We start from the raw sequence: 114323 nt of genomic DNA, 5'->3' as shown, positions 1-114323 counted from the left end.
TCCGGCTCAGCGGCGCTGTACAGAGGTCGGCGGTCAGTCGGGGCCGGGGTCGGGGAGGTCGAGGTCGGTGCCCTCGGCCTCAAGCTCCTCGCGGACCACGCGGTAGGCCAGGCCGGGGGCGTAGCCCTTGCGGGCGAGCATGCCCAGTGCCCGGCGGACGCGGACCTCGGGGGCGTGGCCGCGGGTGGAGTCGAGCTTGCGCCGGGCGAGGCGGCGCGCGGTGTCCTCCTCCTGGTCGGGGCTGATGTCGTCGACGGCGTCGCGCACGATGTCGTCGTCGACGCCCCGGCTGCGCAGCTCGGCGGCCAGAGCGCGGCGGCCCAGCCCCCGGCCGGCGTGCCGGGAGTCGACCCAGGCACCCGCGAAGGCGGCGTCGTCGATCAGCCCGGCCTCGCTGAAGCGACCCAGGACGGAGTCGGCGGTGTCGTGGTCGATCCCGCGCCGCTCCAGGGCGCGGGCGAGCTGAGCGCGGGTGCGCGGCGCGCCCGTGAGCAGGTTCAGGCAGATGGCGCGGGCCTTGGCCTCGGGGTCCTCCTCCGCGGCCGCGGCCCGGTCGCGCCGCGACGGGCGGGCCGGAGTCTCCTCCGGTCGGAACGAACCGGCCGGGTCCTCCGTCGATCGGACCGAGCGGGCCGGGGCCTCCTCCGGGCGGGATGGGCCGACCGGAGGAGGGAAGGGTGAGGCGGGCGGGCGGTGGCGGTCCAGCGGCTCAGGCATCCGTCGCCGGGGCCGGAGCCGTGGCGGTCGGGGCTGCCGCCGCAGCGGCCGGGGCCGCGGCCGGCGTCTTGGCCTTGGCCGTGCGCTTGGCGGCCGTGGCCGCGGCGGGCGCCTTGGCGGGGGCGTCCTTGGCCGTGTCCTTGGCACCGGCGGCCGGGCCGGAACCCGCGCTGTCGTCGCCCTGCATGGGGATGCCGAGCTTCTCCTTGATCTTCTTCTCGATCTCGTTGGCCATGTCGGCGTTCTCGCGCAGGAAGTTGCGCGCGTTCTCCTTGCCCTGGCCCAGCTGGGTGCCCTCGTAGGTGTACCAGGCACCCGACTTGCGCACGGTGCCGTGCTCGACCCCGAGGTCGATCAGCCCGCCCTCGCGCGAGACGCCGACACCGTAGAGGATGTCGAACTCCGCCTGCTTGAACGGCGGCGCGACCTTGTTCTTGACGACCTTGACCCGGGTCCGGTTGCCGACGGCGTCGGTGCCGTCCTTCAGGGTCTCGATCCGCCGGACGTCCAGCCGCACCGAGGCGTAGAACTTCAGCGCCTTACCACCGGTGGTGGTCTCGGGACTGCCGAACATCACCCCGACCTTTTCGCGAAGTTGGTTGATGAAGATCGCGGTTGTTCCGGTTTGGTGCAGTGCGCCGGCGATCTTGCGCAGGGCCTGGGACATCAGGCGGGCCTGGAGGCCGACGTGGCTGTCGCCCATCTCGCCCTCGATCTCGGCGCGCGGGACCAGGGCTGCCACGGAGTCGATCACCAGGATGGAGACCGCGCCGGAGCGGATCAGCATGTCGGCGATCTCCAGCGCCTGTTCGCCGGTGTCGGGCTGGGAGAGCAGGAGGTCGTCGGTGTTGACACCGATCTTCTTGGCGTATTCGGGGTCGAGCGCGTGCTCGGCGTCGATGAACGCGGCGATGCCGCCCAGGCGCTGGGCGCTGGCCACCGCGTGCAGGGCGACGGTGGTCTTACCCGAGGATTCGGGGCCGTAGATCTCCACGATCCGGCCGCGGGGGATCCCGCCGATGCCGAGCGCGACGTCCAGGGAGATCGCGCCGGTGGGGATGGACTCGATCGGCGGGCGGTCGTCATCGCCGAGGCGCATGACGGAGCCCTTGCCGAACTGGCGCTCGATCTGCGCGAGCGCGGTTTCGAGAGCCTTGTCTCGGTCAGCAGCTGCCACGGGGAACCCCTGTTGGGTCGGTGTCTTCTTCTTCATCTCGGGAGTGACGCTACGCGGTCGCAGGGACATTCGGCGACGGCACCACCCGGCCTGTGGACGGCGCCGGGCCTGCGGGCGGCGACGGGGCACGGCCGCCGCGCCCATGGACGCGTTCTCCGCCGGTGCCCCGGGCCGCGTACGCGGCCCCGGTACAGCGACACCCTACCCGAACTTCTGTTCGATCGTTCGAAGCCCCGTTCGTTTTTCCCCGCCCGGCCTGCGAGGCGTCTTCAAGGCGGCGGCCTCCCACGGGCACGATCGATCGGGATTCCCCGCAGCCGGCGGGGCGCCCCCAAGACCGCGGGGCGGCGGGTCCGACCGGGGCGAACCGGGCGGGGGCCGTCTGCGGATCGCATGCGGGCCGGGGATCAGCGCGAGGAAGCGGGGATGTCGAAGGTGTCGCAGACCGCCCGCCACACCTCTTTCGCGCCGACACCGTCGGCGAGGGCCTGTTCCACGGTCCGCGACCCCAGGGCGTCGATCACGTAATCGCGCGCCAGGCTCTCGGCGTAGGCCTCGCCGAACTGGTCGTACATGCGATTCCACATCTGGGAGAGTCTCATCGCCTCCAGTATCGGCGCCCCGGGCCGCGGTGTCACCTCAGGGCGCACCGTCCCCTCCCTCCTCCGTGCCGCCCGGCGGCGCGGTGCGGCCCGCCCGCCCGGAAACCGTCGGCCCGGCGTTGCAGACTGGGGGTATGACCACCGACGATCCCGCCGCGGACGCGACGGCCCGCTTCTCCGCCGCCACCCGGGCATGGTTCGGCGGCGCGTTCCCCGGCGGCGCCACCCCGGCGCAGGCCGCGGCCTGGTCGGCCATCGCCGAGGGGGGAAACACCCTGGTCGTGGCGCCCACGGGATCGGGCAAGACGCTCTCGGCCTTCCTCTGGGCACTGGACCGGATGTCATCGGCGCCCGTTCCGCCGGAGCGCGCGCGGCGCTGCCGCGTGCTCTACGTCTCTCCGCTGAAGGCGCTGGCCACGGACATCGAGCGCAACCTCCGGGCACCCCTGTCGGGCATCCGCCGGGCCGCCGAGGACAGCGGGCTGGAGGCGCCGCGGGTATCGGTGGGGGTGCGCACCGGCGACACCCCCTCCGATGAGCGCCGCGCGCTGGCCACCCGGCCGCCCGACATCCTCATCACCACCCCCGAATCGCTGTTCCTGGTGCTGACCTCGCGGGCGCGCAACGGCCTGGCCGGCGTCGAGACGGTCATCGTCGACGAGGTGCACGCGCTGGCCGGGACCAAGCGCGGCGCGCACCTGGCGCTGACCCTGGAGCGGCTGGACGCGCTGCTGGACCGGCCGGCCCAGCGCATCGGCCTGTCGGCGACGGTGCGGCCGCCCGAGGAGGTGGCGTCGTTCCTCGGCGGGCCGCGCCCGGCCACGGTGGTCGCGCCGCCCGGCCGGCCGCACCTGGAGGTGCGCATCTCCGTTCCGGTCGAGGACATGACGGAGCTGGAGGCGGCGGTCGCCCCCGGGCGCGCCGACGACCGCGCGTCCAAGGCGCGCACGTCCATCTGGCCGCACGTCGAGGAGAAGGTCCTCGACCTGGTGGAGCGGCACCGGTCGAGCATCGTGTTCACCAATTCGCGGCGGGTCGCCGAGCGGCTGTGCGCCCGGCTGAACGAACTCGCGGCCGAGCGCGCGTCCGCCGCGCGGCCCGATGCGGTCGCGGCGGAGGTCATGGGGCAGGCCGGGCAGGCGTGGACCGGCGACGGCGCCGCGCCGGTCGCGCGGGCGCACCACGGCTCGGTGTCCAAGGAGGAGCGCGCGCTGATCGAGGCGGACCTGAAGGAGGGGCGGCTGCCGTGCGTGGTGGCGACCTCCAGCCTGGAGCTGGGGATCGACATGGGCGCGGTGGACCTCGTGGTGCAGGTGGAATCGCCGCCCTCGGTGGCGAGCGGCCTCCAGCGGGTGGGCCGGGCCGGGCACCACGTGGGCGAGGTCTCGCGCGGCGTGTTCTTCCCCAAGTTCCGCGGCGACCTGCTGGCCGCCACCGTCGTCGCCGAGCGCATGCGCGCCGGGGCGATCGAGGAGCTGCGGATGCCGCGCAATCCGCTGGACGTGCTGGCCCAGCAGGTCGTGGCCATGGCGGCGATGGACGATTGGGGGGTGGCCGATGCGGCCGCCCTGGTGCGGCGGGCCGCCCCGTTCGCGACCCTGCCCGACTCGGCGCTCGCCGGCGTGCTGGACATGCTGTCGGGGCGCTACCCCTCCGACGAGTTCGCCGAGCTCCGGCCCCGTGTGGTGTGGGACCGCGACGACGCGGGCGGGGGGACCCTGCGGGGCCGGCCGGGGGCGCAGCGCCTGGCGGTCATCAGCGGGGGCACCATCCCCGACCGGGGGACCTACGCCGTGCATCTGGCGGGCGCCGGCGCGGGGCCCGAGGGGGCGGGGCGGTCGGCGCCCACCCGCGTGGGCGAGCTGGACGAGGAGATGGTCTACGAGTCCCGCGTCGGGGACGTGTTCGTGCTCGGGGCGAGCGCCTGGCGGATCGAGAACATCACCGCCGACCGGGTGTTGGTGTCCCCCGCTCCCGGCCGGCCCGGCCGGCTCCCGTTCTGGAAGGCCGATACGGTGGGCCGCCCGTTGGAGCTGGGCCGCGCCATCGGCGCGCTGTCCCGCGAGCTCACCGGGCTGGACGAGCCCGCCGCGCTCGCCCGCGCCGAAGGCGCCGGCCTCGACCCCTGGGCGGCGGCCAACCTCGTGGGCTACGTCGCCGAACAGCGGGAGGCCACCGGGTACGTCCCCGATGACCGGACGATCGTGGTGGAGCGGTTCCGCGACGAGCTGGGCGACTGGCGGGCGGTCGTGCACTCCCCGCTGGGCGCCCGCGTGCTGGCACCCTGGGCGCTGGTCCTGGGCGCGCGGCTGCGCGAGCGCTACGGGCTGGACGCGCAGGTGGTGCACGGCGACGACGGGATCGTGGTACGGCTGCCGGACGTGCAGGAGATGGAGCACGCGCCGCGGTCGGGCGCGCTCGCGGAGTCGCTGGTCCTGGATCCGGAGGACGTCGAGTCCGCGGTCACCGCCCAGGTCGGCGGGTCGGCCCTGTTCGCGGCGCGGTTCCGGGAGTGCGCGGCGCGCGCTCTGCTGCTGCCGCGCCGCACCCCGGGGCGGCGCATGCCGTTGTGGCAGCAGCGCCAGCGCTCCGCGCAGCTGCTGTCGGTGGCGGGCCGGTTCGGGTCGTTCCCGATCGTCTTGGAGGCGGTGCGCGAGTGCCTGCGGGACGTCTTCGACGTCCCCGGGCTGACCGCGCTGATGTCCGATATCGCCGCCCGGCGGGTCCGGGTGGTGGAGGTCGAGACGCAGCGGGCCTCGCCCTTCGCGCAGTCACTGCTGATCGGCTACACGGCGGCGTTCCTCTATGAGGGCGACGCCCCACTGGCCGAGCTGAAGGCCCAGGCGCTGACCCTGGACTCCGCCCTTCTCGCCGACCTGCTGGGCCAGGCCGACCTGCGCGAGCTGCTGGACCCCGACGTGGTGGCCGAGGCCGAGTCCTGGGCGCAACGCCTGGCGCCGGAGCGCTGGGTGTCCACCCGGGCGGGCCTGCCGCCGCCCCCGCCGGACGCCGGCGAGGCGGACCCCGGCCCGGCCGGCGACGCGAACGCCGTGCTGCGTGCGGTCGAAGGGACCGCCGACCTGCTGCGGGAACTGGGGCCGCTGAGCACCGGCGAGGCGCGTGAGCGCGGGGTCCACCCGGCGTGGCTGCGCACGCTCGAATCGGCGCGCCGGGCGATCCCGGTGGTGATCGCCGGGGACCGGCGGTGGGCGGCGGTCGAGGACGCCGCGCGGCTGCGCGATGCCCTGGGCACGGAGCCGCCCGGTTGGCTGTCCGGTGCCGGCCCGGCTCCTGAGGGCGCACCTACCGGGGACGCGTTCGCGACCGGTTCGGGGCCGGAGGGCGCGTTCGCGAACGTCACCGGACCGGAGGGCGCACTCAGCGACGCCGCGGAACCGGAGGACACGCCCGCGGACACTGCTGGAGTCGGCGACACGGCCGACACCAACGGACCGGAGGACGCCTTCGCGAGCACCACCCCATCCGGGGGCGCGTTCGCGAGCGCCGCCGAGGCGTTCACCGCCCCGGTGGCCGATCCCGTCGGTGACCTGGTGTCGCGGTACGCCCGCACGCACGGGCCGTTCCGCGCGGAGGACGCCGCCGCCCGGTTCGGGATGGGCCGGGCCGTGGCGCTCGGCGCGCTGCGGAGCCTGGCGGAGGCCGGCCGGGTCGTCGAAGGCGGGTTCCGGCCGGGCGGCCGGGGCACGGAGTGGTGCGACTCCGACATGCTGCGCCGGTTGCGTCGCAGGTCGGTGGCGCGGTTGCGTCGCGAGGTCGAGCCCGTCCCGCAGCGGGCACTGGCCCGGTTCGTGCCCGCCTGGCAGCACGTCGCGCCACCCGCGCCGGGCGCCGGTCGGCCGGGGCGGCTGAGCGGGCCCGATGCCGTCGCCCGGGTCGTGGAATCCCTGCGCGGCGCCCCGGTCCCGGCATCGGCGCTGGAGTCGCTGGTGCTGCCCGCGCGGGTGGCGGGCTACTCTCCGGCCCTGCTGGACGAGCTGACGCTGTCCGGGGAGGTGCTGTGGGCGGGCGCCGGGCCGCTTGGGGCCGCCGACGGCTGGGTGTGCCTGGTCCCCGCCGACATGGCCGAGGTGCTGCTGCCGGAGCGGGGCGCGCTGGACCTCTCGCCCCGCCACGAGGCGGTACTCGCCGCGCTGGAGAGCGGCGGTGCCCTGTTCTTCCGCGACATCGCCGACCGGGTCATGGGCGCGGAGGGGGCGGCGGCGTTCTCCGACGCGGGCCTGGTGTCGACGGTGTGGGAACTGGCGTGGGCGGGGTGGATCGGCAACGACACGTTGGGGCCGCTGCGCGCGCTGCTGTCGTCGGGGGGCACGGCGCACCGCAGCAGGTCCAGGCGGCCGTCGCTCCCGACGCGCACCGGCCCGCCCACGGTCGCGGGGCGGTGGTGGACGCTGCCGGAGCGCGAACCGGACCCGACCCGGCGCGGGCACGCGGACGCCTCGGCGCTGCTCGACCGCTACGGGGTGGTGACCCGCGGCCCGGTGACCGCCGAGCAGGACCGGCGTGCCCGCTCGGGTGGTCCCGGTGGCGGCTTCAGCGCGGTGTACCGGGTCCTCCGCGGGTTCGAGGAGGCGGGCAAGGCCCGGCGCGGCTACTTCGTCGAGGGGCTGGGCGCCGCCCAGTTCTCCCTGGCGGGCGCGGTGGACCGGCTGCGGTCCTTCGCCGCCGACGCCGACGGGGCCCGACTCGGCACACGGCCGGACACAGGACCGAATGCGGGAACGGACGCGGGACCGGGCTCAGGAGCGGGACCAGGCGGTGGTGCGGCGGAGGCCCCGCTGGTGCTGGCCGCCGCCGACCCCGCCAACGTCTACGGCGCGGCGCTGCCCTGGCCGGGTTCAGCGGACGGCACCGGCCGACCAGGGCGCAAGGCGGGCGCGCTGGTGGTGCTCGACGACGGCGCCCTGGTGCTGTACCTGGAGCGCGGCGGCCGGTCGGCACTGACCTTCGGCTCCCCTCCCGACGCCCTGGAACGCGCCGCCGGGGCACTGGCGGCGGCCGTGCGGGAAGGACGGGTGGACTCCCTGACCATCGAACGCGCCGACGGGGCGCCCGTCTTCGGCACCCCGCTCGACACCGCCCTCGCGGCGGCGGGCTTCCACCCCACCCCGAAGGGCCTCCGCCTGCGCACATGAGCCACGATCGAGAACACGGCCCATCCAGGAGGCGTGCTAAAGCTCGCCGGCCTTCACCCCATCGATGAAGGCGGCCCACTCGACCCCGGAGAACTCAAGATGGCCGAGGTGCCGGTTTTGCGTATCACGCACAGCGGAGAACGCCGGACCATCCGCGACTTCAACGCATTCAGAAGCGCCTGCGCTGTAACTGGACTTGCGGAATCTTAGAGCAGTCGATCGTTGCATGGTTGCGTGCCTCACTCGTCGATGATCTTCTTCATCAAATCGATCGATCCCGCCTTGGACAGGGCATCCACGACGACATGATCGAATGCTCGCCGGTAGCCGCCGACTTGCGCAGGGTCCTCCATGTACAGACCCTCCGCCCGGGTCTCGACGTAGACAATCGACGGGTCGAGCTCGTCGGCGTAGTCGAGGATGACCATGGACCCGAATGAAGCCGCGTACATACCGGCGCTCTGTGGGTGCACCTGGATCGTGATCTTGTTCAGCGCTTCGGCCGCTTCGATGAGATGGCGAATCTGCCGGTCGGCGAGCACAGGATCGCTGTGGCGAAGTCGGATGAGGACGTCTTCACTGATGACGGCGTGCAATTCTGGTCCGTCGTCACGGTTGAGGATGGCCTGCCGTTCCATACGCGCCGCTACGATCCGGTCGATGTCGCTATCGGATCGGGTCAGTGCAATGCGCGCGCTCGTGGCGGCGTAGTCCTCGATCTGGAGCAGCCCGGGGATGACGATGGGCTGGAAAGTCGAGATGGCAGAGGCTTCGGCCTCGAACCCAATGTAGGTGTCGGGCAGGACGTCCGCGTAGGTATCCCACCAGCCACGTTCTTTGGACTGACGCCCCAGGGTCAGGATCGCCTCGCGGCGGGCCTCACTGGTCACTTCGTAGAGGTTCATCAGGTCGCGTAGTGCGCTGGCGTCGGGGCGGGATCTCCCGGCTTCCATGTGGTTGAGCCGCCCAGCGGACCACTGCAGTTTCCGGCGGGCGGCGTCGACGGTGTAGCCGGCGTCCTCGCGCATGCGCTTCAGCTCGGCAGCGAGCCGACGCTTCCGCACGGTCGGACTGTGCTTCATTCTCGCCTCGTGGTCGTGGTCTGGTGGCGAGCCGATCATATGCCGCCTCGAATCTTTCAGACATTTCGTTCAACTTGAAGTACTCATCTTGATTCTTCAATTTGAAGTGTTCACTATGGAGGTGGGTTCATCAACCGCTGGGATCCTCCCGGCTTCACCCCAAGGGGTTCACATGCGATTCCTGCTCAGCCTTCTCACCCGGTGGCGGGTGCCGCCGACGCACGGGCGGCACTGCCGCTGCTGCGTCGTCGCCCGGTGGTGGAACTGCCCCCGCTGCGGGCGGACGTTCTCCAAGCCCACCCCGGACCACGCCTGCCCGGGCGAGCCCAAGCCCGCCACCCCAGCTGCGCCCGCCAATGCGGCCACGGTCGCTCTGGCCTTCGGTGACGGGCTGGACGACCTCCGGGCCGAACTCAGTCCCCTCCTGCGGGGGCTCGTGGTCGCGGGAGGTGTGCGGTGAGCGCGACCGCCCCCACGCGTGCCGCGCGGGCACCCGGCCTGCGCCTGCTGCACCGCCTCGACGGCGTGCCCGAAGCCGCCTCCACCGCCCGCGACATCCTGGTCCTCGACCTCGGGCCCCGGCACCCCTACCTCTACAACGCCCAGCTGGTCGTATCCGAGCTGGCGACCAACGCCGTGACGCACACCCGCTCCGGCCTCCCGGGCGGGTTCCTGATCCTCTACGTCGAAGCCACCGCGCAGACCGCCCGCATCGAGGTCGGCGACGCCGGCCCCCTACCCGGCGCCCGCACCCGCCCCCGGATCGCCCGCCCCGATGCCGACAGCGAGCACGGGCGCGGCCTCGCCCTCGTGGACGCCTTCACCGACGACTGGGGCACCCGCCGCCACGCCGACGGCACCAGCACCGTATGGGCGCACTGGAGCGGGGAAGCGCCGTGATCGAACTGCGCAACGGGCCCCTCGACGGCGCACGCATCGGCACCGACCTGGCCCGGCTGGTGGAGTGCTTCGACCTCGGCGGTATCGACCTCTGCCTGTCCGACTTCCTCGGCCCCCACATCCGGGGGACCGCCACCTACGCACCCGACACCACGGGCAGATGGCTCTACCGCGGAACAGCCCTTACCTGACCGGCCTCGCCCTCCTGATTTCCTGCCGCTACGGTCCGGAGGTCAGGAGGGTGATCCCGCTTTGAAAACAGAGAGGTGGCGCTGCATCCTTAACCCGTCTCGCATGCGCTCATGGTCGGGGCGAGGTCGAGGGGTGCGGTGCCCTTCGGAGTCGACTCCGGCTGGGATCGGTATCAGGCGATCCCAGCGATCCGCCCCTCGATCCTTTGGCGGATGCACTCCGCTCGAGGGCTGTCATACTCGGCCAGGATCCGGAAGGCTTCCGTCCAGTGGCCATGGGCCTCATCCGGCCGGTCGGGCACCAGAGCCTCCGCAAGACCATCGAGGGCGATGGCCTCATTCCAGGGGTCGCCGAGCTCACGGTGGGCCACGGCGGCCCGGCGGTGAAAGTCCGCGGCGTCGCCATGGCGGCCCATCCGCCGGTAGGTCTCCCCCGCCCCATGCCATGTAAGGGCTTCACGACTGCGCTCCCCCAGTCGATGCTGCAGCGAGGCGGCATGCCGGTAGGACGTCAGCGCGTCACCGAACAATCCAAGCGACTGCTGGGCATTCCCGAGCCTCATCAGGTACGCGCCCTCCCCCTGACGGTCGCGGATTCCCACCGCGATCTCGACCGCCTCAGCCGCCGCATTCAACGCCTCCTGGGTCGACCCGAGATCGAGCAACACACGGCTGAGTACGCTCAGGGCATTGGCGACCGTGCGCTCGTCCCCCTGCTCGCGAAGGTCAGCCAGTGACTGGTCGATGACGCGTTTCGCTTCAGGAAGTCGTCCCGCTTCATGGTGGGCCCCGGCGAGGTTGGACTGGCAAACGGCCCGCATAAAGGTCTGGCCAAGGTCACCGTAAACTACGATCGCCTCAGAGAATCGGGCCGCCGCTTCGGCAAGGCGGCGCTGCCGCAGATAGATGAGGCCCAACGAGTTGAATGCCGTCGCCTCACCGAACCGATCCCCGAGTTCACGGTAGATCTCCAGAGCCATCCGATGGGACTCCGCACCCTGCCCAAGTCGGTGAAGCATAACGTGGCCGTACCCCTGGCTTTCTAGGAGCCGCGCCTCAGCGGGGCGGTCTCCAAGCCGTCGTGCCGCCGCGAGCCCGATCTCCGCAATTCCAGGCCAGCCCGTAGTGGTACCGAAGGACGCCTGAGCGTTCCATAGAACAGCAGGCAGTTGCCAGGCATGACGATCGAACCCGCCATGCGCAGCGGCCCGGACCACTGGAAGATAATTGGCGTCCTCGCGCTCGACCCAGTCCACCGCCTGGTCGAATTCCGGGAACGTCAATGGCGTGACCCCATCGCAGAGGGGATCGAGCGGAACGCGCGCCTCAGTGGGGTTGATCGACCTTTGCGCAGCATCGGCGCTGTGCAGGTACCAGTCGAGCAGCCGCCTTAACGCTTCCGTTCGTTCAACGGTCGGCGCCTCACGCTGGGCGAGGTCGGACGCAAAGGCGCGAAGTAAGTCGTGGAATTCGAACCGGTCGGGCGCCGTCTGCTCCAGCACATGCGCGCCGACCAGGACGTCCAGCAGGAGCCGGGCCCGCCGGACGCTGGTTCCGGCCAGGGCGGCTGCGGCTGCGATGCCGAAGTCCGCTCCGGGGTGCAGGCCCAAGAGCCGGAACATCCGCGCCGCATCATCAGGGAGCGCCCGATAGGACCAGGAGAAGACGGAACGCACCGCCCCGGCCTCTTCTTCGTCGCCGGTGTCGAGGGCGTCCCAGAGGGCGGATTCGTCGCGCAGGTCGGCGATCAGATCGTCCAGCCCCATGTGTGGGCGGGCGATGGCCCGTTCAGCAGCGACGCGCAGTGCCAGCGGCAGGCGGGCACACAACCGGGAGAGTTCGGCGAGCTTGGCGTCGTCGTCGACAGGCCGGAAACCTGCTGTGACCGCCCTCAGAAGGGCCACCGCCTCCGGTTCCGCCAGGGTGCCGAGAGTGATGCGATGCGCGCCGTCGTGGACGGCGAGGCCGGAAAGGCGTCCTCGGCTGGTGACGACCACAAGGCAGCGAGTGTGGCCGGGCAGGAGCGGCCGTACTTGCGCTACGGAATTGGCGTTGTCCAGCAGGATGAGCATGCGCCGGTCGGCGAGCATGGACCGGTACAGGGCCGCCGCGTCGTCGGTATCGGTCGGCACCGCGTCGGCGGGGGTGCCGAGCGCGATGAGAAACCGGCGTAGGGCATCGTGGGCGCCGACCGGTTCGCCGGGGTCGTAGCCCCGGAGGTTGATGTAGAGCTGGCCATCGGGGAAGCGCTCCTGGATCTGGTGCGTCCAGCGCAGGGCCAGCGATGTCTTACCGGCTCCGGCCGTGCCGGCGATGACGCAGACTTCGATAAGGCGGTCGTCGCCATCGGCGCTGGTCAGGATCGCGTTGAGGTTGCTCAGTTCCTCCGTGCGATTGACGAAACCGCCACTCCCCCGAGGAAGCTGCCGCGGACGCGGGCTCTTGAGTCGATCTTCAGGCTGGTCGTGGAAGTGGACGCCACCACTGATGATGCCCGCCTGAACCACGTCGCGGGATGTACCCGACATCTCGGCGTGGAGTCCTTGGTTGTGGTCCTCATCGCGGCCTGCCATCCGCTCCTCCACGCCGGTCTACTGGGCGATCAACCACCGCCCGGAGTGGGGGCGGCCACAGTACGTAACGGTCAGTGTAAGAGGGCGTGTCCTCTCCGATGCCACCGCGCAGAAACGTAGATCGAGCAGTGACTCGTACACCTCGAAGTCGTGGCCGCCGGAAAGGACAGCGGCGGCATGCCGGGAAGTCGCGGGGCCATCGGCCCGGCGTCACACGGGGCGACGGTGTCCTCGGCCGGTCGTCGCCAGGTCTTGCACCTCGGCGTAGGACAGGGCGTTCAGGTCCGTCGGGTCCCCGTCTCGGATGGCGGTCGCGGTGGCTACGGCCGCCGACAGTGCCCTGCGGTAGAGCAGCGAGCCGAGGCTGACCCTGCGTACGCCCAACGCGGCGAGCTCGGAGAGGGCGGGACCGGCCGGCGTGTACAGGATGTTCAGCGGTACAACGAGGGATGCCGTCAGCTCGGCGATCCCGGCCGGGTCCGCCAGTCCCGGCACGAACACCCCGTCCGCACCGGCCTGTTCGTAGACCGCGAGACGCGTCGCGGTCTCCTCCTCGCGGCGGCCCAGCCAGTGGGTGTCGGTGCGCGCGTTCACGAACAGCGCCGGCGCTGCGGCCTTGACCGCGGCGATCTTCGCGGCGTGGAACTCCGCGGGAGCCAGCGTGCCGCCGGGGCGGCCGTCTTCGAGGTTGATCCCCGCCGCGCCCGCGTCGGCCAGCCGGCGGGCCAGTTCGGCGACCTCCCCCAGGTCGTCGCTGAAGCCTCCTTCGACGTCGACCGAGAACAGGAAGGAGCCCTCTCTGAGCCGGCGGGCCAGCGCCAGGGTCGCCTCTCCCGCGGCGGCCGCGCCGTCCGGCAGGCCCGCGCCGGCCGCCACGCCCAGGCTGGTGGTGCCGATGACAGGGAAGCCCTGCGCCGCGAGGGCGGCGGCGGAGGCGTAGTCCCAGGCGTTGGGTATCAGCAGCGGTGCGGCCTGGTGGTGCAGGCGGGCGAAGGGTGTCAACGGGCGTTGGAGCACGCCGTCGGCCAGCGCAAGGGCGTGGGAACGGCCGGGGCAGACGCGGGGTGGGGCGCCGAAGGTGAGCGGCACCGGGTGCGCGCGGCCGGCGGCGGTCAGGTCGAGGAGCACCGGGTCGCCCTCGGCGATCTCCCGGCCTGCGACCGTGGTGCCCCTGGTGGCGACGCGGCGCATCGTCCGCACTGGGGGGAACTCCCGGAGCACCCGGGCCAGCGGTACGTCACCGCCGGCGGCGGCCGCGGCGTCGACCAGCGCGGCCGTAGCCTCGCATGCTTGGACCAGGAGCCCGATGCGGTTGGCGACGGCCTCCAGGCCGGCTTCATCCGCCGTGTCCGGCGCCAGGTGCGCGACCAGCCGCGCGACCGCCTCGTCCGCGGCCGTATCGGCGCCCCCGAAGTAGGCTCCGGCCACCACGGTCACCGCCTCCGCAACCGCTTCGGGCTCGGGCATCCCCAGAGCGTGGGCCAGGGTCCGTACCACCCGCGCCCGGACGTCCCCCTCCGGCTCCGCGGCCGCCGCCCGCCGCAGCGAGTCGGGGTCCAGCCGCGCGAGTTCGGCTTCCACCAGGGACCGCCGCCGCCGGTGCGGCTCCCCGGAGGCGAACCTGGCCACGGCGGCACGCAACCAGGCGACACTCGCCCCGGCCGGTCCTTCGGCAGTGGCAGCCGGTTCCGGGACGAGTGCGGGGTCGGCGAGCGCCGCGCGCACGTCCGCGGCGCGGTCGAACTTATGCGTCGTGTGCGTCATCGACCTGACGTTAGGGCCGGGACGGTTCGGCGCCGCCCGAACCATCCGTGCGGCACCATGGATGCATGTCCCCGCTCGCCGAGACCGCCGGACTGCTCGCCGACCGCACCCGGGCCGCGTTCTGCGAGGCGCTACTCGACGGCCGCGCCTGGACCGCCGGCGAGCTCGCCCGGCACGCCGGGGTCCGGCCGTCCACCGCCAGCGAGCACCTCTCGCGCCTCATCGAGGGCGGACTGCTGGCCGAGGAACGCCAGGGGCGGCACCGCTATGTCCGGCTGGCGGGCCCGGAGGCGGCCGCCCTGATCGAGGCCCTCGCCGCATACGCCCCGAACGGCCGCCGTCCGCGGAACCTGCGCCAGTCGGTGCGGCACAGCGCCGAGGCCAGGGCCCGCACCTGCTACGACCATCTGGCGGGGCATCTGGGCGTGGCCCTGGCCGACGCGATGATCGCCCGGGACCTCGTCGCGGAGGACTCCGGGCTCGCTGTCACCCCGGCGGGCCGGGCGTGGCTGGCCGACGCCCTGGACTACCGGCATCCCACTGGATCCCGGCGACCCCTGGTCCGCGGCTGCCTGGATTGGACGGAGCGCCGCCGTCATCTGGCCGGGGGCTTGGGAGCGGCCCTGTGCGCCACCGCGCTGGAGCGGCAGTGGGTACGGCGCATCGGCTCCGGGCGCGCGGTGGCGGTGACCCCGGAGGGGAGCCGGGCGTTTCGGGAGCTGCTGGGTGTGGAGGCCGGCGGGGTCGACTCGGCCGGGCGGGGCTTCGGGGATCCGGTCCGGGCGGCCGGCACACGCGCCTGAGCGTCGAACGCGCCTTTCCGCACTTCGGCTCCCTGCTGGAACCCGCCCTCGCGGCCCCGGAGTGGGCGATCATTGGACCGTGCACGGCCCCGATTCGTGGAAGGCGATCGATGAGCGACCCGACCGAGCCCGTTGAGGTCCGGCCCTTGGAACAGGACGACCTCCCCGCGGCCGTGGCGACGAGCCTGGCCGCCGACACGGTGTTCGCCGACGCCGGGGTGGTGCTGCCGCCGGACGACCCCGCGGAGATGCTGGCGCACGCGGCGGCGGTGCTGGTCGCGGGGCGTCCCGTGGTGGGGCTGGCCGCACTGGTCCAACTGGACGGGGTGGCGCACCTGGAACAGCTCGCGGTGCACCCCGCCCACGGGCGTCGGGGGATCGGGGCGGCCCTGCTGGAGGCGGCGTGCGGCCTGGCGCGTTCCCAGGGGAGTGCGGCCATGACCCTGACGACCTTCCGCGACCTCGCGTGGAACGGTCCCTGGTACGCGGCTCGCGGGTTCAGCCCGCTGCCGGAGTCGGAATGGGGCCCCGGACTGCGCGCCCAGTGGCGCGCGGAGGAACGGGCCGGGATCCTCGTCGCCCCGCGCATCGCCATGCGCCGCGAACTGTCCTCCGCCTGAGCGCGCCCGCCCCCCTCCCGGACCGGCGAGGAGCCTTCCCTTGATCCTCACCGCCCCAGGCGGAGCGGGGAACGCTCGGACCGTCCCCGCTCGCCCGGCGCCCGGACCCGCCCATCACTCCACGGTGGACGCGAAGATCTCCTCCCTCGCGTGGCGGAGGGCGGAGAGGAGGGCTCCGCGCAGGACGGGGCTGCCGGCGACGCCGCCGATGGCGACTTCGGGTGCGTTGGGGCCTATGCGGGCGGCGTGGCGGGCGACGCGGTCGGCCAGGCCGGCGCCGCCGACCTGGGCGACGTCGCCGCCGAGGACCACGAGGCCGGGGTCGAGCACCACGCAGACGGAGGCGACACCGCGGGCGATGCGCTCGGCGAACTCGTCGAGGAACGCCGCCCCTTCGGGTCTCCCGTCGCCGGCGGCGGCGAGCATGTCGGTGACCGTCCCGCCGGGGATGCCGTGGGCGGCGCCGAGGGCCGCGATCTCCTGCGCGCCCACCAGCGCCTGGAAGCCGTGCGCCAAGGAGGGCTTGCCGTAGGCCGTGCGCAGCGACTGGTAGCCGCCGGGCAGCCCGACGTCGTCGGGCAGTGGCGCCCCTGGCACCGGCAGGTAGCCGATCTCCCCCGCCCCGCCCGAGCGGCCGCTGTGGATGCGGCCGTGGAGCATGATCGCCATGCCCACTCCCCCGCCGCTGCTGAGCCAGATGAGGACGAAGTCGGGGATGTCCGCCGCGACGCCTTCGGCGTGTTCGGCGAGCGCCGCCAGGTTGACGTCGTTCTCGATCACCACCGAGCGGCGCAGGTCGGAGCGCAGCGCGTCGAGCACCCCCTCGTGCCAGGAGTGCAGGTCGAAGGAGAAGCGCACGTCCCCCGTGCGGGGGTCGACGACCCCGGGGGTACCGATGACGCAGGCCGTCAGCCGCTCCGCCGGGACCTGCGCCTGCTCCAGCAGCTTGCGCACCGTCGTGTGCACCACGTCGACCGGGTCCGGCGAGGCGGCGGGGTCGACGGTGACCTCTCCGACCGTGCGCCCGGTGATGTCGGCGATGGCCGCGGTGACCCCCGTTGCACTGACGTCCAGCGCGGCCACGTAGGCGCTGGACGGCACCACGGCGTACAGAGCGGCGTTGGGCCCCCGCCCGCCGGCCTGGCTGCCCACGACCTCGACGAGGCTGCGCTCCTCCAGGCGCGAGAGGAGCTGGGAGGCCGTCACCTTGGACAGTCCCGTCTCCTTCCCGAGCTGGGTTCGCGTCAGGGGCCCCGACGACAAGAGGAGCTCCAGGGCCGCTCGATCGTTGAGTTGCCGCAGCAGCCGCGGAGTCCCCGGACGTCGAGACATAACCGTGACACCCCACTCTCTATTTATTAGGAAAGTTTGTTGTTAGTTTATCGGCCGACCCACTAGAGACCCCCGAGAAGACGCACGATCGCGTGCGCCCCCAGCGTGAACCCCGCGTCCGCGCACTCGGCCGGCGGCCGGCACAACGGACGGGACGAACCGAACCCCGTAAGTGATATCCCAGCACATACCCGCACCGACGACGACGCCCGTACCGCGTTGACGGCCACTCTCGGCCCTCCCCGCCGGGCGCCCTCCACGGCGCGGCTCGGCGCGCGCGGCCCCGCGCGAAGGGAGAGAACACGTGAGATTCCCGAGAATCGCAGCCGCCTCGGCCCTGCTGCTCACCGCGACCGCGTGCGGAGGCGGCGGCACCGGCGACGACGGCACCGCCGACCCCTCGGACGCCCCTTCCACCCTGACCGTCTGGATCATGGGCACCTCCCAGGAACCCCTGGTCGAGTACATGGACGACGTCGAACAGCGGTACCAGGAGACCTACCCCGAAACCACGGTCGATGTCGAGTTCATTCCGTGGCCCGACGCCCAGGAGTCGATCAACAACGCGATGGCCGGCGGCGACGCCCCCGACATCCTCGAAGTCGGCAACGACCAGGTGGCCAACTGGGCGGCCCAGGGCGCCCTCCTCGACATCGGCACGCAGGTCGAATCCTGGCCGGACGCCGCCGACATGGACCAGGCCGCCCTGGAGTACGGCACCTATGACGGCGCCCAGTACGGCGTGCCCTGGTTCGCCGGCGTGCGCACGCTCTACTACCGCGCCGACTGGCTCCGCGACGTCGGTGCGGAGCCGCCGACCACCTGGGAGGAGCTGGTCGACGTCGCCAAGGCGATCGAGGAGGAGAAGGACGTCCCCGGCTTCGCCGCGCCGACCGACTTCACCAACGGGATCGCCAGCTTCGTGTGGAGCAACGGCGGCGAGATCGCCGTGCAGGAGGGCGGCCAGTGGGAGGGGCGGCTGACCGACCCCGCGACCCAGGAGGCCATCGAGTTCTACGCGGGCCTGACCACCGAGGAGCAGATCTCGCCGCAGACCTACGTCGGCGAGAACGAGCTCGTCCCGCTCGCCGACATGGCCAACGGCAAGGTCGGCATGTACATCGACGGCGGCTGGGCGCTGACCTCCATGGAGGAGCAGGCCGAGGACCCCGCGGTCCTGGAGGAGATCGCCGCCGCGCCGATGCCCGGCGCCGACGGGATGGCACCGGCCTTCGCCGGCGGGTCGGCGCTGACCGTGTTCACCACCACCGAGCACCCCGACTTCGCCTTCGAACTCCTCAAGGTCATGGGCGACAAGGAGGGCGGCCGCGGCTACGCGGACGCCGCGGGCTTCTTCCCGGCCTACCCGGAGATGCTCGACGACGAGGCCTACCAGAGCGACCCGGCCACCGCGGCCGCCGCCGAGCAGATGACCGAGACCAAGTTCTTCCCGCCGACGCCGAAGTGGAACGCCGCCGACCAGGACGGAAAGATCCTGCCCGGCGCGGTCCTGGAGATCGTCCGCGGCGGCGATCCCGACGAGGTCCTGGCGCAGGCCAACGAGGAACTGACCGACATCCTCAACGAGCCGGTCGAGTAGGGCGGGGGGCCGCCTCCGGGCCGTCCGGCGCGGCCCGGCGGCCGGCGCCGCCCCGGTCGCGGCCCCTCCCCCACCTCGGAAGAGACGGATGGCCGGCGGCCGCAGGCTCCTCCCATTCCCCGCCTGCGGTCGCCCCCGGCCCTCGACCCTGATTGCGAAGCCCGCCCATGGCACAGACCCTTGAAGCGGCCGAGGGCGCCGGCCGGACCCGCTCCGGCCCGCCCGCGCCCCCCGATCCTCCCCGGCGCCGCAGGATCCGCCCCGCGCCCTACCTGCTCATCGCGCCCGCGCTGGCCCTCCTCGCCGCCGTCCTGCTGTGGCCCATCGTGCAGATGGTGTGGAATTCGCTGCACTCCTACACCACGCGGCACCTGCTCCCCAACGGGCCGGACCCCGAGTGGAACGGCTTCGAGCACTACACCCGGCTGCTCACCGACCCCGAATTCTGGGTCATCCTGCGCAACACGGTGATCGTGTGCGTCCTGATGGTCGTCATCACGATGGTCTTCGGCACGCTCGTGGGCATCCTGCTGCACCGGCTGCCCCGCTGGTTCGGCGGCGTGGTCGCGGTCGGCATGATGCTGGCCTGGGCCACGCCCGCCATCAGCGCGTCGCTCGTCTTCCGCTGGCTGTTCCTGCCCGAGCGGGGGCTGGTCAACGTCGTGCTCGACCGGCTGCCCGACGCGCTCGTGGGATCGGGGTGGGCGAACTACAACTGGTTCCTCGAACCGCTGTCGCTGTTCACCGTGCTGATCACGGTGATCGTCTGGCAGTCCTTCCCGTTCATCGCGGTGTCGGTGCTGGCCGGCCTGAAGAGCATCCCCGGCGAGCTGTACGAGGCGGCCCGGGTCGACGGCGCCGGATTCGTGCGCTCGTTCACCAGCATCACCTTCCCGATGCTGCGCCCGCTGTTCGCGCTGCTGCTCATCCTGCAGATCGTCTGGGACCTGAGGGTGTTCACCCAGCTCTACATCCTGGCGAACAGCTTCCAGAACAAGTCGGTGTACCTGCTGTCCTACTACATCTACCAGCAGGGGTTCTCGGCCAGCCCGCCCAACTACGGGATGGGCTCGGCGATCGCGGTGGTCATGACGGTGCTGATCCTGGCCGTGACCGTCTACTACCTGCGCATCATGATCCGCCAGGGGGAGACCCGATGACCGCCACCGCTCCGGCCGCCGCCGCGCCCCGCGCGGCCCGCCCCCGCCGCGCGCGCCGGTTCCGCCCGGCCCGCGCGCTGCGCCGGACCCTGATGTACGCGGCCGGCACCGCTGTCTTCCTGTTCTCGGTCTTCCCCGTGTACTGGATGGTGGTGACCGCGTTCAAGCCGGTGGGCGAGATCTTCTCCACCGAGCCGCGGCTGCTGCCCGACGCGCCGACGCTGGCGCACTTCGACCGCGTGGTCAACGGCGAGCTGATCCCCGGGGTGGACTTCTGGAGCTTCCTCGGCAACAGCCTCCTGGTCACCCTGGGCGCGGTCACCATGGGCGCCCTGCTGTCGCTGCTGGCCGCGGTCGCCGTCGCCCGCTTCCGCTTCCGGATGCGCACGGCCTTCATCCTGCTGCTGATGGTCATCCAGATGGTGCCGATGGAGGCGATGATCATCTCCATCTTCATCAACTTCCAGCGGCTCCAAGAGGCCGGCGGCGTGCAGATGCTGGGCAACCTCACCGGCATCCTGATCGTCTACACGGCGGTGTCACTGCCGTTCACCATCATGATGCTGCGCGGCTTCGTCGCCGCCGTGCCGAGGGAGCTGGAGGAGGCCGCCGCCATCGACGGAGCGGGGAGCTGGACGATCTTCTGGCGCATCCTCATGCCGCTGGTCGCCCCCGGCCTGGTGGCGTCGAGCATCTTCGCGTTCATCACCGCGTGGAACGAGTTCATCGTCGCCCTCACGTTCCTGGGCCGCAGCACCGACTCCTACACCCTGCCGCTCACGCTGTCGTACTACTTCGGCCGGTTCGGCACGGAGTGGGGGTCGATCATGGCCGCCTCGACCCTCCTCACCATCCCCGTGATGGTGTTCTTCCTCTTCGTCCAGCGCCGCATGGTGTCCGGCCTCACCATGGGCGCCGTCAAAGGCTGACCGCCGGTCCGCCCCCGCCCCGCGCCTGCGCGCCGCCCGGCGCACCCCGTCATGAAACGGAGCCTTAGATGCCCGCGGATCCATCCCTGGATCGCCTCGCCAACGCCACCCTGCTGGTGCCGTTCGAGTCCTATGAGGCGCCCCCCTGGCTGCTGGACGGCCTGGCCGACGGCATCGCCGGGGTCTGCCTGTTCCACAACAACATCCGCGGGCCCGAGCAGGTCGCGGCGCTCAACGCGGTCCTCGCCGGTGCCGCCGAGAGTCCGCTCGTCTCCCTCGACGAAGAGGGCGGCGACGTGACCCGCATCGGGCAGAGGGCGGGCAGCGACTACCCGGGCAACGCCGCGCTCGGCGCCGTGGACGACCCCGTCCTCACGCGCGCGGTGCACGCGGCGCTCGGCGCCGAGCTGCGCTCCCTGGGCATCACCCTGAACCTCGCGCCCACGGTGGACGTCAACACCGCCGCCGACAACCCCACGATCGGCACCCGCTCGTTCGGCTCCGACGCCGCCCTGGTGGCGCGCCACGCCGCCGCCGCGGTCGCCGGCCTCCAGGACGCGGGGGTCGCGGCCTGCGCCAAGCACTTCCCCGGGCACGGCGCCACCCGCCAGGACTCCCACACCGAGCTGCCCACCGTCGACGCGGACGCCGACCTGCTGCACCGGCGCGAGCTGCTGCCCTTCCGGGAGGCCGTCGGCGCCGGTGTGCGCACCATCCTCACCGCCCACATCCGGCTGCCCGCCTACGGGCTGGACGGTCCCGCCACCCTGTCCCCGCGCGTCCTCACCGGCCTGCTGCGCGAGGAGATGGGCTTCACCGGTGTCGTGATCAGCGACGCCCTGGACATGACCGGCGTCAGCGGGGACATCGGGATGCCCGAGGCCGCGGTCCGCGCCCTCGCCGCTGGCTGCGACCTGCTGTGCCTGGGCCGCTTCACCTATGCCGACGACGTCGCCGCCGTGCGCGCCGCCATCGTCGCGGCGGTCCGGGAGGGCCGCCTCGACGGCGCGCGCCTGGAGGAGGCCGCGACCCGCCTCGGCGAACTGCGCTCCTGGACGTCGGGGCGGCCGGTGCCGCCCCGGGCCGACGCCATCGGGCTCGACGTCGCCCGGCGCGCGGTGCGGGTGACCGGCGAGCTTCCGCCGCTGCGCGACCCGGTCGTCACCGAGATCGACGCGCCGCCCGGCATCGCGGTTGGCGACGTCCCCTGGGGGCTGGCCCCGTGGTTCCCCGGGACCGAGCGCGTGGACCCCGCCACGGCCCGCCCGAGCGACGTGCTCGCCCGCGCCTCGGGCCGCGACCTGGTCCTCGTGGTGCGTGACGCCCACCGGTTCCCGGCCGCCCGGGAGTTCGTCACCGCGGTCTGCACCGCCCGGCCGGACACCGTGGTGGTGGAGATGGGGCTGCCGGAGTGGCGTCCGGAGTGCCGCGCCCACGTCAGCACCTACGGCGCGGCCCGCGTCAACGGGCAGAGCGCGGCCGAGCTCTTGGGGGGCATCGGCGCGACGTCGGTACGCTGAGGTCGTCAGGTCCGGCGCGCCGCGCCTTCGGGTACGGCGCGCCGGACGACCGTCTTCGCCGGTAGGAGAAGTCCGATGCACCCCGCCACCACCGCCGCGGCGCCACACCGCCGCCCCATTGACCCGATCTCCCCTCGATTCACGGCATAATCGCAGCATGCGCCTTTCTGCCCGGGTCGACTACGCGTTGCGCGCCGCGGCCGAACTCGCAGCCGCCAGTGGCGGCCCGGTTACGGCCGAACAGCTCGCGCGCGCCCAGGCGATACCCGGAAAATTCCTGGAGAACATCCTGACCCAGCTCCGCCGCGCCGGCCTGGTCCGCAGCCAGCGGGGGCCCGTCGGCGGATACTGGCTGGCCCGCCCCGCCTCGGAGATATCCCTGGCCGACATCATCCGCGCGGTCGACGGCCCTCTCGCCAACGTGCGCGGGGAACGCCCGGAGCACGTCGACTACGACGGCGCCGCCCGCAGCCTCCAGCAGGTGTGGATCGCGCTGCGCGCCAGCGAGCGCTCCATCCTGGAGAGCGTGAGCCTGGAACACGTGTCCACGAGCAAGCTCCCCGACACCGTGCGCATCCTGGCCGAGGACCCCGACGCCTGGGCCAGCTGACACAACGGCCCGGCCGACCGGGACGACGACGCCGGAGGCGGTCCGCTGGGACCGCCTCCGGCGCTGTGGTGCTCAAACCCTGCTCAGCGCATGGCCTCGAACATCCAGTGCTGCTGCTCCAGGTCCTCGGCCGCCGCGATCAGCCGGTCCTGGGTCACGGGGTCGGGGTCGGCGGTGGCGTCGATGCGCTTGCGGAAACGCTTGACCACCGTGTTCAGGGCGTCGGTGATCAGCGCGATGGCCTTGTCGTCCTGGACGTAGCCCGCGTCGGGCTGGGAGATCCTGGTATCGGCGGCGACCGTGGCCGAGCGCCCGTCGGGGTTCACCCCGATGGCCACCGCACGTTCGGCGAGGGTGTCGGTGTGGTCGCGGGCCACCTCGACCACCTCGTCGAGTTGGAGGTGGACCGAGCGGAAGGTGCGGCCCACCACGTTCCAATGCGCCTGTTTGGCGACCAGGCTCAGGTCGATCAGGTCGACCACCGCTCCCTGGAGGGCATCGCCCGTGGTCTTGCGGGCGGCGTCGCTCAGCGGTCCGTGAATCTTCGCCATTGTGCTTCATCCCCCGAATCGACGGTTCGTGCCTGTGTTAGCGGCTCAGCCGTCGGGCCGCCTCAGGCGCCGTCCTCCCGCGTCGCCGGGCGCTCCCTTGTCTCCCGGTCGCACCCGCCTCCTCGGTCCGGCGGCTCCGCGGCCCTCCGGCACGCATCTTGCCTCAGGGTGCCGACTGCCCGAGGGAGCGCCCGGGGAAACGTCGCCCGAACGGCGCACCGGGGCCCGCACGGAAAAAGCGACGCCGGCCGCGGGGAGGCGGCCGGCGTCGTCACCGTGTGCACGCCGTGCCGGGCACGGCATCGGGGTCGGATGTGCGGGGAGGGTGTCGTGGTGGTGCGGTGGCTCAGACACCCACCATGTCGACGACATCGGGAACGCGGTCGGGAACCGCGTCGATGCCGAGGCGGTCGGGGACGGACTCGGTCTGCACCGAGCCGCTGAGAAGTGCGGCTTCCTGGAGTTCGGCGAGCGCCAACTGGTCGGCGACCTCGCGCAGAACCTGGGACAGCGGGACGCCCAGGGCGCCGCAGATCGAGGAGAGCAGTTCCGAGGACGCTTCCTTCTGTCCCCGTTCGACCTCCGACAGATATCCCAGGGAGACCCGGGCATCGGCCGACACCTCGCGGAGGGTGCGGCCCTGTCGCTGCCGTAGCCGCCGTAGTACGTCACCAAGTAGGTGACGAAGCAGGACCATCATTCGCGCTCCCTCCCACCGGTAGCGACCATCATAAAAAACACCGTACCTGCCCGACGCCAGATCGTCGCACCTCATGGCTTTCTGTTCGCTGGAGGGATAACACGATCTTGGTGACGGTTTGTTCCCAGTACGGGGCGCTTCGAACGGTCCGGAGGGCCTTATTTGTGCGTGGTGCGCGCCACTTCCGCAATGAGGAGATGAAGTGCCTGTTCAACCGTTTGCTCCCGGATGGCCGCCCGGTCGCCGGTGAGGCGGAGCCGTTCGACCCTGGCGCCGCCGCCCGGCCCGGCGACGGCGCAGAACACCGTCCCGACCTCCCGGCCGTCCTGCGGTTCGGGGCCGGCGACCCCGGTCACGGCGAGTCCGAAGGCGGCGCCGAGCGCGTCGCGCGCCCCCTCCGCCATGGCCAGGGCGACGTCGGGGTGCACGGCCCCGTGGCGGGCCAGCAGCTCACCGGGGACCCCCAGCAGGGCCGACTTGAGATCGCTGGCGTAGGCGACGATCCCGCCGCGGTAGGTGGCCGACGCCCCCGGAACCGCGGTGAGGGCGGCGCCGATCAGCCCGCCGGTCAGGGACTCGGCGGTCGCGGCGGTGGCACCGGCCGCCGACAGCGCGCGGTGGGCCCGGGACGCGGCCGTGCTCACGCGCCGGACGCGCCCGGGGCGCCGGCCCGCGCCGAGCGGCGCAGCCGCAGCGCCTGGACGACGTAGTCGCCGCCGGTCCACAGGGTGACGGCGAGCGCGACCGCCATGAGCACGTGCGCGACGATGTGCAGCGGCTCGGGCAGCGGGAACAGGTAGACGCTGATCGCCACGACCTGGAGCACGGTCTTGAGCTTGCCGCCCCTGCTGGCCGGGATGACCCCGTACTTGATCACCGCGAAGCGCACCCCGGTGATGCCCCATTCGCGCACGAGGATGGCGATGGTGACCCACCACCACAGCTCGCCGAGGAGGGACAGCACGACCAGGGCCGCCCCGGTCAGCGCCTTGTCGGCGATGGGGTCGGCGATCTTGCCGAAGTCGGTCACGAGGTTGCGGCGGCGCGCGAGCTCGCCGTCGACCCGGTCGGTGATGGCCGCGATCACGAAGACCGCGAAGGCCGCGAACCGCCAGGCCGGGTGCTCCAGGAACATGAACACCACGAACAGCGGCACCATGACCAGCCGGCTCATGGTGAGGATGTTGGCGATGTTCCACACCGGGACGGGCCCGGGGGCGGGGGCCGGCGCCGGGGCGGGGCCGCTCATCGCGGACCCGGCAGGCCGGAGGCGGTCTCGGCGACAAGGTCGGCGCCCAGCGCCTCGGTCACCGTGGCGGTGACGAGGTCGCCTACGCGCAGGCCGTCGCCGTGCACGACCGTGCTGCCGTCGACTTCGGGCGCCTGGTGGGCGGCGCGGCCTTCGAAGGCGCCGTCGCCGAGTTCGGCTTCGATGAGGACCTCGACGGTGGAGCCGATGCGCTCCTCCGAGCGTTGGGCCATGAGTTCCTCCGCTAGCCGGTTGAGCCGGTCGGCCCGCTCGGCGATGATCTCGTCCGGCAGCTTGGCGTCGTGGCCGGCGGCCTCGGTCCCGTCCTCGTCGGAGTAGCCGAACACGCCGATGGCGTCGAGCCGCGCCTCCTCCAGGAAGGAGACGAGCTCGCCGAACTCCTCCTCGGTCTCGCCCGGGAAGCCGACGATGAAGTTGGAGCGCGCCCCGGCGTCGGGGGCGTTCTTGCGGGCGGCCTCCAGCAGCTCCAGGAAGCGCGTCCGGTCGCCGAAGCGCCGCATGCGCCTCAGGAGCGGCCCGCTGGCGTGCTGGAAGGAGAGGTCGAAGTAGGGGACGACCCCCGGTGTCCCGGTGAGGACGTCGATGAGGCCGGGGCGGACCTCGGCCGGCTGGAGGTAGCTGACCCGCACGCGTTCGATGCCCTCGACCGCGGCCAGGCGCGGCAGCAGGGATTCCAGCGCCCGGAGGTCGCCGAGGTCCTTGCCGTAGGAGGTGGAGTTCTCGCTCACCAGGAACAGTTCGCGGACGCCGTCGCCGGCCAGCCACTCGGCCTCGCGCACGACGTCGTCGGGGTGCCGGGAGATGTAGGCGCCGCGGAAGGCCGGGATGGCGCAGAAGGTACAGCGGCGGTCGCAGCCGGAGGCGATCTTGAGGTTGGCCACCGGGCCGCCGGCCAGCCGGCGCCGGGGAACGCGCGGGCCCGAGGCCGGGGCGACGCCGTCGGGGAGCGGGGCGGCCTCGGCGTGCCCCGGCACGTGGGCGCTCCGGCCCGCCTGGCGCTCGGTCGGCGAGATCGGCAGCAGGGTGCGGCGGTCGCGGGGGTCGTGCGGCACGAGGGACTTGCCGGCCATGACGTCGTCGAGGCGCTCGGAGATGTGGGCGTAGTCGTCGAACCCGATGACCTGGGCCTCGGGCAGGGCGGCGGCCAGCTCGGAGCCGTAGCGCTCGGCCATGCAGCCGGCCGCGACCACCTTGGTGCCGTCGTCGGCGGAGTTCAGCAGCGCCTCGATGGAGTCCTGTTTGGCCGCCTCGATGAAGCCGCAGGTGTTGACCACGACGACATCGGCCTGCTCACCGCTGTCGGTGTCGACGAGGTCCCAGCCGCCGGCGGCCAGGCGCCCGGCGAGTTCTTCGGAGTCGACCTCGTTCCGCGCGCAGCCGAGGGTGAGGAGCGAGACAGTACGGCGCGATGACATGGCTTCCAAGATTACGGGAGTACGGGGGCGTGGCACACCGCCACACCTATCCAGGGTAGATCCTTCGCCCATGGACTTCGGCCCGATGCCCCCGCGCGGCCGGTGCGGCCCGTGCGACCGGCGCGTCCGCGGCACGCGCCGCGGCCTCCGGGCCGCGGACGCGCCGAGACGGCCGTACCGCGCCGGAGGCCGCCGCGGTGCCCGTGGCCCGCGTGGCCCGGGGTCACCGGGCCGGGCGCGCGCCCTCGCCGTGGCCGGAGGCCGGCTCGGCGGCCTCCTCGGGTCCGGGGTCGACGGGGCCGCTCTGCTCGGCCTGCCGCGGCTGCGCGCCGCCGACCGTCGCGGCGCTCAGGGCGCCGTCGGCCGACCACATCTGGAAGACCGTCGCGATCCCGACCGCCATGATGGCCCCGGCGGTGAGCAGCGGCCAGGGCCGGCGGGCGGCCTCGGCCAGGGTTCCGGCGAGCGCCGTCGCCTGCCCGCCCGCGACGTCGGGGCGCGGCTCGGGGACGGGGGCGGTGCGGGGGCGCGGCACGCGCACGGGTTCGACCGGTGCCCGCACCTCCTCCGCGACCTCCTGCGCGTGGGCGGTCTCGGCCTCCGGCTCGGCATCGGCGGGGTCCTCCCCGCGGCGCGGCCACGGCCACGGCCACCGCAGCCGCTCCCACAGGGTGACGGCGACGTAGCGCCGCGGGGCGCCGGGACGGGTGACCGGGTCGGTGAGCAGCGGCTCGGGACGGGCCTCGATGTACTCCCGGTCGAACAGCTTGAGCAGCGGCACCGGGTCGGTGCCGAGGTCGCGGCAGATGGCGCGGATATGGCCGCGGACGTAGAAGGCGCCCCCGCACTCGTCGAACCGGTCCTCCTCCATGGCCGCGAGGATGGCCTCGCGGATACGGGTCCGCTCGCTCAGTTGGACGAGCGTGTGGCCGGCCTCTTCGCGGACAGCGGCCAGCCTGGCGCCGATCGTCATCATGCCGCTCCCTTCGGAAGCTGTGGAGTGCGTGTGCGGGCGCGCCCCGATCCGCACGCGGTACAGGTCGGGACCGGGTTCCGGGGCCCCGGGCACCCCGCGCGGATCCGGTGGGTCCACCCCTACCTACTGTGCGGGCCGGGCCCCGCCCAGGTCGCTCGACCACGGCCAATGAACCGGTTAAAAATCGGTCAACCCCGACGTACCTCTGGAACCCCCCGATCCACCCAGGAATGGGATGAGGGGCGCACCGCGCGCGTTTTGCGCTATTTCCCGGCCTGAAAAGGCGCGGGGACCGGCGGACACCGCCCGCTGCCCCCGCGCCCGTCTCCGCGGCTCTCAGCCGCGTCCAGCGGCTCTCAGCCGCCCCCGCGCAACTCCGCGAGCACGCCCGGCAGGTCGTCGGGCGTCACGAGCACGTCGCGCGCCTTCGAGCCCTCACTGGGTCCCACGACATCGCGGCTCTCCATGAGGTCCATGAGCCGGCCGGCCTTGGCGAACCCGACGCGCAGCTTGCGCTGGAGCATCGACGTGGACCCGAACTGGGTGGTGACGACCAGCTCGATCGCCTGCATCAGCAGATCGAGGTCGTCGCCCACCTCCTCGTCGATCTCCTTCTTCTTCGCCTCGGCGGTGCCGACGTCGTCGCGGTAGCTGGGCTCGGCCTGCTTCTTGCAGTGCTCGACGATCGCCCGGATCTCCTTCTCAGTGACCCACGCGTTCTGCAACCGGATCGGCTTGCCCGCGCCCATCGGCAGGAAGAGGGCGTCGCCCTTGCCGACCAGCTTCTCGGCGCCGGGCTGGTCCAGGATGACCCTGCTGTCGGAAAGGCTGGAGGTGGCGAACGCCAGCCGCGAGGGCACGTTCGCCTTGATGAGCCCGGTGACGACGTCCACGCTCGGGCGCTGGGTGGCCAGGACCAGGTGGATGCCGGCGGCCCGCGCGAGCTGTGTGATGCGCACGATGGCGTCCTCGACGTCGCGCGGTGCGACCATCATCAGGTCGGCCAGCTCGTCGACGATCACCAGCAGGTAGGGGTAGGGCTCGTACTCGCGCTCGCTTCCGGGAGGGGCCGTGAGCTCTCCGGCGCGCACCGCCGCGTTGAAGTCGTCGACGTGCCGGTAGCCCGATGCCGCGAGGTCGTCATAGCGGCGGTCCATCTCCCCCACCACCCACTGGAGGGCGTCGGCCGCCTTCTTCGGGCTGGTGATGATCGGCGTGATCAGGTGCGGGATGCCCTCGTACATGGTCAGCTCGACCCGCTTGGGGTCGATCAGGATCAGCCGGACCTCGTCGGGGGTGGCCCGCATCATGATCGACGTGATGAACCCGTTGATACAGGTCGACTTGCCCGCGCCGGTGGCGCCGGCGACCAGGACATGGGGCATCTTGGCCAGGTTGGCCACGACGTTGCTGCCCTCGATGTCCTTGCCCAGGCCCACCAGCATCGGGTGGTCGTCGGAGGTCGCCGGGGTCGACCGCATGACGTCGCCGAGGCTGACGATGTCCTTGTCGGTGTTGGGGATCTCCACCCCGATGGCGGACTTGCCGGGGATCGGCGACTGGATGCGCACGTCGGCGCTCTTCACCGACAGCGCGATGTTCTTGCTGAGCGCGGTGACCTTCTCGACCTTGACCGCGGGCCCGAGCTCGATCTCGTAGCGGGTGACCGTGGGGCCCCGGGTGAACCCGGTGACGTCGGCGTCGATGTTGAACTGGTCGAGCACCCCGGTGAGGGCGGCGACCACCGTGTCGTTGGCCTTGGTGCCCGGTTTCGGCGGGCTCCCCGGCTTCAGCATGGGCGGCGGCGGGAGTTCGTAGTCGCCGTCCACCATCCGCGAGGGGATCGACAGCTGCTCGACCGTCTGCGGCGGGGCGGTCGGCTCGGGAACCGGTTTCGGGGCCGGTGCGGGCTTGGCCTCAGCGGGCACCACGACCGGGGTGTCATAAGGGCGCTCGTTGGCGCCGGCCACCGTGTCGGCTTCGGCGGGCTCGTCGGGGGCCGGGCGCGGCGCGCGCTTGCGCCTCGGCTTCTTGGGCTTGGCGGCGTCGTCCTCGGGGCCGAGGATGCCCATCCCGGCGCTGGGCCCGCCGTCGCGGTCCATCATCGGCCCGGCCAGCCGGCGCAGCCGCTCGGGGATGCGGTGGATCGGCGTGGCCGTGACGACCAGCAGGCCGAAGACGAGGAGCATGCACAGCAGCACGCCGGTGACCCACGGCGTGATGAGCATGCTGAGGGGCCCGGAGGCGGCGAAGCCGATCAGGCCGCCGGCGCGCTGGATGGGCTCCTGGCCGTCGGAGGGCCACGGGATCCCGTGCCCGATGTGGATGAGCCCGAGCAGGCCGATCAGCATCGCCGAGGATCCGATGAAGAGCCGGCCCACGTCGGTCTCGCCGGTGCCGGGCGTGCGCATCAGCCGCCAGGAGAACGGCAGGACCAGCAGCGGCAGGACCGGCGAGAACGTGCCGAACGCGCCGACGACCACCGTGCGGGTCGCGTCGGGCAGGGGGCCTTCGGTCTCCCACCACACGGCCGCGGCGATGAGCAGCCCCAGCGCCAGCAGCACCAGGCCCAGGCCGTCGCGGCGCAGATCGGGGTCGAGGTCGCGGGCGCTGCGCCCGGCGGCGCGGACGATTCCGCCCACGGTGTGCGCGAGCAGCCGCCACAGCAGCAGGAGCCCGCGGCCGAGCCACACCAGGAGCAGCGCGATGGGGCCCTCGGGGGCGGCGGGCTTCTTGGTCGGGGGTTTGCGCGCGGCGGAGGCACCCGTGGGACGGCGGGCCGGCGCCTTCTTCGCGGCGCCCTTCCCGGAACCGCCCCGAGACGCTCCGCCACCGGTCTGCCTGGGGGTTTTGGGCGCACGGGTGGCCATGATGGGCACCCTACTAGCACCGCCGCGCCCACCCGGGTATTGGCCGCGGCGTGTCACGCGACGCCGCGGCCGGGCCGCCCCACAGGCTGAGCGGGAAACCGCCGCCTTGAAGGCTTCCCTCAGGCTGAGCGGGAAACTAGATCTCGACGATCACCGGGACGATCATCGGGCGGCGGCGGTAGGTCTCGTTGACCCAGCGGCCGATTCCGCGGCGCACGAGCTGGCGCAGCTGGGCCGGGTCGTTGATGCCGTCGGCGGCGGCCCGCTCCAGCGAATCCTGGATCTTGGGGATGACGGCGTCGTAGGCGTCGACGTCGATTCCGGCGCCCCGGGTGTGGATCTCGGGCTCGCCGACGATCTTGCCGGAGGTGGAGTCGACCGCGATGATGACGGAGATGAACCCCTCTTCACCGAGGATGCGCCGGTCCTTGAGCGCCGATTCCGTGACATCGCCCACCGATGCGCCGTCGACGTAGACGTAGCCGGCGTCCACGGCCCCGGTGATGCGCGCCCGCCCCTTGTGGAGGTCGATCACCACGCCGTCCTCGGCGATGCAGATGCGGTCCTCGTCGAGCCCGGCGAGCTTGGCCAGCCCGGCGTGGGCGCGCATGTGCCGCCACTCGCCGTGCACGGGCATGAAGTTGCGCGGCCGGACCATGTTGTGCACGTACAGCAGCTCGCCGGCCGAGGCGTGGCCGGAGACGTGCACCAGGGCGTTGCCCTTGTGCACGACCTTGGCGCCCCAGCGGGTGAGCCCGTTGATCACCCGGTTGACGGAGTTCTCGTTGCCCGGGATGAGCGAGGACGCGAGGAGCACGGTGTCGCCGGCCTCGATGCGGATCTGGTGGTCGCGGTTGGCCATGCGGGTGAGCGCCGACATGGGCTCGCCCTGCGATCCGGTGGAGACCAGGACGGCCTCCTCGGGCCGCAGGTCGTCGAGTTGCTTGACGTCGACCAGGAGGTCGCCGGGGACGGACAGGTAGCCCAGGTCGCGCGCGATGTTCATATTGCGCACCATGGAGCGCCCGACGAAGGCGACCTTGCGGCCGTGCGCCTTGGCGGAGTCGAGGACCTGCTGCACGCGGTGGATGTGCGAGGCGAAGCAGGCGACGATGATCCGCTGGTCGGCCTGGTCGAAGACCTTGTCGATGACCGGGGCGATGTCGCGCTCGCTGGTGACGAAGCCCGGCACCTCGGCGTTGGTGGAGTCGGCCAGCAGCAGGTCGACGCCCTCGTCGCCGAGCCGGGCGAACCCGGCGAGGTCGGTGAGGCGGCCGTCCAGCGGGAGCTGGTCCATCTTGAAGTCGCCCGTGTGCAGCAGCGTGCCGGCCGGGGTGCGGATGGCGATGGCCAGGGCGTCGGGGATGGAGTGGTTGACCGAGAGGAACTCCAGGTCGAAGTCGCCGAAGGAGCGGCGGTCGCCCTCTTCGACCTGCACGGTGACCGGCTTGATGCGGTGCTCGCCCAGCTTGGCCGTCAGCAGCGCGAGGGTGAGCCGGGATCCCACGAGGGGGATGTCGGCACGCTCGCGCAGCAGGAACGGCACGGCGCCGATGTGGTCCTCGTGGCCGTGGGTGAGGACCAGGGCCTCGACGTCGTCGAGCCGGTCCCGGATGTAGTCGAAGTCGGGCAGGATCAGATCGATTCCGGGCTGCTCCTCCTCAGGGAACAGCACCCCGCAGTCGACGATGAGCAGCCGCCCGCCGTACTCGAAAACCGTCATGTTGCGGCCGATCTCGCCGAGGCCGCCGAGGGCGACGACCCTCAGCGTGTCCTTGCCGAGCGGCGGCGGCGCCCCGAGTTCGGGGTGCGGGTGACTCATGCGGATCCTTCCGTCAGCCGTTCGACTCCCACCACGCTGGCCGGGACCGCCTGGTGCGGCGCCAGGCCGATGGGGCCCTTGACACCAGCGGCGGCGAGATCCTCGCGCAGCAGTGCTTGGAGTTCGGGTGAAGCGTCGGCGAGGGGGGTCCGCACCGGACCGCCGGGCAGGCCGAACATGTTGAGCACGGCCTTGCTCGTGATGACGCCCTGGGTGCGGAAGATGCCGGTGTAGACGGGGGTCAGGCGCCGGTGGATGGCCAGGGCGCGGCTGACGTCGCCGGCCTGGTAGGCGTCGATCATGTCGTGGAGGTCGGCGCCGACGATGTGGCCGACGACGCTGACGAACCCGGCCGCGCCGATGGACAGCAGCGGCAGGTTGAGCATGTCGGAGCCGCAGTAGTAGGCCAGGCCGGTGCGCTCCATGACCCAGGAGCTGGCGCCGATGTCGTCCTTGGCGTCCTTGTTCGCGACGATGCGGGGGTGCTCGGCGAGCCGGACCAGGGTCTCCGAGGCGATGGGGGTGCCGGTGCGGCCGGGGATGTCGTAGAGCATCATCGGCAGGCCGGTGGTGTCGGCGATGGCCGTGAAGTGCCGCAGCAGCCCCTCCTGGGGCGGCTTGTTGTAGTACGGGGTGACCGTCAGCAGGCCGTGCGCGCCGGCCTTCTCGGCCGAGCTGGCGAGGTGCATGCTGTGCCGGGTGTCGTTGGTGCCGACCCCCGCGATGACGGTGGCGCGGTCGCCGACGGACTCCAGGACGGCGCGCAGCAGCCGGTCCTTCTCGTCGTCGCTCGTGGTGGGGGACTCGCCGGTGGTACCGCTGACGACGAGGCCGTCGTTCCGCTGTTCGTCGACCAGATAGGCGGCGAGGCGGGCCGCTCCGTCGTAGTCGACGTCCCCGTTGTCCCGCATGGGTGTGACCATCGCGGTCAACATCTGGCCGAAGGGCGCGCTCGGCGTAGTGCTGCCTGACATAGGGAAAACGTACCGCGCCGGGACCCCACCTGCGGCCAAGCGACCCCGATGAAGCGGATTTTCCGGACGTAACTTCCCGTTCCACCCTCCTCGGCGTGTCCCGGAACCGCCGGAGAGAGGCGCGCGCGGGAGGGGTGCCCCCGCCCGCGCGCCGGTCGGACCCCATGGTGATGCAGATCACGGCGAACGGTCACGGTGGGGTGCCGCCCGCGGTCCGGCGCCGCGGGGGTCAGTCGTCGTTGTCGGGGAGGAAGAGGCTCAGCACCCAGCTGATGACGGCGATCACGATGGCGCCCCAGAACGCCGGCCAGAAGCCGTGGATGAAGAAGGGCAGGCCGAGCACGCCCGCCAGCCATGCCGTGAGCATGAGCAGAAGAGCGTTGACGACCAGCGCGATCAGACCGAGTGTGAGGGCGTAGAAGGCACAGCCGACGGTTTTGACCACCGGCTTGATCACGGCGTTGACGATGCCGAAGATCACGCCGAGGGCGAGGTAGACGACGATCGCCTGGGAGGTCGAGGTGGTCGTGACGTCCAGGCCGTCGATCAGGTACACCGCCGCCGCGAGCGCGACCGCGTTCACGATGATTCTGATGATGATGCTCACGCGTCGATGCTCCCACGGACCGCCGTGCGGGCGAACCCGCCGGGCCCGTGTTCGGGGGTTCGGTCAGGGATGCCCCCGACGTGCCGGTCAGGGTGGGCCGCGTCGAGCCGATAGGGTCCGGACCCGTGTCGACACAGCGCTTTGTCAGGTCAGCCCGCCACGAGGACATCGATGCCGTCGTGGACATCCAGGTCGCGGCGTGGGAATCGATGTACGGCGGGCTGCTGCCCGATGCCGTGCGCGCCGAACTCGCCGGCGCGGAGGCCCGGTCCCGGTTCGCCGCCCAGTGGGGAGCGGCCGTGGCGGCGCCGCCCTCACCGAAGCACCGGCTCCTGGTGGCCACCGACGCGGACCGGGTCGCGGGGTTCGCCGCGATCGCCCCGGCCCAGGACCCTGACAGCGGGCCGGGCGACGCTGAGGTCATCGCCCTGCACGTCGACCCCGCCCAGGTACGGCGCGGGCACGGCAGCCGGCTGCTCAACGCGTCGGTCGACCACCTCGTCGACGACGGCTTCTCGGCCGCGCACCTGTGGGTGCTGGAGGCGGCCAACCCGCTGCGGGCCTTCGCCGAGTCGGCGGGCTGGCGCGCGGACGGCGCGCGGCGCGAGCTCGACCTCGGCTCCCCGCTGCCGATGGCCCGGCTGCACGCGGCCATCGGTGGAACCGCCTGAAACCCGCGGCGCTACCGTTGGGGCACGGGGCACGCCGCCCCTCAGCCGACCGGACAAGGACCGACGCGTGGCCACGCTCAGCCAGTGGGTCGCGGGGGCACGCCCGCGCACTCTGCCCAATTCCATCGTCCCCGTCGCCGTGGGCACCGGGGTGGCCGTCGGCGCCGGCGGCGCGGTGTGGTGGAAGGCGCTGCTGGCGATGGGCGTCGCCATGGCGCTCCAGGTGGGCGTCAACTATGCCAACGACTACAGCGACGGCGTCCGGGGCACCGACACCGAGGAGCGCACCGGCCCGCTGCGGCTGACCGCGACCCGCACCGCCCCGGCGCGCCAGGTCCTGGCGGCGGCCTGGACCTGCTTCGCGGCGGCCGCGGTACTCGGGCTGGGGCTGGTGGCGACCACGTCGTGGTGGCTGCTGCTCATCGGGGCCGCCTCGATCGTGGCCGCGTGGTTCTACACCGGGGGCCGGACCCCCTACGGCTACCGGGCGCTGGGCGAGGTGTCGGTGTTCGTGTTCTTCGGCGTCGTGGCCGTGGCCGGGACGGTGTTCGTCCAGCTCGGATCGGTGCCGTGGCAGGGCTGGACGGCGGCCGTTCCGATCGGTCTGCTGTCGTGCTCGGTGCTGGTGATCAACAACCTGCGCGACATCCCCACCGACTCCGAGACCGGCAAGATCACCCTGGCGGTGCGGCTGGGCGAGGCCGGGACCAGGCGGCTGTACGCGGGGTGCGTCGCGGCGGCCTTCGTGCTCGCGCTCGCTACGGCGGCCGCGTCGTGGTGGGTCGTGCTGGTGCTCCTCGCCGCGCCCCTGGCGGTGCGCCCGGTGCGGCGGGTGCTGGGCGGGCAGTCCGGCCGCGACCTCGTCCTGGGGCTGGGCGAGACCGGCAAGGCGCAGATGGCCTTCGGCGCGCTGTTCGCGATCGGCCTCGCGCTGGGCTGAGCGGACGGCGTCCGCTCCCGCCCGCGCCGTCCGGCCCCGTCCGCGCCCCGCAGGCCGCGCCCCGCAGGCCGGGCCGTGCGGTCCCCGTCCGCGGGCCGCGCCGAGGCGCACGCGGGACGCGTGGCAGTACTATCGGCGTGTGACATTGTCGTACTAGGTGACAGTGCGTGCAGGGCTTGGTCCGCTGGGGCGGGCCCGGTCGTCCTAGGGAGTGGTTGCAGCGCATGGCAGGCAGGATTCAGTCGATCGAGCGCGCCGCCGCCATCCTCCGCCTGCTGGCCGGCGGCGCCCGGGGCCTGAGCCTGGCGGAGATCTCCCGGACCCTCGAACTGCCCAAGGGCACCGTCCTGGGGATCCTGCGCACCCTCCAGCACGTGGGCTTCGTCGAGCAGGACCAGCCCGCGGGCCACTACCGGCTCGGCGGCGGCGTGCTGCGGCTGGGCACGCGCTACCTCGACGGCAATGAGCTGCGCACCCGGGCCCTGAACTGGGCCGACTCCCTGGCCGGGCGCAGCGGCGAGAGCGTCCGGATCGGGACCCTGCACGAACGGCATGTGCTGGTGGTGCACCACGTCTTCCGGCCCGACGACAGCCGCCAGACCCTGGAGGTCGGCTCGCTGCTGCCGCTGCACGCGACGGCACTGGGCAAGGCGCTGCTGGCCTTCGACCCGCTGGCCCTGCCCGATGAGCCCGAACCGGACGCGCCGGGGCTCCCGGCCTACACCGCGCGCACGCTGACCTCGCGGCCGGCCCTGCTGGCCGAGCTCGACACGGTGCGCGCCAACGGCTGGGCCCCGGAACTGGAGGAACTGGTGGAGGGCGAGGTCGGGATCGCGGCGCCCATCCGCGACCGCAGCGGCACCACCGTAGGCGCGATCGGCCTGTCCGGCGCGGTCGAGCGGCTGTGCGACGACCGGGGCCTGCGCATGGACCAGGTCTCCTATGTGCGCGACGCCGCGCGCTCGATCTCCCGCGAGCTGGGCGCCCACCCCTGGTAGACCGCCGCGCGGGCGTATCCCGCGCGCGGCCGGGAGGACGGCGCTCCCGGCGATTCGGGCGCGCGGCGCCGCCCCGCCCCCTCCCCCGCCCGGTCGGCGGCCGCCTTCGGCGCGGCCCGCACCGGCCTTGACACGCGGCGAGAGCTAGCTCACACTGCTCCTAACATTACGTACTACATTGCCGTACACCATGCGAAATACGCATTTGTGAGCCCGTGTCCGGGACCCGGCCGCACGCCATCCCCACGTCCCTTCCGCCGGAGGCGAGTTATCGGATGACCACGCAGTACATCGCAGCGATCGACCAGGGCACCACGTCCAGCCGCTGCATCGTCTTCGACCACGACGGCCGCATCGTCTCCGTGGGGCAGCGGGAACACCGGCAGATCTTCCCCAAGCCGGGCTGGGTCGAACATGACGCCGCCGAAATCTGGCGCAACGTCGAGCTGGTGGTCGCCGAGGCGCTGGAGAAGGGCTCCCTGACGCCCGACCGGCTCGCCGCCGTCGGCATCACCAACCAGCGCGAGACCACACTGGTGTGGGACCGCGCCACCGGCGAGCCCGTGCACAACGCGATCGTGTGGCAGGACACCCGCACCGACGACCTCATCCACGAGCTGGCCGGCGTGGTCGGCCAGGAGCGGTTCCGCGAGCGCTGCGGCCTCCCCCTCGCGACCTACTTCTCCGGCCCCAAGCTGCGCTGGCTGCTCGACGAGGTCCCGGGCCTGCGCGAGCGCGCGGAGCGCGGCGAGGTGCTGTTCGGCACCATGGACACCTGGCTCATCTGGAAGCTGACGGGCCGCCACGTCACCGACGTCACCAACGCCAGCCGCACCATGCTGATGAACCTGCAGACCCTCGACTGGGACCCGTTCATCCTCGACGCCATGGGCATCCCCGCGGGCATCCTGCCGGAGATCACCTCGTCGGCCGAGGTCTACGGCGAGGCGCAGGGGTTCCTGGCCGGCGTCCCGGTGGCCTCGGCGCTCGGCGACCAGCACGCCGCGCTCTTCGGCCAGACCTGCTTCTCCCCCGGCGACGTCAAGGGCACCTACGGCACCGGGACGTTCCTGGTCCTCAACACCGGCACCGAACCCGTGATGTCGTCCAACGGCCTGCTCACCACGCTCGGCTACAAGATCGGCGACCAGCCCGCGGTCTACGCCCTGGAGGGCTCGATCGCCGTCACCGGATCCCTGGTGCAGTGGATCCGCGACAACCTCGGGCTGATCTCCAGCGCAGCCGAGATCGAGACCCTCGCCCGCACCGTCGAGGACAACGGGGGCTGCTACATCGTGCCCGCGTTCTCGGGGCTCTTCGCGCCGCATTGGCGCAGCGACGCGCGCGGGGTCATCACCGGCCTGACCGGCTATGTCACCAAGGGCCACATCGCCCGGGCCGTCCTGGAGGCCAGCGCCTGGCAGACCCGCGAGGTGGTCGACGCGATGCGCCAGGACTCCGGGGTGGAGCTGGCCAGCCTGCGGGTCGACGGCGGCATGACCGCCGACAACCTGCTCATGCAGATCCTCGCCGACGTGCTCGATGTCGAGGTGGTCCGCCCCATGGTCGCCGAGACCACCTGCCTGGGCGCCGCCTACGCCGCCGGGCTCGCGGTGGGCTACTGGCCGGATATCGACAGCCTGCGGGCCAACTGGCACAAGGCCGCCGAGTGGGAGCCCAAGATGGAGCCCGCGGTGCGCGACCGCGAATACCACAACTGGCGGAAGGCGGTGGAGCGCACGCTCGGCTGGGTCGAGCGCCCCGCCTGACGGGGCGATCCGCGGCCGGGAGGTCACCGCCCGCCGGCGCCCGCGGTTTCCGCGCGGCCGGCGGCGTTCGGCCACAGCGCCGTTCCCCGAGTGCACCGTCCCGGCACCACCACCTTCCCCGCCCCCGGGCCGGAAGCGGTTCGCGGTCCGGCCGGCACCGCGCCCCTCCGACCCGTCCGTCCCCTCCGCTGGGTCGCGGGGTGCTCCACCGCACCCCGGATCCAGCCAACACCAGCGTCGTCGCGGGGCGCTCGAGGCGGGATAGAGCCGGGCATCCGGCCCCGTCCCCCTGCCCCCGGCGCACCGCGCGCCCCTCCCGGGACCCCGCGTCCCGGCCCCCCACCCGTCATGGCGGAGGTCCCCATGGAATACCTGGCCGAATTCGTCGGCACCGCGATCCTCATCCTCCTCGGCGGCGGTGTCGTCGCCGGTGTCACCCTCGCGAAGTCCAAAGCCAACAACGGCGGCTGGATCGTCATCACGCTCGGCTGGGGCATGGCCGTCGCGATGGCCGTCTACGTCACCGGCCAGTACAGCGGCGCGCACCTGAACCCCGCGATCACGCTCGCACTGGCGTCGACCGGCGACTTCGAGCTCGCGCTGGTCCCCGGCTACATCGCCGCCCAGATCGCCGGCGCGTTCGCCGGCGCGGTGCTGGTCTACCTCGCCTACCTGCCGCACTGGAAGGAGACCGACGACGCCGCGACCAAGCTCGGCGTCTTCAGCACCATCCCGGCCGTGCGCAACATCCCGGCGAACTTCCTCACCGAGGTCATCGGCACCTTCCTGCTGGTCTTCGGCGTCCTCGGCATCAACGCCAACATGAACCCGATCGGCGAGGGCAGCACCGACCTGGCGGCGCTGTTCGGCACCGGGTTCGCGCCGCTGCTGATCGGCCTGCTGGTGACGGCCATCGGCCTCTCCCTGGGCGGGCCCACCGGCTACGCCATCAACCCCGCCCGCGACCTGGGCCCCCGCCTGGCCCACCTGGTGCTGCCGATCCCCGGGAAGGGCGGCTCCGACTGGTCCTACGCCTGGGTCCCGGTCGTCGCCCCGATCGTGGGCGGCGTCCTCGCCGCCCAGGTGTTCGGCCTCATCGGGTTCGGCGGATAGCGCTCGGGACGGATCTCCGGAGCGGCGGGCGGCCGGTGCGCGGCGCCCGCCGCTCCGCATCCGGGCCGGCCGGCCCGCACGACGGCCGGCTCACGGGCACCGGGGGGCCGCTGTGTTCCCGTACCGCCCCGGCCCCGAAGGGCTCCGCGGCCCCGAGCCCCTCCCGGTGGCCGGTCCGCCTACCGGCCGCCCCACGCGTGCCAGACCGGGTCGAGCACGGTGTCGGCCCGGTAGGTCCGGTCGGCCACCGACCGCCACAGGGCGCCGGGGCCGGCGAGGTCCATCCGGGCCGGGCCGTCCGGGCCTCCGGGGGTCCACCCGAAGGCGGCGACCTGGCCGATGACGCGCGCCGCGCCGACCACCCCGGGGAGCTCGCGCGTCTCGGCCGAGCCGAGGTCGAGGTCCTCGACATAGAGCTCACGGCCGGACAGCCGCACGCCGGTGAGTGAGCGCAGCGCCCCGCCGCGCTCCCCGCTGCGGCCCAGCACCAGGGTCTCGCGCCACAGAAGCCGGGCGCCGGGCGCCATGTCGACGTCGATGCGGCGCAGCACGTCGGCGCCGCCGCCGACGATGAACGACGGCTCGCTCCAGGTCATCCGGGCGCCTTCGGCCAGGCGGACACGCGCCCGCCACGAGGCGCGCCCGCCCCGGGCGTTGTAGGCCAGCGTGCCATTGGGGTCGACCAGCTCCAGCTCCGCGCCGGGGCCGACGTCGACACGCAGTTCAAGGTCGTCGCCGGCGCACAGGGCGGCCCGCACGGCGGCCAGCGCCACGCGCAGGGCGGTGCCGGGGCGGCGCAGCACGCGGGGGCGCAGGAACGTGCCGGTCTCCAGCCGGTGGGGGTGGGTGCGGCCCCCGGTGCGGCGGACGGCCACGACAGCGGGCGTGGCGGCAGTGAGGTCCGCCCGGGGGGAGGCGGCGGGTTCCGCGATCGGCGGGAGACCGCCGGCCGCCGGCGCGGCGGGCGGCCGGTTTCCGCCAGGCGTTCCGCCGGCCCCGCCCGCACCGCCGGGGACGGGACGCGGGTCCGGGGTGTCCGGCCCGGACGGCCGGCGGCCACCGCGCCCCCGCCCCATGCCGGCGGCGGGTTCCATCAGTGCCCGTGGCCGTGGCCGGCGTCGCCCGGTCCGTGGCCGTGCGGGGCCATGGGGCCGGGGTCCTGCGGCACGTGGGTGCCGGCGCGGTGTCCGTCCAGAACGCCGCGGACCCAGTCGCACAGGCGCGCCACCGAGGCGGCGTCGTCGCGCGCCACCGCCAGCACGGGGCGTCCGTCACGGGCCTTCTCCGCGTCGGCGACCATCTGCCCGACGTCCACGCCGACGTAGGGGGCGAGGTCGGCCTTGTTCACCACGAGGACGTCGGCGCGGCCGATCCCCGGGCCGCCCTTGCGGGCGACGTCGCCGCCTCCCGCGACGTCCAGGCAGAAGATCTGCGCGTCGATGAGCGCGGGGCTGAAGGTGGCGGTGAGGTTGTCGCCGCCGCTCTCGACCAGGACGATGTCGAGCGGGGCGAAGTCCGCCTCCAGGTCCTCGACGGCGTCGAGGTTGGCGGTGATGTCGTCGCGGATGGCGGTGTGCGGGCAGGCGCCGGTCTCGACCGCGCGGATGCGGTCGGCGTCCAGGACCCCCGCCGACCGCAGGAAGCGGGCGTCCTCGTCGGTGTAGATGTCGTTGGTGACGACGGCCATGGCGAAGTCGGCGGAGAGCTCCCGGCACAGCGTGGCGATGAGCGAGCTCTTGCCGGTGCCGACCGGGCCGGCCACGCCCAGGCGCAGGGTCCGGCGCGGCGCGGCGGGGGCGGTGTGGCCGGGGGCGGGGGTGTCAGGCAACGAAGAGCCTCCTTGTGGCGTGGGCGTGCTCGCCCGCCCACTGGTCGATGAGCGGTGCCGAGCGTGCGGGGATGTCCGCCGGAACCCGGACCGCGGCCGCCCGCCGTACGGCCTCCTCGATGTCCGGGGCGGAGTCGAGCACCCAGCGGACGGCGGTGAGCGGGTCGCCGGGGTCGAGTTTCAGGGCGGCGGCGGTGACGGTCTGGGCGTCGTCGTAGAGCACGGCGCGCGCGGTGGCCTGCGGGGCCATCCCGAACACCGCGGCCAGGGCGCCCAGGACCACCGGCCGCATGGTGCGCAGCCCCGGTGTGGCGGCGGCCGCGGTGCCCAGGGCGGTGACGGCCGGGTGTGCGGGGGCGATCCGGCGGGCGAGCCGCGCCAGGCCGCGGCCCAGCCCCGCCGAGGCGTCGCGCAGGGCGGGGCTGGGCGTGCGGGCGGCCAGCGCGGCCTGCACGGGCCCGTAGTCGGGTTCGGGCGATCGGGCGCGGCGCAGCGCCAGCACCGCGGCGGCCGCCTCGGTCGACGCGACGGTCCGCAGCCGCGCGCGGATGTAGGCGGGGACCTGTTCGGCGGTCAGCCCGGCGGCCATGGCGCCTTCGAGGGTCGCGGAGTGGGCGTGCCCGCCGGTCGGCAACCGGGCGTCGGCCAGCAGCAGCGCGCCCAGGGCGCCCGTGCCGGGATCGGCACCGGTGCCACCGCCGGTCCCACCGGGCGCGGCGGCGGTGGCCGCCGCAAGGTGCGCCGTTGTCCCGGGCGGGTGCCGGTGCTCGCTTCCTGTGGTGGTCATCGGGGTACCGGGCGGATCAGAACAGGGTGTACCGCTGTGTCAGCGGCAGTTCGGACACGGGGTGGTCGGCCCCGTGCGGGTCGACCTCGCGGCCGTCGATGGTCACCCGGAAGGTCTCGGGGTCGACGGAGATGTCGGGCAGGGTGGTGTTGTTGGGCATGTCGGCCTTTGCCACACCGCGGGTGTCGCGTACCGCGGCAAGGCGGCGGCGCAGCCCCAGCCGGCCGGCCAGGCCGTCGTCGAGCGCCGCCTGCGCGACGAAGCTCACCGACAGGTGGGGCGCGCTCGCCGCGGTGGCGGCCAGGCCGCGGCGCAGCAGCATCGGCTGGGCGGTGGGGATGGCGGCGTTGGGATCGCCCTGCGGTGCGTGGACGACGGCTCCGCCCTTGACCACGGCGGCGGGCCGGATCCCGAAGAACGCGCGGTCCCACAGCACGAGGTCGGCGAGCTTGCCGGGTTCGACCGACCCGACCTCGTGGTCGATGCCGTGCGCGACCGCCGGGCAGATCGTGTACTTGGCGACGTAGCGCCGGGCGCGCTCGTTGTCGGCGGGCAGCGCGGAGTGGACGCCGTGGCGCGCCTTCATGACGTGGGCGACCTGCCAGGTGCGGCAGATGACCTCGCCGATGCGGCCCATGGCCTCGGCGTCGGAGGACGTGATGGACATGGCGCCGATGTCCTGGAGGATGTCCTCGGCCGCCATGGTGGTGTCGCGGATGCGGGAGTCCGCGAACTGCACGTCGGCCTCGACGTCGGGGTTGAGGTGGTGGCAGACCATCAGCATGTCGTGGTGCTCGGCCACCGTGTTGACGGTGAACGGCAGGGTCGGGTTGGTGGACGCCGGCAGCACGTTGGGCTGTCCGGCGAGCACGATGACGTCGGGGGCGTGCCCGCCCCCCGCCCCCTCGGAGTGGAAGACGTGGATGCCGCGCCCGCCGATCGCGGAGATGGTGTCCTGCACGAACCCGGCCTCGTTGAGGCTGTCGGCGTGCAGGGCCACCTGGAGGCCGTAGTCGTGGGCGGCGCGCAGGGCGGCGTCGATGGCGGCCGGCGTCGACCCCCAGTCCTCGTGGACCTTGTACCCGGCGGCGCCGCCGAGCGCCTGTTCGGCGAGCGCGGCGGCGCCCACGGTGTTGCCCTTGCCCAGCAGCAGGAGGTTGACCGGGACGTCGTCGAGGGCGCGGTGGACCATGGCGAGGTTCCAGGGGCCGGGGGTGGCCGTGGTGGCCTTGCTGCCCTCGGCCGGCCCGGTTCCGCCGCCGGCGACGGTGGTGGTGCCGGTGGCCAGCGCCTCGTGCAGGGCGTCGGTGTTGAGGAGGTGCACGTGGGTGTCGACCGCTCCCGCGGTGAGGATGCGGCCCTCGCCCGCCAGGACCTCGGTGGAGGGGCCGATGACCAGCCGGGGGTGCACGCCGTCCTGGATGTCGGGGTTGCCGGCCTTGCCCACCGCGGTGATGCGGCCTTCGCGCACCCCGACGTCGGCCCGCACGATGCCCCAGTGGTCGAGCACCACGACGTTGGTGATGACCAGGTCGAGCGCGCCCTCGGCCCGGGGCAGGGTGGCCTGGAGCATGGATTCGCGGATGGACTTGCCGCCGCCGAAGACGGTTTCGTCGCCGCCCACGCAGTGGTCGTGCTCGACCTCGATCCACAGGTCGGTGTCGCCCAGGCGCAGCTGGTCGCCGGTCGTGGGGCCGTAGAGGGCGGCGTAGTCGGCGCGCGCGATCTCACTCACCGGACACCGCCTCGCGGCGGATCCGGATGCCGGGCACCTCGCGGCGCCCGGCGAGGGCCACCGCGGTCACCCGCTTGACGTCGTTGGGCTGGAAGCGCAGGGAGGTCCCGGCGGGGATGTCCAGCCGGAAGCCGTCGACCAGCGCGCGGTCGGGGGTCTCGCCGGGGTCGTCCTCGGCGAAGAAGACGAGCGCGGCGTTGGTGTCGGCGAGGTGGATGTGCGATCCGATCTGGACGGGGCGGTCGCCGTCGTTGCGGACGATGACGGCGCGCTTCTCGCGGCCGGCGTTCAACTCGACGGTGCCGGGGCGCACGCGCAGCGCGCCGGGCGGTTCGGCCGCAGGGGCGGCCGGGGCGTCGAGGGGGTCGTCGGCGGCGGCGGGCCGGATGGGGTGGCTGAGCGGGATGAGCTTGCGGCCGTCGGGGAAGGTGGCCTCGACCTGGAGGTCGGGGATCATCTCGGGCACTCCGGCCATGACCTGCTCGGCGTGCAGCACGTGCACGCCCTCGGCCATCAGCTGCTCGACGGTGGCGCCCTCGCGGGCGCGCTCCATGGCCCAGCAGGACAGCAGGGCGACGGATTCCGGATGGTTCAGCAGCACACCGCGCTCAAGGCGGTCGCGCGCCACCATCCCGGCCACGCTCAACAGCAGTTTCTCGGTATCGGCCGGAGTCAGGAACACATTTCCCTCCACCACGTGTCGGAGCGGCTGAACGGCTGAGCGCTGTCAGGCCATGCTGGCCGATCACGCCGAAACGCCGTTTCCCGGGAGTTACGACCCGGTTAAAAGGGACGCTTGACGTCGGCTGGGGGTCGGCGGAGGAGACGACCCGGCGCCCGCGGGTCGTGGCCCTCCGTGATCGACGCTGCGAACGTAACACGGCGCCGCGGGCACGCGCCGGGACAATCCACAACCCGTCCCGCACATCGGTCGTGTACCGAGAACGGCGGCGCCCCGCGCAGGATCGCGCGGGGCGCCGCGGCAGTGAAGGCGTGTGCGCCTATCCCAGGCCGAGCAGGGGCTCCAGGCCGATGGTCAGCGGGTCGGGCAGGCCGGCGACCTCGCGCACGCCCAGCAGCACACCGGGCATGAACGACGCGCGGTTCATGGAGTCGTGCCGGATCGTCAGGGTCTCGCCGTGCGTACCGAAGACGATCTCCTGGTGGGCGATCAGGCCGGTGATGCGCAGCGCGTGGACGCGCACGCCGTCGATGTCGGCGCCGCGCGCCCCGGGCACCTCGGCCGTGGTGGCGTCGGGCATCGCCGGCGTGCCCGCGTCGCGCCGGGCCGCGGCCACCAGCTCGGCGGTGCGCGACGCCGTGCCGCTGGGCGCGTCGGCCTTGTTCGGGTGGTGCAGCTCGATGATCTCGGTGGACTCGAAGTAGGGCGCCGCGAGCTTCGCGAAGTGCATCATCAGCACCGCCGCGACGCCGAAGTTCGGCGCGATCAGCACCTTCGCGCCGGGGTGGGCGTCGAGCAGCCCGCGCAGCTCGGCGAGCTTGGCGTCGTCGAACCCGGTGGTGCCGACAACGGCGTGGATCCCCTGCTCGATCAGCCAGCGCAGGTTGTCCATGACGGCGTCGGGGTGGGTGAAGTCGACGACGACGTCGGCGCCGCGCACAGCGTCGCGCTCGTCGGCGGCATCGATTCCCGCGACCAGCTCTGTGTCGTCCGCCCCCTGGACGGCCGCGACGACTTCGGACCCCATGCGCCCGTGGGCGCCGAACACTCCTACCTTGATCACGGGGTTCACCGTACCGGAGGACGCGCGCCGCATCGGCTGCACCCGCCGGACGGCGGGCGCGTGCGTTTCCCTTTCACGCTCACCTCCTCACTCCGCTCCACCGGCCCCGCGAACAGGGGAGTCTCCGGCCAATGGCGGCGCCGCCTCCGCACGCTCGTCGGCTCGCCGTTCCGCGCCCCCACGTCACGAGAGTCAGGCGCGGGCGACCAGGAGCGCGAAGTCGCCGGCCGGGTCGGTCCACCAGTGCTCCAGGGCGAAGCCCGCGCGGTCGAGTTCGCCCGCCACGCCCGCGCGGCGGAACTTCGCCGAGATCTCGGTGCGCACCTCCTCCCCCGCGGCGAAGTCGACCGCCAGGTCCAGGGCGCCCACGCGGACCCGCATAGGGGCCCGGGCGCGCAGCCGCATCTCCATCCATTCGGCGCCGGGGTCCCACACGGCCACGTGGTCGAAGGCGCAGGGGTCGAACCGCGCGTCGAGCTCGCGGTCGACCACGCGCAGGACGTTGCGGTTGAACTCGGCCGTCACCCCGCGGGCGTCGTCGTAGGCGGCGACCAGCCGTGCGGGGTCCTTCACCAGGTCGACGCCGAGCAGCAGCGTCTCTCCGGGCCGCAGGGTGCTGTGCAGGTCGCCGAGGAACGCCGCGCGCGCCGCGGGGACGAGGTTGCCGATCGTGGAGCCGAGCACCGCGACGGTCCGGCGGCCCTCGGCGGGCAGCAGGTGCAGGTGGCGCTCGAAATCGGCGACCACCGCGTGCACCTCCAGCCCGGGGTATTCGGCGGCGATGCGGCCGGCGGACTCGACGAGGAAGTCGCCGCTGACGTCCACCGGCACGAACCGGCGCAGGGTCCCGGCACCGCGCAGGGCGTCGAGCAGCAGCCGGGTCTTCTCCCCCGACCCCGCCCCGAGCTCCACGAGCGTGTCGGCCCCGGTGGCCCGGGCGATCTCCGGTGCGTGCCGGACCAGGATCGCCCGCTCGGCGCGCGTCGGGTAGTACTCCGGCAGCCGGGTGATCTCCTCGAAGAGGACGCTGCCGCGCTCGTCGTAGAACCACTTGGGCGGCAGCGCCTTGGGGTGTCCGGCCAGGCCGTCGGCGACGTCGCGGCGCAGCGCCTTGGCCAGGTCGTCGGGTGTCAGGTGGTGGTCGATGCGGATCACCGGGCCCCCCGCCCTTCGTCGATCGCGGTGATGGCCGTTCCCGTGCGGTCGGCGGTGACCAGGTGGCCGTCGGGTACCCGCTGCCAGGCGGGGTCGTCGTCGAGGGGTTCGGACGCGATCCACACGCCGCCGGGGCGGCGCAGGGTGTAGAAGGTGTCCCCGGAGGCGGTGGCGGCCAGGCGCTCCCCATCGGCGGCGAGCAGGTTGTAGCGGCCGGCCGAGCAGTCCCGCGCCTCGCGGACGACGGCGGCCAGGGCGGACCCCAGCGGCTCGCCCTTGCGCCACAGCCGCATCGCGTGTGCGAAGAGCGGTGCGGAGTCCACGGGGGTGCGGGCGTCGAGCACCCCGGCTGGCAGCGGAGTGGTGAGCCGGTCGGCGAGGGCGCCGTCGTCGGCGACCGCCCCGTTGTGGCTGAACAGCCAGGTGTCGCCGCGGAAGGGCTGGGCGCACGACTCGTCGGCGCCGAACCCCGGTGTCGCGTCGCGCACCGCCGCCACCACGCAGCCCGAGCGGATCACCCGGGCGGCGTCGGCGAAGGAGGAGTCGCCCCAGATGGGCATGGCGCGGCGGTAGCGCAGTGGGGCGGCGTGGCCGGGGTCGTACCAGCCGACCCCGAAACCGTCGGCGTTGACGGTCCCGTGCGCCTGCTCGCGCGGCGCGTAGCTCTGCACGTGCAGTGCGTGCGGCGGCCCGAAGAGCAGGTCGTGCAGCCCCACGGGCGCGCCGAGGTAGGCGAGGTGGCGGCACATCAGGCCGCCTCCGCGTCGCGGGCGAGCCGGAATCCGGTGAAGATCTGGCGGCGGACGGGCAGGTCCCAGTTGCGGAAGGTCCCGCGCACCGCGGTGGGGTGGGTGGCCCAGGAGCCGCCGCGCAGCACCCGGTAGTCGCCGCCGAAGAACACCTCGGAGTACTCCCGGTAGGGGAAGGCGCGGAACCCCGGGTAGCCGGTGAACCCGCTGGAGGTCCATTCCCACACGTCGCCGATCAGCTGCTGCACGCCCGAGGGCGAGGCCCCGGCCGGGTAGGCGCCGACGGGTGCCGGGCGCAGCAGGTGCTGGCCGAGGTTGGCGTGGCGCGACCCCGGCTCCTCGTCGCCCCACGGGAAGCGGAGCGACGTGCCCCTGGCGGGGTCGTATCGGGCCGCCTTCTCCCACTCGGCCTCGGTGGGCAGCCGCCGGCCGGCCCAGCGGGCGTGCGCCTCGGCCTCGTGGAAGCAGACGTGCTGGACGGGCTCGTCGGGCGGCACGGGCTCGACCCGGCCGAAGCGGCGGCGCCACCAGTCGCCGCCGTCCCGCCGCCAGAAGGCCGGCGCGCGCTTGCCCGACCGGCTCCGCCACTCCCATCCCGCCTGGCTCCACCAACGGGGGTCGTCGTACCCGCCGTCGGCCATGAACGCGAGGTGGGCGGCGTTGGTCACGGGGTGGACGCCGATGTGGAAGGCGCCGACGTGCACGGTGTGGGCGGGCCGCTCGTTGTCGTAGGACCACGGGTCGCCGGTGGTGCCCATGGTGAAGGGGCCGGCCTCGATCAGCACCTCGCCGCCGGCGGCGGTGCCGGCCGCGGCCTCGGGGTAGGGGCGGTCGGCGAGCACCGGGTGGCCGCGACGGAGCTGGTGGGTGGCGAGCATGGTCTCGTCGTGCTGGTGCTCGTGCTGGATCACCATGTGGTAGACGAAGCCGCCGCCGCTAAGCGGGTCCGCCGGGTCGAAGGTCTCGCGCTCCAGCGCGTCGAGCACGCGGGCGCGGACCCGCGCGTTGTAGTCCTGGGCCTCCTCCGGCGACAGCAGGGGGAGCGAAACGCGGCCGGCGCGGGGGTTCTCGAAGGCGTCGTAGAGGATGTCGATGTCGGGGCGCAGCGCGTCCTGCCCGGCGGCCGCCCGGACGAGCCACTGCTCCTCGTAGTTGCCGACGTGGGCGAGGTCCCACACCAGGGGCGACATCAGCGGAGAGTGCTGGCCGACCAGCTCCGCCGCGTCGAGCGCCTCGACCGTCAGCCCGTGACTGCGCCGCCGCCCCTGGTCGAGTTCGTCGGCGATCCGCCGCCGCAGCCGTTCGGCGGCGGCCGGATCGGCGGCGCCGGGCTCGCGCGCGGGGCGTCCGGAGCCGCCCCCTCCTGCCGCGTCAGTCCTCGTCACGGCCCCTCCTCCCATTGCCGGCCGGACGCGGTCGCCCGGATCCTGCGGTCCGGCCGGGCCGCCCGGCCCGCGACGCGCTCGCGTGTGCGGGGCTCATGCCGGGACCTCCTGGGTGGGCTCGGTGTCGGCGGGGCAGCGCCCGCGCTCGATGAAGTTCTCGCGGTAGGAGTCGACGAGCAGGGCCAGCTCACCGGCGTCCATGCGCCTGAGTGCGGCGCTCGCCTCCTCGAAGCAGGTGCGGGCGGCCGCGGCCAGGCCGGGGTCGCTGAGGGCGTCGCGGGCGGCCGCGGCCCATTCGCCGCGGCCGGGATCGGCGCCGCTCCACAGCCGGTCGGCGGCCGCCTCGGCCGCGTCGCTGGCCGCCGGGTCGTCGAAGAGCGCCGCCGCGACGGCCATGGGAACGGGCCACCAGGCCAGCGGGAGCGCGTCGATCATCCGCAGCTCCAGCCAGCCTCGGGGCCGCACCGGCGGGAAGAGCGTGCTCAGGTGGAAGACCAGGTCGTCGTGGGTCGGGCGGCCGTGGTGCCCGCCGCCCAGCCACTCCCGGAACGACATCCCGGGCGCGACCTCCCAGGGCACGCCGTCGCGGCGGATGGCCATGACGCCGGCGTCGAGCGCGTAGCCCGCCCAGGCGCCGGCCGGGTCGTCGGAGCCCGGCGGCCGGGCGGGCCGGGTCCGGGTGTGGTCGATGGCGTCCCACATGGCCCAGCGCGTGGAACGCCACCCGGTGGGGCGGCCGCGGAACACCGCGGAGTTGGCGAACGCGGCGACGAACAGCGGTCCGAGCCGGTGGGCGAGCCGCCAGCGGCGGGCGGCGTCGGCGGCGTCGGCCCCGATGTCCAGGCATACCTGGAGCGAGGCCGTGCTGCACATCATGGTGCGGCCGCCGCGGCCGCCGCCCAGGTCGAAGAAGCGCTCCATCGCGGCGTAGCGCGGCACGGTGAGCCGGCGGACGGGCGGGCGGAACCTGTCGATGCCGCGGCCTTCCAGGCACAGGCCGGCGGCGTCGAGGTGCTTTCGGATGTGGGCGATGTCGGCGGCGAGTGCCGCGTGCGCCGAGGCGGGCCCGTTGAGGGGCGGCGAGCTGAGCTCCAGCTGCCCCCCGGGCTCGTAGCTGACCGCGCTCCCGTTGGGGGGCGGCCCTGCCTGGTCGACCAGGCAGGAGACGAGGTCGAGGGCGACGGGTTCTTCGGGGCGGGTGGGATCGGTGATGAGCCATTCGGTTTCGGCACCGACGGATCCGGGCGGGCCGGTCTTGAAGCAGATGCCGCGGATGTACTCGTGGACGTCGTTCTCGGTGAGGTACCGCATCGGTCGCTCCTTCGAGTGGCGCACGATTTTTACTGCCCGGGTTGGGGCCCGCCCGAACATCGGGTATCCCCCGAGTGACCGAAACCCCATCCCACCCGTCCGCCCGGCCACAGCCGCCGTCAGGAACCCCAGGACCTGACCGCGGATCCGCCGCTTCAGCCGCGCCACGTCCAGTCGCGGATGTCGGGCGCGTCGTCGCCGTACTCGCGGGTGTGGGTGCGGCACCGCAGCCGCTCGTCCTGCATGTGCTGGCGCAGGCGGGCGGCCTTCACGCTCAGCCCCGGGACGCGGTCGATGACGTCCATGACCAGATGGAACCGGTCGAGGTCGTTGAGCATGACCATGTCGAAGGGGGTGGTCGTCGTCCCCTCCTCCTTGTAGCCGCGCACGTGCAGGTGGTCGTGCCCGGTGCGGCGGTAGGTGAGCCGGTGGATGAGCCACGGGTAGCCGTGGAAGGCGAAGATGACGGGAGCGCCGGGGGTGAACAGCGCGTCGTAGGCGCTCCCGGCCAGCCCGTGCGGGTGCTCCTCGGCGGGCAGCAGCCGCATGAGGTCCACGACGTTGACGACCCGCACGCCGAGCCCGGGCAGGTAGTCGCGCAGGAGCTGGGCGGCGGCCAGGGTCTCCAGTGTGGGGACGTCGCCCGCGCAGGCGAGCACGACGTCGGGTTCGCGGCCCGCGTCGGTGCTCGCCCATTCCCAGATCCCCACCCCGCGCGCGCAGTGGGCGATGGCCCGGTCCATGTCCAGGTAGTCGGGGGCGGACTGCTTGCCGGCGATGACCACGTTGATGTAGTCGCGGGAGCGCAGGCAGTGGTCGGCGGTCGCGAGGAGGGTGTTGGCGTCCGGCGGCAGGTAGACGCGGACGATCTCGGGCTTCTTGTTGACGACGTGGTCGATGAAGCCGGGGTCCTGGTGGCTGAACCCGTTGTGGTCCTGGCGCCACACGTGCGAGCTGAGCAGGTAGTTCAGCGAGGCGATCGGCCGCCGCCAGGGCAGGTCCCGGCTGACCTTGAGCCATTTGGCGTGCTGGTTGACCATCGAGTCGACGATGTGCACGAACGCCTCGTAGCAGTTGAAGAGGCCGTGCCGGCCGGTGAGCAGGTAGCCCTCCAGCCACCCCTGGCACAGGTGCTCGCTGAGCACCTCCATGACGCGGCCCTCGGGCGCGAGGTGGTCGTCGCCGGCCACCCGGTCCAGGTCCCAGGCGCGGTCGGTGGCCTGGAAGAGCTCGCCGAGCCGGTTGGACGCGGTCTCGTCGGGGCCCATCACCCGGAAGTCCGCGGGGTTGGCGGCCATGACGTCGCGCAGGAACCCGCCGAGCACCCGCGTGGCCTCGGAGGAGGTGCGGGCGGGGGAAGGGACCTGGACCGCGTGGTCGCGGAAGTCGGGCATGGCGAGGTCCCGCAGGAGCAGTCCCCCGTTGGCGTGCGGGTTCGCGCTGATCCGCAGCGGCCCCTCGGGGACCAGGGCGGTGCTCTCGGGCACCGGGGCGCCGTCGCCGTCGAACAGCTCCTCGGGGCGGTACCCGCGCAGCCACTCCTCCAGTATGCGGAGGTGGGCGGGATCGGAGCGCACATCGGTCAGGGGCACCTGGTGCGACCGCCAGGTCCCCTCGATCCGCACGCCGTCGACCTCGCCGGGTCCCGTCCACCCCTTGGGGCTGCGCAGCACGATCATCGGCCAGCGCACCTCGCCCGTCGGCCCGCTCTCGCGCGCCCGGCGCTGGAGGTCGGCGATCTCGTCGAGGACGATGTCGAGGACCGCGGCCATCCGCTGGTGCATCGCCTCGGGGTCCGCGCCCGAGACGACGTAGGGGCGGTAGCCGTGCCCCTCCAGCAGCGCCGCGAGGTCGCGCTCGGGGATGCGCGAGAGCACGGTGGGTCCGGCGATCTTGTACCCGTTGAGGTGCAGGATGGGCAGCACGGCGCCGTCGCGCACCGGGTCGGCGAACCTGCCGGCGAACCAGCTGCCCGCCAGCGGCCCGGTCTCGGCCTCGCCGTCGCCGATGACCGCGGCGACCACCAGGTCCGGGTTGTCGAAGGCGGCCCCATGGGCGTGCGCGAGCGAGTACCCCAGCTCACCGCCCTCGTGGATGGACCCCGGCGTCTCGGGCGCGGCGTGGCTGGGGACGCCGCCGGGGAAGGAGAACCGGCGGAAGAGCCGGCGCATCCCCTCCGTGTCGCGGCCGACCTCGGGATAGGTCTCGCTGTAGGTGCCGTCGAGCCAGGCGGTCGCCACCGCCGCGGGCCCGCCGTGCCCGGGCCCGATGATCCACATCATGTCCGTGCCGCGGCGCCGGACCTGCCGCGAGAGGTGGGCGTAGACGAAGTTCAGCCCGGGCGTGGTGCCCCAGTGCCCCAGGAGCCGGGGCTTGATGTGCTCCGGCCGCAGCGGCTCGCGCAGCAGGGGGTTGTCCATCAGGTAGATCTGGCCGGCGGAGAGGTAGTTCGCCGCGCGCCAGTACAGGTCGATCCCATTCAGCTCATCGGATGCCAGGCTCCGCCCGCCGATGGGCGCCGCCGCTGCCGCCGTCGTGATCGCCGCCATGCCCTCTCCCGCTTCCCCTGTCAGCTGCGTGCTTCCCCTCCGCTGCCCAGCCGCGGCCTCCTCACACGGGCCGCGTCGCGCGGTCCGTCCCGGCGAGACGCGCGGGGAGGCCGCGTCCGTGTGACCACACCGTCGCGGGCGGTAGGTTGGCCGACAATGAACACGCGATCGGAAGACCCCAACGAATCGACCACCCCGTCGGCGGCGGACGGTGCTTCCGCCGCTGCCGGACCGGACAACGGCGAGCCCGGTTCGCCGGCCGCGCCCGAGGCCGGCGACACCGCCGAGGAGCGCGCCGGTGCGGCCGAGCCCGCCGGCGCGGAGCCGGACGACGACTCCGGCGACGACCCCGAGGGGGAGCGCTACGCCGACAGCGGCTGGCCCGCCGCGGCGCCCCGGACCGCGGGGGTGTTCTCGGCCGAGACCTTCGCCATCGCCGCGGTGCTGCTGGTGGGCGCGTCGCTCATCGGCACCCGGCTGGCGGAGATGTGGGCGAGCGTGCGCTCGGCCGACCAGCTCTCCGCATTGACCGCGATCATCCTGGGCGACGGCGGGACCGCCCTCCTGGGCGCCGTACTCGGCGCGCTGGGCCTGGTCCTCGCCAACGCCGACACCCGGCCGTGGGCGCGCTGGGCCGCCATGGCCGCCATCGTGGTGGGGCTGCTCTTCGTGGTGCTCTCGGTGACCACCTATCTGATGGTCCCGCCGCCTGCCCCGCCGTCGCCCTTGGGGATGTGAGCCGGCGACCGCGCCGGCTCCGCCCCGGTTCCCCGGTCCCCTGCCGTCCGGCCCCGCCCGTCACCGTCACGGCGGGCACCGGGCCGGGGCACCCGCCTTCCACCTGCCAACGGGCGCCCGTCCTCGGGACGGGCGCCCGACGCTTTCCGCGGCCCGGCCCCGGCCGTGGGGCACCGTTGGAAATTCGCCGATAACACCCTGTTGACAGGATGGTTACGTTCCCGTACTTTTCGAGCATTGGAAAGCGCTTCCCATGGTTCGTGGAGGCACGGCGCCGCCTCACCGGACCGACCCGCCCCGCGGGCCGCTGAAGCCCGCGCACCACCCCGGCCCGACGGGGACCGGGGCCATGGCGGAACGCGGCCGCCCCACGCCGCGCCGCCCACTCCCCCGGCCCGGACCACCACCGGGCACCCCCACCTCCCCCAAGGAGATCCGCACCATGCGGACCAACGTGAAGCAGCACCTCTCCACTCTCCGAACGCGCACCGTCGCCGCCACCGGGGCGCTCGCCGCCGTCGGTGCCGCCGCGGCACTCGCGGCGACGGCCCTCCCCAGCGCCGCCGACACCGCCGGCGACGCCCCCCTCGTCGGCTCCCCGGTCGGCTGGGCCAGCCAGAACGGCGGAACCACCGGCGGCCAGGGCGGCCCGACCGTCCGGGTGACCAGCGGCGGCGCCCTGGCCGACGCGATGACCGAGGACGGCCCGCTGGTCATCGAGGTCCAGGGATCGGTCGGCCTCGACGGCATGAACGACGTCTCCTCCGACAAGACCGTGATCGGGGTCGGCTCCAACGCCGCGATCACCGGCGGCGGCATCGACGTCGACGGCGCGAGCAACGTCATCATCCAGAACATCGCCTTCAGCGGCTGGGACGACGACGCGATCAACGTGCAGGACGGGTCGACCAACGTCTGGATCGACCACAACAGCTTCACCAACGGCCACGACGGCGCGACCGACGTCAAGCGCGAGTCCGACTACGTGACGATCTCGTGGAACCACTACTTCGACCACGAGAAGACCGCGCTGCTCGGCCACTCCGACGGCCACACCGCGGACATCGGCAACCTGCGCGTCAGCTACCACCACAACTACTTCGAGGGGACGGAGTCGCGCCACCCGCGCGTGCGCTTCGCCGACCAGGTGCACGTCTACAACAACTACTACCAGGGCAACGCCGAGTACGGCGTCGCCTCCACCATGAACGCCGGCGTGATCGTCGAGGGCAACTACTTCGAGGACGTCGACAACCCCACCCACGTGGGCTACGCGGACTCCGACCCGGGCCGGATCGTCGAGCGCAACAACGTCTACGACAACTCCGGCGCGCCCGAGGCCGCGGGCAGCGTCGCCGCGGTCCCCTACCGGTACACGCTGGACGACCCGCGGAGCATCCCGGGCATCGTCCGCGGCGGCGCCGGTCCCGGCAACCTCTGATCCGGCCGCTACCGCCCCCGCCCCGGGGGGAGCGCCCACCGCACCCTCCGGGGTAAGCGCTTACCGACACCCGCGCCGGCCCGGCCGGCGACCCGGCCGCCTCTTGGCGGCCGGTGTCAGCCGGCGGGCCGGCCCGTGGCGTTCCCGGTCGCCGGGCCGGCCGGGCGCACCACGGGCCGGTGCACCACCTCGTCGATCACGGTGAGGGTCTGGGTGGCGGTCACCCCCGGCAGGGACTGGAGCCGGGTCAGGATGAGGTCGCGCAACTGGTTGGTGTCGGCCACCCGGACGAGCAGCACGATGTCGGCGGAGCCCACCACGTACCAGCAGTACTCGATCTCCGGGTAGGACGACAGGATCTCCCTGTTGGCCCGCCAGTCGGGCTGGCTGCCGGAGATCAGCACCAGGGCGGTGACGTCCAGGCCCATCCGGGAGTGGTCCGGGACCATGGAGTAGCCCCGGATCACGCCGTCCTCCGTCAGCCGCTTGATGCGGTTGTACGCGGTGGCACGGGACACGTTCGCCATGGCGGCGATCTCGGTGATGCCGGTCCGGGCGTCATCGGCGAGCGCGCCGATGATGACCTCGTCGGTCGGATCGGGGAGCCGGGCCGGCCGTCCCCGCCCCAACCGGTCGCGCGCGTGCCCCTGCTCGTCCCCGTTTGCCATCGGCCACTCCAGACCCCTAGACGAATAAGCAACGAAGTACCAGCAACCGGCGCATCCGTCCACCGGGTACCGGCCGCGTTTCCCAACCCGTCACGGCACCGGCCCGGCCGTCGCCCGGCCCGCCGGCGCGGCAGCCCGGCCCCCACTCGCGCGGTGTCGCCCGCTCAGCCTGCGGGAGCGCCTCAAGGCGCCGCCCTTCCTCGTCACACCGTCCCTCCGGCTCGCTCGATGCTCCCCGCTCGGCCTGTGGGGCGGGCCGGGCCCGCCGCCTAGCATGGATGGCCTGTCCCCCTGCGCCCCGCGGGGCGCCGCCGCGAGGAGAGTCCCCCATGCCCGTCCCTGCGGAGGTCCGCGACAGGACCCGAGGGTTCCTGCCCGCCGGGGCCGAGATCCGCTACATCTTCCCGGCATCGTGGAACGAGTCGATGTACTTCGTCTTCGTGGTGACCGACTCGGCCATCACGGTCCTGCTGAACAGGTTCTGGAGCCGCACGCGGCCCAAGAGCATCTGGCACGTCTTCCCGCGGACCGTGCGGATCGGGCCGGTGCACACGCACCTCATCCCGACGTTCGACCTGGGCGGGCACACCTTCGAGGTCGACGAGGAGTACGTGTCGGTCATCAACGCCTGCGACGCCGAAATCGCCGGGCGGTCGGCGCTCCCGCCCGATCCCCTGCCGGATCTGTGATCAGACGCGCCGTTCGTCACGAGTGTCCGATCGTCCGGTTCGCCCCTCGTTACCGACGGTGATTTTCGACATGAGCGCACCGAATACGCTTTCCGGTGCGCATCCGTATCGACTTTTCGCCCATATCTAGCGTGATTGTCGATGTATTGCCGACAATCGTCCCACGACCGTCTCGACCGTCGCCCGCCGCGACGGTCGCGACCGACCGGCCGGGGAGGCGCTCGACATGCACACCACCGATCCGCCGGACGCCGGGATCCGGCCCGCCGCAGGCGGCCTCCCGGCGGAACTGGGCCGCCGCCTGTACCGCGACATGCTCGCCACCCGCCTGCTCGACACCGAGGCGATCGCCCTCCAGCGCCAAGGCGTCTTCCCCGCCTACGTGTCCGTGCGCGGGCAGGAGGCCGCGCAGGTGGGCAGCGCCGCGGCGGCCGAGCGGGGCACGGACTTCGTCTTCCCCACCTACCGCGAGATGGGCGTCGCGCTGACCCTGGGCGTGGACATGGCCGGCTACATGGCCAGCCACCGCGCCCTGTGGCACGGCGGCCTCTACGACCCGATGGCCTCGCGCTTCGCGCCCGTCAACGCCGTCGTCGGCGGGCCCGTGCCGCACGCGGTGGGCTGGGCGGTGGGCGAGCGCCTGCGCGGGGGAGGCGGCTGCGCCCTCTCCTACTTCGGCGACGGCGCCAGCTCCGAAGGAGACGTCCACGAGGCCATGAACTTCGCGGGGGTCTACGGCGCCCCCGTGGTGTTCATCTGCCAGAACAACCGGTGGGCGCTGTCGGTGCCCAACGAGCGGCAGATCGCGGGCGGGTCGGTCGCGGCGCGGGCCGCGGGCTACGGGATGCCCGGTGTCACGGTCGACGGCAACGACGCCGCCGCGGTGCACGCGGCCACCCACGAGGCCCTGGAGCGCGCCCGCAACGGCGAGGGGCCGACCCTCATCGAGGCGCTGACCTACCGGCTCGAACCCCACTCGACCTCCGACGACCCCGGCCGTTACCGCGACCCCGCCGAGGAGCGCGCCTGGCGCGGGCGCGACCCACTGCCGCGCCTGCGCCGCGAACTGGAGCGCGCCGGCCACGCCGGAGCCGCGTTCTTCGCATGCGCCGAAGCCGAGGCCCGGGCCGACGCGGAGCGGATCCGCGACGCCGTGAGCGCCGCCCCGGAACCGCCCGGGACCGACATGTTCGCCTACGTCCTGCGCGAGCCCACGCGGGAGCTGGCCCGGCAGCAGAGAGTCTGGCACGAGGAGGTCGAGGCGTGACCGATCTGGTGGTCGACCGCGAAGCACAGGCGCCCTGCACCGAGCTGACGATGCAGCAGGCCATCAACCTGGCCCTGCGCACGGCGCTGGCCGAGGACCCCGCAACGCTGGTGTTCGGCGAGGACGTCGGCCGCCTGGGCGGCGTCTTCCGGGTGACGGACGGCCTCCAGGCCGCCTTCGGCGAGCAGCGGGTCTTCGACACCCCGCTGGCCGAATCCGCCATCGTCGGACTGGCGGTGGGGCTGGCCATGAACGGGTTCCGGCCCGTTCCCGAGCTCCAGTTCGACGGCTTCGCCTACCCGGCCGTCGACCAGATCGTCAACCAGATGGCGCGCATGCACTACCGCTCGCGCGGCACCGCGCCCATGCCCATCACGCTGCGGCTGCCCAGCTTCGGCGGCATCCGCGCGCCCGAGCACCACGGGGAGAGCCTGGAGGCGCTGTTCGCCCACGTGCCGGGGCTCAAGGTCGTCGCCCCGGCCGACCCCGACCAGGCCCACCGGCTGCTGCTCCAGTCGATCCGCGCCGACGACCCGGTCGTGTTCATGGAGCCCAAGGCCCGCTACTGGGAGCGCGGCCCGGTGTGCGCCGGCCCCGGAGCGGAGGACGGCGGACCGGTCCCCGATCCGGTCGGGACCTGCCGGGTCGTCCGCCGCGGGCGGCACGCCACGCTGGTGGCGTGGGGCGCGATGGTGGGCCGCTGCCGCAAGGCGGCCGAGCTCGCCGCGGAGGACGGCGTGGACCTGGAGGTCGTGGACCTGCGCTGGCTCAAGCCGATCGACGCCGACGGGCTGGCCGCCTCGGTGTCGCGCACCGGGCGGGCGGTCGTGGTCCACGAGGCCCCGCTGACCGCCGGGCTGGGCGCCGAGGTCGCCGCCCTGGTCACCGAGCGGTCCTTCCGCGACCTCACCGCGCCCGTGCAGCGGGTGACCGGCTTCGACGTACCCTACCCCGCGGGTCCGCTGGAACCGCAGTACCTGCCCACCATCGACCGCATCCTGCTCGCGGTGCAACGGACCCTGGAGTTCTGACGATGGCCGAACAGACGTTCCTGCTGCCCGACCTCGGCGAGGGGCTGGTCGAGGCGACCGTCCTGGCGTGGCTGGCCGCTCCCGGCGACCGGATCGACCGCAACAGCCCGCTGGTGGAGCTGGAGACCGCCAAGTCGGCGGTCGAGATCCCCTCGCCGCACGCGGGCGTCGTGGCGCGCCTGCACGCGGCCGAGGGCGACACCGTCGCCGTCGGCGACCCGCTGGCGACCTTCGAGGCGGAGCCGTCGCCGGGCATCGTCGGCACCGTTCCCGCCGAAGAGGAGCCGGTCCGCCGGGTCCGGCTCAGACCGCCCCCCGAGTGACGCGCCCCCGTCGCATCCGGCCCGCTCCCGGGTGCGGCGGCACGACCGCCGGCGCCCCGCGTGCCCCCGCCCGTTCGACGACGACCCCGGAGGTGGACCGTTGTCCCACCCGCCCGCCGGCGATGCCCCGCTGCACCACACCGCGACCCGCGGCAGCGGGGTACCCGTGGTGCTGCTGCACGGTTTCGGGACCGACCACCACGCGAACTGGGTCCGCACCGGCTGGGACAGCGCCCTGGCCGGGCTTCCGACCGTCGCCGTGGACCTGCGGGGCCACGGGGGCAGCGGGCGCCCGCACGAGGCCCGGGCGTATGCGCCGGAGGCGATGGCCGACGACGTCGTGCGGCTGCTGGACGTCCTGGGCATCGAACGGGCCGACCTGGTGGCCTACTCGATGGGTTCACGGCTGGCCTGGGAACTGGCGCTCACCCGGCCCGAGCGGGTGCGGCGCGCGGTCCTGGGCGGATTCGGTCCCGATGACGCGTTCGCCGGCACCGACCTGAACTCCCTCGGCTCGGCGCGTACCCCGTTCGGCCGCGTCTACCGGGCGGCCGCCGCCCTGCCCGGGGCCGACCCCGCCGCGCTGGCCGCCTGCGCCCGCGGACAGGCGGCGCACCCCTTCACCGCGTCCCCGGCCCCGCGCGGCGTGCCGTTGCTCTTCGTGGCCGGCGAACACGATGACCTGGCCCGGGGGGTCGAGGATCTGGCCCGTGCCACCGGCTCGGACGTGGTGCGGATACCCGGGCGCGACCACCGGACCGCGGTGTCGGCGCAGGCGTTCAAGAAGAGCACGGTGGAATTCCTCGCGCGCGGGGCGCATTCGGACGCTCCGGACCGGCTCGACTGACCGGTATCGGTCACCCGGCGGTCACGCAACGCTGCGGTCCGAATCGAACGCGAATTGCCGGTGCGTCACCCGGCGACCAGGAGATACGGGCGCGCGCCGCCAGCGGGAAAGTGTCGCGGGTAACGTCCGTTTCGCTCCGCTCTCGCCTTCATAACAACCTTTCACCATGGATTGGTGACAATTCACCGAACGGCTATCGTCCGGCATCAGAACCCGGTGAGCGCGCCCGACGTGTGGGCCGCCCACGGGCCGAAGGGGAGTGAAGAGTGAACCGGAAGCTAGCCGCCAAGTTCGCCGCCATCGCGGCGGCCGGCGTCGTGACCCTGGCCATGACGGCCTGTGACAGCCCCCAGGGCGGCGATGAAGGCGGAGACGCCTCGGGCGAGGGCGGCGGCCTGCGGGTCGGCCTCGCCTACGACGTCGGCGGCCGGGGCGACCGGTCGTTCAACGACTCCGCCTACCGCGGGCTCGAACGCGTCCAGGACGAGCTGGGCATCAGCGCCGACGACGTGCAGGACTTCGAGCCCCAGGAGGGCGAGTCCGACGTCGACAAGGAGGAGCGCCTGCGGCTCATGGCCGACGAGGGCTTCGACGTCGTCATCGGGGTCGGCTTCGCCTACGCCGAGCCCATGCGGGCGGTCGCGGCGGAGGAGGCCTACGCCGACGTCGATTTCGCCATCGTCGACTCCGAGATCGACGACCTCGACAACGTCACCAGCCTGGTGTTCACCGAGGAGCAGGCGTCGTTCCTGGCCGGGGCCGCGGCGGCGCTGAAGACCGAGGAGGACCACGTCGGCTTCATCGGCGGCGTCGAGACCCCGCTGATCCAGAAGTTCGAGGCCGGGTACGTCGCGGGCGCCCAGGAGATCAACCCCGACATCGAGATCGACATCTCCTACCTGACCCAGCCGCCGGACATGGCGGGCTTCTCCGACCCCGCGCGCGGCAAGTCCACCGCCGAGGGCCAGTACGACTCCGGCGCCGACGTCATCTACCACGCCGCCGGCGCATCGGGCAACGGCGTCCTGGAGGCCGCCACCGAGCAGGAGCGGCTGTTCATCGGCGTCGACAGCGACCAGTACGAGTCGGCGACCGACGAGCAGAAGCCGTTCGTCGTCACCTCGGCCCTCAAGCAGGTCGACACCGCCGTGTTCGAGTTCGTGCAGTCGGTGGCCGACGGCGAGGCCCAGTCCGGCATCCAGCGGTTCGACCTGGCCAGCGGGGGTGTCGACTACTCCACGGCCAACGAGGAGCAGATCGGCGACGTCCAGGAGCAGCTCGACGAGCTGAAGCAGCAGATCATCGACGGCGAGATCGAGGTCCCGACCGAGCCGTAGAGTGGCTCGGTCCGATGACAGCGGCGCCGGGATCCAGGGAGCGTGCCCTGGTCCCGGTGCCGCGGCGCGTCACAGCGCCCCACATCCGCCGCCGCCGGCGGGCAGATCCTCACCGGGCGGCGGCCACCAGGAAACCTAGGAGTCGGATGAGCAGCACGCCATCGGGCGGCGGGGAGGCACCTCCCGCCGCCGTTGAGCTGCGCGGGATCACCAAGCGGTTCCCCGGGGTCGTGGCCAATCACGACATCGACATCACGGTCGCCCCCGGCACGGTCCACGCGATCGTGGGCGAGAACGGTGCCGGGAAGTCCACCCTCATGAAGACCCTCTACGGCATGCACCGGCCGGACGAGGGCACGATCGCGGTCCACGGCGCGCCCGTGCGGCTGAACTCCCCCTCCGACGCCATCAAGCACGGCATCGGGATGGTGCACCAGCACTTCATGCTCGCGGACAACCTCACCGTCATGGAGAACGTGGTGCTGGGGGCCGAGGGGCGCCACGGCATCGGCGCCAAGGCCCGGGAGGTCATCGCGGAGCTGGGCCGGCGCTACGGGATGGGCGTCGACCCCGGGCTGCTCATGGAGGACCTCGGTGTCGGCGACCGCCAGCGCGTGGAGATCCTCAAGGTCCTCTACCGCGGCGCGGGGATCATCATCCTCGACGAGCCGACGGCGGTCCTGGTCCCCCAAGAGGTCGAGGAGCTGTTCGACAACCTGCGCGAGCTCAAGCGCGAGGGACTGACGGTCATCTTCATCTCGCACAAGCTCGACGAGGTGCTGTCGGTCGCCGACGAGATCACGGTGATCCGCCGGGGCACCACGGTCGCCACCGTCGACCCGGGCGCCACCACGGCGCGCGAGCTGGCCACCCTGATGGTCGGCGGCGAGCTGCCGGTCCCCGAGCTTCGCGAGTCCACCGTGACCGACACGGTGATGCTGCGCATCGACCGGCTGCGGGTGACCGGGGCGGGCGGCCGCCCGGTGGTCGACGACGTGTCGCTGGAGATCCGCAGCGGTGAGATCGTCGGCATCGCCGGGGTCGAGGGCAACGGCCAGTCGGAGCTGATCGAGGCGGTCATGGGCATGCGGCCGGCCGGCTCCGGCACCATCTCGCTCGGCGGTACCGACATCACCGCGTGGTCCACCCTGGCGATCCGCGAGGCCGGGGTCGGCTACGTCCCCGAGGACCGCCACCGCCACGGCCTGCTGCTGGAATCCCCGCTGTGGGAGAACCGCGTCCTGGGCCACCAGGGCCGCCCGCCCAGCGCCAAGGGGATGTGGATCGACCGCGGCGGGGCCCGCGCCGACACCGAGCGCATCGTCGCCGACTACGACGTGCGCACGCCGGGCATCGACGTCATCGCCGACGCCCTGAGCGGCGGCAACCAGCAGAAGCTGATCGTGGGCCGGGAGATGAGCGGGGCACCGAAGGTGCTGGTCGCCGCGCATCCAACCCGGGGCGTGGACGTCGGCGCGCAGGCCGCCATCTGGGACCACCTGCGCCGGGCCCGCGCCGAAGGACTCGCCGTGCTGCTGGTCTCCGCCGACCTCGACGAGCTGATCGGCATGTCGGACACCCTGCACGTGATCCTCCGCGGCCGGCTGGTCGCCTCGGCGGATCCGATGACGGTCACCCCCGAGCAGCTGGGCTCGGCCATGACCGGGGCCGGCGCCACCGGGCCGGACGACACGAAGAACGAGGGCGGCGCATGAGGACCTCCATCTCCCCACCCATCGCCGCCGTCCTGGCCGCGGTGGCCGGGACCGGTGTCACCGCCGGCCTCGACCTGTTCCTGCTGGCGCCGGCGGCGGTGGCGATCGGCGTCGCAGCGGCGTTCGCCGTCGTGGCGGTGCTGACCACGGCGACGACCCCCGACGCCGGATCCGCCGTGCACCGGAGCCTGGTCGTGCCGACCGCTCTGGTGCTGTCGGTGGTGCTGGGCCTGCTGGCCGCGGCGGTCCTCGACTGGTGGCTGATCGAACCGGTCGCCTATGCGCTGGGCGGGCTGGCGGGGGCGGTGGGCGCGTTCGCCGTCCACCGGCGGCTGTCCACGCAGCTGGCGCTGGCGTTCGCCGCGGTGGCGGTGGCCGGCGTCCTGGCCCTGTCGGTCACCGCCACCGTGCTCTGGGCGAGCGGTACCGACCCCTTCCGGGCGTTCTCCCGGATGCTGGAGTTCGGCACCCGGCCCGACAACCTGGTGCGCATCATCAACGCGGGCACCACCTTCTACCTGTCGGCGGTCGCGGTGGCGATCGGCTTCAAGATGAAGCTGTTCAACATCGGCGTCGACGGCCAGTACCGCCTGGCCGCCCTGCTGGCCGCGGCGGTCGGGGGCGCCTGGGTGCTGCCGCCCGTCATCCACCAGATCGTGATCGTGCTGGTGGCGGTCGCGGTGGGCGGCTTCTGGGCGGGTATCGCCGGATACCTGAAGGTGGCGCGCGGGGTGTCGGAGGTGATCTCCACGATCATGCTCAACGCCATCGCCACCGGCATCACCGCCTACCTGCTCAACACCGACCGCCTGGCGGTCGAGATCAGCACCAACAACATCGGCACCACGCCCATCCCGGAGTCGGGGTGGGTGCCGGGGATCCCCGCGGGGTTCATGGGCGCCGACCGGGAGATCTACGGGCTGGTGGTCCTGGCCGTCGCTGTGGGCGCGGGCTACTGGACGCTGCTCAACCGCACCCGGTTCGGCTTCGACCTGCGCGCCACCGGGCAGTCCCCGACCGCGGCCCAGGCCAGCGGGGTCAACGTCAAGCGCATGGTGCTGCTGTCCATGGTGATCTCGGGGATGATCGCCGGGCTGGTCGGCATCCCGCAGCTGCTGGGCCAGTCGCACTACTACGCCCTGGACTTCCCGGTGGGGCTGGGCTTCACCGGCATCGCGATCGCGCTGCTGGGCCGCAACCACCCGGTCGGGGTGGCGTTCGCCGCGCTGTTCTGGGCGTTCCTGGACCAGGCGTCGCAGATCCTGGACATCGACGGCATCCCCAAGGAGATCGCCGTGGTCACCCAGGCGACCATCGTGCTGACCGTTGTGGTGGTGTACGAGGTCGTGCACCGCTGGGGCCTGCGCTATCAGCAGCAGCAAGTCGGTAAGGAGCTGGGCCGGGTGGAGGTGGCGTCATGAGCCAGGAAATGACCGCGGCGGCGCCTTCGGCGCCCCCGCCGCCGCGCACGGCCGCACGCACCTGGTGGCGGGTGGCGGCCCTGGCCGCCGCCGCGTTCGTGGCGCTGGCGGGCGTCCGGTTCATCACCGGGCAGCAGATGCTGACCAGCGCCGGGACGATCCAGGCCACGCTCGCCTTCGCGGTGCCGATCGGCCTGGCGGGCCTGGGCGGCCTGTGGGCCGAGCGCGCGGGCATCATCAACATCGGCCTCGAGGGCATGATGGTGCTCGGCACGTGGACGGCGGCGTACGCGGCCTACACCACGGGCAGCCCGTGGGCGGGCCTGGTGGCCGGCGTCCTCGGCGGCATGGTCGGCGGGCTGGTCCACGCGCTGGCCACGGTGACCTTCGGGGTGGACCACATCGTGTCGGGCGTGGCCATCAACATCCTCGCCGTGGGCGCGATGCGCTACCTGTCGCTGCTGTTCTTCGACGGCATCCCGGGGGCGGGCGCCTCGCAGTCGCCGCCGCTGCCGGAGTTCCCCCGGGTGGGACTGCCGTTCGTCGCCGACCTGCTGGCGCCGGTGCGCGACTCCGGCTGGTTCCTGGTGTCGGACCTGGCGTCGCTGATCACCGGTGCGACCACGGGGATGTCCGTGGTCACGCTGCTGGCGGTCCTGCTGGTGCCGGCGACGTTCTGGGTGCTGTGGCGGACCCCGTTCGGGCTCCGGCTGCGCTCCTGCGGGGAGAACCCCGACGCCGCCGAGTCGCTGGGGGTGCCGGTCTACACCTACAAGTACGTCGCCGTACTGCTGTCGGGCGGGTTCGCCGGGCTGGGCGGCGTGTTCCTGGCCATGGTCGCGTCGTCCATCTACCAGGAGGGCCAGACCGGGGGCCGGGGGTACATCGGCCTCGCCGCGATGATCTTCGGCAACTGGCGGCCGGGCGGGCTGGCCATGGGCGCCGGGCTGTTCGGCTTCACCGACGCCCTCCAGGTCCGCGGCGGCGGGGCGGCGGTCCACTCCCTGCTGCTGCTGATCGGGGTGGCGCTGCTGGCCGCCGCGGGTTGGCTGCTGTACCGGCGCTCGGTGCGCAAGGCCGTCGTCGTCGCGGCGGTGGCCGTGGCGCTGCTCGCCTGGTACGCGTTCACCGACACCCTGCCCGGTCAGCTGGTGACCTACAGCCCGCACATCGCGACGCTGCTGGTGCTCGCGCTGGCCTCGCAGCGGCTGCGGGCCCCGGCGGCGGTCGGGCGGCAATGGCGGAAGGGGTCGTCGTGACGGACACCGATGGCGCGCGGGAACCCGCGGTCGACTGGCCGCGGCTGCGCGCGGCGGCCGGCGCCGCCATGCGCCTCGCCTACGCCCCCTACTCGGGGTTCCGGGTGGGCGCGGCCGCACTGGTCGACGACGGCCGCACGGTGAGCGGCTGCAACGTGGAGAACGCCTCCTACGGGGTCGGGCTGTGCGCCGAATGCGGCCTGGTGTCGCAGCTGCACGCCACGGGCGGCGGCCGGCTCGTGGCGTTCGCCTGCGTGGACGGGCACGAGCGCCCGCTGATGCCGTGCGGGCGCTGCCGCCAGCTGCTGTTCGAGTTCGGCGGGCCCGAGCTGCTGGTGGACACCCCCGAGGGCGTGCTGCCGATGTCCCGGGTCCTCCCCCAGGCGTTCGGCCCGCACGACCTCACCCGCTGAGAGCGCCGGCAGGGCGGGCCCGGCGACGGGTCTCCGGCGGGGGTCCTCCCCCGCCGGGGCCGGTCGCACCGGGGCGCGCGAGCGCCCTGGCGCGGCCGCCCGCCTCTGGCACACTGCCCCCACCGCCCCGCTCCGCGGCCCGTCGCCGCCGCGGCCCGCCCCAGCCCTCCAGGAGGACCGGATGGACGTCATCGACATCATCGTGGCCAAGCGCGACGGCGGTGAGCTCACCCCCGGGCAGATCGACTGGGTCATCGACGCCTACACCCGCGGCGACGTCGCCGAGGAGCAGATGGCCGCGCTGAACATGGCGATCGTCTGGCGCGGCATGTCGCGTGCCGAGGTGGCCCGCTGGACCGACGCCATGCTGCGCTCCGGCGACCGGCTCGACTTCACCGGCCTGGGCCGGCCCACGACCGACAAGCACTCGACCGGGGGCGTCGGGGACAAGATCACCCTGCCGCTGACCCCCGCCGTCGCCGCGTGCGGGGCGGCGGTGCCCCAACTGTCGGGGCGCGGGCTCGGGCACACCGGGGGCACACTGGACAAGCTGGAGTCCATCCCCGGGTGGCGGGCGGAGGTCCCGCCGGAGGAGATGCGGCGGCTGCTCGGCGAGGTGGGCGCGGTGGTGTGCGCCGCGGGGAGCGGGCTGGCCCCCGCCGACCGCAGGCTCTACGCGCTGCGCGACGTCACGGGCACGGTGGAGTCCGTCCCGCTGATCGCCGGCTCCATCATGTCCAAGAAACTGGCGGAGGGCACCGGGGCGCTGGTCCTCGACGTCAAGGTCGGCTCGGGCGCGTTCATGAAGGACCCCGCCGCGGCCCGCGAACTGGCGCGGACGATGGTGGACATCGGCACCGACAACGGCGTGCGCACCGTCGCCCTGCTCACCGCCATGGACACCCCGCTGGGCCGCCGCGTCGGCAACGCGCTGGAGGTCGCGGAGGCAGTGGAGGTGCTGGCCGGCGGCGGACCGCCCGATGTGGTGGAGCTGACCGTGACGCTGGGCCGCGAGATGCTGCTGGCGGCGGGGATGGACGGGGCCAAGGACCCCGCCGACGCGCTGCGCGACGGCTCCGCCATGGACACGTGGCGGCGCCTCATCGCGGCGCAGGGCGGCGACCCCGACGCGCCGCTGCCCGTCGCCGCCGAGACCCTGGAGGTCACCGCGCCCGTGTCGGGCACGCTCACCCGGCTGGACGCCCATGCCGTGGGTGTCGCGGCGTGGCGGCTGGGAGCGGGCCGGGCGCGCAAGGAGGACCGGGTCTCCCCGGGTGCGGGGGTGACCCTGCACGCCAAACCCGGCGACACGGTGCGCGCGGGTACCCCGCTGCTCACCCTCCACGCCGACGATCCCGCCCGCTTCCCCCGCGCCGCCGAGGCACTGGAGGGCGCCTACGCCTTCGACGGCCCCGACGACCGCCTCCCGCTGGTCATCGAACGGATCGCGTGACCCCCCCGAAGCCCCCAAGCTGTGGAAACCACCACGCACCGAAGACGTGTCGATTAGCATCAACGACATGAGTAACGCCCCAAGTGAAGCAACTCAGGATGACACCGTCGTCCTGCCCCATGACATCGCCGAAAAGGCCCGGGCCCGCAGCGGCCGATCGGGCTTGTCCGACTATGTCGCCACCGTAGTCGCCCGGCACATCGAACGCGAAAACCTCGATGAACTGATCCGGACCGCGGAAGAGGATCTCGGTCCCATCACCGAGGAGCAGATCAGGGCGAAGCGCGAGATCCTCATGAGCGCCCGCAGGGAGCAGGGCACGCCTGGACCGACCGCGTGACCCGCGCCGCTTCTGAGTCTTTCGGCACCCTGGTGCTGGACAGCGAAGGTCTGGCCAAGGTCGTCGAGCGCGACCGGCACGCCATCGATGCCATGGTCTCCGCCACAGCGCTCATCTCCCCTGCTCCGGTCACCGTTCTCACCTCCGACCCCGACGACCTGACCGCGCTGTGCGGTAAACAGGTCACCATCGTCAAGGTCTGAGGCGCTCCACCGTCACGCTGCCGGAAAGAGGCGGCGGACCGCCTCCTCCAGGTGGGTCAGGTGGCCGCGGGCCTCGGCGCGGATGGTGGTGATGTCGTCGTCGACCGGGGTCACCACCTCGATGTATGCCTTGAGCTTGGGCTCGGTTCCCGATGGGCGCAGGATGACGCGGCCCTCGGCGGGGCCGCGCAGGCGGTAGCGCAGCGCATCGGTGGGCGGCAGGCCGTCGCGGCCGTCCGCGAAGTCCTCCACCGCGTCCACCGCGAACACGCCGAAGTCCTGCGGGGGTTCCGCGCGCAGCCCGGCCATCGTCTCCGACATCACCTCGATCCCCGGCACGCGGACCGCGACCTGGCCGGTGGTGTGCAGGCCGAACCGGCGCGCCTGGTCGTCCAGGAGGTCCAGCAGGGTCCGGCCCTCGCGCTTGGCCTCGGCGGCGATCGCGGCGACGGCCAGGGCCGCGCCGATCCCGTCCTTGTCGGCCACCGGCCGGCCGTGGTCGCCGCCGACGCAGTAGCCGATGGCCTCCTCGTAGGCGAAGACGAGGCGCTCGTCCGGACCGGCGGCGCGCACCAGCCACTTGAAGCCGGTCAGCGTCTCGGCGCAGCGCACCCCGTGGTCGGCGGCGATCTTGGGCAGCAGCCCGGCCGACACGATCGTGGTGGCCACGACCCGGTCGCCGCCCGTCGTGGAGCGCAGGACGTGCTCGGCGATGAGGCCGCCGACCTCGTCGCCGGTGAGCAGGCCGTGGCCGGGGACGGCGACCGCGAGCCGGTCGGCGTCGGGGTCGTTGGCCAGGATGAGGTCGCTGTGGTGGTCGCGACCGGTCACCAGGGCGAGGTCCAGGGCTCCCGGCTCCTCCGGGTTGGGGAACTCGACCGTCGGGAAGTCGGGATCGGGGTCGGCCTGCTCCATCACCACGCGCGGCGCGGGGAACCCGGCCCAGGCGAACGCCTGCAGAAGGGTGCGGGCGCCCACTCCGTGCAGCGGCGTGTAGGTGATCTCCACATCGCGGTGGCGGCCGGTCGGCAGCGCGCAGATCGCGCCCAGGTAGTCGTCGACCGCCCTGCCGTCCAGGACCTCCCAGTCGGTCCCGAGCGGCATCCGGTCGACCGGGCCGGCCGCGTCGATGGCCGCGGAGATCTCGGTGTCGGCCGGGGGCACGATCTGGCTTCCCGCGTCGGGCCCCGACCCGCCGACGTAGACCTTGTACCCGTTGTCCCGCGGCGGGTTGTGGCTGGCGGTGACCATGATCCCGGCGTCGGCGCCCCGGGCGCGCACGGTGTGGGCGAGCACCGGGGTCGGCAGGGGCCCGGGCAGCATCAGGACGGTGCACCCCGCCCCGGTGAGCACCTCGGCGGTGTCACGGGCGAAGTCGGCGGACCGGTGGCGCGCGTCGTAGCCCACGACGACGGTGCCGCGCGAGCCCAGCCACGACGCCACCCCCGCGGCGGCGCGCATGACCGTGACGCGGTTCATCCGGTTGGGCCCGGCCCCCAGTGCGCCGCGCAGTCCCGCGGTGCCGAACTCCAGGCGCGCACCGAACCGGTCGGCCAGCGCGGCGTCATCGCCCTCGTCCAGCAGCCGGCGCAGCTCCTCGCGGGTCCGCGGGTCGGGGTCCTGATCCAGCCAGGCGCGGGCCTGGTCGCGGAGGATGTCGCCCATCTCGTGCGTCGTCCTTTCCGTGGGTGCGGAAACGGTCGGCGGGGCGCGGGAGCGCACCGCGGGGCCGCCCGATACTCAGGGCTTGGGGAGCCGGTCGACGATGGCGGCCAGCAGCCCGCCGACGTCGCCGGCGGCGTCGCGGCCGGCCGCGAGCACGTCGGCGTGGTCGAGCGGTTCCCCGGTCAGGCCCGCCGCGATGTTGGTGACCAGGGACAGGCCCAGGACCCCGGCGCCCTGCTCGCGGGCCGCGATGGCCTCCAGCACGGTGGACATGCCCACGAGGTCGGCGCCCAGGGTGCGCAGCATCCGGATCTCGGCGGGGGTCTCGAAGTGCGGGCCGGGCATCGCGGCGTAGATGCCCTCGCGCAGGTCCGGTGCCGCCTCGCGGGCGATCTCCCGCAGCCCGGCGCCGTAGGTGTCGGTGAGGTCGACGAAGGCGGGTCCGACGAGCGGGCTGCGGCCGGTGAGGTTGATGTGGTCGCTGATCAGGACCGGTGAGCCGACCCCGTAGTCCTCGCGCAGGGACCCGGCGGCGTTGGTGAGGATGATGGTGGAGGCGCCCGCCGCGATGGCGGTGCGGACGTTGTGGACGACCGGCACCGCGCCGTGGCCCTCGTAGAGGTGGGTGCGGCCCACGAAGACGAGCAGGTCGCGGTCGCCGCGGCGGACGCCGCGCACGGTGCCCGCGTGGCCGTCGACGGCGGGCGGGAGGAAGCCGGGCAGGTCGGCGGCCCGGATCTCGGTGTCGACGTCGCCGAGCTCGTCGGCGGCGGGGGCCCATCCGGATCCCATCACGAGCGCGGTGCCGTAGTCGTCGACGCCCGTGCGTGAGCGCAGCTCGTCGGCTGCCTTCCGCGCGGTCTCCAGGGCCTCGGTGATCACTGTCGTCTCCTCACTATCGTGGCGTGCCGAACGGGCCCGCGCAGCGGTCCCCTCTCCGGCCCGGCGGCGGCACCGGCCCGCCGCGCACACGCGACGGCTCCCTCACACGCCCGCGCCCGCACCGGTCCGGAGGCTGCCATCATCCCCCATTCCCGCCGCCGGACCACGCTTCCATGCCGGAGGGCCGTGTGCCGGTACCGCGGGGGTCACGCCACCGGGCGGCGCAGGACGAGTTGGGGGGCCGCGTCGGGGGGCAGGAGGCGGCGGTCGGTGGGGGTGAATCCGCCGGCGCGGTAGGCGCGGAGGGCGGCCCGGTTGGACTCGGCCACGGCCACCAGGACCTCGCCGACGTCGGGCGCGATGGCGCGGACGAGGGGTCCGAGCGCCCCGCAGGCGGTGCGGCCGATGCCCTGGCCCTGCCATTCTGGGGCGACGTAGAACGCCCGCAGCATGACCGACCCCGCGGGGTCGCCGGTGGCGATGCGGGGGGCGACACGTCGGTCGATGATGCCGAAGCCGACCGGTACGCCCCGGCGGACGACGGCGAACGGGGTGCGCTCGGGGTCGGCGTCGGCGCGCGGAAGGTTCGCTGCGGCATCGGCGGTGAAGGAGCGCTGGCCCGGGGGCAGGCGCAGCCTGAGCACGGCGGCGCGCGCCTCGGCGACCTCCGCCGTCCGGCCGTCCAGGCGCAGCAGGCCGATCCGTTCGTGGATGCGCGGAGCGGCGGCCGCCATAGCTCTCCTCCCGGTCACCGTGGTCGGGGCGCCGTCACCGGTGCCCGCAAGGCGGGCGTCGTGGCCGGCGCCCGCTGGACGAGCGCCTGCACCGGTGCCCGCGGGGCGGGTGTCGGCGGGGCGCGTCGTGTGCCTCCAGTGTCGCAGCCCACCCCGGACCACCACCAATCCCGACAACGCGCCCGTGCGACGGCCAGGGCGGGAGCGCGTGCGGGGGGCGGATGCGCTTAAGGTGGCGGCATGGCCGAACCAGTACCCGCATGGGCCTATGAGCGGGTCGGGCTGTCGCCGCACGACCCCCGGTGGGCCGGGACCGCCCGTATCGAGGCGGAACGGCTGGCGAACCTGCTCGCGCCGTGGCTGGCCGACGGGGTCGAGCACATCGGCTCCACCGCGGTTCCGGGCCTGGCCGCCAAGCCGGTCATCGACCTCATGGCATCGGTCACCGGCATCGACGACGTGGTCGACGAGGCCGGCGGCCGGCTCGCGGCCGACGGCTGGCACCACGTACCGCCGCCGCTCGACGGGCGGCCGTGGCGCCGCTTCTATGTGAAACCCGACGAATCGGGGCTGCGGCGCCGCGCCCACCTGCACGTCCTCGCACAGGGCCACCCGCGCTGGGACGACCAGCTGGCGTTCCGCGACGCGCTGCGCGCCGACTCCGGTCTGCGCCGCGCCTACACGGAGCTGAAACGGCGCCTGGCCCGCCGGCACCCCGACGATCGCGAGCGCTACACCGACGCCAAGGCCGCGTTCGTCGCGTTCGCCCTGGGCCGGTCCGGGGAGATCAGGTACCGATAGGGTGCCAGACGGTCTTGATCTCCAGGAAGCGCGAGAGCCGCCCGATCCCGGGGTCGGCCCGCCAGTCGGTGCCCGGCCCGGGGCGCAGGACCCGCTTGAGCGTGGTGGCGGCGCCGCGCTCCAGCTCCGCGGCCAGCCCGCCGGCGCCCGCGAGGTCGAGCGCGTTCACGTCGCCGTGCGCCGCCAGCGGCGGCGCCAGTTCCGCGACCCGCCCGGTGAGCACGTTGACCACACCGCCCGGCAGATCCGATGTCGCCAGCACCTCGGCCAGGGTGACCGCCGGGAGCGGCGCGTCCTCGGCGGCGACGACGACGGCCGTGTTGCCGGTGGCGATGACCGGCGCGATGACCGACACCAGGCCAAGCAGCGGCGACTCCGGCGGCGCGAGGATCGCGACCACGCCGGTGGGCTCGGGCGCGGAGTGGTTGTAGTACGGCCCCGATACCGGGTTGGCACCACCGATGACCTGGGCGAACTTGTCCGTCCACCCCGCGTAGTAGACCCACCGGTCGATCGCCGCCGACACCGTCCGCTCGGCGTCGCCCGGCGCGGTCGCCTCGGCGTCGCGGAGTTCGGCCGCGAACTGCGCACTGCGGCCCTCCATCATCTCCGCGACCCGGTAGAGGATCTGCCCGCGGTTGTAGGCGGTCCGCCCCGACCACCCGGCGAACGCCTTGCGGGCGGCGGCGACGGCGTCGCGCGCGTCCTTGCGGGAGGCGAGCGCGGCGTTGGCCAGGTGGCCGCCCTGGTGCGAGGTCACGGCGTAGGACCTCCCCGACTCCGAGCGGGGGAACGCCCCGCCCACATAGAGCTTGTAGGTCTTGCGGACCGCCAGACGGCCCGCCGCCTGCGGCGCGGCGCCGGTACCCGCGGCCGGCGCGGGGGCGCCGGCACCGGTCGCGGCGTCGTGCTCGGCCGAGTCAGGCAAGGTAAGCCTCCAGTCCGTGGCGCCCGCCCTCCCGGCCGTAGCCGGACTCCTTGTAGCCCCCGAACGGGCTGGCCGGGTCGAACTTGTTGAACGTGTTGGACCACACCACGCCGGCGCGCAGCCGCTCGGCTGTCCACAGCATCCGCGACCCCTTCTCCGTCCACACCCCCGCCGACAGGCCGTAGGGGGTGTTGTTGGCCTTGGCGACGGCCTCGTCGGGGGTGCGGAAGGTGAGGACGGACAGCACCGGCCCGAAGATCTCCTCGCGGGCGATGCGGTGCGCCTGGCTGACACCGGTGAAGACCGTGGGCGGGAACCAGTAGCCCCGTTCGGGCAGCGCGCAGGAGGGGGACCAGCCCTCGGCCCCTTCGTCGCTCCCCGCCCGGGCGAGCGCGCGGATCCGGTCGAGCTGGGCGGCGGAGTTGATGGCGCCGATGTCGGTGTTCTTGTCCAGCGGGTCGCCCAGCCGCAGCCGCTCGATGCGGGCCCGCAGCCGCAGCAGCACCTCGTCGGCGACGGACTCCTGCACCAGCAGCCGCGACCCGGCGCAGCAGACGTGCCCCTGGTTGAAGAAGATGCCGGTGACGATGCCCTCGACCGCCTGGTCCAGCGCGGCGTCGTCGTAGACGATGTTCGCGCCCTTGCCGCCCAGTTCGAGGCCGACCCGCTTGCCGGTGCCCGCGACCGCGCGCGCGATCTCGCGCCCCACCTCCGTGGACCCGGTGAAGGCGACCTTGTCGGTGCCGGGGTGGGCGACCAGCGCGCGGCCGGTGGCGCCGGCCCCGGTGACAATGTTGACCACCCCCGGGGGGAGGTCGGCCTCCTGGCAGATCTCGGCGAACACCAGCGCGGACAGCGGGGTGGTCTCGGCCGGCTTGAGCACCACCGTGTTCCCCGCGGCCAGCGCCGGGGCGATCTTCCAGGCCAGCATCAGCAGGGGGAAGTTCCACGGGATGACCTGGGCGGCCACGCCGACGGGCCGCGGGTCGGGGCCGAGCCCCGCGTGGCCCAGCTTGTCGGCCCAGCCCGCGTGGTAGAAGAAGTGCGCGGCGACCAGGGGCAGGTCGGTGTCGCGGGTCTCCTTGATCGGTTTGCCGTTGTCCAGGGTCTCCAGCACCGCCAGCTCGCGGGAGCGCTCCTGGAGGATGCGGGCGATGCGGAACAGGTACTTGCCCCGCTCGGCCCCGCTCATGGGGCCCCACACGGTGTCGAAGGCGCGGCGGGCCGCGGCGACCGCGCGGTCGATGTCGGCGTCGCCGGCCACCGCCACCTCCGCCAGCGGCTCCTCGTCGGCCGGGTTGACCGTGGTGATGTGGTCACCGGTCGCGGCCGGGGCGAACGCGCCGTCGATGAACGGCTCGTAGCTCGGGCGCAGCGACACCACCGAGCGCGATTCGGGCGCCGGCGCGTACGCGAAGGTCTGCTCGTCCACTGCTCGGCCTCTCAGTCCAGCGTGAAGTAGTCGGGGCCGGGGTAGGCGCCGGTGCTCAGCTTGGTCCGCTGCATCAGCAGGTCGTTGAGCAGGCTGGAGGCCCCCAGGCGGAACAGGCCCGGGTCGAGCCAGGCGGGCCCGGCGACCTCGTTGACCAGGACCAGGTTGCGGACGGCGTCCTTGGTGGTGCGGATGCCCCCGGCCGGCTTGACCCCGATGCGGCGGCCCGTGGCGGCGTGGTGGTCGCGCACCGCCTCCAGCATGATCATCGTGACCGGGAGCGTCGCGGCGGGGGCGACCTTGCCGGTGGAGGTCTTGATGAAGTCCGCTCCCGCGTGGATCGCCAGCCAGGAGGCGCGCCGGACGTTGTCGTAGGTGGCGAGCTCGCCGGTCTCCAGGATGACCTTGAGGTGGGCCGGCCCGCACGCCTCCTTGACCGCGGCGATCTCGTCGTGGACCTTGCGGTAGTCGCCCGAGAGGAACGCGCCCCGGTCGATGACCATGTCGATCTCGGCGGCGCCGTCGGCCACGGCGCGGCGGGTGTCGGCCAGCTTGGCCTCCAGGGGCGCCCGCCCGGCCGGGAAGGCGGTGGCCACCGACGCCACCCCCACCCCCGTGCCGTCCAGTGCCTCGACCGCCACCGCGACCAGGTCGGAGTAGACGCAGACCGCCGCCACCCGCGGCGCCGACGGGTCGGCGGGGTCGGGGTGGGCCGCCTTGGCGCACAGCGCGCGGACCTTGCCCGGGGTGTCGGCGCCTTCGAGGGTGGTGAGGTCGACCATGCGGATGGCCAGGTCGATGGCGTGCGCCTTGGCGGTGGTCTTGATCGAGCGGGTCGCGAGGTCGGCGGCGCGGGCACGGGCTCCGACCTCGTCGACGCCGGGAAGCCCGTGCAGGAGCGCCCGCCATGAGGCGTTGGTCGCCGCCGTGTCGGGCGCTGGTGCGGAATGGGGCACGGGCGGACCACCCTCGTCGAAGTCGGCGGCGGCGGCGCCGGTGGCCCGGCGCCGGAGATCACGGCCCCATGATGCCACGCACGGACCACGGCATATATGGCGCGGTTTCCGGAGTATCCCTGATCCGGCCCCGGGCATCGCCGGGCCGGCATCGTGCATGATGGAAGGGTGCGGGCGCGTGCGCCCGACCGTCGGCACGAGGGAGGCGGCACCGTGGCCGAGATCCGGATCAGCTCCGACGACGGCCTCGACCTGCGGCGGCTCGCCGCCGCGCTGGCCGAGTCCCAGGGGTGGCCGCGCGACCGGGTGGGCATCTGGGAGAACCGCGGCGGCGGCGACGTCGTCCTGACCGTCGAGGACGCCCTCCTCCAGGACGCCGACCCCGACCCCCTCGGGCAGCCCGTGCACACCCGCAGCGATGTGCACCGCGCCTGCGAACTGCTGCGCCAACGCGACCCCTCGCTGCGCGGCGTGGACTTCCCCGCGCTACGCGACGAGGCCGCCAGGTTCTTCTCCGCCGGCTGGTCCGTCGCCGACCTCCTGCACGCGCTGGCCCACCGCCACGACGGCACCCCGTGGCCGCGCGGCGACGGCTACGCCGGGATCGAATGGCTCCACCACCGGCTGCGCAACTGGAAGTCGTCCACCGGCGACATCCGCCCCTCGGCCGCGCAGGAGACCGCGCAGCTGCGCATCGTGGGCCGGATCGGGCTGCCCTCCGATCTGGGCCTGCCCCACGACGACCCCGCCGCGCGCGGCCACACCGCCAGCCCCGAGGCCGCCCGCAGGGCGGCCGACGACGCCCGCAGACTCATGCGCGTCCAATCGCGCACCACCAGCGACGGCCTGGAGCACCGCGACCGCACCGCATCGCGCATCACCCGGCGGGGATGAGCCGGAGGGCCGCGGCGCGGCCCGGGCCGGTGCGGTCCCGGGGCCATCGGAGCGAGGCGCGACCGGGGAACGGGGCGGCGGCAGCCGCCGGGCCCCGCCCGCCCCGCGCCGTGCCCGTATCGATTGCGCGGCGAATCCGGACACTTGCCCCTGCGACACCGCAGAGTGCCTTACGTTACATTCGTGCGAACACGGCCTAACGTGGAGAACGTGGCGCACCGCCTCACGACCAGGAGGAGGCCAATGGGAGAGCCGACGCTGTCGAGCCTGCTGCCGGTCGAGGCCATCGTCACCGGCATCCACGTGTCCGACTGGCGGGAGGCCATCCGCGCCGCCGGCGAACTCCTGGTCGCCACCGGCGTGGGCACGGAGGACTACGTCGGCCAGATGCAGGACGCGGTCGACGAGTACGGCCCCTACATCGTCATCGCCCCCGGGCTCGCGCTCGCCCACGCCCGCCCCTCCGAAGCCGTCCTGCGGACCGGGCTGTCCTGGGCCGGGCTGGCCACGCCCGTGGAGTTCGGGCACCCCCACAACGACCCCGTGTACCTGGTCATCGGGTTGGCGGCGGTCGACCACGACGGCCACTCGGCGGCACTGTCGCGGCTGGCCCGGATGCTCGCCGACACCGAGCGGCTGGCCTCCCTCAAGGACGCCCCCAGCGCGGCGCGGATCCACTCCATCATCACCGAGTACGAGACGAGCCCCGAGTGAAGATCCTGGCCGTGTGCGGAATGGGTATCGGCACCAGCATCCTGTTGAAGAGCAACGCCGAGCGCGCGGTGAACGAGCTCGGGCTCGACGCCGACGTCGAGGTCGCCGACATCGGCACCGCGCGCGGCGCCGCGGCGGGCGCCGACCTCGTGCTGACCTCCGGCGAGCTCGCCGACGAGATCGGCGACATCGGGATCCCGATCGTGGTCATCGACAACTTCATCGACGGCGACGAGATCCGCGACAAGCTGAGCGCCGCCCTCCCCGGCTAGACACGGCAGGAGCGCCCCCAATGGAGTGGATCGTCGCCGTCGCCCGCTTCTTCGTCAACGAGGTGCTGAGCGTCCCCGCCTACATGGTCGGGCTCCTCACCGCGGCCGGACTGATCGCCCTGCGCAGGTCCGTCGGCCAGATCGTGGGCGGCGGAATCAAGGCCGTCCTGGGGTTCCTGCTGGTCGGTGCGGGCGCGGGGCTGGTGGTGGCCGCGCTGGATCCGCTCGGCGCGATGATCCAGGGCGCCGCCGGGGCCCAGGGGGTCGTGCCCACCAACGAGGCGATCGTCGCCATCGCCCAGGAGCGGTTCGGCGCGCAGGTGGCCTGGATCATGATCAGCGGGTTCGCGCTGAGCCTGGTGCTGGCCCGCTTCACCCCCCTGCACTACGTCTTCCTCACCGGCCACCACACCCTGTTCATGGCCACCCTGCTGACCATGGTCCTGGCGACCACCGACCTGCCCGGCGCGGCCGCCGTGGCGCTGGGCGCGGTCCTGCTCGCGGTGGTGATGGTGTCGCTGCCGGCCCTGGCCCAGCCGTGGACCCGCCGGATCGGCGGCGACGGCAAGATCGCGATCGGCCACTTCGGGACCCTGGGCTACATCGCCGCGGGCGCCGCCGGCCAGCTCGTCGGGCGCGGGAGCCGCAGCACCGAGGACATGAAGCTGCCCGAGGGCCTGCGCTTCCTCCGCGACTCGATGGTGGCCACGGCGCTGTCGATGGTGCTGATCTACCTCGCGGTGGCGCTGCTGTTCTGGGCGCGCGAAGGCACCGGCGCGGCGCTGGCGATGTTCCCGCCCGCCGAGGGCGTCGCGCCCACCATCGGCCACTTCCTCATGCAGTCGGTGATGCAGGGCCTCCAGTTCGGGATCGGGGTGGCGGTGATCCTGTACGGGGTGCGGACCATCCTGGGCGAGCTGGTCCCGGCGTTCCAGGGGATCGCCGAGCGGGTCGTGCCCGGAGCGGTCCCGGCCCTGGACGCCCCCATCGTGTTCCCGTTCGCGCAGAACGCCGTGCTGATCGGGTTCGTGTCGAGCTTCATCGGCGGGCTGGCGACGCTGGCGGTCATGGCGCTGTGGCTCAACCCCGTGCTCGGGCTCGCGCTCATCCTCCCCGGTCTGGTCCCGCACTTCTTCACCGGCGGGGCGGCCGGGGTCTACGGCAACGCCACCGGCGGGCGCCGCGGCGCGGTGGCCGGCGCGTTCGCCAACGGGGTGATCATCACCCTGCTGCCGGCGTTCCTGCTCGGCGTGCTGGGCACCTTCGGAACGGCCAACACCACCTTCGGCGACGCGGACTTCGGCTGGTTCGGGATCGCGGTCGGCTACGCCTTCCGCGGCGGCGACGCGGTCGGGGTGGTGCTGGCGCTGGCGATCGCGGCGGTCCTGCTCACTGGCGCGATCGTCGTGCAGAAGCGGCTGGTCGAGACCGGCTGGGAGCCGCGCGCCCGGCGCGCCGCCGAGGACCGCTGAGCGCGTTCCGCGGCGCACCGGCGCGGCCGGCGGCCCGCGCGCGGCGGTCAGTCGGGCCGGGCGAACCGGCGCGCGGCCAGCGCCAGGGCCGCCACGCTGAAGCCCACGACCAGGCCGAGTTCGAGCGCCACCGAGGGGTGGTAGGAGCCCCACGCCACCGGGTCGGACAGCGCCCCGCCCGGCGGCGCCGCGAGCCGGTCGCCGATGGTGCGGCGCATGGCGTCGACGGCGTAGGTCAGCGGGTTGGCCAGCGCGATGGGCGCCATCCACGCGGGCATCGACGCCACCGGGAAGACCACCCCCGACAGGAACAGCAGCGGGGTCATGACGACGCTGAGCACCGTGTTGAACGTCTGGATGCGCCGGATGGTCACCGCCACCAGGGCCGCCAGCGACGTCATGGCCAGCGCGGCGGTCCCGAGCCCGGCGAGCAGCAGCAGCGACAGGTCGAGCCGGTAGGGGACGCCCACCAGCCCGGCGCAGGCCAGGACCGCGGTGCCCGTGCAGGTGGCGACGGTGGCCCCGCCCAGGCACTTGCCGAACAGCAGGGTCGAGCGGCGCACCGGCGCCACCAGCATCTCGCGCAGGAACCCGCTCTGCCGGTCCCAGACGATCGAGGCCCCCACCGAGACCGCGGGGACCTGCGCGGCCATCACCAGGACCCCGGGGAAGAGGAAGACGAGGTACCCCTCGCCCTGGGCGGAGCCGGCCCCGGCCTGGGCGTAGAGCCGTGACAGCCCCACGCCCAGGATGAACAGGAAGACCAGCGGCTGGAGCAGGGACAGGACCGCGCGCGCGGGGTCGCGCACGAAGTGCAGCATCTCGCGCCGCCAGACCATGCGCCCGGCGCGCAGTTCGCCGGCCAGGCCGCCGAGGACCCCCGGAGCGGCGTCGGTCGGTGCGTTCCAGGTGCCGGTCACCCGGGTCCTCCCGATGGGGCGATGAGTGCCGGCGCCCCCGGCGCCGAGCCGTCGCGGATGCGGTGCCCGGTGTGGTGCAGGAAGACGTCGTCGAGGCTGGGCCGGGTCACGGTCACCGAATAGACGGGGACGTCGAGCCCGGCGCACAGGCGGGGCGCGAGCCGGGCGCCGTCCTCGGCGGTGACGCTGACGCCGTCGGGGCCCTGGACGGGGTCGAGCCCGAACCGCTCGCGCAGGTCGCGCGCTGCCGCGGGGTCGTCGCCCGTCCGCAGGTGCACCCGGTCGGCGCCGATGACCGACTTCAGCTCCCCGGGGGTCCCCTGGGCGACGACCCGCCCCTCGGAGACGATGGCGATGCGGTCGCACTGGTCGGCTTCGTCGAGGTAGTGCGTCGTCAGGAAGACCGTGAGGGTCTCGCGCGCACGGACCTCGTGCAGGTGCTCCCACACCCTCGCCCGCGCCTGGGGGTCGAGGCCCAGGGTGGGTTCGTCGAGGAAGAGCACCCGGGGGCGGTGCAGCAGCCCCCGGGCGATCTCCAGGCGCCGGCGCATGCCGCCGGAGAACGTGCGCACCAGGCTGTCGCGCCGCTCGGCGAGCCCGGCGAGGTCGAGCATCTCCGCGATCCGCCCCGGCAGGGCGGCCCGCGGCAGCCCGTAGAGGTCGGCATGGAAGCGCAGGTTCTCCCGCGCGGTCAGGTCGCCGTCGAGCGTGTTCTCCTGGAAGACCAGCCCCAGCTGGCGGCGGACCGCACCGGGGGCGGCCATGGTGTCGTGGCCGGCGATCTCGATGAGGCCCTCGCTGGGCCGGGCCAGCGTGCACAGCATGGCGATGGTCGTGGTCTTGCCGCTGCCGTTGGGCCCCAGGAAACCGAACAGCTCCCCCTGGCCGACGGTGAGGTCGATGCCGCGGACCGCCTCGATCCCGGGGTAGCCCTTGCGCAGGCCGATGGCGCGGATCGCCGGGACATCGGCGCCGGGAGGAGGGGCCGCCTCCGCGGGCGGGGCCGCCCGCGGACGGCGGCGGGTATCTCGGAACACGGGCATCCCTTCGTAGGCGTCGCGCCGCCGCGGCGGCCGCGGCGGTCCTCCACGGCTCAGGTGGCCAGCCCGAGCCGCACCGGCCAGTCCTCGGGGACCGCGAAGCCGAAGCTCCAGCGGTCGCGTTCGGTGGGGTTGACGATGCAGTGCCAGAAGAGGTGCCGTGGATCCTGCTCCACCTTGAAGAAGCGGACGATGCGCGGGCGCTCCCCCAGGGTCACGATCTCGCCGGTGGCCGGGTTCATGTACCGGAAGAACGTGGTGCGGGCGGGGTCGTCGAAGGGCGCGTCGACGTCGACGATGTACATCCGCCAGCCGGGCTGGGTCTCGTTGGTGTGCCAGAGCCGGTAGCCGGAGGGCGGGTACCACATCGAGCCCGAGAAGCGGATCTCGGTGCCGAAGGCGTCCTCCAGCGCGGCGATGGTGGCGTTCTTGGCGTCGAGGTAGTCCGCGTAGCCGGGGTGGTCGATGTGCTCGTCGAGGTTCACGAGGTGGAACCCGCGCCGGTGGGCGCCCCCGCTGTCGCCCTCCTCATGCTCCACGCCGGCGCGCCAGCGGTCGAACTCCTCGCTCGCGGGGGACAGGTCGGTCGAGCGGAGGTCCTCGTCGCGGAACCGCTCGGCGAAGCGGGCGAGGTCGACGGAGCCGGGCTTGATCTTCAGCCGCGGGAGCTGGTCGAGCACGGCGCCGAATCCCGGGATGTCGGCGATGGCGTACTCGTGGTGGTAGAAGCCGCTCTCACCCGGCCGGGGGCGGGTGTCCCCGGCCGCCGCGGGAGCCGACGGGGCCGGGCCGCCGGACCCCCCGTTCCCGGACGCCGCGGCGGGGGTGAACGTCGACGACGCCGCGGCGAGGTCGGTGAGGCGGAAGTCGTAGCCGTGCCGCGCTCCCAGGGCGATGATCTCCTTGGGACCGGTCATGGTCCGGAGCGTGCGCATGAGGTCCGGCGACGCGTGCGCGGCGTGCAGGAACTCGGTGCAGGACTGGATCGACATGTGCGGGGTTGCACCTACCTCTGGTCGGTTGCGGCCGGTGGCGGATCGAGCAGCAGGACGGACGGCACCCGTTCGGGGTGGGCCAGGCGCAGCAGGTGCATCCCCATGCCGGAGATGCCCAGGAGCAGGCCGGGGAAGAAGTCGGTGCTGGCACCGGTTCCCCCGCTCCGGCTTTCGTCGAGGTTGCGCCACTGGGTCTGGACCTGGACGTTGGCCTCCATCCGGAACGCCGGCTCGTCGTTGAGCAGGGCGAAGCGCAGCAGGAGCTCGGCGTTGCCGGACCGGCCGTGGCAGAGGGTGTCGTTGCGCAGCCGCGGGAAGTTGCGCATGGTGGCGGACAGCGCCAGGCGGGCGTCGTGCATGAGGGAGTCGTCGTCGCGGCCGAGGGCGGACCAGGCGGCGATGCGGCTCAGCCCGATCCCGGCGGCGCCGTTGCACCAGGCGTTGGCGTAGTGGCGGCCGTTGCGCGCCACGCCGCCGCCCGAGGTGCGCAGGTCGTACCAGTCCCGTTCGGCGTCGTCGAAGAACCGGGCCTCGTGGCCGAACGCGCGCCGTCCGGCGTCGGTGTAGTCGGTGCGGTCCAGGCGGGCGCCGAGGCTGATGAGCGACCAGCCGAAGCCCGCGGTCCCGTGGGTGAAACCGGTGAGGTGCGGTGTGCCGTCGCCGTCGGGCTGCGGCCAGCTCAGCGTGCCGGAGCCGGCCCGGGCGGTGCGCAGCAGGTGGTCGCCGCACATGCGCGCGGCGTCGAGTCCGTGGCCGCCGGTGGCGTCGGCCAGGCCGAGCAGGACCGGGACCAGGCCGGCGGCTCCGTCGAGGATGTCGAGCCGGCGGTCGTCGCCGATGCGGGGGCGCAGTCCGTCGGCGAGCCGGACCGCGTGGTCGAGCAGTGCGGGGTCGTCCCAGAGCCGGGAGAGGTGCGTGAGCAGGTAGATGAGCCCGCCGGTGCCCTGGAACGCGCCGATGCGGCCGGTGTCGGGGGCCGCCGCGGCGTGGCCGAGCGCCCGGCGGGCCGCGTGCCGGAACGCGGGCCGCGGCACGAGGGAGTCGAGGTAGGCGAGGAACAGGCCGATTCCGGCGGAGCCGTGGTAGAGGTCGCCTTCGACATCGGCCTCGACGGTGTGTCCGTCGCGCAGGTCGAAGGAGGTCCACGGCGCCGGGGCGGCGGGCTCGCGCAGCATGTCGCACAGGCGCTCGCCCACCTGCGCCGCCTGGTCCAGGCAGGCCGCGGCGAACGACGGGGCGGTGATCTCCCCGGTCGAGAGGCTCGCGGTGATGTAGTGGCGCTGCCGGGTCAGGTTGGCGTCGGACAGCCGGCCGATGCGTCGGGTGATGTGGTCGATCGGCGAGAGCGCGAGGTAGGACGGGATGGCGCTGCCGTGGTCGTGGGTCAGGCCGAGGTCGCCGGTGGCGACGGTGAAGATGGGGATGTCGAGCCGCCACAGCGAGTCGAGTTCGCGCTCGACGAGGACCCCGCCGTCGTCCCAGGCGCGCGGATGGGTGCGCACCGCGCTGGTGAGCAGGTCGACTTCGAGCGGGTCGGCGAGCGCCTTGGGGTGGCGCGCCGACAGGAGGGACTGCGCGTAGACCTGGGTGCTGCGGTTGATGAACCGGACGGAGGCGTCGGCGAAGGCCCCGGCCACGCAGGCGGCGCTGGACTCGGGGTCGTCCTGGAACCACGCGTAGACCCGGCGGAAGCCGTCGGCGATGGCGTCGGTGAAGTCGCCGGGCTGCATGAGCTCATCGCCGAGGAAGACCCGGTTGGCGGCACCGGGCCGGATCTCGACGCCGGACACGTGGGTGACCGCGCTGCGGAAGGTGAGGCGGTCGCCGGTGACCCGGGGGACGGCGATCGGGATCTCGTAGGAGGTGCCGCCGGTGTAGCCGCTGATGTGCATGACGGCGGGGTCGCCGTCGCGGGCCGCGGAATTGGGCCATTCCAGCAGCCCGGTGCCGAAGACGGAGTCGAGGAGGCTGCCCTCCTTGTCCGGCTGCCCCGCCGGGCGCACGCCCAGCACGGTCTCGCAGTCGCAGACGAAGGCGTCGCCGTCGGCCACGATGACGTTCTCGAAGTGGAGGTCGCCGCCGCCCAGCACGTAGAAGATGCCGAGGTAGCCGCCCAGCTGCCGGTAGACGTGCTCGACGTCGGCGCGGGCCTCGACGCGGTTGCGGCCGGCCGGGATGTGGGCCTCGTAGCCGTAGCCGTCGCGGGGCAGGACGGCGCGCCCGGCGAACGCGATCACGCCGTCGTCGCTCAGGCGGCGCAGCAGGGTCTGCATGGCGGCTTCGGAACGGATGCAGCGCGGCTTGTAGACCACGGTGCCGGAGGCGCCGCCGTCGAGTTCGACCTCGATGAAGGCGACGCTGCGCGCGCCGGCGTGGTGGTCGGAGTTGCCCAGCCGCAGTGAGCGGACGGCGGTGACGCCGCGGTCGAAGAAGGCGTCCGCGATGGCCGCGGAATCGGCGGCGAGGTGGCCGACGAGGTCGCGGCCGAAGTCGGCGAGCAGCCGCGTGACCTGGGCCAGCCACCGGCCCAGGACCGGGAAGCGGCGGTAGAAGTCGTGATAGGCCGCGGGGTCGCGGAAGGTGTGGTCGAGGTAGCGCCGGTAGTCGTCGCGCGAAGCGGTCGCGGGGTCGGCGCCGGTCCGGGCGCAGTACACCTTGGCGTCGGCCTCGACCGCCCAGGCCAGCGCGAGTTCGAAGCGGTCGAGCAGGTGGTGCTGGAAGTCGGCCACGACCTGCGGGGAGATCCGCGCGCTCCCCGGGGGTGCCGGGCGGTGCACGGCCTCGCGCAGCAGGCGGCCGAGTTCGAGCAGGAAGGGCTCGCAGGCGATGGCGAGCCGGCCGTAGTAGGTGTCGGCGCGGCGCCAGTCGGCGTCCGGCTCGCCGGCGGCCTCGGCGAAGCGGTCGAGCGCCGAGCGGTAGGTGGGCAGCCACGCGCGGTGGGTCTCGGTGAGCAGTTTGCGGGCGGTGGCCTGGGCGGGGTCGTCGGGGGCGCGGTCGAGGGCGAGTTCACGCAGGCGGTGCGCCGTGAGGACGTCAACGAGCCGGTCCTTGGCGTGTGCGGCGGGACCCCCTCCGTTGCGGGCCGCCCGGGCGGACTTCAGGGCCAGCTTCCCCGCCACGCGGTCGATCTTCCAGGTGTCGGCGGGGTGGAGCCCGTCGTAGCCCTCCGCCGGGCCGAGGGCGCCCAGCGCGTCCGCGACGCGCATGCGCTCGGACAGGTTGCAGGCACGCGCCGCTAGGTCGACGGGATAGGCGTTTCCCATGCTGGAGGGGCTCCCATGGTCGGCGGAGGGGGCGGCGGCGGGCACGCGGGACGACCCGCCGCCGGTGACGCGGCTACGCGGCTACTTGGTGTTGCCGTCGCAGGCGAGGGTGAACGGCCCGAAGCTGCACGTGCTGGCGCAGGCGTAGACCTCATTGGCGACGATGCTGTCGGTGAAGGCGTCCAGCGCCTCCTGGTCCTGCCGCTCGACGCCCGCGGGCACGTCGGCCGGCGTGAGGCCGAAGGCCGCGGGGTCGGCCAGAAGCGCGCTGCGGAAATCGCCGTCGACGACGGCCTGCTGCAGGATCATGGTGTCGGACATGTTCATCCTCCTGAACGGTGACGCGGTACGATCACGGGATCTTCGTGGGGACCAGCTGCACGCCGGTCTGCTGCTCGAAGTTCTTCAGCTCGGCTATGGCGGCGCTCATGTTGTCGCTCTCCTTCTGCCAGTCGACCAACTCCTTCACGGCCGGGGACGGGTCTCCGTGGATCCACAGGGCTTCGAGCCACTCCTTGACGGTGTGGGGATGCAGGCCGGGGACGGGTGCGACCCGGGGGAGCAGGTGCTCCTCGTGCAGCGCGAGCGACAGCTCCAGGACTTCGCGCAGCTTTCCGTCGGGCGGCAGCAGTGAGCACAGGACCATCAGGATCTGGATCTGGCGGATCGTGTCGACGCCCTCATAAATGGTCGGGGGCTTTACGCTCATCGACGTCCTTCCTCACTGGGTGGTCTCGGCGCGCGCACAGGCCGCCCGGAGCGCGCCCTACGCCGTTTACTCCGTGCCGTGCACCATGAATATAATTCGGCACGCCTTTCACTCGGCTTTCTTCGCGCTTGCCACCCTGAAATCGGTGGTATTCACCCGGAGCACCGGATGATCAGCCGATTTCCGCGGATTTCCCGAAACGTCCGTATCGGTGGACCGCCCGGCCCCCCACCCCCATCAGATCGGGGTCGCCCCGCAGAATGGCCAGGTGCAGCGTGCGGAGCTGCTCGCTGGGGTCCATGCCCATCTCGTCGCGCAGGCGCACGCTGACGTCGCGGAACGCCTGTAGCGCCTCCACCCGGCGCCCGCAGCGGTACAGCGAGAGGATGAGCTGGTGCCAGAAGCGCTCGTGGAAGGGGTAGCGACGGATCAGCACCCGCAGCTCCCCCACCAGCTCGTCGTGCCGCCCGCGGGCGAGGTCGAGCTCGTGGCAGCGTTCACGCGCGCGCAGCCACTCCTCGGTGACCCGCGGGACGACGTCGTGGTGCAGCGACGCCGAGCGCACGTCGGGCAGCACGGGCCCCCGCCACAGCGACAGCGCCTCGACCAGCGCCGCGGCCTCGGCCGCGTCGTCGCACGCGGCGGCGGCGGCGTGCGACGACGCGACGTGCGCGCGAAACCGCAGCAGGTCGAGGCTCGCGGCGTCGGCGTCGATCACGTACCCCGCCGCCGAGGTGCGGATCAGCCCGGAGAGCCCTTCCTCGTGGCGCCCCAGGGTCGTGCGCAGCCGGGTCAGGCAGGTGTGCAGGGCGGCTCGCGGGCTGTCCGGGAGCCCGTCGTCCCACAGCAGGCCGACCAGGTCCTCCATCGGTACGACGTCGTTGGGGCTCAGCAGCAGCGAGGCCAGCAGAGTGCGCTGCTTGCCCGCCGGGATACGGACCGCCCGCGCGCCCCAAACGACCTCCAGCGGACCCAGGACACGGAAGACCACCCCTTGAGCCAATACCGTTTCTCCATCCCGATGACGCGGGCCCACCGCGCGAACCCGCGAAGAACGTGACCGATCGACTTTCAGTCTCGCCGATATCCCGCGCCCGAGGAGCCGCAGGTGAATTTTAACCCCTTGGTTCCACGCACATTTTCGACGTACCGACCGGATTGTTCTTCCATAAATACGCGGATTCCCCATTAACGGCCACATGAGGCGATCCGTCCGTGATGCACGGCCGTTTCCGGGGAACCGCCCGCCGGGCCCCGGAAACGGCCGCGGCCCCGGCACCGGAGGGGTTCCGGTGCCGGGGCCGCGGGGGCCGGCCGGCGGATCAGATGTGCACCACCGGCTCCGCCGACCCGTTGCGGGCGGCCGGCTTCATGAAGCAGGCCAGGACGGCCGCGGCGGCCATGACGGCCGCGGCGATCCCGAAGGCGAGGTGGATGCCGTCGATGAAGGCGAGGTGGCTGGCGCGGGTGACGGCCTCGGCGACCTCGGCGGTCGCGGACTCGGGGACGACCGCCCCGCCCTGCGACACCGTGCTCTGCATGTCGGCGACAGCGGCGGCGCCCGGCTCCTCCAGACCCTGGTCGGCGTAGTGGCCCGGCAGGCTGCCGACGATGGTCAGCGACAGCATCGCCCCCAGGACCGCGGTGCCGATCGAGCCGCCGAGCTGCATGGCGGCCTGCTGCATCCCCGCGGCGACTCCGGCCAGGGAGACCGGCGCGCTGGTGAGGATGGCGGCGGTCGCCCCGGTCATGACCAGGCTGAGTCCGAGGCCCAGGAGCAGGAACGCCACCGAGGTGAAGACGGCCCCGGTGTCGAAGGTCAGCCGCGACAGCATGAACAGGGCCATGGCGGCGAAGACGAGGCCGGCCACGGTGGGCACACGCGTGCCGAACCGGTCCATGATCCGCCCGGCCGGGGTGCCGAAGAGGCCGATCATCAGGGTCAGCGGCAGCAGCTGGACCCCGGTCTGCATGGGGCTGAGCCCGCGGACGCCCTGGAGGTAGAAGGTCACGAAGAACAGCGACCCCATCAACCCGAGGGCGGTCAGGAGCATGAGGACCGTGCCGATGGAGATGGTGGGCAGCCGGAAGATGCCCATGGGCAGCAGCGGGTGGGCCGCCCGCAGCTCCCACAGCACGAACGCGGCCCCCATCACCAGAGCGGCCCCCAGCACGCCGAGGGTCTCGGCGTGCGCCCAGCCCACGACCGGGCCCTCGACCAGCGCCCAGACCAGGGCGAAGATGGCGGCGCTGAGGAGCAGCACCCCGGGCAGGTCGAACCGGGAGCCGGGGTCGGTGGGGCGGTTGGCGCCGATCAGCCACACCGCGGCGGCCAGCGCGACGATGCCGACGGGCAGGTTGATGAGGAAGGCGGAGTGCCAGCCGAACGCCGAGACCAGGATGCCGCCCACGATGGGCCCGGCCGCCATGGCGGCACCCAGCAGGCTGCCGAACACGCCGAAGGCGCGGCCGAGCATGTGCGGCGGGAAGTTGGAGCGCAGCAGGCCCATTGCCGCGGGCGTGATGGTCGCACCGCACACCCCCTGGAGGATGCGCAGGCCGACCAGGACGGCCACGGTGCCCGACAGCGCGATCGCCACCGAGGTGATGGTGAACCCGACGATGCCGACCATGTAGACGTTGCGGTGGCCGAAGCGGTCGCCGAGCTTGCCGGCGGTGATCAGGAACACCGCCAGGCCGAGCAGGTAGCCGTGGGTGACCCACTGGAGTTCGGCGAGCGAGGCGTTGAGGTCGGCGCCGATGGCCGGATTGGCCACGGCCACGATCGTGCCGTCGAGAGCGACCATCATCACGCCGAACGCGATGGCGACGAGCGTGCCCCACGGCCCGCCGCGGAATCGTGTCTTGGGCGGCGCCTCCGGCGCGGCCGTGACGGTATCGGTCATGGGTCCCCCTGGTCGGCGTGCGCGTGGGGCGCACCGGCTCGGCGTCGCCCGCGACATATTATGTCAGTCGCTGACAACTGACAATGACTGACTGTTTTTGTGACGAGTGGGTATCATCCCGGAAACACGAACAAGGGGGGCGCGGTGACCAGCATCGACGAAGGTGACGACATTTCCGGCCACCGCACCCGGAAGTGAGCGTGATCACCATGGAGGCCGCCGACGGCGGGCTGCGCGAGCGCAAGAAGGCCCGCACCCGCGAGGCGCTGGTCGACGCCGCCCTGCGGCTGTTCGCCGAGCAGGGGTTCGGCCCCACGACCACCGAGGAGATCGCCGCGGCGGCCGATGTCTCGCAGCGGACCCTGTTCCGCTACTTCCCGACCAAGGAGGACATCATCCTGGACGTCCAGGATGAGATCGAGGAGGCGTTCCGGCTGAAGCTCGCGGCCCGGCCCGCGGCCGAGCACCCCGTGGACTCCCTGATCACAGCCCTCACCGCGGCCTGGTCAGAGGTCGACGCCTCCGTCCTCAACGCCCACCTGCGGATCATGCGCCTCTCCGACGAGTCGCCCAAGCTGCTCGCCGCGCACCTGCAGCGCTCCGCCGTGAACCTGGACCTCCTCGCCTCGCTGATCGCGCACCGCACCGGGACCGACACCGCCGAGGACCCGCGCCCCGAGCTGGTCGCCGCGGCGTTCGGCTCGGCCGTGCACGTGGGCATCGTCCGCTGCTGCCGGTCCGGGCGCGGCGGAGTCGACGACCTCGTCTCATCGGTCAACCACTGCCTCGAACTCCTCATTCCCACGCTGACCGAGCCGTGGGACGCGGACCGCCGGGCCGGCCGCGGCGCCGCTCCCCGCGCCCCTCGCCCGGCACCGCCGGCGGACGGCCCCGGGACGCCGGCCTGATCGCTCCGGCCGGGTCGCGCCCGCCCATGCTCGCACCCCGCCGCGGCCCGCCGCCAGTGGTTTTCCGCGCCGTTCACGGAGATGTCACAGCAGCTCAGACAAGGTACACGCTCCCATTCGAGCCCGATTCGCGGCCGGACGGCGGAATGAACGGGGGCCGTGCCCGCGCCGCGGCGCGGTTCCACCGGTCCCCCGCGCCCGGGCCGCGGGGGACCGCCCACCCGCCCTGGGCGGCGCCGGTCGCGCACCGTGGCTCTTACCGAACTCTAGGCGGCGGCGCGTAGGGTCCACGTACACCACCGGCCTTCCGTCTCCGAGGTTCCACGTGTCCCACAGCGCCACCACCACCGCCGTCGCCGTGTCCGAGCGCGTCGCGGCGGACGTGCTCATCGTCGACGACGAACCCAACATCCTGGAGCTGCTGACCGCCTCGCTCACGCTGAGCGGGTTCGCGGCCCGGGGCGCGGCCGACGCCGACGCCGCGCTGGCCGCCGTGCACGAGGCGGTGCCCGACATCGCCGTACTCGATGTCTCCCTGCCCGGCCGCGACGGGTTCGCGGTCGCGCGCGAGCTGCGCGCGGTCGCCCCCCGCCTGCCCGTGCTGTTCCTGACCGCCCGCAACTCCGTCGAGGACCGGCTCACCGGCCTGCGGGCCGGCGCCGACGACTACGTCGCCAAGCCGTTCAGCCTCCAAGAGGTCGTCCTGCGGATGCACGCGATCCTGCGCCGGACCGGGGCGGACCGCCCCGCTGACGACGCGGCCGGCCGGCACCGCTACGCCGACCTGGAACTGGACGAGGACCGCCACGAGGTGCGGCGCGCGGGCAAGGTCGTCCGGCTCTCCCCCACCGAGTTCGACCTGCTCCGCTACCTGCTGATCAACGCCGGGAAGGTCGTCAGCAAAGCGCAGATCCTGCAGCGCGTGTGGGGGGTCGACGCCGGCGACGGCCGCGTCGTGGAGTCCTACATCAGCTACCTGCGGCGCAAGATCGACACCACGGGCACCCCCCTCATCCAGACCGTCTGGGGCATCGGCTACTCGCTGCGGCTGCCCGCGTCCCCGGCGCGCGGCTGAGACCGGCGTGCGGCTGACCGGCGTGCGCGCGCTCCTCCCGGGCCCGCGCGGGCTGCGCGGCCGGCTCGTCCTGACCGTGCTCTGCCTGACCGCGGTGTGCCTGACGGCGTTCGGCGTCACGGGTGTCGCCCTGCTGGAGCGCTCGCTCGTGGCCGACATCGACGACCGGCTCGGCGAGCTCGCCCACATCTCCACCACCCTTCCGGCGCCGCCGGACCCGCCGGGCGGGCCCCCGATCTCGCCGCCGCCGCTCCCGACCGACCTGCGCGCGCTGTCGATCGGCTCCGACGGCGAGGTCGCCTGGTCCGTCGGGCAGACCACCGACGACGCCGACCGCCCCGACATCTCCGGGCTGGGCGCCACCGAGCTGGCGGATCGCGCCGGAACTCCTTTCACCCTGCCGGGCACCGACGGCGGCTCCGGCTGGCGGGTCCTCACCATGCGCTCCGGCGACGGCTCCGTGCGCATGGTGGCCGACTCCCTGGCCGAGACCGACCGCACTCTGAACCGGCTGATCGCCATCGAGTCCGTCATCGGGGCCGTCCTGCTGGTCGTGCTGGGCGCCGGGGCGGTGACCATCGTCCGGCTCCAGTTGCGCCCGCTGGCCCGCATCGAGGGCACCGCGCAGGCCATCGCCGCCGGCCGGCTCGACGAGCGGGTCCCCTACGACGACCCCGGGACCGAGACCGGGCGGCTGGGCCGCGCGCTCAACACCATGCTCGGCACGCTGGCGGACTCCCTCTCCGAACGCGCCCGCACCGCCGACCGGATGCGCCGGTTCGTCGCCGACGCCTCCCACGAACTGCGGACCCCGCTCTCCTCCATCCGCGGCTTCGCCGAGCTGTACCGGCAGAGCAGGGACCAGGGGCGGGTCCGGGGCGGGCCCGAGATCGACCACTGGATGCGGCGGATCGAGTCGGAGGCGGACCGCATGGGCGGGCTCGTCGACGACCTGCTGGTGCTGGCCCGTTTCGACGAACGGCCGCCCCTGGAGCCCGACGACGTCGATCTGGCGGCCCTGGCCCGCGACGCGGTGGGCGACGCCCGTGCGCGGGCTCCGGGCGAGCCGATCTCGCTCGATGCGCCCGAGCCGGTGCGCGTGGTCGGCGACGAACGGCGGCTGCGCCAAGTGCTCGCCAACCTCATCGGCAACGCCCTCGCGCACACGCCCGAGGGCACTGCGGTCCGGGTCGAGGTGGCCTATGCCCCGGCGCCGCTCCCGGACGGCGCGCAGGCGGGCGCGGGCGGTGTGGGCGCGCTCCCCGCCGGGGTGACCGCGACCGCCGTCGTGCGCGTGCGCGACGAGGGCCCCGGGATCGCGCCCGGCGACGCCCCCCACGTCTTCGACCGGTTCTACCGGCCCGGCGGCGACCGCTCCCGCGACCGCGGCGGGGCCGGGCTGGGCCTGGCCATCGTGGCCGCGATCGTCACGGCGCACGAGGGGCGCGTCGAGCTCGGCGGTACCGGTACTCAAGATCGGGGAACGACGTTTACAGTAGTGCTCCCGCTGGGGTGAGGACGGCGCCCCAGCGGGACCACCCCGCCTCGTCAGAGTCGCGTGAGATTCCTGGGCGGACCGTCCCTGCCGTCCTCGGGCAGGTCGGGCACCGCCGATGCCGCGAGCCCGGACACCGCGCCCAGCGCCCATTCCAGGGGGCCCCGGCCGAACACCGGACGCCACAGGGCGGCGAAGACGACCGCGCCGAGGATGAACGCCTCCAGCCGGAACGGGGCGATGTCGGTGAACGACATGCCGAGCACGGCGATGACCACGATGTGGCCGGAGTAGACGGTGAGCGACATCGAGCCTGCGGCGGCGAGCGGGGCCAGGAGCCACCCGGTGGCATCGGCCAGCGCCAGGCACGCCGCCAGCGCCAGCAGCGCGCAGCCGGTGGCCCCGGCGATCTCCATGGTGGTCCCGCTGTGCGGCGAGGCGACGAGCAGCCACCACGCGGTGTCGACGGGGACCTGGCCGTGCAGGTCGTTGACCTGCTCGGCCATCCACTGCCGCAGGGGCTCGCGCAGTGAGGGGTCGAGCGCGGAGGGATCGGTGCCGGCGGGGACGGCCTGGGGCTGGCTGAGCAGCAGCCGGTCGAGCACGCCGAAGGTGTTCAGCAGCAGCCACGACCCGCCGTAGCCGACCGCCGCCAGCGCGGCGCCGGCCGCGGCCAGCCGCACGCGCACCCGGCCCGACCGCAGGTCGAGGCGGCCCACGGCGAGCCCGGCGATGACGAACGCCATGAACGTGCACGCCGGGTAGTAGCCGGTCAGGAAGAAATCGCCGAATCCGCCGATCGAGGTCGGCCGGAACGGCGTGCCCTCGCCCATGGCGGCGCGGACGGCGAACGACACCTGCGGGCCGATCAGGCCCACGGCCGCCGCCGCGGCCATGAGCGCGGGCGCGCGCAGCCTGAGCAGTGGCAGGGCGAGCAGGAAGAAGCCGCCGTAGTAGGTGAGGATGACGGCGATCGGGGCGTCGAGCACGTCGAGTACCCCGCCGATCAGGGCGAGCACCAGCGCGCGGACCAGGACGCGTACGCGGGCGCGCTGGAGTTCGGTCCCCGCGAGGGGGACGGCCCGTCCGGTGGCCAGCGCGAGTGAGACGCCGGCGAGGAACGCGAAGAGCGCGGAGGAGCGGCCCCGGGTCAGCTCGTAGAACGCTTCGGCGGCGTCATCGCCGAACAGGCCGACCACGCCGATCGCGCCCACGCCCAGGTGTGCGGTGAACATCCCGAACAGGGCGAGGGAGCGGGCGACGTCGACCCCGGCGAGGCGGGCCGGCCGGGTGTCGGCGGTTACGGCGGCGGGGGTATCAGGGGTCTGCTGATCCACGCGGCCCACACTATGGCGTCTTGCCGCGTTTGTCCCCCTGCGTGGAACGGAGAGCCGACGAGCGAGCGGAGCCGGCCCTGTCCCCGGCCGAAGGCCCCCCCACAGGACCGGCGGAGCGGAGCGAGGAGGCGAGCGTGACCGGGAACACGGAACGGAGAGCCGACGAGCGAGCGGAGCCGGCCCTGTCCCCGGCCGAAGGCCCCCCCACAGGACCGGCGGAGCGGAGCGAGGAGGCGAGCGTGACCGGGAACACGGAACGGAGAGCCGACGAGCGAGCGGAGCCGGCCCTGTCCCCCGCCGAAGGCCCCCCCACAGGACCGGCGGAGCGGAGCGAGGAGGCGAGCGTGACCGGGAACACGGAACGGAGAGCCGACGAGCGAGCGGAGCCGGCCCTGCCCCCCGCCGAAGGCTCTACCCCACAGGACCGGCGGAGCGGAGCGAGGAGGCGAGCGTGACCGGGAACACGGAACGGAGAGCCGACGAGCGAGCAGAGCCGGCCCTGTCCCCGGCCGAAGGCCCTCCCCCACAGGACCGGCGGAGCGGAGCGAGGAGGCGAGCGTGACCGGGAACACGGAACGGAGAGCCGACGAGCGAGCGGAGCCGGCCCTGCCCCCCGCCGAAGGCTCTACCCCACAGGACCGGCGGAGCGGAGCGAGGAGGCGAGCGTAACCGGGAACACGGAACGGAGAGCCGACGAGCGAGCAGAGCCGACCCTGTCCCCCGCCGAAGGCCCTCCCCCACAGGACCGGCGGAGCGGAGCGAGGAGGCGAGCGTGACCGGGAACATGCTCCCGCCGTGCTCAGCCGGCGGTCCGCTCCCGCTCGGCGGCGAGCCGGCTGAAGTAGTCCAGGGCGCCCGGGTTGGCCAGGGAGTCGCGGCTCGCGACGCGGGCGGGGTCCTCTCCCATGAGGATCCGCTTCACGGGGACCTCCAGGACCTTGCCGGAGAGCGTCCGCGGTACCTCGGCGATGGCGCGCACCGCATCGGGGACGTGCCGCGGGGAGCAGTCCTCGCGGATACGGCGGGCCAGCCGCCGGGTCAGGCCGTCGTCGAGGGCGGTGCCGTCGCGCACCACCACGAACAGCTCGATGCGGGAGCCGCCCTCCGGCTGGGGGATGTCGACGACGAGCGCGTCGACGATCTCGTCCAGCGCGAACACGGCGCGGTAGATCTCGCTGGTGCCCATGCGGACCCCGCCGCGATTGATGGTGGAGTCGGAGCGCCCGTAGATGACGGCGGTGCCGCGTTCGGTGATCTCGATCCAGTCCCCGTGGCGCCACACGCCGGGGTACATGGCGAAGTAGCTGTCGCGCAGCCGCTCGCCGTCCGGGTCGCCCCAGAAGCGCAGCGGCATGGACGGAGCGGGCCGGGTGACCACGAGCTCGCCGACCTCCCCGACGACCTCGTTGCCGTCGGGGTCCCAGGCCGCGACGGCCATGCCCAGGCAGGGCGCCTGGATCTCGCCCTCGTGGACGGGCAGCGTGGGTACGCCGCCGACCAGGCAGGAGCAGATGTCGGTGCCCCCGCTGGTGGAGAACAGCCACAGGCGGTCGCCGAACTCGCGGTAGCACCAGTCGAAGCCCTCGGGGCTCAGCGGGGAGCCGGTGGAGCCGATGGCGTGCAGCCTCGACAGGTCCCGGCCCTCGGCGGGGTGCACGTCCTCCTTCATACAGGTCGTCAGATAGCCGGCGCTGGTACCGAAGACCGTCACCCCGGCGCGCTCGGCGAGGTCCCACAGCGTCCCGAGGTCGGGGTGGCCGGGGTTGCCGTCGAACAGGACGATGGAGGACTTGGTCAGCAACACGCTGACCAGGAAGTTCCACATCATCCAGCCGGTGGTGGTGAACCAGAACACCCGGTCGTCGCTCTGGGCGTCCAGGTGCAGGCCGAGGTTCTTCAGCTGTTCCAGCAGGATGCCCCCGTGCCCGTGCACGATCGCCTTGGGCAGGCCGGTGGTCCCCGAGGAGTAGAGCACCCACAGCGGGTGGTCGAAGGGCAGCGGCTCGAAGACGGACTCCGCGCCCTCTCCCGCCGCTTCGAGCTCCTCCCAGGACAGCGCGCCCTCGACCGGGCCCGCGGCACCGAGGTAGGAGAGCACCACGGTGTGCTCCAGCGTGGGCAGCTCATCGCGCAGCCGGGCGACCACGCCGGTCCGGTCGAAGTCCTTGCCGCCGTAGCGGTAGCCGTCGACCGCGAGCAGCACCTTCGGCTCGATCTGGGAGAAGCGGTCGATGACGCTGCGCACGCCGAAGTCGGGCGAGCACGACGACCACACCGCGCCGATCGACGCGCAGGCCAGGAAGGCCGCGACGGTCTCGGCGATGTTGGGCAGGTAGCCCACCACCCGGTCGCCGGGGCCCACGCCCAGGTGGCGCAGGCCCGTGGCGATGGCGGCGGTGCGGCGGCGCAGCTCCCCCCAGGTCCACTCGCCGAGGACGCGCAGCTCGGAGGCGTGCCGGATGGCGACGGTGTCGTCGTCCTTCCCGGCGAAGATGTGCCGCGCGTAGTTCACGGTCGCGCCCGGGAACCAGCGCGCCCCCGGCATCGCGTCGTCGGCGAGCACGGTCTCGTAGGGGGTGTCGGAGCGCACGCCGTAGTAGTCCCAGATGCCGGACCAGAAACCGTCGAGGTCGGTCACCGACCAGCGCCACAGCGCGTGGTAGTCGTCGACGGCCGCCGCCGGCGCCCCCTTGTGCTCGCCCGCCCACCGCGCGAACGCGGTGACCGCGGCGCGCTCGCGCCGCTCCGCGCCGGGTTCCCAGAGCACCGGTGGCTGTGTCCGCTCCGACATTCTCGCGCCTCCTGAATTCCCCGGCACGGCGGGCACACGCGGATGGGTCGCCGTCCCGGCCCGTGCGGATGTGACGACCATCATCTAACAACACCCGTCTCGGCCCCCGCCCGACGGGGCGTGCTTCCCGCCCGGCCTGCGGGGGCGCCTCAAGGCGGAGGCTTCCCTCGTCGCGGCGTACCCCCTCGGCCCCCGGTCGCACACCGCTCCTCGGTCCAGCCACCGCCGGCGCCCCGCAGGCGCGCTCAGAGGCCGCGGATGGCCGGCCCCGGCCCCGAGCGTGTCGCTTTCGATCGTCCGGTTCCGGGTCCCCTGCGGGTAATCTGCGATCTGGGGATGGAACCGCCAGGGCGGCGACGCCGGAGAGCGAGAGGCGGACGGGATGGTGCGCGGAACGGATGGCAACGGGCGGATACGGCTGCTGGGCGCCGCCGCCGTCGTACTCGCGGTCCTCTGCGCCGTCGTCCTCGCCGTGCCCGCCACGCGCGACGGCGTGGTCGACGCCTGGTGCCGGACCACGGGCGCCGGGTGCCCCGATTCCGGCCCGCCCGGCCCGCGGCCCGGAGACCCCGACTGGCGCCTGCGGCTCGATCCCGAAGCCGCCGCCACGTGGGGCCACTACGCCGCGCTGGGCGACTCCTACTCCTCAGGCGACGGCGCCGACGACTACGCGGCCGAGACCGCCGTCACCGGCGGGTGCTGGCGGTCGGCCAACGCCTACCCCGAGACGGTCGCCGCGGCCTACGACTTCGCGGGGGAACTCGGGTTCTACGCGTGCAGCAGCCAGCGGGGCCACGCGATGCTCGACGAACTGGGCTCGACCGACTCCCAGATCGACCGGGTGACCGAGCACACCTCGCTGGTCACCATCGGCATCGGCGGCAACGACCTCGGCTTCACCTCGGTCCTGCGCACCTGCATGGTCCGGCTGCCGCTGGTGGACACCACCGCGTGCAAGGACCAGGAGTCCGACATCGAGCGCCGGATGCGGCTGTTCGACGCCACCTTCACCGACCTGGTCGGCGAGATCCGCGACCGCGCCCCCGATGCCCGCATGCTGGTGGTGGGCTACCCGCGGCTGTTCCCGGCCGATCCCGACGGCATGTACTACACGCTCAACGCCAATGACCAGGAGTGGTTGAACGACACCCTGGAGCGGTTCAACGGGCAGGTGTCCGACGCCGTCGACGAGGCCGACGCCGAGATCACCGAGGACGGCGAGGTGGGCAGCGTCGAATACGTCGACGTCTTCACCGCGCTCAACGGGCACGAGGTCGGCACGGAGGAGGCGTGGCTCAACGGCGTCCTGCTGCGCGACCTCACCAGCGGGGTCTCGATCGACCGGAGCACCTTCCACCCCACCGCGGCGGGGCAGGACGCCCTCGCGGAGCGCGTGCGTGCGCAGATCGACGCCGGCCCCGACCGCCGGCTCTACGCCACCCGCTCCACCGTCGACAACGCGAGTCCCGACGTCCTCGCCGCCGAGATCGACTGACCTCCCGCGCCCCGGCAGGGGCCGCGCCGGAGGCGGACCGTCCCCGTGGCGGCCCACAGCGGGCCGAGGGGGAGCGCGCCCCCGGGACGGAGGGGTTCCTCCGCCCCGGGAAGCCGGTCAGGCGCGTTCCGCCCGGAGTTCGGCCAGGACCGCGCCGAGCTGGTCCAGGCCCCAGTTGAGGTCGTCCTCGGAGATGATCAGCGGCGGCGACAGCCGGATCGTGGACCCGTGGGTGTCCTTGACCAGCACGCCCCGGGCGAGGAGCCGCTCGCACAGCTCCCGTCCCCCGGCGAGGGACTCGTCGACGTCGATGCCCGCCCACAGCCCGATGCTGCGGGCGGCCACCACGCCGTTGCCGACGTACTCCTTGAGGCGGGTCCGCAGCACCTCGCCGAGCCGGCGGGCGTTCTCCAGGTACGGGCCGTCCTTGAGCATCCGCACCACGGTCCGGCCCATGGCGCCGGCGAGGGGGTTGCCGCCGAACGTGCTGCCGTGCTGCCCGGGCCGGATGACGTCGAGCACGTCGGCGTCGGCGACCACGGCGGAGACCGGAAGGATCCCGCCGCCCAGCGCCTTGCCGAACAGGTACACGTCGGGGACGACCCCGGTGTGCTCGCAGGCCCGCACCGTGCCCGTGCGGCCCAGCCCCGACTGCACCTCGTCGGCGATGAACAGCACCCGTTGCTCGTCGCAGATCTCGCGCACCCGCGGCAGGTAGTCGGGCGGCGGCACGATGACCCCCGCCTCGCCCTGGACGGGTTCGATGAGGACCGCGGCCGTGGTGGCGTCGATCGCGTCGGCGACGGCCACCGCGTCCCCGTAGGGCACGACGCGGAACCCCGGGGTGTAGGGCCCGAACCCGCCATAGGCGTCGGGGTCTTCGGAGAAGGAGATGATGGTGGTGGTGCGGCCGTGGAAGTTGCCTCCCGCGACCACGATCGTGGCCTGGCCGTCGGGGACCCCCTTGACGTCGTAGGCCCAGCGCCGGGCGAGTTTGATCCCGGTCTCGACCGCCTCGGCGCCCGTGTTCATGGGCAGCACCTGCTCCTTGCCGACCAGGTCGGCGAGAGAGGTGACGAACGGCGCGAACTGGTCGTTGTAGAAGGCGCGGCTGGTCAGCGTGATGCGGTCCAGCTGGTGGTGGGCAGCCGCGAGCAGGTCGGGGTTGCGGTGGCCGAAGTTCATCGCCGAGTAGCCGGCCAGGCAGTCGAGGAGGCGGCGCCCCTCGACGTCGGTGACCCAGGCCCCGTCGCCTTCGGCGATCACGACGGGCAGCGGGTTGTAGTTGTGTGCCGAGTGGGTGTCGGCGAGTCCGATGTGCTCGGAGGTGGAGATGGCGGGTCCGGCGGGATCGCCGCCGTCGCGCCGGCCCAGACCGCGGGTGTCGCTCATCCAGGTTCCCTTCGATCGCCCTTGATCGTCGTCGATCAGTGGATACCCGCTCGGATCACGCACAAAGCGCCCGCTCGGGCGGCCTCCAGCAGGAGAACAGACGGCACCCGGGGGTCGCAAGGGTGGCCGGCCATGACCCGCCGAGCGGCGGGCTTGGCGGTTTCCGCCCTTGTCGGCGTCCCCGCGATGGGGCTAGGGGGTCGAAAGCGGCGGGGCGGGCGTGAGAGATTGGGGGCACGCCAAGGCGCGGGGTGCCGGAAACGGCTGAGAACACACCCGTCGAACCTGATCTAGCTCGTACTAGCGAAGGAACGCCCGTGAGCAGTCACAACATCTTGTCCATCGCCGGCAGCGACCCCAGCGGCGGCGCGGGGGTCCAGGCCGATCTCAAGACGTTCTCCGCCCTCGGCGGATACGGCATGACGGTCATCACCGCCCTGACCGCCCAGTCGACCACCGGGGTGGCCGGTGTGCAGGAGGTCCCCGCCGACTTCGTGGCCCTCCAGCTCGACACGCTGCTCGCCGACGCCCGGGTCGACGCGGTCAAGATCGGCATGCTGGCCACCCCGGAGGTGATCGGCGCCGTCGCCAAGGCCATCGACACCCACCGGCTCCCCCATGTGGTCCTGGACCCGGTGATGGTGGCCAAGAGCGGCGACCGGCTGCTGGCGGCCGAGGCGATCGACGTGGTCCGCTCCGAGCTGCTGCCGCGCGCCGACCTGGTCACCCCCAACCTGCCCGAGGCCGCCGCGCTCTTGGGCGAGGACGAGGCGGGCGACCTCGACGCGATGCGCGCTCAGGCCGGCCGGCTGCTGGACCTGGGCGCGCGGCGGGTGCTGCTCAAAGGCGGCCACCTCGGCGGGGACACCAGCACCGACCTGCTCGTGGCGGCGGACGCGGCCCCGCAGGTGTTCACGGCCGAGCGCGTCGCCACCCGCAACACCCACGGCACGGGCTGCACGCTGTCGTCGGCGATCGCCGCCCTGCGCCCGCAGCGGCCCGGCTTCGACGCCGCCGTACGCGACGCCAAAACCTACCTGACCGCCGCGCTGCGGCACGCCGACGCCCTCGACGCCGGGCACGGGACCGGGCCGGTCCACCACTTCCACGCCTGGTGGCCCACCGGGGCGCGCGGGTGAACACGACCGGGGCACCGGCCGGCGCCGGCCGGTGCGTCGCGCTCGCGGCGGCCGGGCGGGACGGGGAGTCGCGCCCCCGGAGAGCGCGGGGTCGCGCCGGCTCCGCCGCCCCGCCGGCGACGCGTCAGGAGTCGGCGGGCTCCTCCGGAGCCTGGGCGAGAGCGAGGGCGCTGAGTGCCGCTGCGGCCTGGGCGGGGTCGGCGCCGCGGCCGACCGCGATGCCCAGCAGGTAGGCCGTGAGCGGCGCCGCCGGGCGGGCCACCGAGTGGGCGGCGTCCTTGGCGAGGTCGAGGATCAGCTTGACGTCGGAGGGGTCGAGCCGCTCGGGGAGTTCGAGTTCGGCGGAGGCGAGCTTCGCCCATTCGACGAGGGTCATGGAGTGCTCCGTAGGTCGTCGTGGCCGGAAGGGACCGGGCGCCGCCGGTGAGCCGTACGCTACGCGGCCGGCGGCGGCCGCCCTGCTCCCGGGGACCCCTTGCGCGGCGGGGCCCGGTGGTCAGCGATCCTACGGTCCGGACCGGCGGGCCGCCCCGCCGGCGGCGGGTCCTCGCCCCCGCGTGGCAGCGGCGGGGCGCCTGCCGATACTGTTGCGCGACAGGGGAGCGGGACCGGCCCTTCCGCGATGACCGGTGCCGCTTCTCCTCCCCCCCGTGACCCGGCGCGGGCCCGCTGCCTGCTACGCGGCGGGGGATCCGGCCTGTGCTCCGGTGCCGAGATCGGCGAGGATCTCGTCGAGGCGGTCGAGGTGCGCGCGGATCCACGACAGTGCGAGGGGGTCGTCGGCGGCCAAGGACTCGTGGCGCTGGTCGGCGGTCTCGCCGTAGAGCAGGCTCGTGGCGACGCGCATCCGCAGGGCCCTGGCGGACTCCCCGAACTCCGCCGCCGGTAACACGCCCATCCCGTAGCTCTTCAGGAGCAGGCCGGTGAGCGCGCGGCCCGTGGTGACCCCGTGGACGGCGGCCAGGCGCTCCCGGTGCGGCTCGAAGTCGGGGTAGAGGTAGAACGCCGCCTGCGGTGCGGCGAGCGTCGCCCCGGCCGCCGCGAACCGGCCCGCGACCGCCCGTGCGACCAGGCCGTGCAGCCGGCGGCTGCGGGCGATGTGCGCGGTGAGTTCGGCGGGTTCGGCGAAGGCGAGCGCTCCGGCCTGCTGCACGGGGCCGGCCGGGCTGGACCAGATCTCGCTGGCGACCCCGAGCAGGTCGGCGCGCAGCCGCCGGCCGGTCTCGCCCTCGGGGAGCCGGGCGACGCCCAGCCGCCAGCCGCCCAGCGCCAGGTTCTTGCTGAGCCCGGTGGTGATGACGGTCCGCTCCGGCGCGAACCCGGCGGCGCTGTGCACGGTGGTCGTGAGGTCGTGCACGAGGTCGCGGTAGATCTCATCGGAGATGATGAACAGGTCGAGCTCGCGGGCGACCTCGGCCACGCGCCGCACGGTCGCCTCGGACGCCACCGTCCCCGTGGGGTTGTCGGGCGTGGTGAGGATGACGGAGCGGACGTCGCGCCCGCGTGCGCGGGCGCGGGTGACGGCCGCGGCGAGCTGATCGGGGCGCGGCACCCCGCCCTCACCGGGCGGCGTGGCGACCTTGATCGCGCGGTGGCCGGCGAGCTGGGCCTGCGCGGCGTAGCTGACCCAGCTGGGGGCGGCGATGGCGACGTCGCCGCCGATGCTCAGCAGCAGGCTGTAGAGGAGCGGCTTGCTGCCCGGACCGGCGACCACGAGGTCGGGATCGGTGGGCAGGCCCCGGCGCGTCCAGTACCCGGCGGCGGCCTCGCGCAGCTCCGGGCTTCCCGCCACCGGCCCGTAGGCGTTCCTGTCACCCCCCGCGGACAGGGCCTCGCGCATCGCGGGGTGCACGGGCAGACCGGCCTCGCCGAACCCCAGCGGCAGGACGCGCACGCCACGGCGGCGCTGCTCGGTCAGTGCCTCGTTGACAGCCAGGGTCGCGGACACGGTGACAGGCATGAGTTGATCAACTCCGGAAGCATCCAAGAAGAACGTGCAGGCCAGCGGGCTTGTCGCCGACCTTTCACCTTCACCCTGCCCAGTTCGCCCCATAAGTACAAGCGAGTCTTTGCGATGGAAGGCATAAGCTGTTCTTATGCTTGATCTCCGCCGTTTGCAGATCCTCAAGGAGTTCGCCGACCAGGGCACGATCGCGGCCACCGCCAAAGCCCTCGGCTACACGCCTTCCGCGGTCTCGCAGCAGCTGTCCGCGCTCGAGCGCGAGGCGGGGATCGCGCTCCTCGACCGCACCGCCCGCAGCGCGGAGCTGACCGACGGCGGGCGGCTGCTCGCGGTGCACGCCGACCAGATCCTGGCCATGGTCGAGGCCGCCGAATCCGTGCTGGCCGCCCAGTCCGGCGTCGCGCTGGGCCGGGTCACCGTCGCGGCGTTCCCGACCGCCGCGGTGGCGTTCGCGCCGCTGCTGGCCCAGAGCCTGCGCGCGCACGAGGGGATGCAGCTGGTCCTGCGCCAGACCATGGAGGGCACCGGCAGCCGCCAGGTCGGCACCGGTGAGGCCGACATCGCCCTCGTCGACGACTGGTCGGGACGGCGGCCCGACAGCGGGGCCGGCAAGCTGCGCCACTTCCACCTGCTGCACGACCCCATGGTCCTCGCGGTCCCCGCCGACCACCCGCTGGCCGACCCGAACCGCCCGGTCGACCTGCACGGGCTGCGGGACGAGGCGTGGATCGCGGCGCCGCACGGCGAGCCGTCCCGGGCCGCCACCGACCGCCTGCTCGACGATGTCGGCGGCGCACCCGCGGCCGCCTGGGAGTTCGAGGGGCCGGGCACCATCCTGAGCCTGGTCGCGCGGGGGATCGGGATCGCCGCGGTGCCCGCTCTGGCCCTGACCGCCGGCGCGCCCGGCCTCGCCTTCCGGCGGCTGCCGCACGGGGTCCCGGCGCGCGAGATCTACGCCTTGGTCCGGGCGACCAGCATCCGGCGGCCGGCGATCACGGTGACACTGCGCGCTCTGGACGCGGCGGCGGCCGAGGTGCGAAGCACATTGGGCGACACGCTGCGGCGGGCCGCCGACGGCGCCGTCGACCCCGGTTAGCCGGGGTCGGCGAGCGGGGCGCGCCGCCGCAGACGGCCGAGCTTGCGGCGCATGCGCCGCGCGACGTGCTGATGGCGGTCGCGGTCGTCACGGGCGTCGAACCACTGCGCGCAGAGCTGGAGCCGTTCGTGCCGCAGAGCGGCCAACTCGGCCTCCAGGGTCTGAACGCGCCGGTCGAGTTCGGAGTGCGCCTCACGGTGCGCCATCGCCGAGGCGGCGAACCGCTCGGCCTCCGACTCGGCATGCCTGAGCCGCGCCACGACGCTGTCCGCGTATGCCGCCGCCCTCGTCCGTCCTGTTCCCACGAACCACACACCGGGCGTCTATCCGCCGCATCTCAGGTATCACCCACCCATGGCGCAAAGGATCCGGAAAATGCGGCGTATCCGGCACCGGTCAGGCGGCCGCCACGGGGTACCTGCGCCGTGCCGCCGGGGTACCCGGTGCGGGGCTGCGGCGCGGGACGCCCGTGAGGCGCGCCGGCCGCACCTCGGCGTAGATCTCCTCGAACCGGTCGAGGGAGCGGCGGTGGTCGTGCGTCAGCGCCATACGCCGGCTGGCCTCGCCCATCGCGGCGCGGCGCTGCTCTCCGGCGCCCAGTACGTCGAGCAGCCGGGCGGTCAGCTCCGCGACGTCGCCCGGCCGGAACAGGTAGCCGTTGACCCCCTGCTCGACCAGGTGCGGCAGCGCCATCGCGTCGGCCGCCACGACCGGCAGCCCGGTCGACATCGCCTCCAGCGTCGCGATGCTCTGGAGCTCGGCCACGCCGGCGATGGCGAACAGGTCCGCGGCGACGTAGGCGAGGGGCAGGTCCTCGTCGGGCACGAACCCGAGGAAGTGGACGCGGTCGGCGACCCCGAGGCTCGCGGCGAGCGCGCGCAGCTCCCCCTCGCGCTGCCCCGTGCCGACCAGCGCCAGTTGGAGGTCGCGGTGGTTGAGCACGCGCGGCAGCGCGCGGACGATCTCGTCGATCCGCTTCTCCTCGTCGAGCCGCCCCACGAACACGATGGTCTCGCGGTCGGGCAGGCCGAACCGGGCGCGCGCCTTGGAGCGCTCGGCGCCGCGCGGGTGGAACCGGTCCAGGTCGATGCCGCAGGAGACCGCTTCGACCGGCCGCCCGAACCCCTTGCCGGCCAGCAGGTCGGCCGCCCTCTGGGTGGGCGTGGTGACGTAGTCGGCCTCGTGGGCCACCCGCACCATGTCGCGCCACGCGAGGCCGCCCACCATGTCGTGCAGCGGGGCCGGGATGTGCGCGTGGGCGAACAGGTTGTCCGGCATGAAGTGGTTGGTGAGGACCACGGGCGTGCCGGAGAGCCTGCCGCACCGGACGACCGCCCGGTTGATGGTGAAGTGGCTCTGGGCGTGGACGACGTGCGGGGCCAGGCGCGAGATCAGCCGCTCCAGGTGCCCGTGGACGCCCAGCGGGAGGGTCGTGCGCATCGACGGGTGCACCAGCACCGGGACGGAGCGCAACCGGTGCAGGGTGACCCCGTCGGCGTACTCGATCCCGGGGTCGCCGGTGGCCGAGGCGCACACGACGTGCACGTCGTGGCCGCGCGCCGCGAGCCCGCCGGCGAGCCGGTGGGTGAAGTAGGCGGCGCCGTTGACATCGGGCGGGTAGGTGTCGGCCCCGATGAGGACGCGGAGCCGGGTGTCATCGCCGGGGTTCGCTCGGGTGGTGCGGTGGAGGGCTCGTTGATTCCCTGGGGTCATCTCGGTTCTCCTGACCTGTTCTCGACGGGGACGGCGGTGTCGGGGCGGCACCGGGCCGCCGCGTGGCTTCGGGGTTGCGGTCCTTGGCACGGGCGAGAACCGCGGTGCCGGCGATGGCGAGCGCCGCGGATCCGGTCGCGAGGACCTGGTCGATCGGGGTGGCCGGCAGCCCTTCGCCGAGCATCAGGGCGCCGATCCCCGCTCCGGTGATGGGGTCGACGATCAGCAGGGTCGCGTAGGCGGCGGCGAAGTGGCCGGTCCGGTAGGCGTTCTGCTGGAGCAGGCCGCCGAAGACGGCGATGCCCAGAGCGAGCACGGTCAGCCAGCTCACCACCGCAGCGGGCGAGGTCACCGCGTGGGAGGCGACCACTCGCGCCAGGGCGGAGGTGGTACCGAGCGCGGCGCCGCCCACCATGGCCAGCAGCAGAGCGCGCGGCCCCGCCGCGATCCAGTGCGCCGCGACGTAGACGATCCCCCCGGCGGCGGCGACACTGCCGACGAGCGCCAACGCCGTGGGCAACGGCATCTGCGGGACGACCGAGGTGTGCGGGAAGAGCAGCAGCACCCCGAGGAGCCCGATCATGACGCACAGCCCGGCCGCGATCTGACTGGGCCGTACGCGCCTGCGGTTGAACACGGCCGACAGCACGATCGCGAACACCAGGCCGGTGACGCCGATGGGCTGGACGACGGTCAGCGGCGCCCCGCTGAGCGCGACCAGGTGCAGGGTCACCCCGGCGCCGGCCGCCAGTGTCCCGAGCAGCCAGCGCGGCCGCCGCACCAGGTGCAGGAGGAAGCCCACGCGGGCGACGCTGCGGCCGGGGGCGCGCACGGCGTCGCGCTCCTGCATGGCCGACCCCAGCGCGAGGAAGAACGCTCCCGCCAGCGCCATGAAGACCGATATCAGCAGCATCGCGACGCCTCTCCTCCGGCCCGGCAGGCCCTTTCCCGTCCCTCCGGCACGGCTTCCCCTCCCCTGTTCGCGCCGACGCCATCACCGCACCGCCTCTACGCTGAACGCTACGGAGGCCACCGAGGAGTGGCGATACCGTCACCACCCCGTTCCGGGTGGTGCCAGCCCCACTCCCCCGCGACCTCTCCGATTGCGCTACTACCCGGAGCCCCTACCCCAATGCCCGCGGTCTCGCGCACGCCGCCCTTCTCGGGGCGGCACGCCGCCCCCTGTTCAAACGGTAGATAACACAAGCCTGCCGGGCGTCCCTCAAATGGCGGAGAGGACAGGGAAACATTTCGCCAAAAGTCATCCGTACGGGGCGTATCGGCGTTTCGCCGCGGCATCAGGGCCGGTCGGCCCGGTGCTCCGGGCGATCTCGTGCGGCCCGGGGCCCGACCGGCCCGGCGCCGGCGGCCGGACCCGGCGCCGTCCAGGGGTTCGCGCATCCCGCTCCGTGCCCGACCCGCGGCGGTCCGACCCCGGGATCCCAATGTGTCAAGTCCGGCTATTCCGCTTCACCATTCACGGCATCGAGATATTGGGCAGAATCAGGGTGAATTTCCCCCGACGAGGTAGGTGAAGCCGTGAGCGCCTTGGAGATCGATCGCACCGATGCGGCGATCGTGCGCGAATTACAGGCGGACGGCCGGCTCCCGTTCGAGACGCTGGCCGGACGCGTCGGACTGTCCCGCGCCGCCGCCCGCCTGCGGGTGCGACGCCTGCTCGACAACAAGGCGATCCGCGTGGTGGGGGTGCTGCACCCTGCTGTGCGCGGCATCGGCGCCCTGGCGCACCTGTCGATCGGCGTGCGCAGGGACGCCGGTCCGGTGGCCGCGGCCGTCGCCGATCTGCCGGAGGCGGCCCTCGTCCACCTGACCGCGGGGCGCTTCCCGCTGACCGCCCAGATCCGCGGCTCCGACCTGCCCCGGCTCACGGCCGTCGTCGACCGCGTCCGCGAGCTGCCCGGCGTGGCCGAGGTCGACACGGCCGTCTACACCAGAGTCGTCAAAGACCCCTATCTGGCGTCCTCCGCGCCCCCCGACATCAGCCCCGACGACATCGACCTGCGGCTGCTGCGGCTCTTGGAGGCCGACGGCCGGCTGTCCTTCGCCGACCTCGCCGGCCGGGTGGGGCTTTCGGCGGGCGCGGTCCGCAGCCGGGTCATGCGGCTGATGCGGGGGCGCGCCGTCCACGTCACGGCCCTGCTCGACCCGGGCGCGGTGGGCCTGGACCGGCACGGCGGATTCGCGATCCGGCTCGCCGAGGGCGGCGACGCGGCGGCCAAGGAGATCGCCTCGTGGGACAGCACGCAGTTCCTGACCGGCTGCCTGGGCCGGGCCGACCTCATGGGAACCCTCGCCGCCACCTCGATCTCCGCGCTGCACGCCGCGTACGAACGCCTGCGCGTCCTGCCCGGCGTGACCGTGACCGAGACCTGGATCCACCTCGCCCAGGTCAAGGAGCGCTACGACCTGCCGACGTGACGGCCGTCCGCGGCGGCCGACCCGACCGTGGCCGATCCTGGCCGCGGCACAGACGACCGTGTGTGACCAGCGCGGCACACATCCGACACGCGGACGGCCTGTTCCGGCCAGGTGAAACCGCGCTGCCTCCCGGCTCAGCCTGCGGTCGCTTCGAGGCGCCTCCTTCCCTCGCCGGCTCGCCCGGTGGTTCCCGCTCGGCCTGCGGGGCACGCTCGGTGTTCCCCGCTCAGCCTGCGGGGGCGCTCCAAGGCGCCGTCTTCCCTCGTCACGGCGCGCTCCCTCGTACCTCGGTCGCACACCGCTCCTCAGTCCAGACGACACCGCACCCCCACAGGCACGCTCAGTGCTCCCCGCTCAGCCCGCGGGGCGCCCTCAAGGCGGCGCCGGTCCGGGGAAACAGTCCTCGTCGCCGGGCGCTCCCTCGTTCCTCGGTCGCACCCGCCTCCTCAGTCCAGCCACCACCGGCGCCCCGCAGGCACGCTCAATCGATGTTCCCCGCCCGGTTCCGGGGGTGGGACGATCATCCGGTGGTGGGGTGGCTCTGTGTCGCTCTCAGGCGGGACATGACACCATGGTCCGGACATTGGTCTAGACCGGATGGGAGCACGTCCGTGCCCGATCACGCCCTCGTGCCGCGGCCTGCGGAAATGTCGACCGGACCTTACTCGGGGCTGGTGCTGACCGCATCGACCCGGATCGACGCCGACGCCGCGGCGCGCGGCACCGAGACCTGGCTGCGCTCCGAATTGGGGGTGGCGACCGGCCTGCCCCTCCCCCCGGGCGACGGCCAGAGCGCGCAGATCCGGCTGAGCGTCGACCCGTCGGCCGGGCTGGGCGCCGAAGGGTACCGGCTGATCATCGACGGCGAGGGCGCTCTCATCGTCGGCGGCGACCCCGCGGGCGTCTTCTACGGCGCCCAGACCCTGCGCCAGCTACTGCCCCCCACCGCCTACCGGCGCGCACCGCTGGGTGGCGCCGAGTGGGTGCTGCCCAGTGTGCACATCACGGACCGCCCGCGGTTCGGCTGGCGGGGGTGCATGCTCGACGTCGCCCGGCACTTCATGCCCAAGCACGGGGTACTGCGCTTCATCGACCTCATGGCGCTGCACAAGCTCAACGTGCTGCACCTGCACCTGACCGAGGACCAGGGCTGGCGGATCGAGATCAAGCGCTACCCCCGGCTGACCGAGGTCGGCGCGTGGCGCCGCGAGAGCCAGGTGGGGGCGGGGCACCCGCTCGCCTTCGACGGACGCCCGCACGGGGGCTTCTACACCCAGGACGACATCCGCGAGATCGTCGCCTACGCCGCGGCCCGGCACATCACCGTGGTGCCCGAGATCGATGTCCCGGGCCACTCGCAGGCGGCGATCGCCGCCTACCCGGAGCTGGGCGAGGGCGAGCCCGTCGAGGTGGGGCGCGAATGGGGCGTCATCGAGACCGTCCTCAACGTCTCCGATGCCACGCTGGACTTCTACCGCGGCGTCTTCGACGAGATCCTGGAGCTCTTCCCCAGCCGCTACATCTGCGTGGGCGGCGACGAGTGCCCCAAGAAGCAGTGGCGGGAGAGCCCGACCGCGCAGCAGCGCATCCGCGACGAGGGCCTGGCCGACGAGGACGAGCTGCAGAGCTGGTTCATCCGGCAGTTCGACGACTATCTGACCGAGCGCGGCCGGCGGCTGCTTGGCTGGGACGAGATCCTCGAAGGCGGCCTGGCACCGGGGGCGACCGTGGCGTCATGGCGCGGAACCGCGGGCGGGATCGCCGCCGCGCAGGCGGGCCACGACGTCGTGATGTGCCCGACCTCGACGTCCTACCTGGACTACCGCCAGTCCGCCGATGCGGACGAGCCGATCCCCGTGGGCTCCCTGCTCACCCTCGCCGACGTCTACCGCGCCGAACCGGTGCCGCCGGAGCTGGCCGAGGCGGGCGCCGACCGCGTGCTGGGCGCCCAGGTGAACGTGTGGACCGAGCACATGGACTCCCCGCGCACGGTGGACTTCATGGTCTTCCCGCGGCTGTCGGCGTTCGCCGAGGTGGCCTGGTCGGCCGGCGAGCGCGAGTTCGACGAGTTCCTTCCCCGGCTCAAGGGCCATCTGGACCGGCTCGACGCGATCGGCGTGGAGTACCGCCCGCTCGACGGCCCGCTGCCCTGGCAGCGGCGCCCCGGCGTCCCCGGCCGGGACTGACCCCGCCCCTGCTCCGCGCCCGGGGCCGGGCGCGGAGCAGGGCGGCCGGGGCGGCCGCTGCTGTGGCGCGCGGTCGGGCAGGTCAGAAGTACGTGCGCAGCACGTCGGTGACCGTGTGGTCGTCCTCCACGATCGGGATGAACTGCCAGTGGTCGAACACCGTGCACGGGTGGGATATCCCGAAGGAGACGAGGTCGCCGGGCTCGGGACGCAGCCCGCCGGGGGTCCGCAGATAGGCGTGGTGGTCGTTGAGGCGCACCACCTCGGCTCCTGAGGCGTCCTGGGTCTCGCCGCCCCGCCTGCGCAGCGTCCGCGCGACGGGCGGCCCCGCGTCGGAGTTCACCTCGCGCCTGCCCATGGCGACGATCGCCAGCCGCTTCTCCGGCACCGACGTCACCTGCGCCCAGATCTCCAGCGCGGGGATCAGCGGGTCGGGCGCGCCAGAGCGGGCGAACGGCGAGGAGTCGCGGTAGAGGCCGTCGTCGTGGGCGATATAGGACCCGCTGCGCAGCACCGCCCGGATGTCGGTGCGCCCGCCCAGTTCGTCGGCCACGATGTCGAACCAGGCGCTGCCGCCCGCCGACACGATGGGCGGGCCGTCGACCAGCCCCTCGCCGCGCATCCTCCCGGCGACCTCCGACAGGCGCCGCATCAGGCCGCGCACCTGCGCCCCGGTCGCCAGGCCCCCCTCGTAGCCCGCGGCCCCCGCAGGCTCCAGGCCGGGCGCGGCGGCGACCGCACGCGCCACGTCCAGCGCCGCATCGGGGGTCCGGCACCCGGTCCGGCCGCCGGGGAAACCGAGTTCGACCAGGATGCGCAGCGGACGCGTCCGGGTGCGGGCCGCCATGGTCTCGGCGGCGCGGCGGACCGTGGCCGCGGAGTCGGCGTAGCAGAGGAAGTCGAAGCCCGGGTCGCGGTCGAGCTCGTCGGCGATCCAGCCCAGCGCCACCGGGTCGAGCAGTTCGTTGGCCAGCAGCACCCGCGGGACGCCGAACCGGCGGTAGGCGAGCACCTGGTTGGCGGTGGCCGCGCTGATCGCCCACGCCCCGGCGTCGAACTGGGCCTGGAAGAGCTTGGGGGCCATCGTCGTCTTGCCGTGCGGGGCGAAGGCGAGGCCGTACATCCGGGCGAAGTCGGCGAGGGTCGCGATGTTGCGCTCCAGCGCGGTGCGCCGGGCCACCAGCACCGGCCAGGTGAAGTCCCCGCCGAACAGGTTCGGCCGGGCCGCGGCGAAGGCGGCGGCGCCGATCGGCGGGCCGGGCCGCCAGAACCCCTTGGCCCGCCAGTCGATCTGCTCATCGGGGATGTCCAGCCGGACGTGCTCCACGGTCCCCTCCATCGTCGCGCGGTTCTCGCCGGGTCGGCCCCGGCAGGGTAGCCGGAGCGGCGCGGGCGGCGGTCGAGCCCGCCCGCACCGCTCCGCGGCCCCGTCGGGTCAGAACCGCGGCAGCGCCACCGTGTCGGCGATGCCGGCGATCCCGGTGAGGTCGGCCAGGGCGTCCGCGGTGAACGGCCGGGCGCCGCTGCCGCCGGGCGGGAGACCGGTCTCCTCCTGGATGACCTGGCGCGCGACATCGGGGTAGTCGGAGATGATGCCGTCGACCCCTTTGCCGATGGCCGCCCGCATGTCGTCCGGCTCGTTGATCGTGTAGGCGACCACGTCCATCCCGGCGTCGTGCACGCGCTCGACGTAGGCGGCGTCGATGCCCGTGTGGTTGGGGTTGATCATGTCGGCCCACTCGGCGTAGGCCGCGATCTCGGATTCGGCGACGCGGCCGAGGATGCCGTGCGGGACCGACGGCAGCAACTCGTGCGAGCGCTCGGCCGATGCCCGGTCGAAGCTCTGGATCACCAGCCGCTGGCCGCCGGCCCTGTTGCCGGCGACCCAGCCCGGGTCGGCCTTGAGGGTCTGCGCGATGTCGTCCTCGATCCCCGGGTAGAGCGCAGGGGACTTGATCTCCAGGAACAGGCCCGCCTTGTGCTCGTCGAGCCGGTCCAGCGCCTCCTGGAGCGTCGGGACGCGCTCGCCGGCGAACTCGGAGCCGAACCACGAACCGGCGTCCAGCCGCCGGAGCTCGGCGAGCGTGAAGTCGGCGACGTTGTAGGGCGAGCGGTTCGGGAAGACCTGCTCGACGTCGGTCGTGCGGGCCAGCGTGGTGTCGTGAACGACCACGAGTTCGTCGTCCTTGCTGCGCTGGACGTCGATCTCGACGGCCGTGGCCTCGTGCTCGTGCGCGGCGTCGATGGCGGCGAGCGTGTTCTCCGGGGCGTAGGCCGAGCCGCCGCGATGGGCGACGTCGAGCACCGGCGGGGCGGCGGCCCGTTGTGCCTGGGCGGCCGCGGTGTCGGGCGCGGTGCCGGGCGCGGTATCGGTGCCCGCGGCACCCGTGGTGTCCGCGGGTCGGGTGGCCGCGGCCACCTCAGGGGTTACCAGCAGCACGAACGTCATGGCGACGGCGGCGATGCCTAGCCGTTGGAACATGGCACTCCCTTGGTCGGAGCAGGCGCACTGTCCGTTAGAGCGTCTGCTCGCGCGGTTACCTCCGGGTGTCGACCAGGCGAGCCGGTGGTGCAGCGCCCTGGAACTCCCCCACTCATGACGGTGCGCGGACATATCGGACCGCGACACGAACTACGCATTGTGAGCGTTTGTTCACCGCATGTGCGATTTTTGATGGGTGGCGACACATCTGAACACAGTGTGTGTCATTACATCCACTCTTCGTAGTCAAACGAGAGGTTCACCCATGCGCAAGCACCACGGGCGATGGATCGCGATCGCCGGTGCCACCACCGTGTCCCTGGCCGGGTTCGGCGCCCTCGGGGTCGGGTTCGCCGATGAGCAACGCCCCCCGGAGGATTGGCCCATCTCGGAGCAGGAGCAGGAGCAGGAGCCGTCGGACACCGTGCTCGACGGATTCGAGATCGGCTATCTGCCGCCCGGCCTCGCCCAGAACGGAATCCACACGACGTCCAAGGCGGGCTCGGACGGGGAGCGCCGCTCCTCCCTCTCCTGGCTGCGGGGCCGCGAGGGCGTCTACGGCCGCGTCGACATCTTCCGGTCCGACCACATCGCCGACCTCGACGACGTGCGCACCCGCTACTTCCGCGACCTGGACGCGCGCGCCCTCCGCAAGGTCGACAGCGAGGGGCGTACGGCCTACCGCTCGGACGCGACCGGCGACATCTTCTGGTTCCAGGAGAAGGGTGTCGCGGTGGCGGCCCACCTGGCACCCGACACCTGGGACACGGAGGAGCTCAGCAGGTTCGCCGCGGGCATCCGGCCGAGAGAGCCCGAGCCGTCCTCCCCCTCGGGTCCCGACAGCGTGTTCGGCGGGAACGGGCCCACCAGCGGCGCGGCCGGGCCCCAGTTCCCCCCTGCCGTGCCGGGGGCGACCGCGCCCAACGCGCGCCCGGACGTCGCTCCCGGGGTCTCGGCCGACGAGGTGCAGGCGTGCCTCATCGAGCAGTTGGAGTCCGGTGGCGCCGGCGCCGGACAGGACGCGGAGTCCGCGCCGGACCTCCCCTTCTGGGACTCCGCCCGCTCCGCCGACACGGTCGAGGCCGCCGAGGCCGACGCGCGGCTCATCGGGATGCTGGAGGAGTCCGGCGACGCCGCCCGCTCAGCCGCGGTCACGGCCTGCAAGGACCGCTTCGGCCTCACCGACAGGCAGGTGAACACGCTGATCTCCGACATCGGTGACGACGTGCGCGCCGACACCGGAGGTGAGGAGGGCGGTGCGGCCACCGCCCCCTTGGCCGCCCCGGCACCGCCGGACCCCGATGGGCCCAGCGGGGCCGCGGAGCCCTCGCCCGCCGCGCCGGAGGCCGGAGCGGAGCCGGACGAGGGCGCCGAGGAGGCCGCGCAGCCCCCTGCCACCGGTGCGGCCGACGAGTCCGAAGGATCCGGCCTGGACCTGCTGGGCCTGCTCGGACTCGGCGACGCCCCGCTGACGATCACGCTGGGGCGCTGATCGGCCGGCCCGGGCACGGGGAGGGGCGGCCGCTGATCGGCCGCCCCTCCCCGGTGCCGGTCAGGAGAGCGCGGGCCGCACCGTCCCGGTGACCTCGCCCAGCGCGACCGTCCCGCCGCCCATGCCGCGCGCGGTGGCGCTGATGGCGACGGTGTCGCCGTCCTCCAGGAAGCCCCGCTCTCCGTCGGCCAGGCGCAGCGGCTCGGTCGCGTCCCAGGTCAGCTCCAGCAGTGAGCCCCGCTCATCGCGCCCGGGGCCCGAGACCGTTCCCGACGCGTAGAGGTCGCCGGTGCGCAGGGACGCCCCATTGCTGGTGAGGTGGGCCAGCATCTGGTCGGGGGTCCAGTACATCGCGGCGTAGGGCGGCCGTGAGACGACCTCGCCGTTGAGGCGCACGGTCATCGCGATGTCGAGCCCCCAGTCGGCGACCCGCCGCAGGTGCGGGGCCGGGGGCGGGTCCTGGTCGCGGCCGGCGACGCGGGCCGCGCCGAGGGCGTCGAGCGGCACCACCCACGGCGACACCGACGTCGCGAAGGACTTGCCGAGGAAGGGGCCCAGGGGCGCGGACTCCCATCGCTGGATGTCGCGCGCGCTCCAGTCGTTGACGAGCACCACGCCGAACACGTGCTCGGCGAAGTCCCCGGTGGGCACGGTGCGCCCCAGTGACGTGGGGGTGCCCACGACGAAGCCCAGCTCGGCCTCGATGTCCAGGCGCCGGCTGGGGCCGATGGCCGGCACCCCGCCATCGGCGGGCGGCTGATGGCCGACGGGCCGGACGATGCCGGTCCCCGAGGGCACCACCGTGCCCGCGCGGCCGTGGTAGCCGATGGGCTGGTGGCGCCAGTTGGGTGAAAGCGGTGCGCCCCCGGGGCGGAAGATGCGGCCGACGTTCTCGGCGTGGTCGAGGGAGCAGTAGAAGTCGACGTAGTCGGCCACCTC

At 73.4% G+C, this 114323-nt stretch carries 100 protein-coding genes and 1 riboswitch (1 of these 101 only partly in view); of the genes, 45 read left to right on the top strand and 55 right to left on the bottom strand.

Translation table 11 applies throughout. From position 1 onward, the window contains the following. Window positions 1-33: 33 nt before the first annotated feature. The 3 genes from ACFO4E_RS02995 to ACFO4E_RS02985 form a co-directional block, all read right to left on the bottom strand. Window positions 34-717 (bottom strand): regulatory protein RecX, encoded by a 684-nt coding sequence (locus tag ACFO4E_RS02995; protein WP_378571299.1) that lies wholly within the window; start codon window positions 715-717, stop codon window positions 34-36. Then, window positions 710-1930 carry a recombinase RecA gene (gene recA / locus ACFO4E_RS02990; protein WP_417616779.1) on the bottom strand — a complete coding sequence of 407 codons (1221 nt, stop codon included), beginning with the start codon at window positions 1928-1930 and terminating at the stop codon, window positions 710-712. Before recA ends, ACFO4E_RS02995 begins: the two co-directional genes overlap by 8 nt. Before the next feature lie 371 nt (window positions 1931-2301). Next, window positions 2302-2496 carry a DUF3046 domain-containing protein gene (locus ACFO4E_RS02985; protein WP_378571296.1) on the bottom strand — a complete coding sequence of 65 codons (195 nt, stop codon included), beginning with the start codon at window positions 2494-2496 and terminating at the stop codon, window positions 2302-2304. A 134-nt stretch (window positions 2497-2630) separates the two neighbouring features. Here ACFO4E_RS02985 and ACFO4E_RS02980 point away from each other — a divergent pair, with 134 nt between their 5' ends. Further along, window positions 2631-7649, top strand: coding sequence for a DEAD/DEAH box helicase (locus ACFO4E_RS02980; protein ID WP_378571294.1), 5019 nt, complete (start codon window positions 2631-2633; stop codon window positions 7647-7649). Window positions 7650-7685: 36 nt separating this feature from the next. On the opposite strand, the gene ACFO4E_RS02975 is transcribed toward ACFO4E_RS02980, so the two are convergent. After that, window positions 7686-7877, bottom strand: coding sequence for a DUF397 domain-containing protein (locus tag ACFO4E_RS02975; protein ID WP_378571610.1), 192 nt, complete (start codon window positions 7875-7877; stop codon window positions 7686-7688). A gap of 11 nt (window positions 7878-7888) precedes the next feature. After that, window positions 7889-8731, bottom strand: a complete 843-nt coding sequence (locus tag ACFO4E_RS02970; RefSeq protein WP_378571292.1) for a helix-turn-helix domain-containing protein — start codon at window positions 8729-8731, stop codon at window positions 7889-7891. 172 nt (window positions 8732-8903) lie between these two features. Between ACFO4E_RS02970 and ACFO4E_RS02965 the strand changes: the two genes are divergently transcribed. The 3 genes from ACFO4E_RS02965 to ACFO4E_RS02955 are packed head-to-tail and all read left to right on the top strand — an operon-like array spanning window position 8904 to window position 9822. Then, a complete protein-coding gene (locus tag ACFO4E_RS02965; RefSeq protein ID WP_378571290.1) occupies window positions 8904-9191 on the top strand; it encodes a hypothetical protein in 288 nt (95 codons plus the stop codon). Continuing rightward, the gene (locus ACFO4E_RS02960) at window positions 9188-9631 is read left to right on the top strand and encodes an ATP-binding protein (RefSeq protein ID WP_378571289.1); all 444 of its coding nucleotides are present in this window, start codon (window positions 9188-9190) and stop codon (window positions 9629-9631) included. The genes ACFO4E_RS02965 and ACFO4E_RS02960 overlap by 4 nt, the downstream gene beginning before the upstream one ends. Continuing rightward, window positions 9628-9822: a hypothetical protein gene (locus tag ACFO4E_RS02955; protein WP_378571288.1), complete on the top strand. Its 195-nt coding sequence runs from the start codon at window positions 9628-9630 to the stop codon at window positions 9820-9822. Before ACFO4E_RS02960 ends, ACFO4E_RS02955 begins: the two co-directional genes overlap by 4 nt. Before the next feature lie 173 nt (window positions 9823-9995). Here the strand turns inward: ACFO4E_RS02955 and ACFO4E_RS02950 are convergent, their stop codons facing one another. After that, a complete protein-coding gene (locus ACFO4E_RS02950; protein WP_378571286.1) occupies window positions 9996-12395 on the bottom strand; it encodes an ATP-binding protein in 2400 nt (799 codons plus the stop codon). A gap of 210 nt (window positions 12396-12605) precedes the next feature. After that, window positions 12606-14159, bottom strand: coding sequence for an isocitrate lyase/phosphoenolpyruvate mutase family protein (locus ACFO4E_RS02945; protein WP_378571285.1), 1554 nt, complete (start codon window positions 14157-14159; stop codon window positions 12606-12608). A 65-nt stretch (window positions 14160-14224) separates the two neighbouring features. Here ACFO4E_RS02945 and ACFO4E_RS02940 point away from each other — a divergent pair, with 65 nt between their 5' ends. Together ACFO4E_RS02940 and ACFO4E_RS02935 are read left to right on the top strand one after the other, a co-directional pair. Further along, on the top strand, window positions 14225-14962 hold the full coding sequence (locus tag ACFO4E_RS02940) for an ArsR/SmtB family transcription factor (protein ID WP_378571283.1): 738 nt from the start codon (window positions 14225-14227) through the stop codon (window positions 14960-14962). 110 nt (window positions 14963-15072) lie between these two features. Further along, window positions 15073-15582, top strand: coding sequence for a GNAT family N-acetyltransferase (locus ACFO4E_RS02935; RefSeq protein WP_378571281.1), 510 nt, complete (start codon window positions 15073-15075; stop codon window positions 15580-15582). Between the two features lie 114 nt (window positions 15583-15696). Here ACFO4E_RS02935 and ACFO4E_RS02930 read toward each other — a convergent pair whose 3' ends face one another. Continuing rightward, window positions 15697-16914, bottom strand: coding sequence for an ROK family transcriptional regulator (locus ACFO4E_RS02930; RefSeq protein ID WP_378571279.1), 1218 nt, complete (start codon window positions 16912-16914; stop codon window positions 15697-15699). Window positions 16915-17218: 304 nt separating this feature from the next. Between ACFO4E_RS02930 and ACFO4E_RS02925 the strand changes: the two genes are divergently transcribed. From ACFO4E_RS02925 to ACFO4E_RS02905, 5 genes are all read left to right on the top strand, one after another. Continuing rightward, window positions 17219-18514 carry an extracellular solute-binding protein gene (locus ACFO4E_RS02925; protein WP_378571277.1) on the top strand — a complete coding sequence of 432 codons (1296 nt, stop codon included), beginning with the start codon at window positions 17219-17221 and terminating at the stop codon, window positions 18512-18514. Window positions 18515-18681: 167 nt separating this feature from the next. After that, window positions 18682-19674 carry a carbohydrate ABC transporter permease gene (locus tag ACFO4E_RS02920; RefSeq protein ID WP_378571276.1) on the top strand — a complete coding sequence of 331 codons (993 nt, stop codon included), beginning with the start codon at window positions 18682-18684 and terminating at the stop codon, window positions 19672-19674. Beyond that, a complete protein-coding gene (locus ACFO4E_RS02915) occupies window positions 19671-20603 on the top strand; it encodes a carbohydrate ABC transporter permease (protein ID WP_378571274.1) in 933 nt (310 codons plus the stop codon). The genes ACFO4E_RS02920 and ACFO4E_RS02915 overlap by 4 nt, the downstream gene beginning before the upstream one ends. 68 nt (window positions 20604-20671) lie before the next feature. After that, a complete protein-coding gene (locus ACFO4E_RS02910; RefSeq protein WP_378571272.1) occupies window positions 20672-22123 on the top strand; it encodes a glycoside hydrolase family 3 protein in 1452 nt (483 codons plus the stop codon). A gap of 157 nt (window positions 22124-22280) precedes the next feature. Next, the gene (locus tag ACFO4E_RS02905; protein WP_378571270.1) at window positions 22281-22733 is read left to right on the top strand and encodes an RrF2 family transcriptional regulator; all 453 of its coding nucleotides are present in this window, start codon (window positions 22281-22283) and stop codon (window positions 22731-22733) included. 83 nt (window positions 22734-22816) lie between these two features. Here the strand turns inward: ACFO4E_RS02905 and ACFO4E_RS02900 are convergent, their stop codons facing one another. The 10 genes from ACFO4E_RS02900 to ACFO4E_RS02855 all read right to left on the bottom strand — a co-directional run bounded on the left by ACFO4E_RS02900 (window position 22817) and on the right by ACFO4E_RS02855 (window position 33918). After that, window positions 22817-23284 carry a Dps family protein gene (locus ACFO4E_RS02900; RefSeq protein ID WP_378571268.1) on the bottom strand — a complete coding sequence of 156 codons (468 nt, stop codon included), beginning with the start codon at window positions 23282-23284 and terminating at the stop codon, window positions 22817-22819. 346 nt (window positions 23285-23630) lie between these two features. Further along, window positions 23631-23984, bottom strand: a complete 354-nt coding sequence (locus tag ACFO4E_RS02895) for a helix-turn-helix domain-containing protein (RefSeq protein WP_378530532.1) — start codon at window positions 23982-23984, stop codon at window positions 23631-23633. Between the two features lie 158 nt (window positions 23985-24142). Then, window positions 24143-24628: a CinA family protein gene (locus ACFO4E_RS02890; RefSeq protein WP_378571266.1), complete on the bottom strand. Its 486-nt coding sequence runs from the start codon at window positions 24626-24628 to the stop codon at window positions 24143-24145. Further along, a complete protein-coding gene (gene pgsA / locus ACFO4E_RS02885) occupies window positions 24625-25233 on the bottom strand; it encodes a CDP-diacylglycerol--glycerol-3-phosphate 3-phosphatidyltransferase (RefSeq protein ID WP_378571264.1) in 609 nt (202 codons plus the stop codon). Before pgsA ends, ACFO4E_RS02890 begins: the two co-directional genes overlap by 4 nt. Beyond that, the gene (rimO, locus tag ACFO4E_RS02880; protein WP_378571263.1) at window positions 25230-26669 is read right to left on the bottom strand and encodes a 30S ribosomal protein S12 methylthiotransferase RimO; all 1440 of its coding nucleotides are present in this window, start codon (window positions 26667-26669) and stop codon (window positions 25230-25232) included. The genes pgsA and rimO overlap by 4 nt, the downstream gene beginning before the upstream one ends. Before the next feature lie 223 nt (window positions 26670-26892). Continuing rightward, window positions 26893-27645: a helix-turn-helix domain-containing protein gene (locus tag ACFO4E_RS02875; RefSeq protein ID WP_378571261.1), complete on the bottom strand. Its 753-nt coding sequence runs from the start codon at window positions 27643-27645 to the stop codon at window positions 26893-26895. Window positions 27646-28001: 356 nt separating this feature from the next. Continuing rightward, complete coding sequence (locus ACFO4E_RS02870) at window positions 28002-30515, bottom strand: DNA translocase FtsK (protein WP_378571259.1); 2514 nt, start codon at window positions 30513-30515, stop codon at window positions 28002-28004. A 136-nt stretch (window positions 30516-30651) separates the two neighbouring features. Beyond that, window positions 30652-32337, bottom strand: a complete 1686-nt coding sequence (locus ACFO4E_RS02865; RefSeq protein ID WP_378571257.1) for a ribonuclease J — start codon at window positions 32335-32337, stop codon at window positions 30652-30654. Continuing rightward, a complete protein-coding gene (dapA, locus tag ACFO4E_RS02860; RefSeq protein ID WP_378571255.1) occupies window positions 32334-33311 on the bottom strand; it encodes a 4-hydroxy-tetrahydrodipicolinate synthase in 978 nt (325 codons plus the stop codon). The genes ACFO4E_RS02865 and dapA overlap by 4 nt, the downstream gene beginning before the upstream one ends. A 229-nt stretch (window positions 33312-33540) precedes the next feature. After that, a complete protein-coding gene (locus ACFO4E_RS02855) occupies window positions 33541-33918 on the bottom strand; it encodes a phage holin family protein (RefSeq protein WP_378571253.1) in 378 nt (125 codons plus the stop codon). 125 nt (window positions 33919-34043) lie between these two features. On the opposite strand from ACFO4E_RS02855, the gene ACFO4E_RS02850 reads away from it, so the two are divergent. From ACFO4E_RS02850 to ACFO4E_RS02830, 5 genes are all read left to right on the top strand, one after another. Next, window positions 34044-34589: a GNAT family N-acetyltransferase gene (locus tag ACFO4E_RS02850; protein WP_378571252.1), complete on the top strand. Its 546-nt coding sequence runs from the start codon at window positions 34044-34046 to the stop codon at window positions 34587-34589. Between the two features lie 67 nt (window positions 34590-34656). Beyond that, window positions 34657-35529 (top strand): 1,4-dihydroxy-2-naphthoate polyprenyltransferase, encoded by an 873-nt coding sequence (locus tag ACFO4E_RS02845; protein WP_378571250.1) that lies wholly within the window; start codon window positions 34657-34659, stop codon window positions 35527-35529. Between the two features lie 224 nt (window positions 35530-35753). Continuing rightward, window positions 35754-36527, top strand: a complete 774-nt coding sequence (locus tag ACFO4E_RS02840) for an IclR family transcriptional regulator (RefSeq protein WP_378571248.1) — start codon at window positions 35754-35756, stop codon at window positions 36525-36527. A 275-nt stretch (window positions 36528-36802) separates the two neighbouring features. Further along, entirely contained in the window at window positions 36803-38296 is a 1494-nt protein-coding gene (glpK, locus tag ACFO4E_RS02835; protein ID WP_378571246.1) for a glycerol kinase GlpK, read from the top strand. A 363-nt stretch (window positions 38297-38659) separates the two neighbouring features. Continuing rightward, window positions 38660-39409 carry an MIP/aquaporin family protein gene (locus tag ACFO4E_RS02830; protein WP_378571244.1) on the top strand — a complete coding sequence of 250 codons (750 nt, stop codon included), beginning with the start codon at window positions 38660-38662 and terminating at the stop codon, window positions 39407-39409. 179 nt (window positions 39410-39588) lie between these two features. Here the strand turns inward: ACFO4E_RS02830 and ACFO4E_RS02825 are convergent, their stop codons facing one another. The 11 genes from ACFO4E_RS02825 to ACFO4E_RS02775 all read right to left on the bottom strand — a co-directional run bounded on the left by ACFO4E_RS02825 (window position 39589) and on the right by ACFO4E_RS02775 (window position 52653). Then, window positions 39589-40284, bottom strand: coding sequence for an urease accessory protein UreD (locus ACFO4E_RS02825; protein ID WP_378571242.1), 696 nt, complete (start codon window positions 40282-40284; stop codon window positions 39589-39591). 218 nt (window positions 40285-40502) lie between these two features. Next, window positions 40503-41237, bottom strand: a complete 735-nt coding sequence (ureG, locus tag ACFO4E_RS02820; protein ID WP_378571240.1) for an urease accessory protein UreG — start codon at window positions 41235-41237, stop codon at window positions 40503-40505. Beyond that, the gene (locus ACFO4E_RS02815) at window positions 41230-42024 is read right to left on the bottom strand and encodes an urease accessory protein UreF (protein WP_378571238.1); all 795 of its coding nucleotides are present in this window, start codon (window positions 42022-42024) and stop codon (window positions 41230-41232) included. Before ACFO4E_RS02815 ends, ureG begins: the two co-directional genes overlap by 8 nt. A gap of 16 nt (window positions 42025-42040) precedes the next feature. Further along, complete coding sequence (locus ACFO4E_RS02810) at window positions 42041-43759, bottom strand: urease subunit alpha (protein WP_378571236.1); 1719 nt, start codon at window positions 43757-43759, stop codon at window positions 42041-42043. Beyond that, a complete protein-coding gene (locus ACFO4E_RS02805) occupies window positions 43752-44441 on the bottom strand; it encodes an urease subunit gamma (RefSeq protein WP_378571235.1) in 690 nt (229 codons plus the stop codon). Before ACFO4E_RS02805 ends, ACFO4E_RS02810 begins: the two co-directional genes overlap by 8 nt. Window positions 44442-44760: 319 nt before the next feature. Further along, entirely contained in the window at window positions 44761-45504 is a 744-nt protein-coding gene (gene dapB / locus ACFO4E_RS02800) for a 4-hydroxy-tetrahydrodipicolinate reductase (protein ID WP_378571233.1), read from the bottom strand. Window positions 45505-45696: 192 nt separating this feature from the next. Further along, entirely contained in the window at window positions 45697-46659 is a 963-nt protein-coding gene (egtD, locus tag ACFO4E_RS02795; protein WP_378571231.1) for an L-histidine N(alpha)-methyltransferase, read from the bottom strand. Beyond that, window positions 46656-47408, bottom strand: a complete 753-nt coding sequence (gene egtC / locus ACFO4E_RS02790) for an ergothioneine biosynthesis protein EgtC (RefSeq protein WP_378571230.1) — start codon at window positions 47406-47408, stop codon at window positions 46656-46658. The genes egtD and egtC overlap by 4 nt, the downstream gene beginning before the upstream one ends. After that, the gene (gene egtB, locus ACFO4E_RS02785; protein WP_378571609.1) at window positions 47408-48706 is read right to left on the bottom strand and encodes an ergothioneine biosynthesis protein EgtB; all 1299 of its coding nucleotides are present in this window, start codon (window positions 48704-48706) and stop codon (window positions 47408-47410) included. The genes egtC and egtB overlap by 1 nt, the downstream gene beginning before the upstream one ends. A 180-nt stretch (window positions 48707-48886) precedes the next feature. Beyond that, window positions 48887-50104 (bottom strand): ergothioneine biosynthesis glutamate--cysteine ligase EgtA, encoded by a 1218-nt coding sequence (gene egtA, locus ACFO4E_RS02780; RefSeq protein ID WP_378571228.1) that lies wholly within the window; start codon window positions 50102-50104, stop codon window positions 48887-48889. A 155-nt stretch (window positions 50105-50259) separates the two neighbouring features. Further along, window positions 50260-52653, bottom strand: a complete 2394-nt coding sequence (locus ACFO4E_RS02775; RefSeq protein ID WP_378571226.1) for a phosphoketolase family protein — start codon at window positions 52651-52653, stop codon at window positions 50260-50262. A 156-nt stretch (window positions 52654-52809) separates the two neighbouring features. Between ACFO4E_RS02775 and ACFO4E_RS02770 the strand changes: the two genes are divergently transcribed. Then, a complete protein-coding gene (locus ACFO4E_RS02770) occupies window positions 52810-53391 on the top strand; it encodes a hypothetical protein (protein ID WP_378571224.1) in 582 nt (193 codons plus the stop codon). 442 nt (window positions 53392-53833) lie between these two features. After that, entirely contained in the window at window positions 53834-54832 is a 999-nt protein-coding gene (locus ACFO4E_RS02765; RefSeq protein WP_378571222.1) for a pectate lyase family protein, read from the top strand. A 116-nt stretch (window positions 54833-54948) separates the two neighbouring features. Here ACFO4E_RS02765 and ACFO4E_RS02760 read toward each other — a convergent pair whose 3' ends face one another. After that, complete coding sequence (locus tag ACFO4E_RS02760; RefSeq protein WP_378571220.1) at window positions 54949-55500, bottom strand: Lrp/AsnC family transcriptional regulator; 552 nt, start codon at window positions 55498-55500, stop codon at window positions 54949-54951. A 329-nt stretch (window positions 55501-55829) separates the two neighbouring features. Between ACFO4E_RS02760 and ACFO4E_RS02755 the strand changes: the two genes are divergently transcribed. The 13 genes from ACFO4E_RS02755 (at window position 55830) to ACFO4E_RS02695 (ending at window position 67798) form a co-directional block, all read left to right on the top strand. Further along, window positions 55830-56189, top strand: a complete 360-nt coding sequence (locus tag ACFO4E_RS02755; RefSeq protein WP_378571218.1) for a hypothetical protein — start codon at window positions 55830-55832, stop codon at window positions 56187-56189. A gap of 226 nt (window positions 56190-56415) precedes the next feature. Continuing rightward, window positions 56416-57456 carry a thiamine pyrophosphate-dependent enzyme gene (locus ACFO4E_RS02750; RefSeq protein ID WP_378571216.1) on the top strand — a complete coding sequence of 347 codons (1041 nt, stop codon included), beginning with the start codon at window positions 56416-56418 and terminating at the stop codon, window positions 57454-57456. A 50-nt stretch (window positions 57457-57506) separates the two neighbouring features. After that, a complete protein-coding gene (locus tag ACFO4E_RS02745) occupies window positions 57507-58487 on the top strand; it encodes an alpha-ketoacid dehydrogenase subunit beta (protein ID WP_378571608.1) in 981 nt (326 codons plus the stop codon). A 2-nt stretch (window positions 58488-58489) separates the two neighbouring features. Then, window positions 58490-58810, top strand: a complete 321-nt coding sequence (locus ACFO4E_RS02740) for a biotin/lipoyl-containing protein (RefSeq protein ID WP_378571215.1) — start codon at window positions 58490-58492, stop codon at window positions 58808-58810. 100 nt (window positions 58811-58910) lie between these two features. Beyond that, window positions 58911-59657: an alpha/beta fold hydrolase gene (locus ACFO4E_RS02735; protein ID WP_378571213.1), complete on the top strand. Its 747-nt coding sequence runs from the start codon at window positions 58911-58913 to the stop codon at window positions 59655-59657. 266 nt (window positions 59658-59923) lie between these two features. Next, window positions 59924-60994: a BMP family lipoprotein gene (locus ACFO4E_RS02730; protein ID WP_378571212.1), complete on the top strand. Its 1071-nt coding sequence runs from the start codon at window positions 59924-59926 to the stop codon at window positions 60992-60994. 146 nt (window positions 60995-61140) lie between these two features. Further along, a complete protein-coding gene (locus ACFO4E_RS02725; protein WP_378571210.1) occupies window positions 61141-62709 on the top strand; it encodes an ABC transporter ATP-binding protein in 1569 nt (522 codons plus the stop codon). Further along, window positions 62706-64130, top strand: a complete 1425-nt coding sequence (locus ACFO4E_RS02720; RefSeq protein WP_378571208.1) for an ABC transporter permease — start codon at window positions 62706-62708, stop codon at window positions 64128-64130. Before ACFO4E_RS02725 ends, ACFO4E_RS02720 begins: the two co-directional genes overlap by 4 nt. After that, on the top strand, window positions 64127-65389 hold the full coding sequence (locus ACFO4E_RS02715) for an ABC transporter permease (RefSeq protein ID WP_378571206.1): 1263 nt from the start codon (window positions 64127-64129) through the stop codon (window positions 65387-65389). The genes ACFO4E_RS02720 and ACFO4E_RS02715 overlap by 4 nt, the downstream gene beginning before the upstream one ends. Then, window positions 65368-65802 carry a cytidine deaminase gene (locus ACFO4E_RS02710; RefSeq protein WP_378571204.1) on the top strand — a complete coding sequence of 145 codons (435 nt, stop codon included), beginning with the start codon at window positions 65368-65370 and terminating at the stop codon, window positions 65800-65802. The genes ACFO4E_RS02715 and ACFO4E_RS02710 overlap by 22 nt, the downstream gene beginning before the upstream one ends. A 181-nt stretch (window positions 65803-65983) precedes the next feature. Then, a complete protein-coding gene (locus tag ACFO4E_RS02705; protein ID WP_378571202.1) occupies window positions 65984-67255 on the top strand; it encodes a thymidine phosphorylase in 1272 nt (423 codons plus the stop codon). Between the two features lie 67 nt (window positions 67256-67322). Beyond that, complete coding sequence (locus tag ACFO4E_RS02700; RefSeq protein WP_378571200.1) at window positions 67323-67595, top strand: CopG family transcriptional regulator; 273 nt, start codon at window positions 67323-67325, stop codon at window positions 67593-67595. Further along, window positions 67592-67798, top strand: a complete 207-nt coding sequence (locus ACFO4E_RS02695) for a hypothetical protein (protein ID WP_378571199.1) — start codon at window positions 67592-67594, stop codon at window positions 67796-67798. The genes ACFO4E_RS02700 and ACFO4E_RS02695 overlap by 4 nt, the downstream gene beginning before the upstream one ends. Before the next feature lie 12 nt (window positions 67799-67810). Here ACFO4E_RS02695 and ACFO4E_RS02690 read toward each other — a convergent pair whose 3' ends face one another. The 3 genes from ACFO4E_RS02690 to ACFO4E_RS02680 form a co-directional block, all read right to left on the bottom strand. Continuing rightward, window positions 67811-69463, bottom strand: a complete 1653-nt coding sequence (locus ACFO4E_RS02690) for a phospho-sugar mutase (protein WP_378571197.1) — start codon at window positions 69461-69463, stop codon at window positions 67811-67813. Window positions 69464-69538: 75 nt separating this feature from the next. Beyond that, window positions 69539-70345 (bottom strand): purine-nucleoside phosphorylase, encoded by an 807-nt coding sequence (locus ACFO4E_RS02685; RefSeq protein ID WP_378571195.1) that lies wholly within the window; start codon window positions 70343-70345, stop codon window positions 69539-69541. Window positions 70346-70551: 206 nt separating this feature from the next. Further along, complete coding sequence (locus ACFO4E_RS02680; protein WP_378571193.1) at window positions 70552-71079, bottom strand: GNAT family N-acetyltransferase; 528 nt, start codon at window positions 71077-71079, stop codon at window positions 70552-70554. A 240-nt stretch (window positions 71080-71319) separates the two neighbouring features. On the opposite strand from ACFO4E_RS02680, the gene ACFO4E_RS02675 reads away from it, so the two are divergent. Next, window positions 71320-71880 (top strand): GrpB family protein, encoded by a 561-nt coding sequence (locus tag ACFO4E_RS02675; protein ID WP_378571191.1) that lies wholly within the window; start codon window positions 71320-71322, stop codon window positions 71878-71880. On the opposite strand, the gene ACFO4E_RS02670 is transcribed toward ACFO4E_RS02675, so the two are convergent. The 3 genes from ACFO4E_RS02670 to deoC are packed head-to-tail and all read right to left on the bottom strand — an operon-like array spanning window position 71867 to window position 75196. Continuing rightward, window positions 71867-72808 (bottom strand): aldehyde dehydrogenase family protein, encoded by a 942-nt coding sequence (locus ACFO4E_RS02670; RefSeq protein ID WP_378571190.1) that lies wholly within the window; start codon window positions 72806-72808, stop codon window positions 71867-71869. The two genes, ACFO4E_RS02675 and ACFO4E_RS02670, sit on opposite strands and share 14 nt — an antisense overlap. Next, window positions 72801-74240, bottom strand: a complete 1440-nt coding sequence (locus tag ACFO4E_RS02665; protein WP_378571188.1) for an aldehyde dehydrogenase family protein — start codon at window positions 74238-74240, stop codon at window positions 72801-72803. The genes ACFO4E_RS02670 and ACFO4E_RS02665 overlap by 8 nt, the downstream gene beginning before the upstream one ends. Before the next feature lie 11 nt (window positions 74241-74251). Next, window positions 74252-75196 carry a deoxyribose-phosphate aldolase gene (deoC, locus tag ACFO4E_RS02660; RefSeq protein ID WP_378571187.1) on the bottom strand — a complete coding sequence of 315 codons (945 nt, stop codon included), beginning with the start codon at window positions 75194-75196 and terminating at the stop codon, window positions 74252-74254. A 213-nt stretch (window positions 75197-75409) separates the two neighbouring features. On the opposite strand from deoC, the gene ACFO4E_RS02655 reads away from it, so the two are divergent. The 4 genes from ACFO4E_RS02655 (at window position 75410) to ACFO4E_RS02640 (ending at window position 78548) form a co-directional block, all read left to right on the top strand. Further along, window positions 75410-76090 carry a hypothetical protein gene (locus tag ACFO4E_RS02655; RefSeq protein WP_378571185.1) on the top strand — a complete coding sequence of 227 codons (681 nt, stop codon included), beginning with the start codon at window positions 75410-75412 and terminating at the stop codon, window positions 76088-76090. 243 nt (window positions 76091-76333) lie between these two features. Next, window positions 76334-76804, top strand: a complete 471-nt coding sequence (locus ACFO4E_RS02650; protein ID WP_378571183.1) for a PTS sugar transporter subunit IIA — start codon at window positions 76334-76336, stop codon at window positions 76802-76804. Further along, on the top strand, window positions 76801-77076 hold the full coding sequence (locus ACFO4E_RS02645; RefSeq protein ID WP_378571181.1) for a PTS sugar transporter subunit IIB: 276 nt from the start codon (window positions 76801-76803) through the stop codon (window positions 77074-77076). Before ACFO4E_RS02650 ends, ACFO4E_RS02645 begins: the two co-directional genes overlap by 4 nt. Before the next feature lie 20 nt (window positions 77077-77096). Further along, on the top strand, window positions 77097-78548 hold the full coding sequence (locus tag ACFO4E_RS02640; RefSeq protein WP_378571179.1) for a PTS ascorbate transporter subunit IIC: 1452 nt from the start codon (window positions 77097-77099) through the stop codon (window positions 78546-78548). Between the two features lie 47 nt (window positions 78549-78595). Here ACFO4E_RS02640 and ACFO4E_RS02635 read toward each other — a convergent pair whose 3' ends face one another. The 8 genes from ACFO4E_RS02635 to ACFO4E_RS02600 all read right to left on the bottom strand — a co-directional run bounded on the left by ACFO4E_RS02635 (window position 78596) and on the right by ACFO4E_RS02600 (window position 88381). Continuing rightward, window positions 78596-79468: an ABC transporter permease gene (locus tag ACFO4E_RS02635; protein WP_378571177.1), complete on the bottom strand. Its 873-nt coding sequence runs from the start codon at window positions 79466-79468 to the stop codon at window positions 78596-78598. Then, the gene (locus ACFO4E_RS02630) at window positions 79465-80505 is read right to left on the bottom strand and encodes an ABC transporter ATP-binding protein (RefSeq protein ID WP_378571174.1); all 1041 of its coding nucleotides are present in this window, start codon (window positions 80503-80505) and stop codon (window positions 79465-79467) included. The genes ACFO4E_RS02635 and ACFO4E_RS02630 overlap by 4 nt, the downstream gene beginning before the upstream one ends. A 56-nt stretch (window positions 80506-80561) precedes the next feature. After that, window positions 80562-81500 carry a Nif11-like leader peptide family natural product precursor gene (locus ACFO4E_RS02625; protein ID WP_378571171.1) on the bottom strand — a complete coding sequence of 313 codons (939 nt, stop codon included), beginning with the start codon at window positions 81498-81500 and terminating at the stop codon, window positions 80562-80564. A gap of 14 nt (window positions 81501-81514) precedes the next feature. Then, window positions 81515-84766, bottom strand: a complete 3252-nt coding sequence (locus ACFO4E_RS02620) for a type 2 lanthipeptide synthetase LanM family protein (protein ID WP_378571168.1) — start codon at window positions 84764-84766, stop codon at window positions 81515-81517. A gap of 81 nt (window positions 84767-84847) precedes the next feature. Beyond that, complete coding sequence (locus ACFO4E_RS02615; RefSeq protein WP_378571166.1) at window positions 84848-85087, bottom strand: cinnamycin family lantibiotic; 240 nt, start codon at window positions 85085-85087, stop codon at window positions 84848-84850. A gap of 31 nt (window positions 85088-85118) precedes the next feature. Next, window positions 85119-85475, bottom strand: coding sequence for a DurN family substrate-assisted peptide maturase (locus ACFO4E_RS02610; protein WP_378571163.1), 357 nt, complete (start codon window positions 85473-85475; stop codon window positions 85119-85121). A 172-nt stretch (window positions 85476-85647) separates the two neighbouring features. Beyond that, window positions 85648-86478 carry an AfsR/SARP family transcriptional regulator gene (locus ACFO4E_RS02605; protein ID WP_378571160.1) on the bottom strand — a complete coding sequence of 277 codons (831 nt, stop codon included), beginning with the start codon at window positions 86476-86478 and terminating at the stop codon, window positions 85648-85650. Between the two features lie 319 nt (window positions 86479-86797). Next, complete coding sequence (locus tag ACFO4E_RS02600; protein WP_378571157.1) at window positions 86798-88381, bottom strand: MFS transporter; 1584 nt, start codon at window positions 88379-88381, stop codon at window positions 86798-86800. A 209-nt stretch (window positions 88382-88590) separates the two neighbouring features. Between ACFO4E_RS02600 and ACFO4E_RS02595 the strand changes: the two genes are divergently transcribed. From ACFO4E_RS02595 to ACFO4E_RS02585, 3 genes are all read left to right on the top strand, one after another. Beyond that, a complete protein-coding gene (locus ACFO4E_RS02595; RefSeq protein ID WP_378571607.1) occupies window positions 88591-89289 on the top strand; it encodes a TetR/AcrR family transcriptional regulator in 699 nt (232 codons plus the stop codon). Window positions 89290-89614: 325 nt separating this feature from the next. Next, window positions 89615-90364, top strand: a complete 750-nt coding sequence (locus ACFO4E_RS02590; RefSeq protein WP_378571154.1) for a response regulator transcription factor — start codon at window positions 89615-89617, stop codon at window positions 90362-90364. Between the two features lie 7 nt (window positions 90365-90371). After that, the gene (locus ACFO4E_RS02585; RefSeq protein WP_378571153.1) at window positions 90372-91880 is read left to right on the top strand and encodes a sensor histidine kinase; all 1509 of its coding nucleotides are present in this window, start codon (window positions 90372-90374) and stop codon (window positions 91878-91880) included. Between the two features lie 32 nt (window positions 91881-91912). On the opposite strand, the gene ACFO4E_RS02580 is transcribed toward ACFO4E_RS02585, so the two are convergent. After that, entirely contained in the window at window positions 91913-93196 is a 1284-nt protein-coding gene (locus ACFO4E_RS02580) for a heparan-alpha-glucosaminide N-acetyltransferase domain-containing protein (RefSeq protein ID WP_378571150.1), read from the bottom strand. Between the two features lie 799 nt (window positions 93197-93995). Further along, window positions 93996-95987, bottom strand: a complete 1992-nt coding sequence (locus tag ACFO4E_RS02575; protein WP_378571148.1) for an acetoacetate--CoA ligase — start codon at window positions 95985-95987, stop codon at window positions 93996-93998. A 382-nt stretch (window positions 95988-96369) separates the two neighbouring features. Between ACFO4E_RS02575 and ACFO4E_RS02570 the strand changes: the two genes are divergently transcribed. Then, window positions 96370-97482, top strand: a complete 1113-nt coding sequence (locus ACFO4E_RS02570; RefSeq protein WP_378571146.1) for an SGNH/GDSL hydrolase family protein — start codon at window positions 96370-96372, stop codon at window positions 97480-97482. 117 nt (window positions 97483-97599) lie between these two features. Here ACFO4E_RS02570 and rocD read toward each other — a convergent pair whose 3' ends face one another. Further along, on the bottom strand, window positions 97600-98874 hold the full coding sequence (gene rocD / locus ACFO4E_RS02565; protein ID WP_378571144.1) for an ornithine--oxo-acid transaminase: 1275 nt from the start codon (window positions 98872-98874) through the stop codon (window positions 97600-97602). A 237-nt stretch (window positions 98875-99111) separates the two neighbouring features. Beyond that, a riboswitch (TPP riboswitch) is annotated at window positions 99112-99203 on the top strand. Here rocD and thiD point away from each other — a divergent pair. Then, window positions 99192-100013, top strand: coding sequence for a bifunctional hydroxymethylpyrimidine kinase/phosphomethylpyrimidine kinase (gene thiD / locus ACFO4E_RS02560; protein WP_378571143.1), 822 nt, complete (start codon window positions 99192-99194; stop codon window positions 100011-100013). (Overlaps the previous riboswitch by 12 nt.) A 124-nt stretch (window positions 100014-100137) precedes the next feature. Here the strand turns inward: thiD and ACFO4E_RS02555 are convergent, their stop codons facing one another. Together ACFO4E_RS02555 and ACFO4E_RS02550 are read right to left on the bottom strand one after the other, a co-directional pair. Beyond that, window positions 100138-100389, bottom strand: a complete 252-nt coding sequence (locus ACFO4E_RS02555) for a DUF6457 domain-containing protein (RefSeq protein WP_378571141.1) — start codon at window positions 100387-100389, stop codon at window positions 100138-100140. Between the two features lie 300 nt (window positions 100390-100689). Then, window positions 100690-101973 carry a pyridoxal phosphate-dependent aminotransferase gene (locus ACFO4E_RS02550; RefSeq protein ID WP_378571139.1) on the bottom strand — a complete coding sequence of 428 codons (1284 nt, stop codon included), beginning with the start codon at window positions 101971-101973 and terminating at the stop codon, window positions 100690-100692. Between the two features lie 136 nt (window positions 101974-102109). Here ACFO4E_RS02550 and ACFO4E_RS02545 point away from each other — a divergent pair, with 136 nt between their 5' ends. After that, entirely contained in the window at window positions 102110-103072 is a 963-nt protein-coding gene (locus tag ACFO4E_RS02545) for a LysR family transcriptional regulator (RefSeq protein WP_378571137.1), read from the top strand. On the opposite strand, the gene ACFO4E_RS02540 is transcribed toward ACFO4E_RS02545, so the two are convergent. The 3 genes from ACFO4E_RS02540 to ACFO4E_RS02530 form a co-directional block, all read right to left on the bottom strand. Beyond that, complete coding sequence (locus ACFO4E_RS02540; RefSeq protein ID WP_378571135.1) at window positions 103069-103332, bottom strand: hypothetical protein; 264 nt, start codon at window positions 103330-103332, stop codon at window positions 103069-103071. The genes ACFO4E_RS02545 and ACFO4E_RS02540 overlap by 4 nt on opposite strands. Window positions 103333-103468: 136 nt before the next feature. Next, complete coding sequence (locus ACFO4E_RS02535; protein WP_378571133.1) at window positions 103469-104785, bottom strand: glycosyltransferase; 1317 nt, start codon at window positions 104783-104785, stop codon at window positions 103469-103471. Continuing rightward, a complete protein-coding gene (locus ACFO4E_RS02530; RefSeq protein WP_378571131.1) occupies window positions 104727-105698 on the bottom strand; it encodes a DMT family transporter in 972 nt (323 codons plus the stop codon). The genes ACFO4E_RS02535 and ACFO4E_RS02530 overlap by 59 nt, the downstream gene beginning before the upstream one ends. Window positions 105699-106324: 626 nt before the next feature. Between ACFO4E_RS02530 and ACFO4E_RS02525 the strand changes: the two genes are divergently transcribed. Together ACFO4E_RS02525 and ACFO4E_RS02520 are read left to right on the top strand one after the other, a co-directional pair. Beyond that, a complete protein-coding gene (locus ACFO4E_RS02525) occupies window positions 106325-107224 on the top strand; it encodes an Lrp/AsnC family transcriptional regulator (RefSeq protein WP_378571129.1) in 900 nt (299 codons plus the stop codon). Between the two features lie 563 nt (window positions 107225-107787). Further along, a complete protein-coding gene (locus ACFO4E_RS02520) occupies window positions 107788-109410 on the top strand; it encodes a beta-N-acetylhexosaminidase (RefSeq protein ID WP_378571127.1) in 1623 nt (540 codons plus the stop codon). An 82-nt stretch (window positions 109411-109492) separates the two neighbouring features. On the opposite strand, the gene ACFO4E_RS02515 is transcribed toward ACFO4E_RS02520, so the two are convergent. Continuing rightward, a complete protein-coding gene (locus ACFO4E_RS02515) occupies window positions 109493-110749 on the bottom strand; it encodes a type III PLP-dependent enzyme domain-containing protein (RefSeq protein ID WP_378571126.1) in 1257 nt (418 codons plus the stop codon). Between the two features lie 96 nt (window positions 110750-110845). Further along, window positions 110846-111892, bottom strand: coding sequence for a glycerophosphodiester phosphodiesterase (locus tag ACFO4E_RS02510; protein ID WP_378571124.1), 1047 nt, complete (start codon window positions 111890-111892; stop codon window positions 110846-110848). 265 nt (window positions 111893-112157) lie between these two features. Here ACFO4E_RS02510 and ACFO4E_RS02505 point away from each other — a divergent pair, with 265 nt between their 5' ends. Then, window positions 112158-113384: a hypothetical protein gene (locus ACFO4E_RS02505; protein WP_378571122.1), complete on the top strand. Its 1227-nt coding sequence runs from the start codon at window positions 112158-112160 to the stop codon at window positions 113382-113384. A 60-nt stretch (window positions 113385-113444) separates the two neighbouring features. Here the strand turns inward: ACFO4E_RS02505 and fahA are convergent, their stop codons facing one another. Beyond that, window positions 113445-114323: the 3' portion of a fumarylacetoacetase gene (fahA, locus tag ACFO4E_RS02500; RefSeq protein ID WP_378571121.1), read on the bottom strand. It continues 315 nt past the right edge of the window; only the last 879 of its 1194 coding nucleotides appear in the window; its start codon lies off the right edge, out of view; its stop codon occupies window positions 113445-113447.

Source organism: Nocardiopsis mangrovi (assembly GCF_042653925.1).
Classification (GTDB): Bacteria; Actinomycetota; Actinomycetes; order Streptosporangiales; family Streptosporangiaceae; genus Nocardiopsis_B; species Nocardiopsis_B mangrovi.
This window is presented reverse-complemented; position numbering and strand designations above follow the sequence as displayed.

Coding starts and splice junctions, on each gene's coding strand:
- ACFO4E_RS02970 (WP_378571292.1), bottom strand. CDS start 8,731: ATGAAGCACAGTCCGACCGTGCGGAAGCGTCGGCTCGCTGCCGAGCTG.
- ACFO4E_RS02985 (WP_378571296.1), bottom strand. CDS start 2,496: ATGAGACTCTCCCAGATGTGGAATCGCATGTACGACCAGTTCGGCGAG.
- ACFO4E_RS02745 (WP_378571608.1), top strand. CDS start 57,507: ATGCAGCAGGCCATCAACCTGGCCCTGCGCACGGCGCTGGCCGAGGAC.
- ACFO4E_RS02595 (WP_378571607.1), top strand. CDS start 88,591: ATGGAGGCCGCCGACGGCGGGCTGCGCGAGCGCAAGAAGGCCCGCACC.
- ACFO4E_RS02870 (WP_378571259.1), bottom strand. CDS start 30,515: ATGGCCACCCGTGCGCCCAAAACCCCCAGGCAGACCGGTGGCGGAGCG.
- ACFO4E_RS02515 (WP_378571126.1), bottom strand. CDS start 110,749: ATGGAGGGGACCGTGGAGCACGTCCGGCTGGACATCCCCGATGAGCAG.
- egtC (WP_378571230.1), bottom strand. CDS start 47,408: ATGTGCCGCCACCTCGCCTACCTCGGCGCGCCCGTGGGGCTGCACGAC.
- ACFO4E_RS02995 (WP_378571299.1), bottom strand. CDS start 717: ATGCCTGAGCCGCTGGACCGCCACCGCCCGCCCGCCTCACCCTTCCCT.
- ACFO4E_RS02815 (WP_378571238.1), bottom strand. CDS start 42,024: ATGACCACCACAGGAAGCGAGCACCGGCACCCGCCCGGGACAACGGCG.
- ACFO4E_RS02935 (WP_378571281.1), top strand. CDS start 15,073: ATGAGCGACCCGACCGAGCCCGTTGAGGTCCGGCCCTTGGAACAGGAC.
- ACFO4E_RS02640 (WP_378571179.1), top strand. CDS start 77,097: ATGGAGTGGATCGTCGCCGTCGCCCGCTTCTTCGTCAACGAGGTGCTG.
- ACFO4E_RS02720 (WP_378571208.1), top strand. CDS start 62,706: ATGAGGACCTCCATCTCCCCACCCATCGCCGCCGTCCTGGCCGCGGTG.
- ACFO4E_RS02910 (WP_378571272.1), top strand. CDS start 20,672: ATGCCCGCGGATCCATCCCTGGATCGCCTCGCCAACGCCACCCTGCTG.
- ACFO4E_RS02650 (WP_378571183.1), top strand. CDS start 76,334: ATGGGAGAGCCGACGCTGTCGAGCCTGCTGCCGGTCGAGGCCATCGTC.
- ACFO4E_RS02915 (WP_378571274.1), top strand. CDS start 19,671: ATGACCGCCACCGCTCCGGCCGCCGCCGCGCCCCGCGCGGCCCGCCCC.
- ACFO4E_RS02600 (WP_378571157.1), bottom strand. CDS start 88,381: ATGACCGATACCGTCACGGCCGCGCCGGAGGCGCCGCCCAAGACACGA.
- rimO (WP_378571263.1), bottom strand. CDS start 26,669: ATGTCATCGCGCCGTACTGTCTCGCTCCTCACCCTCGGCTGCGCGCGG.
- ACFO4E_RS02505 (WP_378571122.1), top strand. CDS start 112,158: ATGCGCAAGCACCACGGGCGATGGATCGCGATCGCCGGTGCCACCACC.
- ACFO4E_RS02690 (WP_378571197.1), bottom strand. CDS start 69,463: ATGGGCGACATCCTCCGCGACCAGGCCCGCGCCTGGCTGGATCAGGAC.
- ACFO4E_RS02620 (WP_378571168.1), bottom strand. CDS start 84,766: ATGGGAAACGCCTATCCCGTCGACCTAGCGGCGCGTGCCTGCAACCTG.
- ACFO4E_RS02920 (WP_378571276.1), top strand. CDS start 18,682: ATGGCACAGACCCTTGAAGCGGCCGAGGGCGCCGGCCGGACCCGCTCC.
- ACFO4E_RS02775 (WP_378571226.1), bottom strand. CDS start 52,653: ATGGCGGCGATCACGACGGCGGCAGCGGCGGCGCCCATCGGCGGGCGG.
- ACFO4E_RS02535 (WP_378571133.1), bottom strand. CDS start 104,785: ATGACCCCAGGGAATCAACGAGCCCTCCACCGCACCACCCGAGCGAAC.
- ACFO4E_RS02680 (WP_378571193.1), bottom strand. CDS start 71,079: ATGGCGGCCGCCGCTCCGCGCATCCACGAACGGATCGGCCTGCTGCGC.
- ACFO4E_RS02865 (WP_378571257.1), bottom strand. CDS start 32,337: ATGAGTCACCCGCACCCCGAACTCGGGGCGCCGCCGCCGCTCGGCAAG.
- ACFO4E_RS02930 (WP_378571279.1), bottom strand. CDS start 16,914: ATGTCTCGACGTCCGGGGACTCCGCGGCTGCTGCGGCAACTCAACGAT.
- ACFO4E_RS02895 (WP_378530532.1), bottom strand. CDS start 23,984: ATGATGGTCCTGCTTCGTCACCTACTTGGTGACGTACTACGGCGGCTA.
- ACFO4E_RS02975 (WP_378571610.1), bottom strand. CDS start 7,877: ATGCAACGATCGACTGCTCTAAGATTCCGCAAGTCCAGTTACAGCGCA.
- ACFO4E_RS02545 (WP_378571137.1), top strand. CDS start 102,110: ATGCTTGATCTCCGCCGTTTGCAGATCCTCAAGGAGTTCGCCGACCAG.
- ACFO4E_RS02740 (WP_378571215.1), top strand. CDS start 58,490: ATGGCCGAACAGACGTTCCTGCTGCCCGACCTCGGCGAGGGGCTGGTC.
- ACFO4E_RS02575 (WP_378571148.1), bottom strand. CDS start 95,987: ATGTCGGAGCGGACACAGCCACCGGTGCTCTGGGAACCCGGCGCGGAG.
- ACFO4E_RS02950 (WP_378571286.1), bottom strand. CDS start 12,395: ATGGCAGGCCGCGATGAGGACCACAACCAAGGACTCCACGCCGAGATG.
- ACFO4E_RS02510 (WP_378571124.1), bottom strand. CDS start 111,892: ATGTTCCAACGGCTAGGCATCGCCGCCGTCGCCATGACGTTCGTGCTG.
- ACFO4E_RS02830 (WP_378571244.1), top strand. CDS start 38,660: ATGGAATACCTGGCCGAATTCGTCGGCACCGCGATCCTCATCCTCCTC.
- ACFO4E_RS02675 (WP_378571191.1), top strand. CDS start 71,320: ATGGCCGAACCAGTACCCGCATGGGCCTATGAGCGGGTCGGGCTGTCG.
- ACFO4E_RS02530 (WP_378571131.1), bottom strand. CDS start 105,698: ATGCTGCTGATATCGGTCTTCATGGCGCTGGCGGGAGCGTTCTTCCTC.
- ACFO4E_RS02555 (WP_378571141.1), bottom strand. CDS start 100,389: ATGACCCTCGTCGAATGGGCGAAGCTCGCCTCCGCCGAACTCGAACTC.
- ACFO4E_RS02615 (WP_378571166.1), bottom strand. CDS start 85,087: ATGTCCGACACCATGATCCTGCAGCAGGCCGTCGTCGACGGCGATTTC.
- ACFO4E_RS02980 (WP_378571294.1), top strand. CDS start 2,631: ATGACCACCGACGATCCCGCCGCGGACGCGACGGCCCGCTTCTCCGCC.
- ACFO4E_RS02570 (WP_378571146.1), top strand. CDS start 96,370: ATGGTGCGCGGAACGGATGGCAACGGGCGGATACGGCTGCTGGGCGCC.
- ACFO4E_RS02715 (WP_378571206.1), top strand. CDS start 64,127: ATGAGCCAGGAAATGACCGCGGCGGCGCCTTCGGCGCCCCCGCCGCCG.
- ACFO4E_RS02940 (WP_378571283.1), top strand. CDS start 14,225: ATGTCCCCGCTCGCCGAGACCGCCGGACTGCTCGCCGACCGCACCCGG.
- ACFO4E_RS02705 (WP_378571202.1), top strand. CDS start 65,984: ATGGACGTCATCGACATCATCGTGGCCAAGCGCGACGGCGGTGAGCTC.
- egtA (WP_378571228.1), bottom strand. CDS start 50,104: ATGCGGTACCTCACCGAGAACGACGTCCACGAGTACATCCGCGGCATC.
- ACFO4E_RS02765 (WP_378571222.1), top strand. CDS start 53,834: ATGCGGACCAACGTGAAGCAGCACCTCTCCACTCTCCGAACGCGCACC.
- ACFO4E_RS02725 (WP_378571210.1), top strand. CDS start 61,141: ATGAGCAGCACGCCATCGGGCGGCGGGGAGGCACCTCCCGCCGCCGTT.
- ACFO4E_RS02840 (WP_378571248.1), top strand. CDS start 35,754: ATGGCAGGCAGGATTCAGTCGATCGAGCGCGCCGCCGCCATCCTCCGC.
- ACFO4E_RS02900 (WP_378571268.1), bottom strand. CDS start 23,284: ATGGCGAAGATTCACGGACCGCTGAGCGACGCCGCCCGCAAGACCACG.
- ACFO4E_RS02750 (WP_378571216.1), top strand. CDS start 56,416: ATGCACACCACCGATCCGCCGGACGCCGGGATCCGGCCCGCCGCAGGC.
- ACFO4E_RS02625 (WP_378571171.1), bottom strand. CDS start 81,500: ATGTCGATCCAGTCCTGCACCGAGTTCCTGCACGCCGCGCACGCGTCG.
- dapA (WP_378571255.1), bottom strand. CDS start 33,311: ATGTCAGGCAGCACTACGCCGAGCGCGCCCTTCGGCCAGATGTTGACC.
- ACFO4E_RS02905 (WP_378571270.1), top strand. CDS start 22,281: ATGCGCCTTTCTGCCCGGGTCGACTACGCGTTGCGCGCCGCGGCCGAA.
- ACFO4E_RS02700 (WP_378571200.1), top strand. CDS start 67,323: ATGAGTAACGCCCCAAGTGAAGCAACTCAGGATGACACCGTCGTCCTG.
- ACFO4E_RS02610 (WP_378571163.1), bottom strand. CDS start 85,475: ATGAGCGTAAAGCCCCCGACCATTTATGAGGGCGTCGACACGATCCGC.
- ACFO4E_RS02875 (WP_378571261.1), bottom strand. CDS start 27,645: ATGATGACGATCGGCGCCAGGCTGGCCGCTGTCCGCGAAGAGGCCGGC.
- pgsA (WP_378571264.1), bottom strand. CDS start 25,233: ATGAGCGGCCCCGCCCCGGCGCCGGCCCCCGCCCCCGGGCCCGTCCCG.
- glpK (WP_378571246.1), top strand. CDS start 36,803: ATGACCACGCAGTACATCGCAGCGATCGACCAGGGCACCACGTCCAGC.
- ACFO4E_RS02550 (WP_378571139.1), bottom strand. CDS start 101,973: ATGCCTGTCACCGTGTCCGCGACCCTGGCTGTCAACGAGGCACTGACC.
- ACFO4E_RS02755 (WP_378571218.1), top strand. CDS start 55,830: ATGCCCGTCCCTGCGGAGGTCCGCGACAGGACCCGAGGGTTCCTGCCC.
- recA (WP_417616779.1), bottom strand. CDS start 1,930: ATGAAGAAGAAGACACCGACCCAACAGGGGTTCCCCGTGGCAGCTGCT.
- ACFO4E_RS02520 (WP_378571127.1), top strand. CDS start 107,788: ATGACACCATGGTCCGGACATTGGTCTAGACCGGATGGGAGCACGTCC.
- ACFO4E_RS02710 (WP_378571204.1), top strand. CDS start 65,368: ATGGCGGAAGGGGTCGTCGTGACGGACACCGATGGCGCGCGGGAACCC.
- ACFO4E_RS02760 (WP_378571220.1), bottom strand. CDS start 55,500: ATGGCAAACGGGGACGAGCAGGGGCACGCGCGCGACCGGTTGGGGCGG.
- ACFO4E_RS02965 (WP_378571290.1), top strand. CDS start 8,904: ATGCGATTCCTGCTCAGCCTTCTCACCCGGTGGCGGGTGCCGCCGACG.
- ACFO4E_RS02945 (WP_378571285.1), bottom strand. CDS start 14,159: ATGACGCACACGACGCATAAGTTCGACCGCGCCGCGGACGTGCGCGCG.
- rocD (WP_378571144.1), bottom strand. CDS start 98,874: ATGAGCGACACCCGCGGTCTGGGCCGGCGCGACGGCGGCGATCCCGCC.
- ACFO4E_RS02770 (WP_378571224.1), top strand. CDS start 52,810: ATGAACACGCGATCGGAAGACCCCAACGAATCGACCACCCCGTCGGCG.